This is a genomic window from Dyella sp. 05T440 (assembly GCF_056395965.1).
Genome location: NZ_JBFTKN010000009.1, coordinates 1 through 115343 on the forward strand (window position 1 = coordinate 1; position 115343 = coordinate 115343).

At 64.7% G+C, this 115343-nt stretch carries 95 protein-coding genes (1 of these 95 running past the window's edge); 54 read left to right on the forward strand and 41 right to left on the reverse strand.

Going from position 1 to position 115343, the window contains the following annotated elements; all coding sequences use genetic code 11:
• Positions 1–605: 605 nt before the first annotated feature.
• The gene (locus AC1DE1_RS12815) at positions 606–1727 is read right to left on the reverse strand and encodes an inorganic phosphate transporter (RefSeq protein WP_477176199.1); all 1122 of its coding nucleotides are present in this window, start codon (positions 1725–1727) and stop codon (positions 606–608) included.
• Positions 1728–1806: 79 nt separating this feature from the next.
• Positions 1807–2436 carry a pit accessory protein gene (locus AC1DE1_RS12820; RefSeq protein ID WP_121882340.1) on the reverse strand — a complete coding sequence of 210 codons (630 nt, stop codon included), beginning with the start codon at positions 2434–2436 and terminating at the stop codon, positions 1807–1809.
• Positions 2437–2594: 158 nt separating this feature from the next.
• Here AC1DE1_RS12820 and AC1DE1_RS12825 point away from each other — a divergent pair, with 158 nt between their 5' ends.
• Positions 2595–3917: a hemolysin family protein gene (locus tag AC1DE1_RS12825; RefSeq protein WP_441603027.1), complete on the forward strand. Its 1323-nt coding sequence runs from the start codon at positions 2595–2597 to the stop codon at positions 3915–3917.
• 122 nt (positions 3918–4039) lie between these two features.
• Here AC1DE1_RS12825 and AC1DE1_RS12830 read toward each other — a convergent pair whose 3' ends face one another.
• Positions 4040–4813: an RNA methyltransferase gene (locus AC1DE1_RS12830; RefSeq protein WP_477179106.1), complete on the reverse strand. Its 774-nt coding sequence runs from the start codon at positions 4811–4813 to the stop codon at positions 4040–4042.
• A gap of 156 nt (positions 4814–4969) precedes the next feature.
• Here AC1DE1_RS12830 and AC1DE1_RS12835 point away from each other — a divergent pair, with 156 nt between their 5' ends.
• Entirely contained in the window at positions 4970–5773 is an 804-nt protein-coding gene (locus tag AC1DE1_RS12835; RefSeq protein WP_477176201.1) for an inositol monophosphatase family protein, read from the forward strand.
• Between the two features lie 156 nt (positions 5774–5929).
• On the opposite strand, the gene hda is transcribed toward AC1DE1_RS12835, so the two are convergent.
• From hda to AC1DE1_RS12850, 3 genes are all read right to left on the reverse strand, one after another.
• Entirely contained in the window at positions 5930–6634 is a 705-nt protein-coding gene (hda, locus tag AC1DE1_RS12840; RefSeq protein ID WP_477179107.1) for a DnaA regulatory inactivator Hda, read from the reverse strand.
• The gene (locus AC1DE1_RS12845; RefSeq protein ID WP_477176203.1) at positions 6631–7818 is read right to left on the reverse strand and encodes an AI-2E family transporter; all 1188 of its coding nucleotides are present in this window, start codon (positions 7816–7818) and stop codon (positions 6631–6633) included. The genes hda and AC1DE1_RS12845 overlap by 4 nt, the downstream gene beginning before the upstream one ends.
• A gap of 84 nt (positions 7819–7902) precedes the next feature.
• Entirely contained in the window at positions 7903–8883 is a 981-nt protein-coding gene (locus AC1DE1_RS12850; protein WP_477176204.1) for a DUF2066 domain-containing protein, read from the reverse strand.
• Between the two features lie 148 nt (positions 8884–9031).
• Here AC1DE1_RS12850 and purM point away from each other — a divergent pair, with 148 nt between their 5' ends.
• Genes purM through AC1DE1_RS12865 form a run of 3 tightly spaced genes read left to right on the forward strand, consistent with a single transcriptional unit; the run spans position 9032 to position 11505 of the window.
• A complete protein-coding gene (gene purM, locus AC1DE1_RS12855) occupies positions 9032–10060 on the forward strand; it encodes a phosphoribosylformylglycinamidine cyclo-ligase (protein WP_477176205.1) in 1029 nt (342 codons plus the stop codon).
• Positions 10061–10064: 4 nt separating this feature from the next.
• Entirely contained in the window at positions 10065–10733 is a 669-nt protein-coding gene (purN, locus tag AC1DE1_RS12860; RefSeq protein WP_477176206.1) for a phosphoribosylglycinamide formyltransferase, read from the forward strand.
• A gap of 55 nt (positions 10734–10788) precedes the next feature.
• On the forward strand, positions 10789–11505 hold the full coding sequence (locus AC1DE1_RS12865; protein ID WP_477176207.1) for a DUF3108 domain-containing protein: 717 nt from the start codon (positions 10789–10791) through the stop codon (positions 11503–11505).
• 70 nt (positions 11506–11575) lie between these two features.
• Here the strand turns inward: AC1DE1_RS12865 and murA are convergent, their stop codons facing one another.
• Together murA and AC1DE1_RS12875 are read right to left on the reverse strand one after the other, a co-directional pair.
• Positions 11576–12835, reverse strand: a complete 1260-nt coding sequence (murA, locus tag AC1DE1_RS12870; RefSeq protein ID WP_121882351.1) for a UDP-N-acetylglucosamine 1-carboxyvinyltransferase — start codon at positions 12833–12835, stop codon at positions 11576–11578.
• A gap of 43 nt (positions 12836–12878) precedes the next feature.
• Positions 12879–13118, reverse strand: a complete 240-nt coding sequence (locus AC1DE1_RS12875) for a BolA family protein (RefSeq protein WP_441603036.1) — start codon at positions 13116–13118, stop codon at positions 12879–12881.
• A 253-nt stretch (positions 13119–13371) separates the two neighbouring features.
• Between AC1DE1_RS12875 and AC1DE1_RS12880 the strand changes: the two genes are divergently transcribed.
• The 12 genes from AC1DE1_RS12880 to ptsP all read left to right on the forward strand — a co-directional run bounded on the left by AC1DE1_RS12880 (position 13372) and on the right by ptsP (position 23678).
• Positions 13372–14382 carry a KpsF/GutQ family sugar-phosphate isomerase gene (locus AC1DE1_RS12880; RefSeq protein ID WP_441603037.1) on the forward strand — a complete coding sequence of 337 codons (1011 nt, stop codon included), beginning with the start codon at positions 13372–13374 and terminating at the stop codon, positions 14380–14382.
• A 92-nt stretch (positions 14383–14474) separates the two neighbouring features.
• Entirely contained in the window at positions 14475–15014 is a 540-nt protein-coding gene (locus AC1DE1_RS12885) for a KdsC family phosphatase (protein ID WP_477176208.1), read from the forward strand.
• A complete protein-coding gene (lptC, locus tag AC1DE1_RS12890; RefSeq protein ID WP_441603039.1) occupies positions 15011–15679 on the forward strand; it encodes an LPS export ABC transporter periplasmic protein LptC in 669 nt (222 codons plus the stop codon). Before AC1DE1_RS12885 ends, lptC begins: the two co-directional genes overlap by 4 nt.
• On the forward strand, positions 15570–16193 hold the full coding sequence (gene lptA, locus AC1DE1_RS12895; protein ID WP_477176209.1) for a lipopolysaccharide transport periplasmic protein LptA: 624 nt from the start codon (positions 15570–15572) through the stop codon (positions 16191–16193). The genes lptC and lptA overlap by 110 nt, the downstream gene beginning before the upstream one ends.
• Positions 16193–16912 (forward strand): LPS export ABC transporter ATP-binding protein, encoded by a 720-nt coding sequence (lptB, locus tag AC1DE1_RS12900; protein ID WP_046973274.1) that lies wholly within the window; start codon positions 16193–16195, stop codon positions 16910–16912. Before lptA ends, lptB begins: the two co-directional genes overlap by 1 nt.
• A 123-nt stretch (positions 16913–17035) precedes the next feature.
• Complete coding sequence (locus tag AC1DE1_RS12905) at positions 17036–18514, forward strand: RNA polymerase factor sigma-54 (RefSeq protein ID WP_477176210.1); 1479 nt, start codon at positions 17036–17038, stop codon at positions 18512–18514.
• A 290-nt stretch (positions 18515–18804) separates the two neighbouring features.
• On the forward strand, positions 18805–19128 hold the full coding sequence (hpf, locus tag AC1DE1_RS12910) for a ribosome hibernation-promoting factor, HPF/YfiA family (RefSeq protein ID WP_046973272.1): 324 nt from the start codon (positions 18805–18807) through the stop codon (positions 19126–19128).
• Between the two features lie 118 nt (positions 19129–19246).
• Entirely contained in the window at positions 19247–20197 is a 951-nt protein-coding gene (gene hprK, locus AC1DE1_RS12915; protein ID WP_477165428.1) for an HPr(Ser) kinase/phosphatase, read from the forward strand.
• Between the two features lie 3 nt (positions 20198–20200).
• Positions 20201–21094 carry an RNase adapter RapZ gene (rapZ, locus tag AC1DE1_RS12920; protein ID WP_441603042.1) on the forward strand — a complete coding sequence of 298 codons (894 nt, stop codon included), beginning with the start codon at positions 20201–20203 and terminating at the stop codon, positions 21092–21094.
• A gap of 43 nt (positions 21095–21137) precedes the next feature.
• Complete coding sequence (locus tag AC1DE1_RS12925) at positions 21138–21530, forward strand: PTS sugar transporter subunit IIA (protein ID WP_441603043.1); 393 nt, start codon at positions 21138–21140, stop codon at positions 21528–21530.
• Positions 21523–21792 (forward strand): HPr family phosphocarrier protein, encoded by a 270-nt coding sequence (locus tag AC1DE1_RS12930; protein ID WP_441603044.1) that lies wholly within the window; start codon positions 21523–21525, stop codon positions 21790–21792. Before AC1DE1_RS12925 ends, AC1DE1_RS12930 begins: the two co-directional genes overlap by 8 nt.
• A gap of 155 nt (positions 21793–21947) precedes the next feature.
• A complete protein-coding gene (gene ptsP / locus AC1DE1_RS12935; RefSeq protein WP_477176211.1) occupies positions 21948–23678 on the forward strand; it encodes a phosphoenolpyruvate--protein phosphotransferase in 1731 nt (576 codons plus the stop codon).
• 106 nt (positions 23679–23784) lie between these two features.
• Here ptsP and AC1DE1_RS12940 read toward each other — a convergent pair whose 3' ends face one another.
• Entirely contained in the window at positions 23785–24663 is an 879-nt protein-coding gene (locus AC1DE1_RS12940) for a LysR family transcriptional regulator (RefSeq protein ID WP_441603046.1), read from the reverse strand.
• A gap of 86 nt (positions 24664–24749) precedes the next feature.
• Here AC1DE1_RS12940 and AC1DE1_RS12945 point away from each other — a divergent pair, with 86 nt between their 5' ends.
• A complete protein-coding gene (locus AC1DE1_RS12945; RefSeq protein ID WP_477178741.1) occupies positions 24750–25769 on the forward strand; it encodes a YeiH family protein in 1020 nt (339 codons plus the stop codon).
• A 53-nt stretch (positions 25770–25822) separates the two neighbouring features.
• Entirely contained in the window at positions 25823–26254 is a 432-nt protein-coding gene (locus AC1DE1_RS12950) for a GFA family protein (protein ID WP_477176213.1), read from the forward strand.
• Here AC1DE1_RS12950 and AC1DE1_RS12955 read toward each other — a convergent pair whose 3' ends face one another.
• On the reverse strand, positions 26255–26662 hold the full coding sequence (locus AC1DE1_RS12955) for a DUF302 domain-containing protein (RefSeq protein WP_441611267.1): 408 nt from the start codon (positions 26660–26662) through the stop codon (positions 26255–26257).
• Between the two features lie 123 nt (positions 26663–26785).
• On the reverse strand, positions 26786–27532 hold the full coding sequence (locus AC1DE1_RS12960; RefSeq protein ID WP_441603050.1) for a glucose 1-dehydrogenase: 747 nt from the start codon (positions 27530–27532) through the stop codon (positions 26786–26788).
• Between the two features lie 112 nt (positions 27533–27644).
• On the opposite strand from AC1DE1_RS12960, the gene AC1DE1_RS12965 reads away from it, so the two are divergent.
• Positions 27645–28031: an ArsR/SmtB family transcription factor gene (locus AC1DE1_RS12965; protein ID WP_441603051.1), complete on the forward strand. Its 387-nt coding sequence runs from the start codon at positions 27645–27647 to the stop codon at positions 28029–28031.
• A 23-nt stretch (positions 28032–28054) separates the two neighbouring features.
• Here AC1DE1_RS12965 and tsaB read toward each other — a convergent pair whose 3' ends face one another.
• Positions 28055–28744 carry a tRNA (adenosine(37)-N6)-threonylcarbamoyltransferase complex dimerization subunit type 1 TsaB gene (tsaB, locus tag AC1DE1_RS12970; RefSeq protein WP_477176214.1) on the reverse strand — a complete coding sequence of 230 codons (690 nt, stop codon included), beginning with the start codon at positions 28742–28744 and terminating at the stop codon, positions 28055–28057.
• Complete coding sequence (gene creD / locus AC1DE1_RS12975) at positions 28741–30084, reverse strand: cell envelope integrity protein CreD (RefSeq protein WP_477176215.1); 1344 nt, start codon at positions 30082–30084, stop codon at positions 28741–28743. Before creD ends, tsaB begins: the two co-directional genes overlap by 4 nt.
• A 185-nt stretch (positions 30085–30269) precedes the next feature.
• On the opposite strand from creD, the gene AC1DE1_RS12980 reads away from it, so the two are divergent.
• Together AC1DE1_RS12980 and AC1DE1_RS12985 are read left to right on the forward strand one after the other, a co-directional pair.
• Entirely contained in the window at positions 30270–30641 is a 372-nt protein-coding gene (locus AC1DE1_RS12980) for a nuclear transport factor 2 family protein (RefSeq protein WP_441603054.1), read from the forward strand.
• 93 nt (positions 30642–30734) lie between these two features.
• Positions 30735–31538, forward strand: coding sequence for a helix-turn-helix domain-containing protein (locus AC1DE1_RS12985; protein WP_477179108.1), 804 nt, complete (start codon positions 30735–30737; stop codon positions 31536–31538).
• A 2-nt stretch (positions 31539–31540) separates the two neighbouring features.
• Here the strand turns inward: AC1DE1_RS12985 and AC1DE1_RS12990 are convergent, their stop codons facing one another.
• Positions 31541–31909, reverse strand: coding sequence for a VOC family protein (locus AC1DE1_RS12990; RefSeq protein WP_441603056.1), 369 nt, complete (start codon positions 31907–31909; stop codon positions 31541–31543).
• 164 nt (positions 31910–32073) lie between these two features.
• On the reverse strand, positions 32074–34002 hold the full coding sequence (locus tag AC1DE1_RS12995; protein WP_477176217.1) for an ATP-dependent DNA helicase: 1929 nt from the start codon (positions 34000–34002) through the stop codon (positions 32074–32076).
• A gap of 75 nt (positions 34003–34077) precedes the next feature.
• On the opposite strand from AC1DE1_RS12995, the gene AC1DE1_RS13000 reads away from it, so the two are divergent.
• Complete coding sequence (locus tag AC1DE1_RS13000) at positions 34078–34458, forward strand: VOC family protein (RefSeq protein WP_441603058.1); 381 nt, start codon at positions 34078–34080, stop codon at positions 34456–34458.
• A 201-nt stretch (positions 34459–34659) separates the two neighbouring features.
• Here AC1DE1_RS13000 and AC1DE1_RS13005 read toward each other — a convergent pair whose 3' ends face one another.
• Positions 34660–37683, reverse strand: a complete 3024-nt coding sequence (locus AC1DE1_RS13005) for a TonB-dependent receptor (RefSeq protein WP_477176218.1) — start codon at positions 37681–37683, stop codon at positions 34660–34662.
• 170 nt (positions 37684–37853) lie between these two features.
• Here AC1DE1_RS13005 and AC1DE1_RS13010 point away from each other — a divergent pair, with 170 nt between their 5' ends.
• The 3 genes from AC1DE1_RS13010 to AC1DE1_RS13020 all read left to right on the forward strand — a co-directional run bounded on the left by AC1DE1_RS13010 (position 37854) and on the right by AC1DE1_RS13020 (position 39179).
• On the forward strand, positions 37854–38270 hold the full coding sequence (locus tag AC1DE1_RS13010) for a helix-turn-helix domain-containing protein (RefSeq protein WP_477176219.1): 417 nt from the start codon (positions 37854–37856) through the stop codon (positions 38268–38270).
• 229 nt (positions 38271–38499) lie between these two features.
• Positions 38500–38754: a type II toxin-antitoxin system Phd/YefM family antitoxin gene (locus AC1DE1_RS13015; protein WP_477176220.1), complete on the forward strand. Its 255-nt coding sequence runs from the start codon at positions 38500–38502 to the stop codon at positions 38752–38754.
• On the forward strand, positions 38754–39179 hold the full coding sequence (locus AC1DE1_RS13020) for a PIN domain-containing protein (protein WP_477176221.1): 426 nt from the start codon (positions 38754–38756) through the stop codon (positions 39177–39179). The genes AC1DE1_RS13015 and AC1DE1_RS13020 overlap by 1 nt, the downstream gene beginning before the upstream one ends.
• A gap of 25 nt (positions 39180–39204) precedes the next feature.
• Here AC1DE1_RS13020 and AC1DE1_RS13025 read toward each other — a convergent pair whose 3' ends face one another.
• From AC1DE1_RS13025 to AC1DE1_RS13045, 5 genes are all read right to left on the reverse strand, one after another.
• On the reverse strand, positions 39205–39735 hold the full coding sequence (locus AC1DE1_RS13025; protein WP_477176222.1) for a tetratricopeptide repeat protein: 531 nt from the start codon (positions 39733–39735) through the stop codon (positions 39205–39207).
• Between the two features lie 2 nt (positions 39736–39737).
• Complete coding sequence (mrcB, locus tag AC1DE1_RS13030) at positions 39738–42065, reverse strand: penicillin-binding protein 1B (RefSeq protein ID WP_477176223.1); 2328 nt, start codon at positions 42063–42065, stop codon at positions 39738–39740.
• 192 nt (positions 42066–42257) lie between these two features.
• Positions 42258–43103, reverse strand: coding sequence for an SDR family oxidoreductase (locus AC1DE1_RS13035; RefSeq protein WP_477176224.1), 846 nt, complete (start codon positions 43101–43103; stop codon positions 42258–42260).
• Position 43104: 1 nt separating this feature from the next.
• On the reverse strand, positions 43105–44829 hold the full coding sequence (locus tag AC1DE1_RS13040; protein ID WP_441603069.1) for a tetratricopeptide repeat protein: 1725 nt from the start codon (positions 44827–44829) through the stop codon (positions 43105–43107).
• A gap of 75 nt (positions 44830–44904) precedes the next feature.
• Positions 44905–47040 (reverse strand): RelA/SpoT family protein, encoded by a 2136-nt coding sequence (locus AC1DE1_RS13045; RefSeq protein WP_477176225.1) that lies wholly within the window; start codon positions 47038–47040, stop codon positions 44905–44907.
• A gap of 383 nt (positions 47041–47423) precedes the next feature.
• On the opposite strand from AC1DE1_RS13045, the gene AC1DE1_RS13050 reads away from it, so the two are divergent.
• Positions 47424–47900, forward strand: a complete 477-nt coding sequence (locus AC1DE1_RS13050; protein ID WP_477176226.1) for a hypothetical protein — start codon at positions 47424–47426, stop codon at positions 47898–47900.
• Positions 47901–47987: 87 nt separating this feature from the next.
• Here the strand turns inward: AC1DE1_RS13050 and hrpA are convergent, their stop codons facing one another.
• Positions 47988–52070: an ATP-dependent RNA helicase HrpA gene (gene hrpA, locus AC1DE1_RS13055; RefSeq protein ID WP_477176227.1), complete on the reverse strand. Its 4083-nt coding sequence runs from the start codon at positions 52068–52070 to the stop codon at positions 47988–47990.
• 280 nt (positions 52071–52350) lie between these two features.
• Between hrpA and AC1DE1_RS13060 the strand changes: the two genes are divergently transcribed.
• Positions 52351–52818: a Dps family protein gene (locus AC1DE1_RS13060; protein ID WP_441603073.1), complete on the forward strand. Its 468-nt coding sequence runs from the start codon at positions 52351–52353 to the stop codon at positions 52816–52818.
• A gap of 59 nt (positions 52819–52877) precedes the next feature.
• On the opposite strand, the gene AC1DE1_RS13065 is transcribed toward AC1DE1_RS13060, so the two are convergent.
• Positions 52878–53930 (reverse strand): class I SAM-dependent methyltransferase, encoded by a 1053-nt coding sequence (locus AC1DE1_RS13065; RefSeq protein ID WP_441603074.1) that lies wholly within the window; start codon positions 53928–53930, stop codon positions 52878–52880.
• Between the two features lie 132 nt (positions 53931–54062).
• Here AC1DE1_RS13065 and AC1DE1_RS13070 point away from each other — a divergent pair, with 132 nt between their 5' ends.
• The 6 genes from AC1DE1_RS13070 (at position 54063) to AC1DE1_RS13095 (ending at position 66595) form a co-directional block, all read left to right on the forward strand.
• Complete coding sequence (locus tag AC1DE1_RS13070) at positions 54063–54719, forward strand: helix-turn-helix transcriptional regulator (RefSeq protein WP_477176228.1); 657 nt, start codon at positions 54063–54065, stop codon at positions 54717–54719.
• A 396-nt stretch (positions 54720–55115) separates the two neighbouring features.
• Positions 55116–57752, forward strand: a complete 2637-nt coding sequence (locus AC1DE1_RS13075; RefSeq protein WP_477176229.1) for a glycosyltransferase family 2 protein — start codon at positions 55116–55118, stop codon at positions 57750–57752.
• A 51-nt stretch (positions 57753–57803) separates the two neighbouring features.
• Positions 57804–58682 carry a methyltransferase domain-containing protein gene (locus AC1DE1_RS13080; RefSeq protein ID WP_477176230.1) on the forward strand — a complete coding sequence of 293 codons (879 nt, stop codon included), beginning with the start codon at positions 57804–57806 and terminating at the stop codon, positions 58680–58682.
• 98 nt (positions 58683–58780) lie between these two features.
• A complete protein-coding gene (locus AC1DE1_RS13085; protein WP_477176231.1) occupies positions 58781–60538 on the forward strand; it encodes an autotransporter assembly complex protein TamA in 1758 nt (585 codons plus the stop codon).
• A gap of 11 nt (positions 60539–60549) precedes the next feature.
• Positions 60550–64344, forward strand: a complete 3795-nt coding sequence (locus AC1DE1_RS13090) for a translocation/assembly module TamB domain-containing protein (protein ID WP_477179109.1) — start codon at positions 60550–60552, stop codon at positions 64342–64344.
• Positions 64345–64516: 172 nt separating this feature from the next.
• Positions 64517–66595, forward strand: a complete 2079-nt coding sequence (locus AC1DE1_RS13095; protein ID WP_477176233.1) for a M13 family metallopeptidase — start codon at positions 64517–64519, stop codon at positions 66593–66595.
• A gap of 57 nt (positions 66596–66652) precedes the next feature.
• On the opposite strand, the gene AC1DE1_RS13100 is transcribed toward AC1DE1_RS13095, so the two are convergent.
• The 7 genes from AC1DE1_RS13100 to AC1DE1_RS13130 all read right to left on the reverse strand — a co-directional run bounded on the left by AC1DE1_RS13100 (position 66653) and on the right by AC1DE1_RS13130 (position 75260).
• Positions 66653–67039 carry a DUF6632 domain-containing protein gene (locus AC1DE1_RS13100; RefSeq protein ID WP_477176234.1) on the reverse strand — a complete coding sequence of 129 codons (387 nt, stop codon included), beginning with the start codon at positions 67037–67039 and terminating at the stop codon, positions 66653–66655.
• A 128-nt stretch (positions 67040–67167) separates the two neighbouring features.
• Positions 67168–67680, reverse strand: coding sequence for a GNAT family N-acetyltransferase (locus tag AC1DE1_RS13105; protein ID WP_477176235.1), 513 nt, complete (start codon positions 67678–67680; stop codon positions 67168–67170).
• Entirely contained in the window at positions 67643–68995 is a 1353-nt protein-coding gene (gene murD, locus AC1DE1_RS13110; RefSeq protein ID WP_477176300.1) for a UDP-N-acetylmuramoyl-L-alanine--D-glutamate ligase, read from the reverse strand. Before murD ends, AC1DE1_RS13105 begins: the two co-directional genes overlap by 38 nt.
• A 14-nt stretch (positions 68996–69009) precedes the next feature.
• Positions 69010–70353, reverse strand: coding sequence for a UDP-N-acetyl-alpha-D-muramoyl-L-alanyl-L-glutamate epimerase (gene murL, locus AC1DE1_RS13115; protein WP_477176236.1), 1344 nt, complete (start codon positions 70351–70353; stop codon positions 69010–69012).
• A 3-nt stretch (positions 70354–70356) separates the two neighbouring features.
• On the reverse strand, positions 70357–70752 hold the full coding sequence (locus tag AC1DE1_RS13120) for an endonuclease domain-containing protein (RefSeq protein WP_477176237.1): 396 nt from the start codon (positions 70750–70752) through the stop codon (positions 70357–70359).
• Between the two features lie 95 nt (positions 70753–70847).
• Positions 70848–73466, reverse strand: a complete 2619-nt coding sequence (locus AC1DE1_RS13125; protein ID WP_477176238.1) for a bifunctional aspartate kinase/diaminopimelate decarboxylase — start codon at positions 73464–73466, stop codon at positions 70848–70850.
• 279 nt (positions 73467–73745) lie between these two features.
• Positions 73746–75260 (reverse strand): fumarate hydratase, encoded by a 1515-nt coding sequence (locus AC1DE1_RS13130; protein WP_477176239.1) that lies wholly within the window; start codon positions 75258–75260, stop codon positions 73746–73748.
• A 422-nt stretch (positions 75261–75682) separates the two neighbouring features.
• Here AC1DE1_RS13130 and AC1DE1_RS13135 point away from each other — a divergent pair, with 422 nt between their 5' ends.
• From AC1DE1_RS13135 to AC1DE1_RS13160, 6 genes are all read left to right on the forward strand, one after another.
• Positions 75683–77599, forward strand: coding sequence for a S53 family peptidase (locus AC1DE1_RS13135; RefSeq protein ID WP_441603087.1), 1917 nt, complete (start codon positions 75683–75685; stop codon positions 77597–77599).
• Positions 77600–77768: 169 nt separating this feature from the next.
• Complete coding sequence (locus AC1DE1_RS13140; RefSeq protein WP_477176240.1) at positions 77769–79094, forward strand: APC family permease; 1326 nt, start codon at positions 77769–77771, stop codon at positions 79092–79094.
• Between the two features lie 51 nt (positions 79095–79145).
• Positions 79146–79676 carry a (2Fe-2S)-binding protein gene (locus AC1DE1_RS13145; RefSeq protein ID WP_441611271.1) on the forward strand — a complete coding sequence of 177 codons (531 nt, stop codon included), beginning with the start codon at positions 79146–79148 and terminating at the stop codon, positions 79674–79676.
• The gene (locus AC1DE1_RS13150) at positions 79673–81937 is read left to right on the forward strand and encodes a xanthine dehydrogenase family protein molybdopterin-binding subunit (protein ID WP_477176241.1); all 2265 of its coding nucleotides are present in this window, start codon (positions 79673–79675) and stop codon (positions 81935–81937) included. Before AC1DE1_RS13145 ends, AC1DE1_RS13150 begins: the two co-directional genes overlap by 4 nt.
• Before the next feature lie 221 nt (positions 81938–82158).
• Positions 82159–84411 carry a patatin-like phospholipase family protein gene (locus AC1DE1_RS13155; RefSeq protein WP_441603091.1) on the forward strand — a complete coding sequence of 751 codons (2253 nt, stop codon included), beginning with the start codon at positions 82159–82161 and terminating at the stop codon, positions 84409–84411.
• A 94-nt stretch (positions 84412–84505) separates the two neighbouring features.
• Positions 84506–85087, forward strand: coding sequence for a DUF4136 domain-containing protein (locus AC1DE1_RS13160; RefSeq protein WP_477176242.1), 582 nt, complete (start codon positions 84506–84508; stop codon positions 85085–85087).
• 83 nt (positions 85088–85170) lie between these two features.
• On the opposite strand, the gene AC1DE1_RS13165 is transcribed toward AC1DE1_RS13160, so the two are convergent.
• Positions 85171–87060, reverse strand: coding sequence for a hypothetical protein (locus AC1DE1_RS13165; protein WP_477176243.1), 1890 nt, complete (start codon positions 87058–87060; stop codon positions 85171–85173).
• 76 nt (positions 87061–87136) lie between these two features.
• Complete coding sequence (locus AC1DE1_RS13170) at positions 87137–88051, reverse strand: hypothetical protein (RefSeq protein ID WP_477176244.1); 915 nt, start codon at positions 88049–88051, stop codon at positions 87137–87139.
• Between the two features lie 420 nt (positions 88052–88471).
• Here AC1DE1_RS13170 and fusA point away from each other — a divergent pair, with 420 nt between their 5' ends.
• Positions 88472–90511 carry an elongation factor G gene (gene fusA, locus AC1DE1_RS13175; protein ID WP_477176301.1) on the forward strand — a complete coding sequence of 680 codons (2040 nt, stop codon included), beginning with the start codon at positions 88472–88474 and terminating at the stop codon, positions 90509–90511.
• A 128-nt stretch (positions 90512–90639) separates the two neighbouring features.
• Entirely contained in the window at positions 90640–91143 is a 504-nt protein-coding gene (locus AC1DE1_RS13180; protein ID WP_477176245.1) for a GreA/GreB family elongation factor, read from the forward strand.
• Between the two features lie 204 nt (positions 91144–91347).
• Here the strand turns inward: AC1DE1_RS13180 and AC1DE1_RS13185 are convergent, their stop codons facing one another.
• Positions 91348–91815 carry an SET domain-containing protein gene (locus AC1DE1_RS13185; protein ID WP_477176246.1) on the reverse strand — a complete coding sequence of 156 codons (468 nt, stop codon included), beginning with the start codon at positions 91813–91815 and terminating at the stop codon, positions 91348–91350.
• A gap of 185 nt (positions 91816–92000) precedes the next feature.
• Between AC1DE1_RS13185 and AC1DE1_RS13190 the strand changes: the two genes are divergently transcribed.
• The 4 genes from AC1DE1_RS13190 (at position 92001) to AC1DE1_RS13205 (ending at position 95709) form a co-directional block, all read left to right on the forward strand.
• The gene (locus AC1DE1_RS13190; protein ID WP_477176247.1) at positions 92001–92483 is read left to right on the forward strand and encodes a hypothetical protein; all 483 of its coding nucleotides are present in this window, start codon (positions 92001–92003) and stop codon (positions 92481–92483) included.
• Positions 92484–92519: 36 nt separating this feature from the next.
• On the forward strand, positions 92520–94295 hold the full coding sequence (locus AC1DE1_RS13195) for an acyl-CoA dehydrogenase C-terminal domain-containing protein (protein WP_477176248.1): 1776 nt from the start codon (positions 92520–92522) through the stop codon (positions 94293–94295).
• 175 nt (positions 94296–94470) lie between these two features.
• Complete coding sequence (locus tag AC1DE1_RS13200) at positions 94471–94944, forward strand: GNAT family N-acetyltransferase (RefSeq protein ID WP_477176249.1); 474 nt, start codon at positions 94471–94473, stop codon at positions 94942–94944.
• 57 nt (positions 94945–95001) lie between these two features.
• Positions 95002–95709 (forward strand): DUF899 family protein, encoded by a 708-nt coding sequence (locus AC1DE1_RS13205; protein ID WP_441603100.1) that lies wholly within the window; start codon positions 95002–95004, stop codon positions 95707–95709.
• A 9-nt stretch (positions 95710–95718) separates the two neighbouring features.
• On the opposite strand, the gene AC1DE1_RS13210 is transcribed toward AC1DE1_RS13205, so the two are convergent.
• Together AC1DE1_RS13210 and AC1DE1_RS13215 are read right to left on the reverse strand one after the other, a co-directional pair.
• Positions 95719–96120: an ester cyclase gene (locus AC1DE1_RS13210; RefSeq protein WP_441603101.1), complete on the reverse strand. Its 402-nt coding sequence runs from the start codon at positions 96118–96120 to the stop codon at positions 95719–95721.
• A 188-nt stretch (positions 96121–96308) separates the two neighbouring features.
• Positions 96309–97076: a SapC family protein gene (locus AC1DE1_RS13215; protein WP_441603102.1), complete on the reverse strand. Its 768-nt coding sequence runs from the start codon at positions 97074–97076 to the stop codon at positions 96309–96311.
• A 252-nt stretch (positions 97077–97328) separates the two neighbouring features.
• On the opposite strand from AC1DE1_RS13215, the gene AC1DE1_RS13220 reads away from it, so the two are divergent.
• Positions 97329–97931, forward strand: coding sequence for an HNH endonuclease (locus AC1DE1_RS13220; protein WP_046971024.1), 603 nt, complete (start codon positions 97329–97331; stop codon positions 97929–97931).
• Here AC1DE1_RS13220 and AC1DE1_RS13225 read toward each other — a convergent pair.
• Positions 97928–98350 carry a low affinity iron permease family protein gene (locus AC1DE1_RS13225; RefSeq protein WP_441603103.1) on the reverse strand — a complete coding sequence of 141 codons (423 nt, stop codon included), beginning with the start codon at positions 98348–98350 and terminating at the stop codon, positions 97928–97930. The genes AC1DE1_RS13220 and AC1DE1_RS13225 overlap by 4 nt on opposite strands.
• A 130-nt stretch (positions 98351–98480) precedes the next feature.
• On the opposite strand from AC1DE1_RS13225, the gene dxs reads away from it, so the two are divergent.
• Positions 98481–100370 carry a 1-deoxy-D-xylulose-5-phosphate synthase gene (gene dxs, locus AC1DE1_RS13230; protein WP_441603104.1) on the forward strand — a complete coding sequence of 630 codons (1890 nt, stop codon included), beginning with the start codon at positions 98481–98483 and terminating at the stop codon, positions 100368–100370.
• Between the two features lie 66 nt (positions 100371–100436).
• On the opposite strand, the gene prmC is transcribed toward dxs, so the two are convergent.
• The 3 genes from prmC to AC1DE1_RS13245 all read right to left on the reverse strand — a co-directional run bounded on the left by prmC (position 100437) and on the right by AC1DE1_RS13245 (position 104097).
• Positions 100437–101261 (reverse strand): peptide chain release factor N(5)-glutamine methyltransferase, encoded by an 825-nt coding sequence (gene prmC / locus AC1DE1_RS13235; protein ID WP_477176250.1) that lies wholly within the window; start codon positions 101259–101261, stop codon positions 100437–100439.
• 106 nt (positions 101262–101367) lie between these two features.
• Positions 101368–103044, reverse strand: coding sequence for an FAD-dependent oxidoreductase (locus AC1DE1_RS13240; RefSeq protein WP_477176251.1), 1677 nt, complete (start codon positions 103042–103044; stop codon positions 101368–101370).
• A 135-nt stretch (positions 103045–103179) separates the two neighbouring features.
• A complete protein-coding gene (locus tag AC1DE1_RS13245) occupies positions 103180–104097 on the reverse strand; it encodes a LysR family transcriptional regulator (protein WP_477176252.1) in 918 nt (305 codons plus the stop codon).
• A 102-nt stretch (positions 104098–104199) separates the two neighbouring features.
• Here AC1DE1_RS13245 and AC1DE1_RS13250 point away from each other — a divergent pair, with 102 nt between their 5' ends.
• From AC1DE1_RS13250 to AC1DE1_RS13275, 6 genes are all read left to right on the forward strand, one after another.
• The gene (locus AC1DE1_RS13250) at positions 104200–105429 is read left to right on the forward strand and encodes an acyl-CoA dehydrogenase family protein (protein WP_477176253.1); all 1230 of its coding nucleotides are present in this window, start codon (positions 104200–104202) and stop codon (positions 105427–105429) included.
• Positions 105426–106493, forward strand: a complete 1068-nt coding sequence (locus tag AC1DE1_RS13255; protein WP_477176254.1) for a phosphotransferase family protein — start codon at positions 105426–105428, stop codon at positions 106491–106493. Before AC1DE1_RS13250 ends, AC1DE1_RS13255 begins: the two co-directional genes overlap by 4 nt.
• Positions 106494–106496: 3 nt before the next feature.
• Positions 106497–107186, forward strand: coding sequence for a histidine phosphatase family protein (locus AC1DE1_RS13260; protein WP_477176255.1), 690 nt, complete (start codon positions 106497–106499; stop codon positions 107184–107186).
• 73 nt (positions 107187–107259) lie between these two features.
• A complete protein-coding gene (locus AC1DE1_RS13265; protein ID WP_477176256.1) occupies positions 107260–108030 on the forward strand; it encodes an SDR family oxidoreductase in 771 nt (256 codons plus the stop codon).
• Positions 108031–108044: 14 nt separating this feature from the next.
• The gene (locus AC1DE1_RS13270) at positions 108045–108833 is read left to right on the forward strand and encodes an SDR family oxidoreductase (protein ID WP_477176257.1); all 789 of its coding nucleotides are present in this window, start codon (positions 108045–108047) and stop codon (positions 108831–108833) included.
• Positions 108834–108846: 13 nt separating this feature from the next.
• Entirely contained in the window at positions 108847–109863 is a 1017-nt protein-coding gene (locus AC1DE1_RS13275) for an NADP-dependent oxidoreductase (protein ID WP_477179110.1), read from the forward strand.
• A gap of 129 nt (positions 109864–109992) precedes the next feature.
• Here AC1DE1_RS13275 and AC1DE1_RS13280 read toward each other — a convergent pair whose 3' ends face one another.
• Positions 109993–114126, reverse strand: coding sequence for a hypothetical protein (locus AC1DE1_RS13280; RefSeq protein WP_477179111.1), 4134 nt, complete (start codon positions 114124–114126; stop codon positions 109993–109995).
• Positions 114127–114303: 177 nt separating this feature from the next.
• Positions 114304–115343 carry the final stretch of a M1 family metallopeptidase gene (locus tag AC1DE1_RS13285; protein ID WP_477179112.1) on the reverse strand. Its footprint extends 1645 nt past the window's final position, so only the last 1040 of its 2685 coding nucleotides appear in the window; the start codon falls outside the window, past its right edge — the gene reads right to left on this strand; it ends in the stop codon at positions 114304–114306.

Genomic DNA, 115343 nt, shown 5'->3' on the forward strand with positions numbered 1-115343 from the left:
CCCTGTGCGCGACAAACCTACGGAGCGGTACACCGCGGCGTGGCTGTCGCGCACAGGGTGCGCTCCCACAGACAAGCGCCAGGCGTGGCACCAGGTGCGCCATGTGTGACCCAAAGCCGATGCGCAGCGAGGCCCCGCTTTAAGTCCTCAGCGATTCGGGCGCGTTGCGCAGCGCTTGGAAGTATCCCCTGTGTACCCTCGGAGGTTGTCCCACAACAGCGCGCCTCGAGCGTTCGGGCTTATCCCAGCACGATGCTGCGGGCGTTATCAGGCCATTTCTTTGGGTTACTTTTCTTTGGGCCAGCAAAGAAAAGTGACTCGAGCGGCGGCAGCCGATCGAAACGCCCGCCGCGTAGGCGGCACGCTGGCCTCAAGACGACAATCAGAAGCCGAGGTTTTGGATGATCAGGCACGCGGCAGAAGAAGAGTAATCCCGGCCTGCGATGGGATGACGGCAAAGAAGAAACGTTCCCGCGAGCACCCGCCCCTCACCCCGGCCCTCTCCCCGGAGGGCAGAGGGAGAAGTGTGGCGCACCGCTTGATCACTTGCTCGCTTGCTCACTTGCACACTTGATCAATCAGCAAGCCACAACAACCAAACCCCATCAAAACGTCGCCGCCAACCTCACAAACCCATACGCCAACAACGCCGTAATCGGCAACGTAAGAATCCAAGCCCACACCATCCGCTCCACCACCGACCAACGGATCGCATTCCAACGCTTGGCCGCACCCACACCCATGATCGACGCCGACACGTTATGCGTGGTCGACACCGGAATGCCGAACGCAGACGCGGTGAGAATGACCGCCGCCGAACTGCCCTCGGCTGCAAAACCATTGATGGGATGCAGCTTCACCATCTTGTGACCCAGCGTCTTGATGATGCGCCAGCCGCCGCCTGCCGTACCGCCAGCCATGGTGAGTGCGCAAACCACGGCGACCCACGCGGGCACATTGAAGCCACCATCAGCCGAACCATGAATGCGCAGGAAGCTAAGCCACTCGGGCAGGCCGTCAAACTGACCGGCGGTGGTTGCGCCCGCCAGGGCGAGCGCAATGATGCCCATGCTCTTCTGCGCATCGTTCATGCCGTGCGCCAGACCCATCGCACTGGCCGAGACGATCTGCGCCTTGCCGAAAAACGCATTCACGAATGGCGTGCGACCAAATCGCCGCAGGAAGCCGGTGCGACTGGAGAACCAGCTGAGCAAGGCATACAACCCGCCCATCAACAGAAAGCCGATGACGAAACCCAGCAAGGGTGAAATCACCATCGGCAGGATGACCTTGGGCACCACGCCCTTGCCATCCCACCAGTGCGCGCCACCCTGCGACCAGATCACCGAAGCGAAGTTATTGCCGGACGCCGCGATCGCCGCGCCGACCAACGCGCCCACGAGCGCATGGCTGGAGCTGGACGGCAGGCCCCACCACCAGGTGATGAGGTTCCACACCGTGGCGGCCAGCAAGGCGCAGATCAGCAACTGCGGCCCCGCATCGATGACATGCGTATCGATCAGGCCCGACGCGATGGTCTTGGCCACCGCCGTGCCCCACAGTGCACCGATCAGGTTGGTGATCGCGGCCATCATCACGGCCTGGCCGGGCGTCAGCACCTTGGTCGCCACCACCGTGGCGATGGAATTGGCGGTGTCGTGGAAGCCGTTGATATAGGTAAAAGCCAGCGCGATCAGCACCACGGCAATAGCCAGACCGATGCTCATGCGCGCACCCCGCGCACAACGCCGTAAGCCCGGAACACAACCGGGCGGCTTACTTGAAAGGGATTCATCAGGTCGCGCCTCAGGAATTCTTCAGCACGATCGAGTACACGGTATTGCCCACGTCGCGGCACTTGTCGATGGCTTTTTCGAGCAGCTCGAACAAGTCCTTCGCCAGCATCGCGCGCATCGCATCGCCGCCTTCCACGTACAGCGTGCGGTACGGCGACAGCAACATGCGGTCGCCTTCGGACTCCAGCGTCTGCAGGCGATCTTGCAGTTTCTTTACCGGATCGATGCGCAGGCCGCGGCGCAGCTCGCCGATCATTTCCGACACCACGCCGGTGGCGCGTTCCAGGATCAGCGCGCGAGCGGCGAAATCCACGTCGGCCACGCGGCCGGCGACGATCTCATAGCGCTCGGCAAACTTCTCGATGGTCTTGGGAATCTTGTAGAGCGCCGAGTTGAGCGCCTCGATGTCCTCGCGATCCAGCGCGGTGACAAAGGTGTTCACCAGTTCCTCGCTGATCTGCCCCGCCAGCGCCTTCTCGCGCTGGCGCGCGGCGGCGAAGGCGGCCATCACCGGGGCGTGATCCCGGCGCGTGACCAGCTCGTGCAGGGCTTTGGCGCTTTCGCGAGCAGCCTCGGCGCTCTGTTCGAGCAGGCCATAGAACTTGTCGCCTTTGCCGAAAATCGTTTGCAATGAAAACATGCGGTTATTGCCTGGGTGCGAGGGGGGCGGAAAATGACGGATATGTTACAGGAGCCCCGAGCCGCACCGCATCAAACCCTGCCGGCCCCTCCGGGCCTCTTAGGACTTACACTGCGTCTCATGTCCAAACGCGACCTTCCCACCGGCCGGCGACCCGCATGCTGACCGAAATCGCCCTCGTCATCGTGCTTTCCCTGTTCAACGGCTTTTTCGCGTTGTCGGAAATGGCCCTGGTGGCCTCGCGCAAGAGCCGCCTCAAGCACATGGCCCGCGACAGCCGCCGTGCCCGCATGGCCCTGCGCAATGCCGAAGCGCCGGAGCGCTTCCTTTCCACCGTCCAGGTGGGCATGACCATGGTGATCCTGATTACCGGTGCCCTGGCCGGCGATGCGCTGGGCGACCACATTGCCAACGCCATCCATGGCGGACGCGCAGCCTGGATCGAGCCCTATGCCAGGATCATCGGTCTGGTGCTGGGCTTTGTGCTGATTTCCTTCATCAATATCGTGATCGGCGAGCTGGTGCCCAAACGCCTCGCGCTGTCCGCGCCCGAGCTGATCTCCGGCTATGTGTCGATGCCGATGATGGTGTTGTCGCGCATCACCGCGCCCTTCGTGTGGCTGCTCAATCTTTCCAGCAGCTTCCTGTTGCGCCTACTGCGCGTGAAGGGACGCGGCAGCGACGTGGCCACGGAAGAGGAAATCCGCCTGCTGGTGGCGGAAAGCGCCGAGCACGGCGTGCTTGATCGCGACGAACACAACATGGTCAACCGCGTGCTGCGCCTGGGCGATCGCACGGTGGACAGCGTGATGACGCCGCGCACGCGCATTGTGTGGCTGGATGCAGCGGCCAATTACCAGGAGAGCGCTGAGATCCTGCGCACCACGCCTTACTCGCGCTACCCGGTATACCGCGGCGATGAAAGCGACATTCTCGGCGTGGTCGAAGTAAAGCGCCTGCTGCGCAGCTACGCCGAAGGCAAGCCCGACATCTTCGGCCAGCTCTCCAAGCCGCTCTACGTGCCCGCTACCGCACGAGCGCTGGACTTGCTGGAAGAATTCCGCGATGCGGAAACCCAGCTCGCGTTGGTGGTGGACGAGTACGGCGACATCGAAGGACTGGTGACGCTCAATGACTTGCTGGCGGCCATTGTGGGCGCCACCCAGCTGGGCAGCAGCGACACCAAGGAAAGCCCGCTGATCACGCCGCGCGAGGATGGCAGCTGGCTGATCGACGGCTCGCTGTCCACCGACGACCTGCGTGAACTGCTGGGGGTCGACGCCCTGCCCGGCGAAGAAGAGCACGAATACCGCACAGCGGCAGGCATGGTGATGGCCGTGCTCGGCCATATCCCGCAGACCGGCGAAACCTTCGAGTGGCGCGGCTTCCGGGTGGAAGTCGTGGACCTGGACGGCGCGCGCATCGACAAGCTGCTGGTAGCGCGGTTGCCGAAGATTGATGTGGAAGAAGACGGGTTCTAAGGCCTGAGAGCGTTTCTGTGGGAGCGCACCCTGTGCGCGACGGCCTCGGTTTCGATCCATGCCTCGCCGTCGCGCACAGGGTGCGCTCCCACAATGGAACCAAGCGTCGCGCAGCGATCTACTCAGCCCTTCGACGCCTTGATCTTGTCGGTAGCAATCTGCGCCATCCGCTGCGCATCGGCAAAAATGCCATGCATTACGCGCAACTCGCGCTCATCAGGCTGCGCCCGCTGAAACAGCTTGCGCAGGCGCAACATGATGGTGGTCGGCGCGCGACCCTTGTGGAAATCGATATCGTCGAGCATCTGCGACAGGTGCTCGAAGAAACGCTCCATCTGCGCCGCATCGGCCGGTGGCTCGGCATCGGCGCGAACCGGCACGTTGACCTCGCCCAGCGATGCCACGCGCAACTCGTACGCCATCACCTGCACGGCCTGCGATAGGTTCAGGGAACTGAAATCGTCGACGCTGGGGATGCGCACCATCGCGTGGCAGCGCGCCAATTCTTCGTTCTCCAGGCCGGTACGCTCGTTGCCGAACACCAGCGCCACCTGCTCGCCGCGGGCGGCCGCGGCCAGCGCTCGGCTGGCGGCTTCGCGCGGGGTGAGTTCCTCCAGGTCCACGCCACGGCGGCGGGCCGACAGACCCAGGGCCAGGCTGGTGCCGGCCAGGGCATCGACCAGACCTTCGCTCACGGTGGCGTTTTCCAGCACCTCGTCGGCGCCGGCGGCCAGGGCCGAAGCCTCCCGGTCCGGGAAGCGGTGCGGGGCCACCAGGGCCATCCGGTCGAAGCCCATGGTGYGGATGGCGCGGGCTGCGCTGCCGATATTGCCGGGGTGCGAGGTGCGCACCAGCACGTAGCGGATGCGGGCGGCGAGGTCGGATTCAGCGCTCATCGGGGCAGGAAAACTCGGGTAAACGGGCGCAAAGCTTGGAAACCTCCGGGCTTCCTGTCAAACGCGACGCGCCCGGTCGGCCTCCCGGGACTGCCTCGCGGCCATGTCTCTGATAGACTTCGCGGCCAAAACCCCGTTCTTTTGAAAGCCGAAGCCATGCCAAGACCCGCCATTAATGTCGCGGTGCGCGCCGCGCGCGCCGCAGGAAACATCATCCTGCGCTATATGAACCGCATCGACGGACTCAATATCGTCGAGAAGCAGCGCATGGACTTCGCCTCGGAAGTCGATCGCCTGGCCGAAGCCGAGATCGTCAAGGAACTCAAGCGCGCCTATCCGACCCACGCCTTCCTCGCCGAGGAAAGCGGCGCGATCGGCAAGGGGCCGCTGGTATGGGTGATCGATCCGCTCGACGGCACGCACAACTACCTGCGCGGCATTCCGCACTTCTCCGTGTCCATCGCCCTGCTCGACAAGGGTGAGCCGGTGTATGCGGTGGTGTTCGATCCGCTGCGCGACGAACTGTTCACTGCCAGCAAGGGCGATGGCGCCTACGTCAACGACCGCCGCATGCGCGTGGCCAAGCGCGAGAATCTGGCCGGGGCGATGATCGGCACCGGCTTCCCCTACCGCCAGCGCTCGCACCTCGATGCCCAGCTCGACATGACCCGCGCCCTGCTCGGCCACGCCGAGGACATCCGTCGCTCCGGCTCCGCCGCGCTGGATCTGGCCTATGTGGCCGCCGGTCGTTTTGACGGTTTCTTCGAGATCGGCCTGAAGCCCTGGGACATGGCCGCCGGCGCCCTGCTGGTGCGCGAGGCCGGTGGTCGCTACTGCGATTTCGCCGGTCGCGACGGCATCCCGGAGAGCGGCAACATCATTGCCGGCAACCTCAATGTGGCGCAGGCGATGGTGGATGCGATCAGCGCGAATGCGACGCCGCGTTTGTTGATGGCGTGAGGATGGGTTATTGGTCATAAGAAAAAGGCGCCTTCGGGCGCCTTTTTTGTAGCCAGAGCCACCTAACCCCTGTGGGAGCGCACCCTGTGCGCGACCGTCCCGCTGCGTTCTACCTCAGTCGCGCACAGGGTGCGCTCCCACAAGGGACGGGAAACATCAGGCGCCCGGCTCGGACTCACGCAAAAACACCCGCAAAAACGGCACTGTGATGCGCCGCTTCGCCGCCAGCGAAGCACGGTCGATCTGATCCAGCAGATCAAACAACGCGCCCAGATCTCGGGCGTAGCGATTGAACAGCCAATCGAGCACCGTGTCGTCCAGCTCGATGCCGCGCGTGGCCGCCTGTTCACGCAGTACGTTGCGCCGCTCGGCATCGTCCAAGGGCTTGAGCAAAGCCTGTTGGCAGGCGCCCAGGCGCGAGCGCAGATCCGGCAGCACCAGGCCCAGTTGCACGGGCAACACCTCGGCCGCAAACAAGAAGGCGGCGCCTTCGGCCTTGGCCTGGTTATACAGGTCGAACAAGGCGTGCTCGGCCTCGCGATCGCCCGCGATGACGCCCAGGTCGTCCAGGGCGAGGAATTCGCTGCCAGCCACGCCGCGGATAGCCGCAGCCCGGTTGCCGATGCTGGCCAAGGGCAGGTATTGCACCGTACGACCACCCTGGATGGCAGCCTGGCAGGCGGCCATCAGCAGATGGCTCTTGCCGCTGCCAGTGGGCCCCGCCAGGTAGAGCCACGGCGTGTGCGCCGCATGGGCCAGCTGCTCAACGGCAGCGAGCGTCCCGGCGTTGCTGCCGGGATGGAAATGTTCGAAACGCTGGCGGCGAGGCCAGCGCAGGGCAAGCGGCAACTGCGGAATCATGGGGGTGGTACTGCGTCCTTCGGGTTGCCTCGGTCGTCGATCACGGTGCGGGTTTCCACTTCGCCCTGCGGCGTCTCGACGACTACATCCACTTCGGTGAGCACGGGATCGCCCGCGCCCTCCTCCGTGTATAGATCGCTTTGTCGGTAGCGCTCGGTCAGGTAGCGCAGCAGCACCAGGATCACCGACGCCGCCGGCAAGGCCAACAGCACGCCGAGGAAGCCGAACAGGTAACCGCCGGCCAGCACGGCAAAAATCACCGCCACCGGATGCAGGCCGATCTTGTCGCCCACCAGCTGGGGCACCAGCACATAGCCTTCCAGCAACTGGCCGACGGTGAAGATGCCTACCACGATCAGCACATGCGTCCAGTCGCCGTATTGCACCATCGCGGCGATCAGCGCGGAGCCAAAGCCCACGATGAAGCCAAGATAGGGCACGAAACTGAGCAAGCCGGCGATCATACCGATCAGCGGGCCCACCGACAGCCCCATCAGCGTGAGCGCCACGCCGTAGAAGATGCCCAGCGCGAGCATCACCAGCAGCTGGCCGCGCACGAAGGCGCCGAGCACGCTATCCGCTTCACGCGCGAGGTGGGCAACAGTCGGCTCGATCGAGCGCGGCAGGATGCGGTCGATCCACGCCACCATGCGGTCCCAGTCGCGCAGCAGGTAGAACGCCACCACCGGGATCAGCACCAGGTTGGTGAGCCACAAAATCACGCCCACGCTGGAGCGGGAAATCTTGCCCAGCACCACCGAAGCCGCATTGCCGATCGAGCCCAGGTGATCCTTGATCTGCTGGATCAGGCGATCGGTGTCGAACGCCCTGGGATCGAGGTGCAGCTTGGCCTGCACCCAGGGCAGCGCCGTATCGCGAGCCCACTCCACATAGCGGGGCATGTTGTCCACCAGATTGTCGATCTGGCGGGAAATCAGCGGGACCAGCAAGATCAGCGCGCCAACGGTGACCAGCAGCAGCACGATGAAGACGATGCTTACCGCCAGCGTGCGTCCCATGCCCAGCCGCTGCAGACGATCGGCCAGCGGATCTCCAAGGTAAGCCAGCATCGCCGCCACCACGAACGGCATCATCACCGGCGCCAGCAGCCAGAACAGGTAAAGGAAGACCGCGGTGATCGCGAGCATTTGCCAGCGGCGGGAGCTGTCAGGCGTCATCGACATGGCTCATCCCATGAGAAAGGCGGTAAGAAACGCGCGCCGGATCCAGGCTGGCGCACGCATGACGCGGCTTTCGCCGCGGCGCAATCAGTGGACCCAGCGCAGGCTGGCATCCGCATCGCCATGCGAATCGCCGCGCAGGACGCGGCCGCCGGCGGCGAGGCTATTGGTCAGGGCATCCATCGGCAGGCTGGATTTCACCAGGAACAACATGCCATCGCCCTGCGCTCTGAGCGTGGTCACCTGACGCACATTGGGATCGGCGCGCAGAACGGCCACGAGGTTGGCGTAATCCATGGCCGAATTGATCTGCGATACCCACAGCTTGCCGTCGACCGTCACCGAGCCGATCACATTGAGCTGCTTGCCGAGACGGTCGGCCAGCCCGTTGCCTGCATCGGTGAGTACGGCGGCGACGTTGGCGCCCTGCGTGCTCCACTTCTGCTGGGCACCGCCCGACAGCAGCACCCAGTCCGCGGCGTTGCCATGGACCTGGCCCAACAGCATCAGGCCGGTCTTGTACTGCCGCGCCATGGCAGCGACCTGGTCGGGCTCGGCACTGGTCAGATTCGGTGTGTCGCCGGTCTTGGCCGGATCGGCCAGCACGGTGCTATAGCCCTTGGCGGCAACGGTCTGGGTCAGCGTGGACAGCGCATCGCGGGTGAGCACGCTGCCGTCCTCATCACGTACCACCAGCAGCACCGGAGGACGGGAACCGCCGCCGGACACGCCCATCTGGGACACGGCGCGCTGCACGGCGGCCTGGTCAAAGGTGACCTGCAGGGCCATACCGGTGGTGGCCCGCTGGTACTGATACTGCTGGACGATGCCCGAGGCGCCCTTGAGCACATCGGCGTAGCCCGGCTTGGCGCTCAGGTCCTGGCCGCCGGAGGTGCGCGCCAGCACCTGGGCCAGGGCGTCGCCGAAGGCATTGTTGCGGGCAGCCTCGCTGGTATCGGCCACGGACACGGTCACGGTGTACGGCGACACTTGCCCCTGCGCATGCACGGACAGCAGCGGGGCGAGGCCCAGCATGAAACAGACGAGCAGCAGGCGGGACAGGCGCATGGGGACCGAAATCCGGTGGGGGACGCCGGAAGTCTGCCCAATCCGCCCCCTAGCGTCCATCGAAGATGTCCCGGTTCAGCGTCATCACTCAGGAAACGATCCCCCTACGCTGCTACAATTTGTCGTTTCTCCCCGCCGGGTTGCCCCCATGTCCGACGCACTCACCTACCGCGCCGCTGGCGTCGATATCGACGCAGGCAATGCCGTGGTCGAACGCATCAAGCCGCTGGTCAAGCGCACCTCCCGTCCCGAAGTGATGGGCGGCCTGGGCGGTTTCGGCGGCCTGTTCGACCTGTCGGGCAAGTACAAGGAGCCGGTGCTGGTCTCCGGTACCGACGGCGTGGGCACCAAGTTGAAGCTGGCCCAGCAGCTGGGCCGCCACGACACCATCGGCATCGACCTGGTCGGCATGTGCGTGAACGACGTGCTGGTGCAGGGCGCCGAGCCGCTGTTCTTCCTCGACTACTTCGCTACCGGCAAGCTGGACGTGGACACGACCGTGGCCGTGGTCGGCGGCATCGCCAAGGGCTGCGAGCTGGCCGGTTGCGCGCTGATCGGCGGCGAAACGGCGGAAATGCCCGATATGTACCCGCCGGGTGAATACGACCTGGGCGGTTTCACCGTCGGCGCCGTGGAAAAGTCGCAGCTGCTCAGCGGCAACGCCATCGTGGCCGGCGACGTGATCCTGGGCGTGGCCTCTTCCGGTCCGCATTCCAATGGCTATTCGCTGATCCGCAAGATCCTCGAGCGCGCCGGCAATCCGCTGGATCTGGATCTGGGCGGTGTCACCCTGGCCGACGCGCTGATGGCGCCGACCACCATCTATGTGAAGCCGATGCTGGATCTGCTGAAGAACCAGCCGGTGCATGGCATGGCCCACATCACCGGCGGTGGCCTGAAGGAAAACATCATCCGCGTGGTGCCTGACAACCTCGGCATCCACGTCGATGCGGCCGCCATCGTGCTGCCGCCGGTGTTCGAGTGGCTGATGCGCGAAGGCAACGTGGCGCGCGAGGAAATGTGGCGCACCTTCAACTGCGGCGTGGGCTTCACCGTCATTCTGCCGCGCGAGGCCGTCGACGCTGCGAGCGCCCTGCTGGCCAAGCATGGCCTGGCCAGCTCGGTGATCGGCGAGATCGTGCCCGCGCAGGGCGACGAGCGCGTGCACATCGGTTGAGTTCGTGACTGCTCCGCGTCTTCGCGTTGCCGTGCTCGCATCCGGGCGCGGCAGCAACCTGCAAGCCCTGATCGTCGCCCGCGATGCGGGCGTGCTGCCGGTCGACTTCGTGGTGGTCGGCAGCGACAAGCCCAACGCGGGCGCGCTGCAGCTGGCCAAGGATGCGTGCATCCCCACCTTCACGCTGAACCCGAAGGACTTCGCCAGCCGGCGGGATTTCGACTTCGAACTGTTTCGACGACTCGACGCCAGCGGCGCGCAGGTGCTGGTGCTCGCCGGCTTCATGCGCATCATCGACGGCGAGGCACTCGCGCCGTGGGTTGGTCGCATGATCAACGTCCACCCGTCGCTGCTGCCCAAGTATCGCGGCCTGCACACGCACCGCCGCGCGCTCGAAGCGGGCGACGCGGAGCACGGCGCCAGCGTGCACTACGTGACCGCCGAACTCGATGGCGGCCCGGTGATCGCGCAAGCGCGCATCCAGATCCAGCCCGGCGACGACGAAGGCCAGCTCGCCCATCGCCTGCTCACTTTCGAACACCAGCTGCTGCCAGCGGTGCTCAAACTGATGGCCGAACAACGCCTGGACCTGATCGCGCCCAACCGCGTGGCGCTGGACGGCAAGCTGCTGGATGCGCCGCTGCAACTGCGCCACGGCGCATTGGTTGACTGAGGGTTTTCCAGTCCTCTACAAGTCGTTCAGGAACGGCCCGTAGACTGAGGTCCCCATGACCTCATCCCATTCCCTCCGCACGTTCGCTGCCGGTCTCGCGCTGGCCCTCTCCACGACGGCCGCGTTTGCCGCGGCACCTGCCCCGACCCCGTTCACGGCGACCTATCAGGTATCGCAAGGTGGCCAGGTGATCGGCGAGGCCGTGGTCTCGCTCAAGCCCGCAGCCAATGGCCAGTGGGTGTACAGCAACCAGATCAAGGGAACCGGCGGCATCGCCGCGGCGCTGGGCGCCAACTCGAATGAAACCACCACGTTCCGCTGGAACAACGGTGCGCCGGAAACCGTCAGCTATGACTACAAGATGGACGCCGGCTTCAAGAACAAGCAGCGCCACACCGACGTGAACTGGACCAGCGGCCAGGTGACGGTAGACGACGGCAAGGGACCGATGACGTATCCGAGCGCACCGGGCATGGTGGATCGCAACACCACGTCGTACGCGATCGGCCTCGCCCTGCGTGGCGGCAAGCAGTCCGTGTCGCTGCCGGTTGCGGTGAAGCGCAATGTGGAAACGCAGGAATTCAAGGTCACCGGCAAGGAAGCGGTGAAGGTGCCTGCCGGCAGTTTCCAGGCCGAACGCGTGGTGCGCAGCAGCGACCAGAACAGCTTCAGCGCGTGGTACGCACCGCAGAAATATCCGGTGCCGGTGAAGCTCTCGCAGAGCGACGGTGGCAATCTGGAATTGCAGTTGGTCAGCTACAAGAGCAATTGATCGGTTATCGCCGCACTGAAAGAAAAAGGCCGCATCAGCGGCCTTTTTCATATCGCATGTCAAACCTGACTCAGGAAGGCAGTCGACGAATCTTCGCACCAAGCACGCCGAGCTTTTCCTCGATGTTCTCGTAGCCGCGATCGATGTGGTACACGCGATCCACCGTGGTGTCTCCTTCGGCCACCAGGCCGGCGAGCACCAGGCAAGCGGACGCACGCAGGTCGGTCGCCATGATGGGCGCACCGCTCATCTTTTCCACGCCCTTGATGATCGCCGTATTGCCTTCCAGGCGGATATCCGCGCCCAGGCGCTGCAGTTCCAGCGCGTGCATGAAGCGGTTTTCGAACACGGTCTCGGTGATCACGCCCACGCCTTCGGCCACGCAGTTGAGCGCGGTGAACTGCGCCTGCATGTCGGTGGGAAACGCCGGGTACGGCGCGGTGGTGATGTTCACCGCCTTGGGGCGACGGCCGCGCATGTCCAGCTCGATCCAGTCGGCGCCGGTGGAAATATGCGCGCCGGCTTCTTCCAGCTTGGACAACACGGCATCGAGCGTATCGGCACGGGCGTTGCGTGCGCGCACCTTGCCGCCGGTCATCGCGGCGCCGACCAGGAAGGTGCCGGTTTCGATGCGGTCGGGCAGCACTTCGTACTCGGCGCCGTGCAGGCGCTCCACGCCGTGGATGACCAGGGTGGAGGTGCCGGCGCCTTCGATCTGCGCGCCCATGGCGATCAGGCAATGCGCCAGGTCGACCACTTCCGGTTCCTGCGCGGCGTTCTCGATCACAGTGGTGCCCTGCGCGAGGGCGGCGGCCATCATGATGTTCTCGGTGCCGGTCACGGTGACCATGTCCATCGAGATGCGCGCGCCCTTCAGGCGCTTGGCCTTGGCCTTGATGTAGCCGTTCTCCACGACCACTTCGGCGCCCAGCGCCTGCAATCCGCGGATGTGCTGGTCCACCGGACGCGAGCCGATCGCGCAACCGCCGGGCAGCGACACTTCCGCCTCGCCGAAGCGAGCCACCAGCGGACCCAGCACCAGGATCGAGGCGCGCATGGTGCGCACCAGGTCATACGGGGCGAAGTGGCGGTCGGTGGTGCGCGGGTCGATATGCATCTTCATGCGGTCGTCCAGCACCAGCTGCGTGCCCATCTGGCCAAGCAGCTCGATGAAGGTCGTCACATCGTGCAGATGCGGCACGTTGCTGATCGCCACCGGCTCGTCGGCCAGCAGGCAGGAAGCGAGAATCGGGAGTACGGCGTTCTTGGCGCCCGAAATACCCACCTCACCGTGGAGCGGCTCGCCGCCACTGATCAGGATCTTGGCCATGGAAAGTCCTTGCGAATGAATGGCTCGGAAGTGCAGCGCCGCCTTAATGGCGCGCAGCGACTTCCGCGGGGGTCAGCGTCTTGAGGGCCAGCGCGTGGATCGCACCGCCCATGAGATCACCAAGCGTGGCGTAAACCAGGCGGTGCCGCGCCAGCGGGAGCTTGCCGGCGAACTGTTCCGCCACCACTTGGGCTTCAAAGTGCACGCCGTCGTCGCCACTGACGGAAGCCTGAGCACCGGGCAGGCCTTGTTCGATCATTGCCTGGATGGTGGCAGCGTCCATGGTTTTTCCACTTGCAGAGTTGGGGTCAGCGCCGCCGATCCGGTCAGGAACCGAACCCAATGGCAGCGACTATGACGTTAAAATGCGAATATGCCATGTTAATGGAAAACCTCTGTCGCAGAAACGACACGTGACGTCAGCGCCCTCTCAATTAGGCCGTTGATCACCCACAACCTATTGATACACCCGAGTTTCCCGTCTACAGACGCCCATTCAGGGTTATGACGGGAAACCGCAAGACTTTTGAGGACGCATGAACGCCTACGTCGCCCCAGCCAACCCGCTTGCGATCAACGCCGACGCCATCGTGCAGAGCGCGCGCACCGTGATCGCCACCGAGGCGGCGACCATCCGCGCCCTGGAGCCGCGCATCGGCCCCGAATTCGTGGAAGCCTGCCGCCTGATCATGAGCTGCGCCGGCCGCGTGGTTGTCACCGGCATGGGCAAGTCGGGCCACGTCGCCCGCAAGATCGCCGCCACGCTGGCGTCCACCGGCACGCCCGCTTTCTTCGTCCACCCGGGTGAAGCCAGCCATGGCGACCTGGGCATGATCCTGCCGCAGGACATCGTGCTGGCCCTGTCCAACTCGGGCGAAACCGACGAAGTGCTGTTCATCCTGCCGGTGATCAAGCGCCAGGGCATCCCCCTGATCGCGATCACGGGCAACGCTAATTCGTCGTTGGCGGACCAGGCCAATGTGCACCTGGACGCCAGCATCGCCGCCGAAGCCTGCCCGCTCGGGCTGGCGCCCACGGCCAGCACTACCGCTGCCCTGGTCATGGGCGATGCCCTGGCCATCGCGCTGCTCGAGGCCCGCGGCTTCACCTCCGAAGACTTCGCCCGCTCCCATCCTGCAGGCAGCCTGGGCCGTCGCCTGCTGCTGCACATCAGCGATGTGATGCACACCGGCGAAGGCATTCCGGCGGTGCCGCCGAACGCTTCGCTGACCCAGGCGCTGATGGAAATGACCCGCAAGCAGCTGGGCATGACCGCCGTGGTCGACGCCGATCACCACCTGCTCGGCGTGTTTACCGACGGCGACCTTCGCCGTGCGCTGGACGATGACGACCTGGACCTGCGCGGCGCCACCGTGGCCGAGCTGATGACCCGCGGCCCCAAGACCATCGGTGCGGACAAGCTGGCCATCGAGGCCGCCCAGCTGATGGAAAAGCACCAGATTCACGCGCTGCTGGTGGTCAACGACAAGCAGCAGGTGGTGGGAGCGCTTAACATTCACGATCTGCTCCGCGCCCGTGTGGTCTGATCGAAAGGCTCGGCTGCTATCTATTCCTGCGTGCACCGTCTGCGCTGACCGGCGTTTGACGGTATCGCCCTTTCCTCTTGCCGACGGCTCCCATGTATCTGGCTGACCTTCCCGCCGATGTTCTCGCCCGCGCCGCCAAGATCCGCCTCGTCGTGTTCGACGTGGACGGGACCCTGACGGATGGCCGCCTGTGGTACGCCGAAGATGGCCGCGAGACCAAGGTTTTCCACGTGCATGATGGCCTGGGCCTGAAACTGCTGATGGGCCAGGGTGTGCACGTGGCCATCATTTCCGCCCGCATCAGCCATCCGGTGGCGTTGCGCGCGGAGGAACTGGACATCGCCCACGTCTACCAGGGCCAGGGCGACAAGCGGGCCTGCCTGGAGCAGTTGCTGGAAGCGCTGAACCTGGCGCCGGAACAGGCCGCCTTCGTGGGCGACGACCTGCCCGACCTGCCCGCCATGCGCATCGCCGGCCTGGCTGTCGCGGTGGCGAACGCCCATCCCTGGGTGGCTGAGCAGTCGCACTGGCGCACCCGCCTGGGCGGTGGCCAGGGCGCGGCCCGCGAGGTCTGCGACCTGATCCTGCATGCCCAGAGCAAGACCGATGCCGAGCGGGAGCGCTGGCGGTGAGTTTGCGATCTTATCTGCGCGACCGGGGCCTCCCGGTGGCGATCGTGCTGATCGGCCTGGCGACCGGCGCGGCGCAGTTGCTGTACTGGGCGCTGGCGCCCGCGCCCAAGGTCAGCGACTTCGTGGGCCCGCCCCGTTCGGGCTATACGCTGACCAATTTTCAGCTGTGGTCGTACGACGTGGATGGCTTGCCGAGCTTCGAGATGGTCGCCCCGCACCTGGAGCGCCGCGAGAACGACGAGTCGCTGTACATCAACACGCCGGACTTCACGCTGCCCTCCAACGAGGCTGGCGTGCCGCCCTGGCTGGGCAAGTCGCTGTACGCCTGGGTCGACAAGAGCGGCACCCTGCTCAAGCTGCAGGGCCCGGTCTACATGCACCGGGCGGCCTTTGCCCAGACCGATGCGGCCGAGATGCACACCTCCGAGGTCACTGCCTGGCCAAAAGAAAACCGAATGGTGACGGATGCCCCAGCGCATATGAAGCAAGGCGCACGTACACTTAACGGGGTGGGCATGCGTGCCAACCTCAACACCAATCATCTGGAGCTGTTCGATGAAGTCACCGGCTCGTTTCCGCCGCGACCCAAGAAGTCTCAAGCTGCACCTCGCCCTGCTGGGCCTGGGACTGCTCATCCTGCAGCCGGCGCTGGCCAAGCAGGATGACCGCAATCAGCCGATGAACTTCTCGTCCAAGTCCATGGACGGGTTCAACGCGCCCAATACGGTCACCACGCTCACCGGCAATGTCGTGGCTACGCAGGGCACGATGAAGCTGACTGGCGCCCTGGCCAAGCTCTACCTCGATGCCGACACCCAGGTGGCGCGTGCGGTCGTGACGGGCAACCTGGCCCATATCGAGCAGCTCGACGACGCCGGCAACCTGATGCAGGGCGATGCCTTGCAGCTGGACTACGACAACATCAACGGCATTGCGGTGCTCACAGGTAACGCCGTGGTGCGCCAGCAGGGTCGCGGTGAGTTTCATGGCGACAAGCTGGTCTACAACACGCAGACCTCGCTGATCACCGGCGAAGCCGCCGGCGACGGCCTGGTGCACGGCGTGATCCTGCCCAAGCAGAAGCCCGCAGGGGCTCCGGCTCCTGCCGCCACGCCGCCGAAGCCGGGCACGCCGCCGGCGCCGCCGCAACCGGCCACGAAACCGGCCGAGGGCCACTGATGCTGTCTGCTGAAGGTCTGCAAAAAAGTTTCAAGGCGCGCCAGGTCGTGCGCGATTTTGCCTTCTCCATCCGCGAAGGCGAGGTGGTGGGTCTGCTCGGCCCCAACGGCGCCGGCAAAACGACGTGTTTCTACATGGTGGTCGGCCTGATCGAAGCCGACGCCGGCACCATCAAGCTGGACAAGCAGGACATCACCGGCCTGCCGATGCACCAGCGCGCCAAGCTCGGTATCGGTTATCTGCCGCAGGAAGCCTCGGTGTTCCGTCGCCTTACCGTGGCCGACAACATCATGGCGGTGCTGGAACTGCGTGAAGGCTGGGACGAGAAGCGTCGCACCAACGAGCTGGAAAGCCTGCTGGACGAGCTCAAGATCGCGCATATCGCCGACCAGAAGGGCATCAGCCTGTCCGGTGGCGAACGTCGCCGCGTCGAAATTGCACGCGCACTGGCCGCGCATCCGCGTTACATGCTGCTGGACGAACCATTCGCGGGCGTCGACCCCATTTCGGTGGGCGAAATCCAGCGCATCGTGCGCCATCTGAAGGAACGCGGCATCGGCGTGCTCATCACCGACCACAATGTGCGCGAGACGCTGGGCATCTGCGATCGCGCGTACATCCTCAACGACGGTGAAGTGCTTTCGCGCGGAACGCCAGCACATATCCTCGCCGACGAAAAGGTCCGCGAGGTGTACCTGGGTCGCGAATTCCGCCTGTAACGGCTGCGGAACAGCCGACCGTCAGGGCTAAATCTGAGGTAGTACGCGATTTCGCCTTCGACCTATGGCCGACCCAGGAGGCAAGAGTTAGGATGACCTTCACGTTCATCCTGACCGGCTGGCATGAAACCCGGACTGCAGTTTCGCCTCAATCAGCAGCTCACGCTGACACCACAGTTGCAACAGGCCATTCGCCTCCTGCAGCTGTCGCAGCTTGAGCTCGAGGCTGAGCTGCGTCAGATCGCCGAAAGCAATCCCCTGCTCGAGTTCGCCGACGACAACCCCGACAATCTCGAGGGTGACGAACGCGAGTCCGAGCCGCCGATGGATGCGATACCGGTCAGCTCGTCCAGCTCCAGTAGCAGCAGCGATACTGTCGACGACGCCGAAGCACCCGAATGGGGTGATGTGGAGCGCGACGGCGGCAGCGACGATCCGGTCGACTTCTCGCTCAGTGGCGCCTCCTCGCGCAACAACAACGCGGACGAAGACGGCTTCGAGCCGCAGAGCGCCGCCCAGGAAACGCTGCAGGAACATCTGCTGTGGCAGCTCAACCTCACGCATATGAGCGCGCGCGATCGCACCATCGCCACGGTGTTGATCGACGCACTCAATCCGGATGGCTATCTCACCGAAAGCATGGAGTCGCTGATCGCGGCCCTGCCCACCGACGTCAGGGCGACCGAAGCGGAAGTGGAGTACGTGCGGCACATGCTGCAGCGCTTCGATCCCACCGGCGTGGCAAGCATCGACTTGCGCGACTGCCTGCGCGTGCAGCTTGAGCAGTTTGATGCGGACACACCGCAGCGCGAACTTGCCTTGCGCATCGTCGACGCCGAACTGGAATTGCTCGCGCGCAACGACATCGCACGGCTTGCGCGCAAGCTGCGCGTGAGCGAAGACGATACCGCCGCTGCAGCCGTGTTGATCCGCAGCCTCGATCCACGGCCGGGCGCGGCGCTCGATATCACGCCGGTCGAATATGTCGCCCCCGATGTCTATGCACGCAAAGACGTGGGTCGCTGGCGGGTCAGTCTCAATCCCGATTGCCAGCCGCGACTCGGACTCAACCAGCACTATTGCGGCCTGATCGCCCAGGCCCGCGGCACCGACGCCAGCTGGATGCGCGGACAGCTGCAGGAGGCGCGCTGGCTCATCAAGAGCCTGGAATCGCGCGCTGAGACGCTGCTGAAGGTGGCCGAAGCCATCGTGCGCCGGCAGAGCGCCTTCCTCGATTACGGCCCCGAAGCAATGCACCCCCTGGTGCTGCGCGAAGTGGCCGAGGAAGTGGGCATGCACGAATCGACCATTTCACGTGTAACTACCCGCAAATACATCCATACGCCGCGGGGCACGTTCGAACTCAAGCATTTCTTCTCCAGCGGCGTGTCCACCGAAGACGGTGGCAGTGCGTCGGCCACCGCCATCCAGGCCATGCTGCGCAAGCTGGTCGATGCCGAGGACCCGCGCAAGCCGCTGTCCGACCAGGCCATCGCGGAGGAGTTGCATCGCAAGGGCATTCAGGTTGCCCGACGCACCGTCGCCAAATACCGCGAAGCCATGCGTATTCCCAGCTCCAGCGAGCGCCAGCGCGCTGGCTGAACGAGTTTGCCCCCGTCTGCGGCAAACCGCCCCGGGAACTTGGCGGCAAAAAAGGCGTCCCCATACTCATAGGTAAGTCGATACGACGGGAAATCTGTCATGTCTGAGGCGTGAAGGTCTTTCTAACGCACGGGCAACTTCAGAGGTGCATAGTGACTATCCCGACTTGGTGAGGAGGCCTGAGAAAACCTTCGCAATACCGGAGTTTTCAAAGGTGTGTCGGCCACGACATGGGCGTCCGGCGCATCGATTCCAGCCGCGTCTGCGGCAAGTACCAGAGGAGGCGCAACATGCAAGTTCAACTCAGCGGTCAGCAGATTGAAGTCACCCCGGCCCTTCGGGATCACGTGAACAACCGGCTTGACCGCCTCACCCGCCTCGATGAGCGCATTCTCAGCCTGAGCATCGTTCTCTCCGTGAACAAACTGCAGCAGCGCGCCGAGGGCACGCTCAATGTCACGGGCAGCACCCTGCACGCCGAAGCGCTTGAGAATGACATGTACGTCTCCATCGACGTGCTCTTCGACAAGCTGGTGACCCAGTTGCGCAAGCACCGCGAGAAGATCTGCGACAAACATCAGCGCGCCGCCCGCGAGGAGCGCCTGTACGGCTGATCTGTGCCAGGCCCGCCCGGCTCCGGGCGGGCCCTCTGCCTCATCCAAGGCGTCCGCCGGTGTGAACTGGCACAATGTCCATGTAGCTGCCCTGTTCCGGCGGCGCAAAGGACAAAGCTTGGACCGGCTCTCCGCCCGACAACTCTATGACAGCGTTCACGAGCGCATGGCCTTGCGCTGGGTGTCCGGCATGCGCGGCGAATCGCGCGCGCTCGAACAAGCCGCGACGACCACGCGCCGCCCCTCGCTGATCGGCTACCTCAACGTCATCTATCCGAACAAGATCCAGATCATCGGCACCGAGGAGCTGAACTACCTCGACAGCCTGGATTCGCGCCAGCGCTGGGAGGCGATCAACAAGATTGCCGCCTATCAGCCGGTGGCGATGATCGTGACCAAGGATCAGGCCATCCCCAGCGACCTGCGCGAAGTGGCGGAAGAAACCAATACGCCGCTGTGGATCAGCTCCAAGCGCGGCCACGAGCTGCTGACCTGGATGCAATACCACCTGGCGCGCATCCTGGCGCCCAAGGTCACGCTGCATGGCGTGTTCCTGGAAGTGTTTTCCATCGGCGTGCTGATTACCGGCGAATCGGGTTCGGGCAAAAGCGAGCTTGCGCTGGAACTGATCAGCCGCGGTCATCGACTGGTCGCCGACGACGCCACCGAATTCACCCTGATCGCGCCGGACGTAATCGACGGCACCTGCCCCGAGCTGCTGCAGGACCTGCTGGAAGTGCGCGGGCTGGGCGTGCTGAATGTGCGCGAGATGTTCGGTCACACCGCGGTCAAGCCATCCAAATACCTTCGCTTGGTCGTGCACCTGAAACCACTGCGCGAGGGGGAAGACACCGATGGACTCACGCGCCTTACCGGCGATATCGGCCACCGCGAAATCTTCGAGGTGCCGGTGCCGATGATCACCATCCCGGTGGCACCCGGTCGCAACCTTGCCGTGCTGGTCGAGGCCGCGGTGCGCAACCACGTGCTCAAGAGCAAGGGCATCGACCCGGCACAGACTTTCATCGACCGCCAGGCGCACCAGATGCGCCGGCTGCCTCCGTGGTGACCCATGAGCGACACGATATCCACTAGCAACCCAGCCGACGCGATCAACCTGATCGTGCTCACCGGCATGTCCGGCGGCGGCAAGACAGTGGCCCTGCGCGCGCTGGAAGACCTGGATTTCTACTGCGTCGACAACCTTCCCACCGCCCTGCTCCCACAGCTGGTGGCGGCGGTGAGCCGCAATGTGGAAGGCAAGCGTCGCCATGTCGCCGTCGGCGTGGACGTGCGCAATCCTGGCGAAGACCTCAAGCGCATGCCGGCCATCCTGTCGGAGCTGGCCGCTGCCGGCGTGAAGGCGCATCTGATCTTTCTTGACTGCCGCGACGACGTGCTGATCAAGCGCTATTCGGAAACGCGTCGCCGTCACCCGCTGTCGTGGCAAGGCCTGTCGCTGGCCGATGCGATCGCCGAAGAGCGTCGCGTGCTGCGCCCGCTCTCGGCCATTGCCGACAAGGTGATCGATTCGAGCGAACTGAACGTGCATCAGCTGCGCCGACTGTTCGCCGCCGGTTATGCGGAGGCCACCGAAGGCCTTACGCTGATGTTCCAGTCGTTCGCGTTCCGCCGCGGCCTGCCGCTGGACGCGGACTTCGTATTCGACGCGCGCTGCCTGCCGAACCCGCACTGGGATCCAACGCTGCGCCCGTTGTCGGGCAAGGATGCCGCCGTGAGCGCCTACCTCGATGCGCAGCCCTTGGTCGCCGAATACTTTGCCGATACGGCGCGCTGGCTCGACACCTGGCTGCCGCGCTTCGAAGCGGACGACCGCAGCTACGTCACCATCGCCATCGGCTGCACCGGCGGTCGACACCGCTCGGTGTATCTGGTGGAAAAGCTTGCCGCCCATTACCGCGCGCTACGCAATGGCGTGCTTACCTTCCATCGCGAACTCGAGTGATAGCCATGCTGAGCATCCTTGCACTACGGATCGGCACGCCGTCATGAGCGTCGGCGTGCTGTTGATGACGCACGAGGCGGTCGGCCAGGCGCTGATCTCCGCCGCCCACCACGTGCTGCCCAAATTGCCCCTGCGCGTGGAGGCAGCCGAAGTGCCACCGCACTCCGATCCGGATGTGATGCGCACGCTTACGGCGAAGCACGCACGCGAGCTGGACGAAGGCGACGGTGTGCTGGTGCTGGCCGACCTTTACGGCGCCACGCCCTGCAATATCGGCTTGTCGCTCAGTGCGCTGGGCGTGCGCTTGCGCTGCGTATCGGGACTGAACCTGCCGATGCTGCTGCGCGTACTCAATTACGCAGAAAAACCGTTGGACGAGCTGGCGGAAATCGCCGCCAGTGGTGGCCGCGGAGGAATCTTCATCGACCATGCTTGAGAAAGAGATCGTTGTTTCCAACAAACTGGGCCTGCATGCCCGCGCCTCGGCCAAGCTGGTGCAGCTGGTGCAAGGCTTCAAATCCACCGTGTGGCTGATCAGCAAGGGCCGCGAGGTGAATGCACAAAGCATCATGGGCGTGATGATGCTGGCCGCCGGCATCGGCACGCCGCTGGTGGTTCGCGCCGATGGCCCGGACGAAGCGTCCGCCATCGACGCCGTGGTGGCGCTGTTCGATCGCAAGTTCGACGAAGGAGCCTGAGTGCGCAAAAAGATCGCCCGCGACTGCCGAGCTGAGGCCGTATTCACGGCCCGGTGGGCTGCGTCGTGCGATCTTTCTCATCCAGCATTCGACACGTTGGCCGGATGCCGACGTCGCGCACGGCCGGACCGGCCGTTACACCATGGAAGGCATGCATGAGACAGGTACTGACAGGCACCACGGCAGCAAAAGGCATGGCTCTTGGCCGCGCCCGCCTGGTGCAGCCCAGTCGCTACCTGGTCGACACCCGTCCGCTCAATGAAGACGAAGTCGAAAGCGAACTTGCCCGGCTGCATCGCGCGCTCGATACCGCGCGGCAGGAACTGCGCGAGCTGCGCGGCAAGCTGCACGGCGCGCTCGCGCGCGAAGTGAACGAGTTCATCGATGCGCACAGCCTGCTGCTCGATGATCCCGAACTGCTGCGCGGCCTGGATGATCTCGTTCGAATCGGCCATTACCGTCCTGGCGCAGCGCTCAAGAAGCAGCGCGATCGCCTCGCGGCCGTGTTCGAGGCGATGGACGATCCCTACCTGCGCTCGCGCAAGGAAGACGTCGACCAGGTGATCGGGCGCGTGATCTCCGCCCTGCAGCGCCAGACCAGTCGCGAAGAACGCAAGTTGGCCGCGCGCGTGGGCGAGATCCTGATCGCCGACACCATCGCCCCGGCCGACATGGCGCACCTCGCCGGCGCCGGCCTGCTCGGCGTGGTCGCCAGTTCGGGCAGCCCGTATTCGCACAGCGCGATCCTTGCGCGCAGCCTCGATCTGCCCATGCTGGTGGGCGCGCGCGATGCATTGTCGACCATCCACGATGACGACCTGATCCTGCTCGACGCCGAACGCGGCGAGGCCGTGGTGCATCCCACCGCACAGGACCTGGCCCATTACCGCGCCTGGCAGCGCGAAGCCGCGGCTGAAGGTCGCCGCCTCGCCACGCTGGCGAACGCACCCACTCGCACCCGCGACGGCGTCGACATCCGCCTGTTCGCCAATGCGGAAATGCCCGCCGATATTGCGATGGCGCGCGCACGCGGCGCCGACGGCGTGGGCTTGTATCGCACCGAGTTCCTGTTCCTGCGCCAGAAGGGACTGCCCACCGAAGACGAACAGTTCATCGCCTATCGCGATCTCGTGCTCGGTATGGGCGGCTTGCCGGTCACCATCCGCACGCTCGACCTGGGTGCGGACAAGGCCGATGCCGCGGGACTCGTCTTGCGCGGCGAAGACAACCCGGCGCTGGGTGTGCGCGGCGTGCGCCTGTCGCTGCGTTATCCGGCCGTGTTCTCCACGCAGATTCGCGCCATCCTGCGCGCGGCCTGCTACGGACCAGTGCGTGTGCTGGTGCCGATGGTGACCCAGCCCGATGAGCTCATTGCGGTACGCACGCTGTTCAAGCTGGCGCGTCAGGAGCTCAAGCGCGAGAACGTCGACCTGCCGGAAAAACTGCAGCTTGGCGCGATGATCGAAGTGCCGGCGGCCGCCATCAATGTGCGCGCCCTGCTCGAACACGCCGACTTCCTGGCCATCGGCACCAACGATCTGGCGCAATACGTGCTCGCCGCCGATCGCGGCAACGATGCGCTGGAAAACATCTACAACCCGCTACAGCCCGCGCTGCTGCGCCTGCTCGCCTACGTGATCACCGAAGGCCGCCGCGCGAAGAAAGGCGTGAGCCTGTGCGGCGAAATCGGCGGCGATGCGAATTTCACCGGCCTGTTGCTGGCGCTGGGCCTGTGCGAATTCAGTATGCATCCCAGCCAGTTGCTGCATGTGCGCGATCGTCTGGCTTCGCTCGATCATGCCGTATTGCGGTCGCATGCGCCGCGCATTCTTCGTGCGCGCACGCATGAGGAGGCTGAGGCGTTGCTGGCCAGCATTATTGGCTAGCCCGACCGCCGAACTGTTTTTTTGTGGGATCGCACCCTGTGCGCGACTGGCCTGACGCGACAACCGGTCGCGCGCAGGGTGCGCTCATACAGTTTTTTTGAGGCCCTCAGGCTGCGCTGGCTAAAAACGCCTCGATCAACGCCCCGCGATAACGCTGCCGATGCAACAGCAACGACAGCTTGCGATGCAGATCGAGAAATGGCGTGCGCAGCACTTTCAGCCGCCCCGCGGCTACCGCGTCGATGATGGCCACCTCGGGGATACACGCGATGCCAAGGCCGGCGATCACGGCCTGCTTGATCGCTTCAGCCTGATCCAGCTCCAGCACGGTTTCGCCGGGCGGCAGGCTGGCAAGCGCACGCTCGCTCAAACTCCGTGTGGCTGAGCCCGGTTCGCGCAGTACCCAACGTGTTCCGGCGAAATCCTCCGGCTCCAGTCGCCGTTTGCGCGCCAGCGGATGATCGGGCGACGCGCAGACCACCAGCGCATCGTCGCGCCACGGGCGCACTTCCAGCGACGGGTGGGCGACCGGCCCTTCGACGCAGCCCAGCTCCAGTCCATGGTCGAGCATGGACGCCACGATTTCCGATGTATTGGATACGCGCAACCGGACCGAGACATGCGGATGCGCGCGCACGAACGCGCCGAGCAGTTCGCCCACGCGATAGTTGCCCACCGTATTGCTCGCGCCCACGCGCAGCTCGCCGCCCAACTCGTCGACGCCGCCGCTGCCAAGGCGTCCGAACTCTGCATAGCGCTCCAGCAGCTCCTGCGCCAGCGGCAGCAACTCCCGCCCACGCGTATTGAGGCGCAAGCGGCCGCGCTCGCGGGCGAACACGGCAGCGTCGAGCTGCCGCTCCATCTCCGCCAGCGCCATGCTCGCCGCCGGCTGGGTGAGATGAAGCATCTCGGCCGCCGCACGCACACTGCCGAGACGTGCGATCTGGACGAACACCTCCAGCTGGCGCGGGCTGATATTGATCATCAGGCTATCTTATAACAGCCATCAATAATTCAAAGTTTTTCTGATGGACGGCGAGGCGGAAAATGCTGCCATCGCAGGAGAACCGCATGAACGCCGCCGTCGCCATTCCCACCACCCCCACGCCTTCCCGCCTTCCCGGCTTATTGCTGTCGGTGGTGATCGCCCTGGTCGCGCTGGGGCTGGGCAAAGTCGCCCCGCTGATCGGCGGCCCGGTGTTTGGCATCGTGCTGGGCATCCTGGTGCGCAATACGGTGGCTCCGGGCGGCAGCTACACGCCCGGCATCCAGTTTGCCGGCAAGCAGGTGCTGCAGTGGTCGATCATTGCGCTGGGTTTCGGCCTGAGTCTGAACCAGGTGGCCAAGACGGGCCTGGAATCCCTCTCGGTCACGCTGGTGACCATGACCGTTGCCTTCCTCACCGCGTGGGGCTTGGGTCGACTGCTGAAGGTCCAGGACAAGCTGAAGATTCTGATCGGCGTGGGCACGGCGATCTGCGGCGGCTCGGCGATTGCCGCCGTCACGCCGATCATCAAGCCGGACGAACACGACACCGCGTTCGCCATCTCCACCATCTTCCTGTTCAACCTGGTCGCGGTGCTGCTGTTCCCGCTGCTGGGGCACCTGCTGCATCTTTCGGATCTGGGCTTCGGCCTGTGGGCGGGCACCGCCATCAATGACACCTCCTCGGTGGTCGCGGCGGGTTACAGTTTCAGCAAGGAGGCTGGCGATTACGCCACCATCGTCAAGCTCACCCGCGCCACGCTGATCATTCCGATCTGCCTGATCCTCGCCTTCGCCACCGCGTGGAAGCAGAAGAAGCAAGGCGCCACGGATTTCAGCCTCGCGCGCATCTTTCCCTGGTTCATTCTGTGGTTCCTGGTGGCCTCCGCCGTTCGTACGGCAGGCCTGGTGCCGGTGGCGATCCAGCCGGCGCTGCATCTGGCGGCCGAGTTCCTGATCATCGTGGCACTGACGGCGATTGGCCTGTCTGCGAATTTGCGCAAGATGGCGTCCACCGGTGCGCGGCCGATCCTGCTGGGACTGGGCGTCTGGGCGGCGGTGGCGGTGAGCAGTCTGGTCGTGCAGTTGGTGATTGGACAGCTCTAAACGCGGCGATCGTTTACGCTTGGCGCTCAACGTCATGTCGATGGGACGCCACCATGCTGCTCCAGGGCCAGTGTCACTGCGGAAATATTGCCTACACGCTCAGCTGGGAACCTGATCCCGTCGAGATCCCCGCGCGCGCCTGCGACTGCACCTTCTGCACCAAGCATGGTGCCGTCTGGACGTCCAAACCCGATGGCGAGCTGCGCGTCACCATCGGCGATCAGGAACTGGTGAATCGTTACTCATTTGGCACCGGCACAGCAGCGTTCCACATCTGCCGCCAATGTGGTGCGGTACCGCTGGTGACCTGCACGGTGGATGGTCAGGTCTACGCCGTGGTCAACGTCAACACGATCGACAATCTCGACACCGGCTTGCTGCAGCATCGGGCGGCGAGTTTCAGCGAAGAAGACCTGGGCACCAAGCTTGCGCGGCGGCAGTCGAACTGGATCGCCAACGTCAGCTTTATCGAACGCAGCGCCTGATCACGCAGAAGGCTTCAGCGCCAGTGATTTGAGGATGGCCAGCGGCCCCGCCAGATTTCCGGCAAGCGCTTCCGGTAAGCGATAGCGCCCGAGAATGTACTCCGGCGTGTTGCAAGCAATCCAGGTGGCGCCGTGGCCGTCATCCCACACCAGCGCCTTCAGCGGCAGATCCAGTCCCACCACGGGTTCCAGCTGCATCAAAGGCGTGCCGCCCTTGGGATTGCCGAAGATCAGCATTTGCTCCGCACGCATGGTGAGGCCGGCCCGCGCCGCGTCGCCACTGAAGTCGATCAACGCGAATACTGTTGCGCCGTGCGACTCCACCGCCTCGCGAAGCTTGGCGATGGTGGTGGGCACATCGAACGCTGACTGGAATTGAAGGATCCCGTTGTTGCTCTGGCTGGACATCCGGTTGCCTCGTTACGGGTGAAATAACGAGGCATTTTCAGCCCATGCGCGTTAATCCGACGCATGCAAAAAAAACGCACCCCGGCCCACACCGGGGTGCGTCATACAGCTAAGCGCGATGGATCAGCGCATGCCGCCGCCGGCGTAGAGCTGTTCGCCGGTGAGCCAGTAGGAGTCGTTGGAGGCCAGGAAGGTCACGATGGAGGCGATGTCGTCCGGCTGGCCGATGCGGCCCAGCGGGGTCTGCGCAATGGCGCCCTGATGGAAGTCCGAACCGATGAAGCCGGCGGTGTGAGTGCCTTCGGTTTCCACCATGCCCGGATTCACCGCGTTGACGCGGATCTTGCGCGGGCCAAGCTCACGCGACAGCACGCCGGTGATCGCGTCCACGGCGCCCTTGGTGCCCGTATACACCGCGCTTTCGGCCGGCACGATGCGCGAGACCAGCGAGCCGATGTTGATGATGCTGCCGCCGTCCTTCATGTGACGAGCCGCGGCCTGCGTGGTCAGCAACAGGCCAAGCACGTTTACGTTGAACTGCTTGTGGAAGTGCTCCTCGGTGATGGCGTCCAACGCGCCAAATTCATAGACGCCCGAGTTGTTCACCAGGATGTCCAGACGGCCGAAGTTCGACACGGCTGCATCCGCCAGGCCCTTCGCATCAGCTGCCTTGGAAACGTCGCCACCCACGGCCACGGCCTTGCCGCCAGCCTTGGTGATTTCGGCGACCACGGCATCCGCGCCGGCCTTGCTGGAGGCGTAATTCACGACCACCGAAGCGCCTTCGGCGGCCAGCGCCTTGGCGATGGCGGCACCAATACCCTTGGATGCGCCGGTAACAACAGCCACTTTACCTTTGAGCTTGCTCATGACGGATACCTGTTCAGGTTTGTGTGTAGAAGGGCTTGGGACAAGTTGTTGTCCCATAGTTCGTAACATACGAACTTAAGAACTAGATTTCAAGTGCTGCTAAAATGAGCACATGAGGCCCCTGACCCACCCATCCATTGACGATGTCACCGTCGAAGGCATCCTGCATGCCCTCTCCGATCCGGTGCGCGCCACCATATATTGGCAACTGTCCTGTGCGGACAGCGCGAACAGCTGCTCCGTATTTCTCAAGCTGGAAAACCGCTGCATTCCAAAGTCCACGCTGTCACAGCATTTTCGTGCGCTGCGCGAAGCCGGCCTGATACGCAGCGAACGCCGCGGCGTGGAAATGCTCAACACCACGCGTTGCGCGGAAATCGAAGAACGTTTTCCGGGATTGCTGCCCGCAATCAAACACGCCCAGAGCATCCAGTGCGCTGCACGCAAGCAAGATGCTGCGCCCAAGCTCGTCGTTGGCGAAGGCGTGCACGGCGGCTGAGTCAGCCGCCGCAAGGAGCAAGCTCAGGCCTTGCCCTGCTCTACCAGCGTCAGCGCGACTTTGTCGCGCAGATACACCGGCAAGGCGTGTTCCGGCGCGCCGGCGCGACCCGCCAGGAATTCGCGTGCAGCGAGCTCGGCTACATGGCGCGCCTGCGGATAGCGCGCGCCTTGCGCGGAGCGCAGTTCGCCGGTGAGATGCGGACGCAGCACGTCCGCATAGGTGCTCCAACCGGTGCCGACCACGTGCCATGCCGGCGATACCGACAAGCTCAGCGCGGCGGGCATGCAGACGCGTTCTTCATCGAGCTCGATGAGCCCGCCGTTGTCGTCGCGTCGGTAGCTTGCGGCGTAGATCTCGCCCATGCGGGCATCGATCACGGCCAGGATGGCCGCATCGTCTTCAGGAGCTTCCAGCGCCAGCGCGGCCAGCGATGACACCGTCACCACCGGCACGTCCAGCGCCAGCGCCATGCCTTGGGCGAGCGAAATGCCCAGGCGCACGCCGGTGAAGGCGCCCGGGCCGCGGCCCACGGCGATCACATCGAGTGCGTGCCGACCCAGACCGGCCTCGGCCAGCAGGGCATCGGCCATGGGTAGCACCAGTTCGGCGTGACGGCGTGGCGCGATTTCGCTGCGGGCGACTACTTCGTCGCCATGGATCAGGGCGACGGAGCAGGCTTCGGTGGAGGTTTCGATGGCGAGCAGATTCATGGCTGCTCCATGATAGCCGGGCCGGCCGCCGCAGGCATGCTGGCGTACCAGTCGATGCGGCGGGTCAGGTACATCAGCAGGGCCACGGTGACCACCAGGACGATCGCGCCAATCAGCAAGGCGTATTCCTCGGCCGCCAGCACCACGTAGAGCATGGCGTAAACCAGGGCGAGCGAGCCGCCCAGCAACAGCCCTGCACGGCGCGCGCCGAGCACCGCCATGGCGTAGCCGCCCACGATCGCCACCACCGCGCCCGCCGCCGCCGCATAGGCCAGTCCAAAGCCGATCTGCTCGGACAAGGCAAGAAGCAATACATAGAACGTCGTCAGTGCCGCGCCCACCAGCAGGTATTGCACCGGATGCACGCGCAAACGCTTGAGCACTTCGAACAGGAAGAACGCCACGAAGGTCATCGTGATGAACAGCAGCCCGTACTTCCCCGCGCGCACATTGCGCTGATAGACACCCACCGGCTGGAACAGCGCCACGCCGAAGGCCGCGTCATGCACGGCGCTGTCGATACGCGCATCGCTCGCATGCCACGACTGGCCGAACTTGCGATTGAGATCCAGCATATGCCAGCGCGCCGAAAAGCCCTGCGCATTCACCGTGCGCTCCAGCGGCAAAGCCGCGCCGATGAAACTCGGGTCGGGCCATGGCGCATGCATCGTCACCTCGGTGGTGCGCGCCAGCGGCAATAGCTGCAACGATTGCGTGCCCGCCAACTTCAGCTTCACGGAAAACTCGATCGGCTGGCCGTTCAGCGCCTCGAGATCGAGTGGCACAACAACTGTGGAGGACGCACCGGCAATCGTCGCCGCCGATGATGCGAAGCGTTGCGGTTTGCCGTTGACCAGCAACTCGGTGACTTCCTGCAAGCCACGCAGATCGCCGACTGCGAGCCTCAATTCGGCCTTGCCATCCTGCCAGACGGCGCTATCCATCTGGCGCTGCTGCGCGATATCTTCCGCAGTGAATTTGCCGTGCAGCTCGACCGTGGAAGCAAACACGGGCGCTTCATAGATGCCGTAGCTGCGCTTGTCCACCGACATTCCAATGCTCATGTCGGCGGTGTCGGGAAGCACCAGGGTGGTATCGGCCACATCGCGCAGTTCGCCGCCGGTCATCGCGATCTTTTCGTGCGATGGCACGGCAAGCACCAGACCACCGAGTACCTGTTCGCCGCCCCAGCCCTGGGCAATCTGATCGATCGCCGCCCGTCGCATGCCTTGTCGCTCGTCCACCAGCGACTGCACTTTCCATAACGGCAGCAACATCAGCAGCGCCAGCAGGCCCACGCCCAGCACCTTGGCGGTCCAGCTCTTCATCCAGTGTCCCATGGCCCCATCCTTAGCATCGGAGACTGCAGGAAAACATGCCTCCGGGCCATCGGGCGGGCGATTGGCTGTCGACTCGCGCGCAACTTGTGGCAGAACCGGGGCGCAACTCATTACCCCTGAGGTAATCGCAACCATGCGGCGCCGGTCGCAAGCTGTTCCCACACCAACCCACGGAGGAACATGCCATGACCAACCACGCCCACACGCTTGCCGAACGCTATATCGCCAGCTGGAACGAAACCGACGCACTGCGCCGCCGCAGCCTGATCGAAGACGTCTACGCAGAACATGCGCGCTACACCGATCCGATGGTGGACGCGAAGGGCTGGCAGGCGATCGACGCCACCGTCGCTGCCGTACAGGAGATGTTTCCGGGTCACCGCTTCGCGCTGGCGGGCGTGGTCGATGCGCATCACGACACCTTGCGCTTCCACTGGCATCTTGCCTCGCCGGGCGCGGACGAACCGCTGGTGATCGGCTTCGATGTTGCAGCGATGGAAGACGGACGCATTCGCCAGGTGTTCGGCTTTCTCGACAAGGTACCGCAGCTGGTCTAAGTCTCATCGCCGGACGGCAACCCCGCCGTCCGGCATGGCCGGCGATGCGTCCTCGTGGGAACATTGCTGCAACGAGGCACGACGGAGTAATGCATGAGCGCCACGGTTTCCACGCTTGCCCGTCCAGTGGGCGACCTGCTGCGAGAGTGGCGACGCCATCGCCGACTCAGCCAGCTCGACCTGGCCAGCGGCGCGGAGATTTCCACGCGCCATTTGAGCTTCATGGAATCGGGCCGCACGCAACCGAGCCGCGACATGATCCTGCGGCTGGCGGAATATCTGGAGATCCCCTTGCGCGAACGCAATCAACTGCTGGTGGCAGCGGGATTCGCACCCGTCTATCGCGAACGCACGTTTGACGATCCAGCGTTTACCGCGGTGCGCGGCTCGATTCGCTTGTTGTTGAAAGGCCTGGAGCCCTATCCCGCGCTCGCCATCGACCGCCACTGGAATCTGATCGAAAGCAACCAGGCCACGCAGCGCATGCTGGCGGGACTGGTACCGCAATGGCTCAAGCCGCCGATCAATGTGTTGCGCCTCAGCCTGCATCCCGATGGGCTGGCACCGCATATCCGCAATCTGCCGGTGTGGCGGGCGCACCTGCTCGATCGCTTGCGTCGCCAGATCGATGCCACGCACGACCCGGCGCTGGTCGCCTTACTTCAGGAATTGCGCAGCTATCCCGGCGACGATGCCGACGAACTCCACGTACTCAGCGGCGACATCGCAGTGCCCATGGAACTGGCACTGGGCGATGTCACGCTGTCGATGCTGAGCACCACCACGGTATTCGGCACGCCGATGGATATCACGCTGGCCGAACTCGCCCTGGAGGCTTTTGTTCCCGCGGACGAAGCGACCGCGCACCATCTGCGCGAGATAGCCGCCCGCACTTAAGCTCAGGCCGGCGGCTGCCACAGTTCGATGCGCGTGCCTTCCGGATCCATGATCCAGCCGAAGCGGCCGAATTCGCTCTCTTCCACCTTGTCCTCGACGGTCACGCCGTCGGCGCGCAGCTGGGCGAGCAGTGCGTCAAGATCATCCACGCGGAAATTGATCATGTACGGCAGCGTGCTGGGCGCGAAATGGGTGGTGTCGGCCGCAAACGGTGACCAGAGTGTGTAGCCCGGGCGCGCCGAGTCTTCATTGAAGCGGGCTCCGCCCCATTTCTGCACGGGCAGTCCCAGGTGCTTGGCGTACCACTCGTTCAACGCCTTGGCGTCGCGCGACTTGAAGAAGATGCCGCCGAGTCCGATGACCTTTGCCATGTTGGTGCCCTCTGCGCTGGGGGTAAGACGCCTATCATCTTTCGGGGAAAGGCTGGAGGCTAGTGCCTTTCCACGGCGAGACCTCATGGGCGCGGTCATGCCGGATACCGGGGCAAATCGATGGGCCGCGGTCGCGCACAGGGTGCGCTCCTACAAGGTTCTCGTTAACCGGGGGAGGTGTCGTCGAAGAAGGCGGCCACCTGGACCAGCTCCTTGGTGCGCGGCATGGGCGGCAGGCTGTTGAGAAACAGACGTCCATAGCCCTTGCTGGTCAGTCGCGGATCGCACAGCACCAGCACGCCGCGATCATGCACGTCGCGAATCAGGCGCCCTGCGCCCTGCTTGAGCGCAATGACCGCGCTGGGCACCTGCCATCCCATGAAGGGGTTGATGCCTGCCTGCTCAAGTGCTTCGAGTCGCGCCTGCAAGACCGGATCATCGGGCGATGCGAACGGCAGCTTGTCGATCACCACCACGCTGAGCGCTTCTCCGGCGACGTCCACGCCTTCCCAGAAACTGGCCGCACCCAACAGGACGCCGTGGCCGCTTTGGCGAAATTCTTCCAGCAAGCGATGCCGCGGCGCGGTGCCCTGCACGAACAGCGGCCACGGCACGCGCTCTTGCAATAGCTCCGCGGCACGACGCAACGCTCGATGCGAGGTAAACAACAGAAACGCGCGCCCATGCGATGCATGCAATACCGGCAGCACGGCCTCGATCACACGATCGGTGTAGTCGCGCGCGGAGGGATCGGGCAATCCGGGAGGCAGGTAGCAAAGCGCTTGCTTGGCGTAGTCGAACGGACTTTCCACCTGCAATGTCTGAGGATCTTCCAGACCGAGTTGCCGTGCAAAGTGGTCGAAACTGGACGACACGGACAGCGTAGCCGAGGTGTAGATCCAGGCAGCCTGGGTCTGCTCGCGCATCGTCCGCAAGGGCGCGGCCAGATCCAGCGGCGTTGCGTGCAAGGCGAGGCCTCGTGGAAACAACTCGTACCAGCGCACGTCCCGTTCGCTTTCGCGCTCGGCGATGCGATCGAGCCGTTCGCTCATCAAGGCAGCGCGTTCGTGCGCGTTGGCGAAACCGCGCGAACGTTCCGCCTGCGAGGCCAGCACGTCGGTCAGTGCCGCCAGCACGTCGCGCAGCTCGTGCAGTTTGTCGCTGATCTCGCGATGGCTTTCCAGCTGATGGAACGGCCCGCGCTCCGCCAGGCCATCCATGCTCAGCCGCAGCTTGCGCACGGCGTCCTGCATGGCCTCGACCGGCTCAAGCACCAAGCCGATGGCGCCGGTGACGCCATTGCATTCGCTCAGGCTGTCCTGTGCCAGATCGGTGAGCTGACGTGCGCTGAGGCTCTGCGAAAAGAACTGGCCCGCCAGCTCGGGGATTTGATGCGCCTCGTCCAGGATGAACGCGCTGGCACCGGGAAGAATCTCGCCGAACCCTTCCTGCTTGAGCGCCAGGTCGGCGAACAGCAGGTGATGATTGACCACCACCAGCTCGGCTTCCTGCGCCTCGCGTCGCGCCTTGATCACGTGGCAATCGTCGTAGAACGGACACTCCACGCCCAGGCAGTTTTCCGGGGTGGAGGTGACGCGCGGCCACATCGGCGATTCTTCCGGCACTTCGGCCAGCTCCATGCGATCGCCGCGCCGCGTGCGCGCCGACCAGGCGCGGATCGCCGCCAGCTGGGAAGCCTGGGCGCGATCAAAAGTCGCGCCTTCGCGCACGGTCTGATCCAGCCGGTAGAGACACAGGTAGTTGGAGCGCCCCTTGAGCAAGGCTGTTTTCAGGCGCACATCCAGCACCGAACGCATGCGCGGCAGGTCGCGGAAATACAGCTGGTCCTGCAGCGCCTTGGTGCCGGTCGACACAATGACGCGCTCGCCGGACAGCAGTGCGGGCACAAGATAAGCGAAGGTCTTGCCCGTGCCCGTGCCCGCCTCGGCAATTAGCGTCTCGCGCTCGGCGATGGCGTGCTGCACCGCGCGCGCCATCGCCTGTTGGGCGGCGCGCGGGGCGAAATTGGGCAGCTCGCGGGCGAAGGGGCCTTCCGTGCCCAGCAGCGCCGCAACATCCTCGTGATCGATCATCCGCCCAGTATCGCCGACCTCGGTCGCATCCGCGAATACTCTAGACTGTGCCCTTCCCACCCGTGGAGCCTCGCCATGTCCTCACGGATCACCGGCATCGGCCAGATCGCTGTCACCGTCAGCGACGTCGATGCAGCGCTGTCGTTCTATCGCGACATCCTCGAGCTGCCCTTCCTGTTCCGCCCCGCCACCAACCTGGCGTTTCTCGATGCGGGCGGCATACGGTTGATGCTGTCGACACCCCAGGGCCACGGCAACGTTGGCAGCAATTCCATCCTCTACTTCAAGGTCCCGGACATCGAGCACAGTTTTCGCGCCCTGCTCGATCACGGCGCGGTGGGCGAACGCGAGCCGCAGGCGACCGCGGAGCTATCCGACCACACGCTATGGCTGGCCTTTCTGCGCGATCCCGACGGGAATCTGGTGGGCCTGATGGAAGAGCGCGCCAGGGCCTAGCTGCCCTCGCAAGATCGACCCGGCAAGCTCACGCCCGGATGCACGCCAAATGGTCCTGGCGTGCACCGCCCTTGCGGATCCGGCTTGCTTCCTTGACGACGCGCGATCGGGGTGACGCTTCATCAAGGGTGCCCCCAGGACTGGAGGTCACTCCATTCGCCGAGGCCCGACACCACGGGCCGGTCATCGGCGACTTAGGACTTACAGCGTGAAGTCGTACTGCAACTGCAGTCGCGCATAACGCGGCGTGTTGAAGTACTTGGGCAGCTTGTAGTGTGTGTACTGCGTTTTGCGCCCGCTGTTGGAAATGGTTTCGTACTGTTCGTAGACAAAGGTCGGTGAGTCGTTGTCGAACAGGTTGATCACCGAGAGCTGCATGCTCAGGCCTTTTGCCCACGAGGGCTGATAGATCACGTTCGGGCTGACCGTCCACAGCCACGGCGTGCGTCCCGAGGTTCCCTCCGCGCTGACTTCGCCGTTGCAGACATGGAACTGCGCGCCATAGCCGAAGCGGGTACCCAGCGTACCGCCGCCACCGCCATAGCAGCTGATCGGCGCACCCGATTGCGCCAGCAAATTGAGGCCTGCCGACCACTCGGGCGTGAACTTGTAAGCGCCGTAGAGCTTGATGGCGTGCCGGCGATCGTTGGGCAGGTAGCCATTGGCGCCGACCATGATTTCCGGGAAATCGAAATCCGACGTGGTGCCGGTATCGTCCTGGCCGTTGCTGGATTTCACCAGGCCCTCGGTGTTGCCGTAGCTCTTGGACCAAGTGTAGGAGGCGTTGACGTAGTACTTCTCGGATTGCTTCTCGGCGCTGAACACCACGCCTTGATAAGAACGCTTGGCGCGCGGCCCCAAGGTGCTGCCGGGGATCGTCACGTTGAACGTGCGAGGCGAGCCGTCCAGTGTGGTCGTCAACGTAAGCGCACTTCCCGGATTGTAGATCCAGCAGCCGCCCATGCCGGTTGGAACGGACCACTGGTCGTCCCAAGCATCGCCCACGCCCTGCTTCACTGCCTCCGCGTAGAACGGACGCGAATCGCAGGTGTCGTCGATCGTCGTGCGCAAGTTTCGATAAGTGGCCTTGACGCCGACGGTCCAGTTGTCGAGAAAACTATTTTCGCTGCGCAGGCTCTTCTGGAAACCCAGGATGTACTCATCCTGCACATACGGCTTCAAATCCTTGGAGGCCACCGCCCGTGGATTGGGCGTACTGCCATCCTCACCGTTGAGGATGTAATGGCCCTGGCTGCCGGACTTGCCCACCAACACCGGTGAGCCGTCGGGATTGATGGCCGTGTAGAGGCTGTCGTCTTCGGTATAGAGCGAGGCCGTCGCCGCGCGCAAGGCGACGTTGGCCGCGATCGGCAAGGAGTAACGACCTGCACTGCCTGCGACCTTGAACGAGGCATCACCCATCACGTCCCAGGAAAAGCCCAGACGCGGCTGCCAGATATTTTCCTGTTTGACGAAGCTTTCTCCGGCACCGTTCCTGTTGTTGAAGCTGTCGTTGCGCAGGCCGCCATACAGCAGCAGCTTGTCGGTCGCCTGCCAATGGTCTTCCACGTACCAGGCCTTCTGGTCGACGTCGATACGACCTCCCGTACGGAAGTTGTACGTCATCACCAGACCCGGCGCTTTCGCCGTGGGCTTGGAGTAGTAGGAATGATAAGCGCCGCCCGAGTAGGAGCTGCCCGCAGCCGAGGACCAGGTTTCGTCGGAATAGCCGGCGCCGAGATCGTGATCGCCGAGCTTCCAGTCCAGATCTATGCGCCACGCCTTGCGCTGATCCTTCCCTCCGTAGAGATCGACGGAACTCGCAAGGGAACAGGTTGCTGGCCCCCATGGCGTTCCGTTGTACGCGGTATACGCGCAGCCGGAGGCCGGTGCATTGATATCGCCGTTGTAGCGGGTCGTGATGCCGGTCGGGCTGACCGTATAGGTGGAATTGGCGCTGTCCATCTTGCCCCACTGAGCAGTCAGCGTCAGATCGTCGGTGAGGTAGCCGGTGTACTTGACGATTTGCGTCAGGCCACCGAACTTGCTGTGAAGATCGCCCTTGTAGGTTGTCTTGGATGGCACGCCGTCGACATAGGGGGCGTTGTAGTAGCTGTAGGTATTGCTGTCCGTATTGTTGAAACCGGTGTATTCGACGTGGTTGGCATCGTTGATATTCCAATCGAGCTTCACTACCCAGTACGGGCTCTTGGTGGTGAGGTCGTTTGCGGTAGACGTCGAGTTGGCATTGCTCAGGCTTGTGGTGGAAGAAGCGCTATAGGTGGTGCTGCTCGACCTGGTGAACTCGCCCAATGCAAAGAGGAATAGCTGATCCTTGATCAGCGGGCCACCCAACCATGCGTCGTATGTGTTGCTGCTACTGCTGTTTTTATCGTAGTCGCGGAAGGTCGTGCCGTTATCACGCTTGACGTTGGGTGCATTCTCTCGCGCCCAGTTCGGAGCAGTGGTCCAACTCACACCGCCCTTCCACTCGTTCGTGCCACGCTTGATATTGACCGAGGTCACGCCACCGGTAGACAGCCCGTACTGCGCCCCGTAGCCGCCGGTTTGCACATCCAGCTGTTCGATGGCCTGAAACGGCACTTTGCCGAACGACAAATTGTTATAGAGATTGGTGACATTGAATCCATTGACGAAATAGCTGTTCTCGGCGACCGACGAGCCGCCGAAGGACGGCAGGTTGCCGAATACGCCATTTCCCTTGGTCACGCCCGGAGCGAGCGTCGCCACGCTGACGATGTCGCGCGGCACCGGCAGCGCGTTGAGCTGCGAGGCCGAGAAGGTGGTACGCGTTTCCGACGAGCTGACGTCGATGGACGGGATCGCATGCGCATTGACCGTCACGGTGCTCAGGCGGGTCGCCTGGGCAGCGTCGGTGCCGAGATCGAGTTGCGTGGTCTGGCCGGCCAACACGGTCACCTGACTGGTGTTCTGCCGATGGCCGTCGCGCAACAGCTGTACTTCATATCGGCCGCTGGGCAACGACGACACGCGAAACTTTCCGTCGGCGGCCAACTCAACCGAGCGGGAAAAACCCGAATCCAGACCCTTGATGATCACGACTTCGCCGCTGGTGTAAGTCGCAGTGCCTGAGATGTCGCCCGCCGTACTCTGCGCCAGCACACTGGCACTTCCCAGGCTCAGGGCGATGGCCAGCACCAGCAGGCGTAAATCGAACGAAGGCGATCCGCTACGAGAAATCATTTCGAGTTGCTCCCCAGTGAAAGGCGATAGCGGTCCGTGTCGGTGTCGTCGACACCAACGCAAGCGCGCTCCGGATGCAGCGCCCTCCGCGCTGCGGGAAGCAGACAATCAAAACGTGCTTAACAAGTCAAACGTGGTCTTCTTCTTACAAAAATCACAAGAATGGCTTGGTGATTGGACTCACCAAAGCCAGGTTTAACTTGCCTACAAGAAAATCAATCGATACCTACTCAGGCTTCGCAGATCGACTGAAAGAAGCCTGCGATTTGGCTGACATCCCTGGTGGCCGTGCGCGCAACAAGGCGCTGTCGTTGCGCTTTGACGTGTCCAAAGAAGCCGTGCGCCAGTGGTTCAAGGGACAGGCTTTTCCCGAAACGGCCCGGCTGGCCAAGGTGGCGGAGGAGTTCGAGTGCAGCCTGGATTGGCTGATCCTGGGCCGCCTGCCATCTTCCGGGCAGGTACGCGAACCGGGAGGCGCCTATAAGGTCTTGACCGAGCAGGAGCGCACCGTCATTACCGCCATGCGCAAGTTGAATGCCCGTCGCCGCAACGCCCTGGTGCAACTGCTGGCCGATAGCGAGGGCTAGCTCCGTTCCTCGTTCGCAACCCGCCGGAAGGCACGGCTAAGGGCGGGCCGAAATCAAGGTTCAGCCAGAGCCTGCAGTGCATCGAGGCGGAAGTCCCATTCCTCCGCGGGCCGGCAAGAGGCTAGCCTCTGCGGTTCTTGGCGGTGTGTAACACATTGATTTGGCGATCTGAGCGATGACTCGGGTTATTGTAGTAACGTAACTACAAATAACCTGCAGGAGCGCCATCATGGCGATCACGACCCTATCGAGCCGGGAGCTCAATCAGGACGTCACGAAGGCCAAGAAGGCCACCAAGGGGGGCCCAGTGTTCATCACGGATCGAGGCAAGCCGGCGCATGTGCTGTTGAGCATCGAGGAATACCAGCGCCTTACAGGGGGGCGTCAGAAGATTGCCGATCTGTTGGCCATGCCCGGCGTCGAGGACATCGAGCTGGACATCCCGCGGCCGGGCGACATCGCTCGACCAGCAGACTTGTCCTGATGCTTGTTCTCGACACCAACGTCGTTTCTGAACTACGCAAGGTGCGTAGTGGCAAGGCCGATTCGTGTGTAGCGCAGTGGGCCGATAGCGTGGATGTTGCCGACCTGTTCGTTTCCGCGATCACGATCCAGGAACTGGAATTTGGCGCTTTGCTGGCCGAGCGCAGAGACCCCTCACAGGGTGCAGTGCTTCGCGCATGGCTGAATAGTCACGTGTTGCCGGCATTCGCTGGCCGCGTCCTGCCCGTCGACACCGCCGTTGCGCAGCGAAGCGCGAAGCTGCACATCCCCCATCCGCAATCGCTGCGGGACAGTTTCATTGCCGCTACGGCGCTTGTGCACGGAATGACGGTGGTGACGCGAAACGTGACCGACTTTGTCGCGTCCCGCGTCAACATCATCAATCCATGGACATGGGAGTCTTAGCCATGCATGAGGGCTGTCGCCTCGCTCAGTACCGCTGCATCCCTTCCACATGGCACTGCCCCACGCTCTTGCTCGCAGCGGCGGCGCCGGCATCGTCGCCGGCGTGTTGGCGCAGCTCGGCAATGGTCTGCCAGTTGCGTGCACACAACGGGCCCAGCTTCGGACCCAGATCCCATGAGCGGTGGGCCAGCTGCTCGGCGTTGGCGTAATCCTTCAGGCGGATGGCCAGCTCGGCGCGGTCCTGCAGCAGGTCCGGCGAGCTGGGGCTGATCTTCAGCGCCTGGTCGAGTTTGGTGGCGGCTTCATTGTATTTGCCGACGCGCAGGTCGCCTTCGGCGGCGTCCTGCAGCGAGGCCACGCCCGGATCGCGCAGCGGGTTCACGTCGATGGCCGATTTCTCTTTGTCGCCGGCCGCGTGGATGGCCGCCAGCATCTGATCGTCGGACACGGTCGGACGCGTGGCCTGCGAAGGCGCCGTGGGCTGGCTGCATGCCGCGAGCAAGAGGACGGCCAACGAGGCGGGCGCGGCGGAAAGACGAAGGGCACGAGCAAACATGATCAATCCCGGATAGGAGCGGAGGATGCCGGCGCAGGGGATCCGTCGCCGCCGCTGAAGAAATTGCCGACGTGCTGCCAGAAGCAGCCTTCGGCGTCCTGTGACAGTGTACCGGCGACCACCGGCACCTGCCGCGCTCCTTCGCAACCCTCTTCCGAACGCTTGCCGTTGGCGGGGTTGATCCACGCCATTTCCAGGCCCTGGCCCGGCGCCGCCGGCAGTGGGCGCGTGGGCAATTTCTTGAACAGCTCCTGCCACGCGCGCAGGCTGCCGGTGGCACCGTACATGCCGCTGGGCTTGTTGTCGTCGCGGCCCATCCAGAACACCGCCAGGTGATCACCGGTGAAACCGGCGAACCAGCTGTCCCGCATGTCGTTGCTGGTACCGGTCTTGCCCGCCGCATTGAGATAGGCCAGGCCCGAACTGCCGATGGACGCGGCCGTGCCCGAGCGCGTGACCTGCTGCATGGCCCAGGTCACCAGCCGCACCGCCGGCTGGTATTCGCCGGCACCGGTCTTCACTTCGTAGCGCTTGATGGTCTGGCCGCGCGCATCCACCACGCCGCGCACCGCCAGCGGCGGCAGCGCATGGCCATCGGCGGCGATGTACTGATAGAGCTGGGTGGCCTGCAGCGGCGACATGTCGACGGCGCCGATCAACAACGAGGGACTCGGGTTGACGTTGGTGAGACCAAACGATTCGAGAAACGCCTTGATGCGCGACACGCCGATGTTCATGCCCAGATTGATCGTGGCGAGATTCCACGAATGCACCAGCGCGTCGACCATCGGCACCGCGCCGTGCACATCGCCTTCGTCGTTCTTGGGCGTCCAGAAACTGCCGTCGGGCTGGCGCATGCTGATGGGCGAATCCTCGACGGGACTGGCGAGGTTCCATCGTTCCGGATTGGTCAGCGCCACCAGATAGACCAGCGGCTTCACCAGCGAACCGATCTGGCGTTTTGCATCGAGCGCGCGATTGAAGCCCTGATCACCCGGCACCTTGCTGCCGACAATGGCGAGTACCGCGCCGGTCTGTGCTTCGGTCACCACCGCTGCAGCCTGCGCCGCCTCGCCACGCTTGCCCAGTCCGCCCAAGGTGGTGGTGATCGCCTGTTCGGCGTACACCTGTGCTGCCGGGTCGAGCGTGGTGAAGATGCTCAGGTTGCCGTTGGACAGCGTCTCGTCGTCGAAGTCCGCGGTGGTTTGCAGACGCACCAGGTCCATGAAGGCCGGGAATCGATTGTGCGGCAGCTGTCCGTTGCTGACGATGCCCAGCGGCGCCGCCTTGTAACCGTTGGCTTGCTCGGCCGTGATCAAGCCGGTTTCGGTGAACTGGTCGATCACAAGATTGCGGCGCGACAACGCGCGATCCGGATAGCGGCGCGGATCGTAGTAGCTCGGCCCCTTCACCATGCCGATCAGCAGCGCCATTTCCTGTGGCTTGAGATCTTCCATGCGCCGGCCGAAGTAGAACTCCGACGCCGCGGCAAAACCGTGCACGGCCTGGCCGCCCTGCTGGCCGAGGAATACCTCGTTGACGTAGGCCTCGAGGATGCGGCTCTTGTCGTAATGCGCTTCGATGAGGATGGACATCAGCGCTTCGTTCAATTTGCGCGAAACATGCTGCTCGCGATCAAGGAACAGGTTGCGCACGAGCTGCTGCGTCAGCGTCGAACCGCCCTGCACCGTGTGGCCGGCGCGCAGGTTGGCGAACGTCGCGCGCAGGATGGCGGTGAGATCGATGCCGAAGTGATGCTTGAAGTCGCGGTCTTCCACTGCCTGCAGGCCGCCCAGCAAAAGCGGGGGCACGTCGCTGAGGCGCACGATGCGGCGCTCTTCCTGCTGCGAGCCGTACACCGTGGCAATGCGCGCGGGATCGAGATGGGTCATCTCGATGGATTTGCCGTTGGCCAGATCCTTGACGCTGGCCACCTGCCCCTTGCCCAGCGCGACGCGGATGCGCTTGGGTACTTCGCCGCCGTCCGGGCCGGCATAGCCGCGCGAAGCGATGGTGTAGCTGCTGCCCTCCTTCATCCAGGTCCCGGCCACGTCGGCGTGGCCGTCGTTGCTATAGCCGGCGAAGGTCAGTTCGAGTTCGAGCGTCCCCGGCGTCATCGGCGTACCTGCCGACAACGGCAGCGGCCTGGCGTAGATGCGCGTGGGCACGGCGAACACCAGATCGTTGAAGCGATCCTGCACGCGCTTGTTGAGCACCATCGTGTACGGCAGCACGAAGCCGAACAGCAGTCCCATGCAGACCCAGAACGGAATGCGGATCCAGGGCCAGACGGCACTGAAGATCGAGCGGAGACGGGTCATGAAGTCCAAGTAGGGGCAATCCTGAACAGGGAGGCTCCGGGATCATAGGGCCTGCTTCCCGGCGGGCATCTGAACGCGGGCGGGGATTTCTGGCGAGTAGCGGGCACCGGTGAGGCGTCGCCAGGGTTGTAGGAGCGCACTTGTGCGCGACCGGTCCGCCTCGGAGCCGCCTACCGGCGGCGGTCGCGCACAAGTGCGCTCCTACAAAGGGGGCTGCGGTTCCCAGCAGGTTGCGTCGGGCCGGAACGGACGGGGCGAGACGCCCAGCAGCCGTTGCAAATCGCTGTTGTCGGCGATCAGGTCGGCTTCCAACCGTGTCAACGGGCCGCGCAGACGCGGCACGGCGTAGCGTCCCAGGCGCAGCAGCGTGGCCGGAATCGGCACCGGCACGGTGGACGTGGTCAGGCTGCGGCGCACGCGCGCGAACATCTCACCCGCGGTGAGCCGTTCGCCGCCACCCAGCGGCACGATCAAGCCAGCCGCTTCGGGATGATCGAGGGCAGCCACCACGGCGGCGGCAATATCGTCCGCATGCACCGGCTGGCGCAGGCCGCTGCCGGCCGGCAGCGGAAAGATGTGCAGCCGACTGGCGCGACGCGCGATCGGCGTCAGGCTCTTGTCGATGCCGGCGCCATAGATGAGCGTCGGCCGGAAAATAGTCCAAGGCATGCCTTGGCGGTCGCATGCGGCGGCGACGGCAAGTTCGCCATCGCGCAGCGACTGCGAGAGCTCGCGCTCGGCGGGCACATCCGAGGCCTGCTTGGACTCGGCGCTCATCGAACTGGTGGCGATGACGCGCGTGGCCGCCGGCAGCCCGGCCGACGCCAGCCATTGGGCAAACAGATTCAGCGGGCCGAAGTTGATCACGGCCGTGGGGCGGCCCACGTCGAAGAGCGGGCCGGGCAGCGCACCTTGCAGCCAATGGACGCCGGCTTGCGCCGGCCGCGACTGGCGACTCAGGGCGAGCACCGATTCGCCACGCGCACGCAGCCGCGGCAGCAGGAAATGGCCAATCTGACTGCTGGCCCCGAACACAAGCACCGTCATATCAGCCGCCCGATTGCAGGCGCGCCGTCAACGTCGCCAGGCGCGGATTGCCGGGTGCAAGCTTGCGTGCGCTATCGAGCGCCTGCGCCGCGCTGGCGCGATCGCCGTTCTGCAATTCCCGTTCGGCCTGGTCCATCCATGCACCGGCGAGACGGTTACGCAGCTCGCCCTGGCTGGCGCTGCCCGGCGAGAGATCGGCCAGGTCGGCGAGTCGATTGCCTGCGGCTGGAAGATTGCCGCTGGCCAGCGCCTGGTTGAACTGCTGGACGGCCACGCCGGACAGCGACTCCAGCCCGTGACGCGCCGCTTCATTGTTGCCGTCCATGGCCAGGGCCTGGCGGTAGAGGTCATAGGCGCTCTCGCCCGGGGGCAGCATAAGGTTGCCCTGCCGCGCGGCCGCATCGGCGCGCTGGATGGTGCGGGCCAGTTCAGCGCTTTGCTGCGGCGTGAGCGGCGGATGCTGCAGGTTGTCGTTGCTGTCGGCTGCGACATCGCTGGCGATGTCGTTGGCGACCTGCGCTGAGTTTGCTTTGCGCCCTTCGCCACCGATGCGGGCACGCGCCGCCGCCAGGTCGGCCGAATGCGGCGCGATGGCTGCTGCCTGATCCAGCAACTGGCGCGCATGCGCAGGGTCGGCGTTTTCGGCGGCGGCATTGGCCTGCACGATCAGCGCCTGCGCGACCTGGCCCATGCCGGCCTTGGCATCGGCGTTGTCCGGATCGATCGCCAGCGCCGCCTTGAAGTGCGCCAGCGCGGTGTCCTCGCCGGGACCCACGATGCGGCCATCGCGCAACGCGTCCTGGCCTTGCTTGATGGCATCGCTGAGGGCGCCGTTGTTCTGCTGGTTCTCTTGCACCAGCGCCGCACGCAGCGCGGGCAGTTCCGCGTAATTGGGCAGCAGCACGGCGAGACGATCGACCAGGGTCGCCGCCTGCGCGCGATCGCCTGCATCGAGCGCCTTGTGTACCTGGCCGGCGATCGCGTCGCCGACCTGTTCCAGGCCATGCTTGGCCACGGCGTTGTTGGGATCGGCCGCCAGCACGCGGCGATACAGCTCGCCTGCGCCATCGTCTCCTTCGAGCTTGCCCGCGGCGAACGCCTGCTGGGCCTGATCCACCAGGCGATCAGTAGGCACCGCACCGTTGCGCGCCGCCGCCAAGGCCTGGGTCAGCCGATCGACATCGCTGCCGCCACCGAGCAGTTCGCGCGCCGCGGTGAGCGCCTGATCCGCTTCGTCCAGCTTGTGGGCCTGCAGTGCGGCATCCGCTCGCGCGATCTCGGCCTGCCCCACATTGCGCAGCCCGTCGCGGGCGCGGTCGTTGTCCGGCTGGAGGGCACGCGCCGCTTCGAACAACTCACGCGCGCTGCTGCCGTCGTTGCCATCCAGATGGCCTTCCTGCAGCGCCGTTTCCGCGCGCCCCAGGATGCCGTCCAGTTCGGTGTTCGGCACCAAGCCGCGCAGCCTGTCCTGGCCGATCCACAGCGAGGTACCGATGCCGATGGCAATCAGCACTACCACCGGCACCAGCCAGCCCCGGCGCTTGGGACGATGCACCGGCGGGCGCGACGACCCGCCGCGACGCAGGTCGGGATCCAGCGTGAACTTGGGCAGCCCGTCGTCCTCCCGGGACTGGGGCGCCGGCCCGTCCAGGCTGTCGAGGTTGCCAAGGGTGGGCTCGGTGCGGCCCGACACCCCGTGGTCGTGCTGGTCTTTGCGTCCGTTCATGGGTTCACGAAGGTGGGTTAACGTGGGCAGCTTAACATTGCGCCGCTACCGCTCCCGGTTGAGAACGCGCAGTGTTCAGGCTCCGCTGACGCGGCGTGCGTCGACCACGTTGGGCAGCGCCACCAGCCGGCTCAGCAGGCCCGACAGCTGTTCGAAGTCGCGTACACGCAGGGTGAAGCGCATCTCCACTTCGCCGGTGTGGCCCAGCAGCCGGCTGGACGAGGCGATGATGTGCGTGCCCATGTTGCTGATCAGGCTGGTGACGTCCTTCTGCAAGCCTTTGCGGTCATAGCCGCTCAACTCGATGTCCACTTCATAGGCCCGGGCGGCAGCCTTGCCCCACTCCACCTCGATCACCCGATCCGGATCGCGCCGCGCCAGCCGTGCCAGGCTGGCGCAATCGGCACGATGCACGGACACGCCGCGGCCGCGCGTCACAAAGCCGCGCACCGGATCACCGGGCAATGGCTGGCAGCAGCGTGCAAGCGTGGTGAGCAGGTTGCCGACACCCTCGATGCTCAGCGCGCTGTGATCGCGCAGCGCCTGCCTTGCCTGCGCGGCAGCCGAGGGCGGCGGCGCGGCAGGCGGTGGCGCTGCCGCTTCTTGCAACACGCGTGCGATCTGGCCAGGCGCCACGTCGCCGAGCGCCAGCGCCACCAGTAATTCGTCGTGCGTCTTCAGATGGAAATGCGCGGGCAACTTGCCCAGGTCCGCTGCGGGCAGCGCAAGCCGCTTGATCTCCTTTTCGAAGATCGCACGCCCGGCGGCGAGATTGGCATCGTGCGCAATGCGACGGAACCACGTGCGCACTTTTTCCTTGGCGCGCGAGGTATGCAGATAACCGTGATGCGAGGACAGCCAGTCACGACTGGGCTCGGCCACTTTCGCCGTCAGCACCTCGATGCGATCGCCACTGGAAGGCTGGAACGTCAGCGGCACGATCCGTCCGTTGACCTTGGCCCCGCGGCAGCGATGACCCACCTCGGTGTGCACGTGATAAGCGAAATCCAGCACCGTGGCGCCGTGAGGCAGGTCTACCACTTCGCCCTTGGGCGTGAGCACGTAGACGCGATCTTCCAGCAACTCGGTATGCAGTTCGGCGGCCAGATCGCCTTCGCTGTCCGGACGCGGTTCCAGCAGGCGGCGCATCCAGGCGATCTTCGCCTCGAACTCGCTGTCGCCGGCGCCGCCTTCCTTGTAGCGCCAGTGCGCGGCCACGCCAAGCTCGTTGATGCGGTGCATCTCGTGCGTGCGGATCTGCACTTCCAGCGTCTTGCCGCGCGGCCCGATCACCGCCGTATGCAGCGAGCGATAGTCGTTGCCCTTGGGGCGCGCGATGTAATCGTCGAACTCACCCGGCAGATGCGGCCACAGCGTATGCACCACGCCGAGCGCGCCGTAGCAATCGCCAACCGAATCCACCAGCACGCGAATGGCGCGGATGTCGTAGAGATCGGAGAACTCCAGCGCCTTACGCTGCATCTTCTTCCAGATCGAATAGATGTGTTTCGGCCGGCCGGCGAGTTCGGCGCGGATGCCGGCCGCCGCCAGCGAGCCCTGCAATGCATCCAGCGATTCTCGGATGAAGTCTTCGCGATCGACGCGACGTTCGTCCAATAGCCGCGCAATGCGCTTGTAGGTTTCCGGTTGCAGGTAGCGGAAGCCCAGATCCTCCAGCTCCCACTTCAACTGCCAGATACCGAGGCGATTGGCCAGCGGTGCGTGGATGTCCTGCGTGAGGCGCGCCAGCTCCTGGCGCTCGTTGTCCGGCAGGCTGCTCGCCGCGCGCATGTGCGCCAGCTGGCGTGCCAGCAGGATGAACACCACGCGCAAGTCACGGATGATCGCCAGCAACAGGCGGCGCAGCCCTTCGGCGCCACGGTCGGTGCCGTGCTGGGCATGCAGCGCCCATACTTTTTCCGCGGCGAGCTGGCCGCTGACCAGCCGTTGCAGCTCGGGCGGCAGCCCGGCCTCGCGCAAGGCCCACAGGGCCGGATCGATCCGCGACACCTCGAACCAGAGGGCGGCGGCCTGGGTCTGGGCATCGCAGCCCAGCATGGCCAGCAGCTCCAGCACGTCGACGCATTCGGCCTGGTTCATGGGCAGCACCGCGCACGTGTCCAGCGCCTCGCCCAGCACGGGCGGCACGCTGCCGGCGCGTTCGCGCCACTCGGCGAGACCCGAGCTTGCATGGAGGACGGCTTGAACCATGCGGCTATTCTAGGGACGCTCTGGTCTATTGCACATGGGCGGCATGACTCCAGAGCGTGCGCAGGGCGCGAGGTGTGTCGCGGCCCAGGCTGGTTGCCTGGGCAAGACGCGCATCGCGCCCTGCGCACGCTCTGGAGATCACCCGGAGGGCCGTCTCTGTCTGCCCGCAGCTGTGCGTCGCGCCGACTCGACAGGCCACCAGCCTGCCTTCGTCGTCGCAACACCCATCTGCGGGCAGACAGAGACGGTGACGCCCATGTGCAATAGGCCAGAGCGTCCCTAGTGCAGTCACCCTGGTTTCCCGGCGCCTGCATGAACCGGCGATTCATGCCGTGTATGCTGCGCCAGCAACGCTTCACCCCTTGCCCCTAGAGGACTACCCCATGCGTCTGGCCCGTTCGCTGCTGTTGCTGATGAGTGTCGCTCTCGCCGTTCCCTCCGTCGCTTTCGCTGCCGACCAGTACGTACCGCTGCAGCAGCGCATGTCGCCGGAGGAATTCAAGGCGGCGGGCCTGGACAAACTGTCGCCGGATGAACTGAGCAACCTCGACAACTGGCTGAGCGGACACGGCAAGGTCGTGACCAAGGTGGTCGACCAGAGCGGCAAGCCGGTGTTCTATCCCACCACCGAAAAAGCCGGCCCGGTGCAGGCGCATGTGCAGGGTTCGTTCACGGGCTTTACCGGCCATACCCAGGTCACCCTCGACAACAACCAGGTGTGGCAGCAGAGCGACAGCACCCGCGTGTCCTGCATGTCCAGCGAGAATCCGAAGATCGCCATCCGCCGCTCGCTGATGGGCAACTGGATGGCGGCGGTGGACGGTTGCAATGACACTGCGCCGATGAGTCGCGTGAAGTAAATCTCGCCTGTAGGAGCGCACCCTGTGCGCGATTGGCGTGGCGATGTTCACGCGTCGCGCACAGGGTGCGCTCCCACAAATGATGACTCAGGCGAGGTTTTCCAGCGCGCGCATCAGGCGCTTGGCCGAGACCGGCTCGGCCGTCTTCAACTCCTGCGCGAACAGCGACACGCGCCACTCTTCGATCAGCCAGCGCAGTTCATCCAGCGCTTCGGTACCGGCGGCGCGATGCTTGAGGTAATCGCGCCAGAACGGCAGCACCTGCAGCAGTCGTTGCTGATCCTTGGCCGGATCCTGGCGCAGGCGCTCGGCACGCAAACGCATAGCCTTGAGATAGCGCGGATAGTGCGCCAGCCGTGATGTCGGTAGATCACGCAGGAAGCCGGGCGTGAGCAGCGCATCAAGCTGTTCGCGCAGATCGTCATAGCTGGCCCGCGCAAAACCCATCAGCGGTGGTTGCAGCCAGGGTTTCAGATCAGCCTGCGCCTCGATGATGGGCTCGGCCAACTTCAATCGCTCGACGGCTGCGCCAAACAGTTCGCGGGCTGCCTGCGTGTGCAACGCCTCGAACGCCCCGGCAGTGCGCACATTGAGCTGGTAGCGTGACAGCAGGTCCTGCAAGCCGCCTTCGACCAGATCCTCGCGCAGGCCGTCCACGCCGCCGATTGGCGCGTATTTCAATGCGAGCGGATTGCCGACCGGCAGGCGACGACGCGCCTGTTTCATGTCGGTGGCCAAGGCGTTGCGCAACAGGCGAATCACGCCTTGCACGTGCGCTTCGCGTGCCTCGTCGCTGCGCTCGAACACGCGCAGCGCCACCGCGTCGCCCAGGTCGACCAGCGCCGGGAATGCGAGCAGGCCACCGGTCGAGCGCACCTGCTGTGGAATTTCTTCGAAGTCCCAGCTGGCGATGTCTTCACGGGTGAGCTCGATATCGGTCTTGCGCGAAAACGCCTCGCGCGCCTGGCCTTCCCATTGCGCGCGGATGGCGGCGAGGTCGCGCCCGGTCGCCAGCGTCTTGCCGTTTTCGTCGTGCAGGCGATAGCGCATGCGGAAGTGCGCAGGCAGCATCACCTGATCGAATTCGGGCGCCGATATATCGACGCCGGTGGCGCGCTTGAGGAACACAGCAAGCGCCTTGGTCAGCGACTCGTCGCGCGGCGCTTCGGCTTCGACGAAGGCGCGTGCGAAATCCGGTGCCGGCACGAAGTTTCGTCGCAAGGCTTTGGGCAGTCCTCGTATCAGCTCGGCGATTTTTTCAGCGAGCAGACCCGGTACCAGCCATTCGCAGCGCGCGGCGGGCAAAGCGTTCAACATGGCCAGCGGCAGATGCAGGGTGACGCCATCTGCATCGTCGCCCGGGACGAATCGGTATTCGAGACGGTACTTCTGTGGCGGCACATCCAACGACGCAGGGAATGCCTTGGGATCAAGGCCCGCACCACCGCTCATCACATCATCAAGCGACCAGCGCAGTGCAGCCTGTTCAGCCGGACGCGCCTTGCGATACCACGCATCCAATGCCCGACTGTCGGCGATGTCCTGCGGCAGCTTGCCCTCGAAGAAGCTGACCAGCTCGTCTTCATGGCGCAGCAAGCCTTCGCGGCGTTGCTTGGCCTCGATGCCGCGCGCATCTTCCAACACCCGCTGGTTGGCGCGGATGAAGTCAGCGCGCGCGTCGATATCGCAACGGGCCAGGGCTTCGCGCAGGAAGATCTGGTGCGCGAGCGCGGGATCCTGTTTCTGGAAGGTGACCGGCCGACGCTCGACCAGGGTGAGCCCAAACAAACTCACCTGCTCGTACGCGACCACGTGGCCGCGCTTGCGCGACCAGTGCGCGTCACGGCAGGACGCGCGCAAGAGATGCGCGGCCTGCTGTTCGATCCATAGCGGCTCGACGCGTGCGCACATCATGCCCCACACGCGACCGCCGACATCGAGGATTTGTCCCGCGAAGATCCAGTTGGGCGGCACTTTCGAGAGTGACGAACCAGGGAACACCTGGAAGCGGCGTTCGCGCGTGCTGCGATAGACGCCCTTCTCGTCCTTGTGGCCCACCTGGGTGGGCAGGCCGGCGAGCAGGCTGCGATGGATGGCTTCGTACTGCTTCGCGGCCTCGTCGTCGCCCTTGCTCCCTCTCCCCTCCGGGGAGAGGGTTGGGGTGAGTGGCGGGTGCTCGCCCGACCCTTTCCTGTCACTTTTCTTTTCTACGGCAACAGCCGTCGCCTTTGTCGCGCCCCGCAAGGTTGGCCCCTCACCCCGGCCCTCTCCCCGGCGGGGAGAGGGAGAAGTGATGGCTTCTCGCGACGTCACTGCATCCAGCTTCCACCCCAGCTCCTGCACCACCAGCAACAACTGCCGGTGCAGCTCGCGCCATTCGCGCATGCGCATGAAGCTGAGGAAGTGCCGCGTACACCAGTCGCGCAGTTTGGACTGCGTGAGGTCTTCGTGCGCCTTGCCGTAGTCGCGCCACAGATTGAGCACACCAACGAAATCGGATTTCGGATCCGAAAATGCCGCATGCGCCGCATCGGCCTGCTGGCGCGCATCCGCCGGCCGCTCTCGGGGATCCTGGATGCTGAGGAAGGACACGATGGCGAGCACTTCGCGCAGGCTGTGCAGCTGCTGCGCCTCCACCAGCATGCGCGCCAGCTGCACGTCGATCGGCAGCTTGGCGACCGTGCGGCCGGTGGGCGTCAATCGCCGTGCATCGTCGATGGCGGAAATTTCCGCCAGGCGCCGATAGCCGTCCGCCACTACGCGCGGATCGGGCGCTTCGAGGAACGGAAAGTCCTCCACTTCGCCCAACTGCAGCGCCAGCATGCGCAGGATGACGTTGGCCAGCGAGGAGCGCAGCAATTCGGGATCGGTGTAGGCGGCGCGGCTCTCGAAATCGGCCTCGTCGTACAACCGGTAGCAAGTGCCTGGACCCACGCGACCGCAACGACCTTTACGCTGGTCGGCGGCGGCCCGCGAAATCGGCTCCACGTGCAGGCGCTCGAGCTGGCTGCGCTGACTGTAACGCTTGACGCGCGCCTGGCCCGTGTCGATCACATAGCGAATGCGGGGTACGGTGAGCGATGTTTCGGCGACGTTGGTGGCCAGCACCACGCGGCGCTTGATGCCCGGCTTGAAGACGCGATCCTGATCGCCCGCCGACAGACGCGCGTACAGCGGCATCACTTCGGTCTCGCGGTACTGGCGTCGCGAGAGCAGCAAATGCGCGTCGCGGATTTCGCGCTCGCCGGGCAGGAAGATCAACACATCGCCGCGCGGGTCGTCATGGGTGATCTCATCGAGCACGGCGGCCACATGGTCGGCGCCACCCTGCTGCAGATCGCCCGCCCGCTGGCCACGCCGTGCGGCCACCTCGTCGACGGAGCGCCAGCGCACTTCCACCGGATAGGCGCGCCCTTCCACCGACACGATGGGCGCGCCGCTGAAGTGTTCCGCGAAACGTTCGGTATCGATGGTGGCCGAGGTGACGATGATCTTCAGCGACGGACGCTTCACCGCCAGTCGCTTCAGATATCCCAGCAGGAAATCGATGTTGAGGCTGCGTTCGTGTGCCTCGTCGATGATGATGGTGTCGTACGCGCTCAGCCACGGGTCGCCCTGCGTTTCCGCAAGCAGGATGCCGTCGGTCATGAACTTGACCAAGGTGCGATCGGACACCTGGTCGTTGAAGCGCACCTGGAAACCGACCTGCTCGCCCAGCGGGGTCGCCAGCTCTTCGGCCACGCGGCGAGCCACCGAACGCGCAGCCAGCCGGCGCGGCTGGGTACAGCCGATCATGCCCGCTTCGCCACGTCCCGCCGCCAGGCAGAGCTTGGGCAATTGGGTGGTCTTGCCCGAACCCGTTTCGCCGGCGATCACCACCACTTGATGCTTGCGGATCAGCTCGACGATTTCCTCGGCGCGCGCAGTGATCGGCAGCGATTCATCCAGCCGGATCGCCGGCTTGGCATCCGCACGCGCCTTGCGGCGGGCAACGGAAGCGTCGATATCGCGGGTAAGCGCAGCCAGCTTTTTCTCGTCGAACCGGCGCGACAGCTCGCGCCACCGGCTTAGCAGGCGGCCTTGGTCGCGGGTCGATACGTCGTCGAGCGTCTGGCGCAACGGACGCAGTCGCGCGTCGGTGGAGGCGGCGTTGGATGCGGTCGGGGTCATCGGACCGCAGATGATAGCCGCAGAGGGGCTAGTGCGGGACCGCTCAAAAGAACACAGCCGTCCTGCCGGTAACGGCTCGCAGAGGGCGACGGACTGCGGCAGCTTGCCGCGCAAACCTCGATATGCGCCGGCGGCGACGCCAACTCCTTGCAGTAAGCCGTTCAAACAGGGTGATAGGTCAGACCTATCGCCAGCATCAGAAGGATTCATTTCCCCAACAGGTACCGGCTCACTAACCTGAGTCCAGCTTCCCTCCCATCACCCTCTCAAGGAGCACGACATGGCCATTTCCATCGGTATCGCCAAGAAGGACCGGGAACAGATTGGTGAGCAGCTGTCCAAGCTGCTGGCCGATACGTATTCGCTGTATCTGAAGACGCACAGCTTCCACTGGAACATCACCGGTCCGCAGTTCAACAGCCTGCACACCATGTTCGAGACGCAGTACAACGAACTTTGGCTGGCCGCCGACGAAGTGGCCGAGCGCATCCGCACGCTGGATGTATTCGCGCCGGGCTCCTATAGCCAGTTCGGCAAGCTCACCTCGATCAAGGAAGAAGCCGGCGTGCCGGACTGGAAGGAGATGGTGAGCCAGCTGGTTGATGGCCACGAGATCGCCGCCCACACCGCACGGCAAGTGATCAAGGTGGCCGATGGCGCAGGCGATGAAGGCACGGCCGATATCGTCACCGGTCGCCTGAAGGAACATGAGAAAACCGCCTGGATGCTGCGCTCGCTGCTGAAGTAAGCCGCCTCGACACCCTCGCTTTCAAAGCGAGGGTGTGTCGCGTCCCGCAGGCATCACGCTCAGGGCCGCGCCTCCAGCACGATGTTGAACGGCGTCTCCGCAGCGCGCCGGAAGCGCTGGAAGCCGCCGCCGTCCACCACCACTTCGCGCAATTTCGCTTCACCCGCCTGGGCGCCCAGGGCGGGACCATGCCGCGCCAGCGACACGGGCACGCAGATCTGCGCCGATGCGCCGAAATAGACACGCCCCACTGGGTTGAGGTTGTCCTGCACGTGGTTGCCCGCGAACGGCTCGACGATCATGCAGTTGCCATCGGCCTTGAGCGCATCGCGCGCGTGCTTGGCGACACCTACCGGGTCGCCCATGTCGTGCAGGCAGTCGAAGAAGGCGATCAGGTCGAAATCCTTGCCTTTGTAGCCGGTGGCGTCGGCCACTTCGAATGAGGCGTTGACCACTCCCGCTTCGGCGGCACGTTCACGCGCTACGTCGATGGATGGTGCGTGATAGTCATAGCCCACGAACTGCGAGGTGGGAAAGGACTTGGCCATCAGGATGGTGCTTGCCCCATGTCCACAACCGACATCGGCGGCGCGTCCGCCCTTGCGCAATTTGTCCACCACGCCATCGAGTGCCGGCAGCCAGGCGCCGATCAGGTTGGCGTTGTAGCCGGCCCGGAAAAAGCGCTCGGTGCCATGGAACAGGCAGGGATGATGCTCGCCCCACTCCATGCCCTCACCATTGCGGAAGTGTTCCAGGGTGCGGCTCTTGGCATGGAACAGCGCCTCCACGATGGAATAAGCGCCTGGCACATCCACCGGACCGTGCGGGTCGGCCAGGCACAAGGCCTGCTCCTCGTTCAAGCCGTAGCGGCCGGAGGCTTCGTCGAATTCCACATAGCCGCCCGCGGCCTGGTTGCCCAGCCACTCGCGCACGTAGCGCTCGTAAGTGCCGGTGCGCTCGGCCAGCTCGGTCGGGGTCAGGCGTTCTTTCGCCAGCGCCTTGTAGAAGCCCAGCTCGTCGCCGATCTGGATCAGCGTGGCACTGATGGCGGCCCCCAGATCGCCAACGGCTCGTCCCAGGAAAGCGTGAAGTCTTTGTTCATCGATCGCCATGACAGTGCTCCGCGACACCGCCCTTGAGGGCAGTGGAGTAGGATGGAACTTCCTGGATACGCTGGCCGTGGCGAATGCGCCTGTCCCATACCGGACAGCGCGAAAGGACTAGGCCGGTGGCAGGAGCACGACATGCCACGCCCGTTGGGACACCTATCCGCAGGGGAATCGCAGGCGCCGTTGGCACCTGGCGCGGGTGTGCGCGTAGCCCTGTTGCAGCAGTTGCTCGACCAGCTGCTGATCGGCGTGATCCTGGTGGACGCGCAGGCCCAGCCCTCCTTTCTCAACCACCAGGCCCACGACCTGCTGGCGCGACGTGACGGCCTGCTGGTGGGCCCTGCCGGCCTGAAGGCGGCCAGCGCGGCGGACACGCGGCGGCTGCGGCACGCCATCGCCCTGACCGCCGCATCCGTGCGCAGCGACGGGCGTCCGACCCGGCCCCATTACCTGGCTCTGCGGCGCCGCTCCCGTCGTGCCGCGCCCTGGCTGCTGCGTTTGTCGCCCCTGCCGGGCCCGCCGCCGGAAGTGGTGGTGCTCGTCACAACCCCTGAACATCTACGGCCGTTGCCGCCAGAAGCGCTGGCGGTGGCGTTCGGCCTGACCCCGCGTGAGGCGGCCCTGGCCGGCATGCTGGCCGATGGTCACGAGCTGCGCGACTGCGCCCGCCTGTTGGCCATGGCCGAGGGCACGGCGCGCAACCACCTCAAGCATGTCTTTGAAAAAACCGTCCAGCACAGCCAGGCCACTCTGGTCGCAGCACTGTGCCGGATGGCTGTTCCCTGCCGGTGAGCGCAGCCCGGCCCAACAGCGGCCTGAGCTTACGCTGACCATCCCGGCCCATTTCGATTGAGACAAAAGCCCCGCATGGTTAAGCTTCCAATGCTTTTCGGCCTCGTGTGAGGCAGCCACGGGGATCGTTTTGAGCGCCAGTACGAGTCTGTTTTCATATTCCAAGTACCTCGCGTTGCGCTCGAGCGGCCGCCAGGCGGCAGTGCGTGGCGCAGCGCCTGCCTGGCTGGCAGGTCAAGCCGCGCGCTGCCGCCTGGCGGCCGCTCGAGCGCAACCCTTCGGGCCGGGTCTGTTTGCCCCCAGGGCCGCGTCATCACTCAGTCGTGTATCGACATACACTCCTTCGTTCTTCCTCGCCCTGCGGGCAAACAGCTCCCGGCGCGAGGCACTTGGAATATGAAAACAGACTCGACCAACCACGACAGCAAGCACCCCCTGCTCGCAGCCATATTGCTTGCCCTGATCGTGGCGGCCATGAACATCGGCCTCTGGTGGTGGAGCAACCTGCCGCACGGCCCGGAAAACTGGAATGGCCCGATCGGTGGCTTTGCCCTGTCCGCTTTCCAGCGCTACCAGAATCCGCTGAAGAACGATTTCCCGTCGGACGAGGAGATCGACAGCGACCTGAAGCTGCTCAAGCGCTACACATCGCGCATCCGCACGTATTCGACGCTGCAGAATCCACAGGTCTATCGCCTGGCGGAGAAGGACGGCCTGCAGGTCATGGCCGGCGCGTGGATCGACCGGCGCCTGGACAACAACGAAAACGAAGTCGAGACGCTGATCGCGCAGGCGCGTCGCTATCCCAACTCGATCAACCGCGTGGTCGTGGGCAACGAGGTGTTGTTCCGCAACGATATTCCGCCGGAACAGCTGATGGCGTATGCCGACCGCGTGCGCGCGGCGATCCATCAGCCGGTGACCATCGCCGAGCCATGGCACATCTGGGCCAAGTATCCGGAGCTGGCTGAACACGTCGACTTCATTACCGTGCATCTGTTCCCGTACTGGAACGGCATTGCAGCGGTCAACAGCTCAAGTAACAGCAAGGATCCGCTGGATCGCTTTCCCGCGGTTCAAGACGCGCTCGGCAGCTATGAAGCGCTCAAGAAGATGTTCCCGAACAAGCCGATCGTGATCGGCGAAATCGGCTGGCCGTCCAATGGCGACCGCTACAAGTACGCTGACCCGTCGGTGTCCAACGAAGCAATCTTCCTGCGCACCTGGTTCAACGAAGCGAAGAAACGCAACATCGACTACTACGTGATGGAAGCGTTCGACCAGCCGTGGAAGGAAGCGCTGTCGGGCCGCACCGAAGCGTACTGGGGCATGTTCAACGCCGACCGCCAGCCCAAGTTCCCGTTCACCGGCCCGGTGACCGAGGACACCGCGTGGCCATGGAAGGCGCTCGGCGCCAGCCTGCTCGCGCTGATTCCGATGATCTGGTTCGCCAGTCGCTACAGCCGCTTCAAGCTCACCGGCCGGTTCTTCTTCTGCGCGCTGATCCAGCTGGCCTGCGGCCTGGTCACCTGGTCGGCCACGCTGCCGTTCAATTTCTATCTGAGCTGGATCGACTGGACCATGCTGGTGCTGTTGTTCCCGGCCCAGATCGCGATCCTCGCCATCCTGCTGATCAACGGCTTTGAGTTCACCGAAGTGCTGTGGCGCCGCGGCTGGGTGCGTCATGCGGGATTGCTGCCGCCCGATCCGGTGGAGAAGCAGCCGTTCGTGTCGATCCACCTGGCCTGCTACAACGAGCCGCCGGAAATGGTGTTCGTCACGCTCGATTCGCTGGCCGAGCTCAAATACGAGAACTACGAAGTCCTGGTGATCGACAACAACACCAAGGACCCGGCGATCTGGAAGCCGGTGCAGGAATACTGCGAAAAGCTCGGCAGCAAGTTCCGCTTCTTCCATCTGGAACCGTGGCCGGGCTTCAAGGCCGGCGCGCTGAATTTCGGCCTGAAGGAAACCGATCCTCGTGCAGACGTGGTGGCAGTGATCGATGCCGACTACGTGGTGCGCGAAGACTGGCTCTCCTCGCTCACCGGTTACTTCCACGATCCCAAGGTGGCCGTGGTGCAGTGCCCGCAGGCGCATCGCGACTATGAGCACAACCGCTTCCGCCGCATGACCGCGTGGGAATACGACGGCTTCTTCCGCATCGGCATGCACCATCGCAACGAGCGCAACGCCATCATCCAGCACGGCACCATGACCATGGTGCGCCGCTCGGCGCTGGAAGGCACCGGCGGCTGGTCCGAATGGACCATCTGCGAAGACGCGGAGCTTGGCTTGCGCCTGATGCATGCCGGCTACGAGCTGGTCTACGTCGACGAACTGATGGGCAAGGGCCTCACCCCGGCGGACTTCAAGGCGTACAAGAGCCAGCGTTACCGCTGGGCTTTCGGCGCCATGCAGATCCTCAAGGGCCGCTGGAACTGGATGACCCAGAAGGGTCCGCTCAGCGCGGGCCAGCGCTTCCACTTCCTGACCGGCTGGTTCAGCTGGTTTGCCGATGCGCTGCACCTGATCTTCACCATGATGGCGATCTTCTGGACCGCGGGCATGGTGGCCTTCCCCACCATCTTCAACTTGCCGATGCAGTTGTTCCTGATCCCGGTGATCGGCTTCTTCTTTGCCAAGGCGATCTTCGGCATCGTGCTGTACCGCGTGCGCGTACCCTGCAGCTGGTACGACACCTTGATGGCGTCGCTGGCCAGCATGAGCCTGTCGCACGCGATCGCGCGCGGCATCCTGCATGGCCTGACGCGGGAGAAGACCTCGTTCGTGGTGACGGCCAAGAGCCGCCGCCTGGGCGGCAGCAATTTCGCCGCGTTTGCGCCGGTGCGCGAGGAATTCCTCATGGCCATCGCGCTGGTCGGCTGTATCGTCGGCATGGGCATGCGCTTTGGCACGCACTACGTCGAAGGCACGTTGTGGATGTTCATCCTCGCGGCACAGGCGATTCCGTACGTATCGGCGGTGATTGGCGCGTGGATTGCGCACAAGGCGGGCGACAAGGCGGGTTGATCTACCCGACTGTCGCCCGGTGCGCAGCTGGCTCACGAATGGAATGCGGGTATGTCGACGATACGTTGGTTCGAAACGCAAACGGCATGGATTGACGCGGCTCAACGCGCGCAGGCCGATATCGCGCGTGAAGTCGGGCTGCTGGGCGAACAGCGTTCGTATCCGGGTTATTGCATCGCCTGCGACGGCCAGACCACCTTCCGTCTCGACGCTGCGCGTGCAACCCATCCCAACCTGCGGGAAAACCTGTGCTGCGTCCGCTGCCGCCTGAATACCCGGCAGCGCCTGATGCTTGCGGCCATGCTCGCCGACGGCGGCAAGCAAGGCCATGCCGGCGCCCAGGGTGCGTTGCTCGAGAAGACCACGCGACTGTATGCGCAGTCCCACGCGCGCATGCCTTGGCTGCGTGGATCGGAGTTTCTCGGCGAAGATCGCCAATCAGGCCGTCACTACTGGTGGTCCACTCGCTGGTGGCGATGGCGCTATACACGGCACGAATCGATCACCTCGCTTTCCTATGGGGACGCTACGCTGGACTTCCTGGCGCATAGCGATGTGCTGGAGCATGTCTACGACACCGCGGCGGCGCTGCGCGAGTCGGCTCGCGTGCTGAAGCCCGGCGGCGTCATGCTGTTCACGGTTCCGTTTTTCATCGGCAACGCCCGGTCGATACTCCGCGGTCGCCCGAATGCATCCGGTGACATCGAGCACCTGCAGCCGCCGGAGTACCATGGCGACGGACTCAACCGCGGTGGCATCTACACTTTCCACAACTTCGGGTGGGACATCCTCGATCAGATTCGCGACGCCGGCTTCAGCCGTGCGGAAGCTGGGTTCTGTTACGCCCCGCGCGAAGGATTCCATGTCGATGATGCGAGTTCGGCCGAATCGTGGAGGATGCTGCCGAATATTCTCAAAGCTACTCGATAGCAAGGTTCTTGATTCATCGCAGACATTCCAGCTGCTAGATAATCACGGCAAGTCTGCCCTCCAATAACGGATGGGGTGGCGAGGACGGATCCGGAAGCATGCATATAGTCCAACGCCTTGCCGCGCTACTTCTATGCATACCGATGCTGGCGCACGCAGGTGTCCAGCTGGTGGTGGATGGCGTGGACGATCCGTTGAAGCTGGCGGTGAGTTCGGGCGTCGATCTTTCGCAGTACGCCAATCGCGACGTGACCGAGGCGCAGGTGCGCCGCCTGTACGAACAGTCGCTGGACCAGGCCAAGACGGCCTTGGAGCCGTATGGCTACTACGAGGCCAAGGTGCAGGGGCAACTCGATCCGGTGGGCACCGACTGGCGCGTGACGCTGCATGTCACCCCCGGATCGCCCGTCACCGTCACCGAGGTGGATCTCAAACTCGACGCCACGGCATCGAAAATCCCGGCGATTCGACGGGCGCAACGCGCCATCGAAAACCTCAAGGGCCAGACGCTGAACCATGGCGAGTATGACTCCGCTCGCGATGCGCTGAGCGGCGCGCTCACCGCCAACGGCTTCCTCGATGCGCGCCTGACCACGCATCGGGTGGACGTCAATCGCGCTGAGCGCAGCGCCGTCGTCCATCTCGCCTGGGAGGCGGGCCAGCGCTACAAGTTTGGCGACGTCCATTTCGAAGGCTCGCAGTTCAAGGAGGGCTTCCTGCAGCGCTACGTGCCCTTCAAGTCAGGCGAATATTTTGCGCAGGACAAGCTGTTGCAGCTGCAGCAGGCGCTCAACGGCGCGGATTATTTCTCGGTCGTGAACGTGCTGCCCGACGTGGACGACAAGAAAAACGGCGTGGTCGATGTGAAGGTGGAACTCTCGCCGGCCAAGCGCACGGTCTACACCGGCGGTCCCTTCATCGGCACGGATACGGGCTTTGGCGTGCGCGCAGGCATGGAGCGGCGCTGGGTGAACGCCAGCGGCCACAAGTGGAAGAACGAGCTGATCCTCGCGCAGAAACTCAAGACGCTGTCGACGTTGTACACGGTGCCCCTGCCCGGCCCCAACCAGCGCAGCTTCAACTACGGCGCCACCTACCGCGACTCCAATACCGACACGTCCAAATCCAAGACGCTGGAACTGGTGGCCAACGAGACGCGCGAGTGGCATGGATGGGTGCGCACCATCGGCATTCATGCGCTGGATGGCACCTTCACCGTGGGCCAGAAACCCGGCGAAGCGGACAACGTGGAGGGGCTGGAACACGGCCAGAGCAACCTGTTTTATCCGGAGGTGTCGCTGTCGCGCAAATCGGGCGACAACCCGATCTTTGTGCGCAATGGCTGGTCGCTGGTGTTGACGGCACGCTCCACGGTGGGTTCGCTGCTCTCCGACGCGAGCTTCAGCCAGGTCACGGCCGACGGCAAATGGATTACCTCGTTCTGGGGCAACAACCGCTTCATCGTGCGCGGTTCGGCCGGCGCCACCTGGACCAATAATTTCGACGACTTGCCGCCGCAGCTGCGTTTCTTCGCGGGCGGCGACCGTTCGGTGCGCGGCTACAGCTATCAGAGCATCGGCCCCAAGAATTCGTTTGGCCGCGTGATCGGTGGCGAGAACCTGCTGGTCGGCAGCACCGAGGTGGAGCACTACTTCACGCGCCAATGGGGCATGGCTGCGTTCGTCGATGCGGGCAACGCATTCACCGGCACGGATTATCGCCCCAAGATCGGCGCAGGCCTGGGCGTACGCTGGCTCTCCCCGGTGGGTATGATCCGGGTGGACCTGGGTACACCGGTGCACAACCCGGATGAGCACGGCGTGGAGCTGCACGTCGTGATCGGCCCGGATCTGTGAGCAGCGATGTGATGACTGAGACGACAGCCTCCGCTCCCGCGCCTCGCCCACGCCGCCACTGGCTGCGCTGGACGCTGCTGTCCGTGCTCGCGTTGGTGCTGGTGCTGCTTGCATTCATCGCATGGGTAATCGGTACGGCGCCGGGCCTGCGTTTTGCCTTGGCGCGTGCGGAAGGCTTCACGGATGGCCAGCTCACTGTGCAATCGGCACAGGGCCGTCTCGTCGGGCCGCTTGATCTGGTGGGCTTGCGTTATGCCGATGGCAAAGGGCTCGACGTCAAGGTCGCCAAGGCGCACCTGGATCTGCGCGTGCCTGCTCTCTCCCGCAAACGGCTGCATGTGCTCGATCTCGACGCCGACGGTGTCGAGGTGGCGCTGCCTCCCAGTGAACCCCAATCGCCCGAGAGCCAGAGCAGCTCATGGTGGAAGCCGCCATTCGATATGCTGCTCGATCGTGCGCACGTCGGCTCAGTGAAGATCACGCAGGCGGGACAACCGTTGTTCGCCTCTGATTCGCTCGACGTCGCGGGCAGCTGGACCGGCAGTCGCGGCATCGAACTTCGCCAGCTCATGCTGCGCGCGCCCGAAGGCCATGCGGATCTCACCGGCCGCCTGGTGGTGGGCAGCAAATACCAGGGCGACAGCAAGGCGAGCTTTGCCTGGACCGTGAGCGGCACCGAATATGCCGGTGAACTGATCGCAAGCGGCGACGGCAAGCAGGCGCACGCCGATCTGCAACTCACGCAGCCCACGGCTGTGCGATTTCAATTGGCGCTGGCGCAAGGCGGCGACTATGCATGGACGGCGACGCTAGATGCGCCGCGCTTCGATCCCAAGCCTTTGCTCGGCGAGAGCTCGCTCACCGGCTTCGCCGTAGCGCTCACCGGCAAGGGCGACCGCCGCAGCGGCACGCTCACCGGCCAACTGGGCCTCAACGACTACCAGCTGCACTTGCAGCCGCTGACCGCGCGCTTCAGCGACGATTTCAACACCTTGACGATTGAACAGCTGGGCATCACCTCGCCGCAGTTCAAGGGTGGCGTCGGTGTGCATGGCGTCGCGCAGCTGGCGGCCAAACCACTGGCAGCCGACCTCACCGTCGAGTGGAAGGACGTGGTGCTGCCCGAGCAGATGGCCGGCCAGACACTGCTGAGCCATGGCAGCCTCACGGCCAAGGGCACTACCGAACAATTCCACGCGGAAAGCACCCTGGCCATCGGCCCGGCAGGCAAGCTGGCCGATGTCACACTCGTGCTCGACGGCACGCCGCAACTCATCAACCTGCATGCGCTCACGGTCAAACAGCCGCAAGGCGATCTGCAGGCCAAGGGGACGCTGAATCTGCAACCGACGTTCGGCTGGCAGATGGAAGCGATCGCCCACCGTTTCGACCCGGGTCATGTGCTGGCGAAATGGAACGGCTCGCTGGATTTCGACATCGCCTCGCAAGGCACGCTGCCGCAGGACCATCCCGACGTCACACTCGAGATCAAGAAATTCGATGGTCGCCTGCGCGATCGCACCGTGCACGGCGACGGCAAGCTGCACCTGCCGCCCGAAGGCGTGATCGACGGCCAGCTGCATCTGATCTCCGGCGGCAGCGATGCGCGGATCGACGCGAAGCCGGGCAACACCAACGACATCACGATCAAGCTGGCGGTCGCCTCGCTGGGCGATTGGCTGCCCGAGTCTGCCGGACGTCTCCAGGGCACCATCCAAGTGCGCGGCAAGCATCCCAGGCTCGCGGTCGAAGCCAATCTGCAAGGCAGCGCACTCAGTTATGCGGGCCAGCAGGTCAACGCGTTGCGGCTGGTCGCCAACGTGCCCGACATCAGTCATCCCGGCGGCAAGCTCGATCTGCAGACCAGTGGCGTGAACGCCGGCGGCCTCGCCTTCACCCAAGTCAACGTGCGCGGCGATGGCACGGCCGAACGCCACAGCCTCACGCTCACCGCGCATGGCTCGCCGCTGTCGACGGATCTGGCGCTAAGTGGCAGCCTCAGGGGCTCGGCATGGAATGGCACGCTTTCCACGCTCAATGTGGATTTTGCCGGCCTGCCGCCGTGGCGACTGCAGCAGTCGACGCAGCTCTCCTATAACGATGGTGCGCTCAATCTTTCCGAGCTTTGCCTCACCGCAGGCGAACCTCTGCTGTGTGCCGCCGCCAAACAGGACAAGGCCGGCAATCTCGATGCGAGCTATCGACTGCACGGTCTGCCCATCGCGCTGATCATGAGCGCGGTGAGCACCAGCAAGCAGCCCATGCGCGTGGAAGGCACACTCGAGGGCAGCGGCAGTCTGCGCCGCAATACAGCGGGCGCCCTGACGGGCAACGCGTCGATTACTTCGCCGCGCGGCTCCGTGGCCTATGCCGATCGCGCCGACCAGCCGCTGGTGACCTACGACAACCTCGCGCTTAACGCGCAGCTCAGCCCCTCGAGCCAACAGCTGGTGTTGCATGCGGGCCTGACCAACAACGGACGCATCGACGGCCAGGTGAATATCACGGGTGCGCAGCAATCGCTCGGTGGCCATGTCGGCATCCATGTGAGCAATCTCAAGCTGCTGGAAATCTTCACCACCGAGGTCGTCAATCCCAAGGGCGCGATGAATGGCGACTTCAATCTCGCAGGCACGCTGGCGCAGTCGGCCATCAGCGGACAGGCCAACCTCACCGACTTCTCCGCGGAAATTCCCGGCATGGGCCTCAAGCTCAACCAGGGACGCATCGCCATCGGCACGACGGATGCGCGACATTTCCGCATCGACGGCACGCTGCATTCGGGCGACGGCAGCGTCGTGCTCGCAGGCACGGCGGCACTGGGCGCCGATGCGCAGAGCGTGCTGTCGGTAAAGGGCAGCAACTTCAAGGCAGTCGACCTCCCCGCCGCCAAGGTGGCGATATCACCCGATCTGGCCGTGCGCCACGACGACAAAGGTCTGGACATCACCGGCAGCGTGACGCTGGACAGCGCCGACGTGAATCTCGACAAATTACCCGGCGCGGGAGCCACCAAAGCGTCGCCCGACGTGGTCGTGGTGGACGAGAAGCAGCAGGAGCAAACGGCAAGCCAGATGCCGATATCCGCCACCGTCACCGTGAACCTGGGCAAAAAGGCCCACCTCGTCGGCATGGGCCTCGATGGCACTTTGCGCGGCCAGCTCGTGGTCAGCGAACGACCCGGCCGCGCCACCACCGGCCAGGGTCAGATCGACGTGGCAGGCACCTATAAGGCCTACGGCCAGAACCTGCAGATCGCCCGCGGTCAGCTGCTGTTTGCGAGCACGCCCATCGATAACCCGGGCCTCAATATCCGCGCCGTCCGCAAGCTCAATCCCAACGCCACCATCGACGACGGCCAGCAGGTGGGCCTCAACATCGCGGGCACTGCGCAACGACCCGTGCTCACGGTGTTCTCGCAGCCGCCGATGGAACAGTCCGACGCCCTCTCCTACCTGATCACCGGCAAGCCGCTGTCCCAGGTGAAGGGTGGTGAAGGCAATATGGTGGGGGCGGCGGCGCAAGCGCTGGGCTCGGCCACGGGCAACCTGCTGGCCAAGAGCATCGGCTCGCGCCTGGGCGTGGACGACATCGGCGTCAGCAGCAATGACGCACTCAACGGCGGGTCTGCATTTACCGTGGGCAAGTACCTCTCGCCGCGCCTCTACATCAGTTATGGCGTGGGCTTGTTCGACCCCGGCCAGGTCATCACGTTGCGCTACCACTTCAACAGCCGCTGGAATTTCGAAGCGCAAACCGCGACTGACTTCAATCGCGCCTCCCTGAACTACCGCATCGAGCGCTGACACCCACTTGCAGGAGCACACCCCTGCGCGACCGCGGCGTAGTGATGTGCATGGTCGCGCACGCGTGCGCTCCTGCAAGGAGGCGACGCGCCCTGCCCCTAGCCCAAAAGTCATGCCCCCAACAGGGAGATGACGGACTATCGTTACCGTTTTCCCGCTCAGGAGACCGCTCATGCGCCAGCTTCGTTGGATTTTCACGGCCGCAGCGATGGCCACCACCTGCGCCATGGCGGCCACCGCCACCCCGCCGGCGCCGGCTCATGCCGCCGCTCGCAGCGCCAGCGGCATCGACCTGGCCGGCATCGACCACGGCGTGCAGCCGGGCAACGATTTCGATAACTACGCCAATGGCAACTGGAAGAAGACCGCTGAGATTCCGGCGGATCGCTCCAGCACCGGCAACTTCCCGGAAGTGTTCCAGAAGACCGAGAAGCGCAATGCCGAGCTGATCCAGGCGGCAGGCAAGGGCAATCCGGCTGCGGGCAGCAACACGCGCAAGATCGCCGATTACTACGCTGCGTTCATGGACGAGGCCGGCATCGAGAAGCGCGGTCTCCAACCGCTGCAGCCCGAGCTGCATCAGATCGACGCGATCCAAAGCAAGGCCGATCTCGCCCGCGTGCTGGGCGATGGCCTGCGCGCCGACGTGGATCCGGTGAACGCCACCAATTTCCAGACGGAGCACTTGTTCGGTCTGTTCGTATCGCACGGCCTGCAGGACGCCACGCGCAATATCCCGTATCTGCTGCAAGGCGGCCTTGGCATGCCTACGCGCGACTACTACCTGTCCGACGACAAGGCGATGGTGGAAACGCGCGGCAAATATCAGGCGTATATCGCTGCGCTGCTGAAGCAGGCAAACATCGCCGATGCCGACGCAAAGGCCAAGGCCATCCTCGAGCTGGAAACCAAGATCGCCAAGGCGCAGGTCGACATGGTCGACAGCCAGGACATCCACAAGGCCAATAACCCGTGGGCGATGGACGCGTTCGCCAGGAACGCGCCGGGCCTGGATTGGAATGCTTATTTCAAGGCTGCGGGCCTGGATCAGCAGAAGACCGTCGACGTGTGGCAGGTGCCGGCCATCAAGGCGCTTTCCGCGCTGACGGCCAGCGAGCCGTTGCAGACCTGGAAGGACTACCTGACCTTCCACGCGCTCAACCAAAGCGCCTCGTTGCTGCCCAAGGCGTATGCCGACCTCAGCTTCGGCTTCTACGGCCAGACCCTGTCCGGCACGCCCCAGCAACGCGATCGCTGGAAGCGCGGCGTGGCCAGCACCAATGTCGCGCTCGGCGATGCGGTCGGCCAGATTTACGTGAAGGAGTATTTCCCGGCCTCGTCCAAGCAGCAGGTCGAGCAGATGGTGAAGAACATCCTCGCCGCGTTCAACGAGCGCGTGGATCATCTGGACTGGATGACGCCGGCGACGCGCGAGAAAGCCAAAGCCAAGATCGCCAGCATCCGCGTGAGCGTGGGCTATCCGGAACATTGGCGTGACTACAGCAAGCTCGATATTCGTGCCGACGACGCGCTGGGCAACAAGCAGCGCGCCGAGAAATACGAGTACGAACATCAAGTCGCCAAGCTGGGCCAGCCGGTGGATCGCGGCGAGTGGTGGATGACCCCGCAGATGGTCAACGCGGTCAACCTGCCGCTGCAGAATGCATTGAATTTCCCGGCCGCGATACTCGAAGCGCCGTTCTTCGATCCGAAGGTCGACGCCGCCGCCAACTATGGCTCCATCGGCGCCGTGATCGGTCACGAGATCAGCCACAGCTTCGACAACCTTGGCGCCGAGTTCGATGCGCAGGGCAACCTCGCCAACTGGTGGACGCCGGAAGATCAGGCGCACTTCAAGGCTGCAGGCCAGAAACTTGTCGAGCAGTACAACGCGTATGAAGCGCTGCCGGGCCTGCACATCAATGGCCAGCAAACGTTGGGCGAAAACATCGCGGACGTGTCCGGACTTACGATTGCCTACGTGGCGTATCACAAGTCGCTCGGCGGCAAGCCCGCGCCCGTGGTTGACGGCCTTACCGGTGACCAGCGCTTCTTCCTGGCCTTTGCCCAGACCTGGCGCGAGAAGATCCGCGATGCCGCGATGCGCCAGCGAGTGATCGGCAACGAACATGCGCCGGGCCGCTTCCGTGCGCAGGTCGTGCGCAATCTGGACGGCTGGTACGACGCGTTCCAGCCCAAGCCGGGCGAAACGCTGTACCTGGCGCCGGCCGATCGGGTGAAGATCTGGTAACGCGCCTGCTGGGATAAAAACCTGGGCCACGTCTTGCGAAAGACGTGGCCTTTTCGTTCAAGCCACCCGCGCAGCCGCGCTGCGTGGGGTAAGCAAACCCAGCACGATGGCTACGATAAACAGCGCCGGCACGTCACCCAGCAGATGCCCCATATGCATGGGATGCATGAACGACTGCGCCGCCATGATCGCGCCGTGCACGACGCTGGACCACACGGCGAACCAGATCAGGCTGAGATTGGCCAAGGGATCTCGGGCCGCGCGTATCAGGAACACACCGAGCGTCGCGTAGACGCCCACGATCATCAGCGGGTAGTCGGAATAACCCTCGTGCCACACCCAGCCCGAAGGCCACAGTTGCATCAGCGGATAGATGAGCAGGAAGACGACGCCCAGCAAGACCAGGACGATGCGAAGAAGCTTGAGACGTTGCAAGTCGCTCACGGCTCACCTCAGCTGCTTTTGGCGAGGGAGGCAGTCTATGCCCGGGCGCCGGCTGGTGATGTCGGACGAACGGTCTAGATCTTCGCGTAGGGTCGGTGCGCGGGATGCTTCGGCAAGGCTAGTCGCGGTCAGAGCGTTCGCGTCATGAACACGCTGAAGGAATCGTCCACGTAATCACCGAACGGGCCACAGAGCGTGAAGCCAAAACGCGCATACAACTGTCGTGCCGGCTCGAACGCGGCGGGCGAACCCGTTTCCAGGCTCAAGCGGCGATAGCCACGGCGCGAGGCCTCCTCGAGGATGTGCCTGAGCACACATGCCGCCACGCCCTTGCGACGATGGCGCCTGGACGTGCGCATGGATTTGATTTCGGCATGCTCGTCGTCAAGCCTGCGGATGGCACCGCAACCTACCAGCTCAGCTCCTTCCCACACGGTCCAGAAGGTGATCTGTGGCGCGCGCAGCCTGTCCAGGTCGAGCGCATGGATGCTTTCGGGTGGCGACCACTTCGCCATGTCGTCGAGGTGTTCCTGCAGCAATGCGCCGATCTCCGGGCCACGCAGGTCATCGATGCGGATATCGAACGTCATCGCCAGGGCTTCCTCAGTGAATACCCAGACCTTCGATGCCGATGATGTCATGGGCAACGAAACCGGCCATCTCGGCAAAGTGTCGACCTCGGTCGGCGTAATCGTGGAACTGGTCGAAGCTGGGTGCGCCAGGAGAAAGCAGGATGGTACCGCCGTCAGGCGTCACTGCCCGGGCGCGCTGGACCGCGTCTGGCAGACCTGGCGCTTCTTCCACGGCGATACCTGCTTCACGCAACGCCTGCGCAATACGCGGGCCGTTGGCGCCCTGGGCGACAATGGCGTGCGGTGCACGCGTTCTCGCAGCGACGACAAAATCACTCCAGTCCAGGCCACGATCATGGCCACCCACGATGACCGTCACGGCGCGGCCTTCCAGACTGCTCAACGCCGCGAGCGTGGCCTGGGGCGTGGTGCTGATGGAATCGTTGACCCACTGGAAACCGTCGTGCTCACCCAGCGGTTGCAAGCGATGTGGCAAGGGCCTGAACGTTGCGAGTGAGGGCGCGGCCTTGAGTGCATCAAAACCCATGAGCTCCAGCGCAGCGAGCGCGGCGCAGGCGTTGAGCGCATTGTGTTCGCCGGGTGCGCGCAGGTTGGCGATCTCAAACACCGGTTCGGCACCGTGGCGAATGAAGCCACCGGCGACATGCCACCCTTGCGCGTCGCCAAACACGATGCGGTGCGGATGTTGCGCCGTGCGCTCCAACAGCGATGGCTGCGTGGCGTTGACCAGCAGCTGTTTCGACACGCCGGCAAGCTTGAGCTTGTCTTCGATGTAGCGCTCGCGTGAGCCATGCCAGTCGAGGTGTTCCTCGTAAAGGCTGGTGATGACGCCGAGCTCGACCGGCCCTGCTTCCCCGGTCTGAAAACTGGAAAGCTCGATGGCCCAGAGCTCGGCTGACTCATCGAGCAGTTCGAGCAACGGCATGCCGATGTTGCCGGCCAGTGCCGTGCGCACGCCAAGACTGCGGGCAAGATGCGCGAGCAAAGCGGTGGTGGTGCTTTTGCCCTTGGTGCCGGTGACGGCAACAACGCGTGCCGTGGGCATTTCGGCAAACCACAGGGCCGTACCCGACGTCACGCGGATGCCCGCCTCACGGGCGGCCAGCAGCGCCGGCTTGTAGGCCGAAATGCCCGGCGACTTCACCACCACGTCGAACCTGGCGAGCGCCGTGGCATCCGGTTCCTGCCCGTGCACCGTGAGCGTGGCATCGAACGCCTTGGCCGCGGTGATTTCCGCATCGCTGCAGAACAGCGTGAGCGCAAGCTCGGGCAAACGCGCACGAATGGCTGCGATGGCCGCCTTGCCCTCCCGTCCGAAGCCCCAGATCGCCACTCGCTTGCTGGCAAGATCGGCGATGCGCAGCGGCGGCAAGGTGGTCACGCGAAGAACGCCAACGCCGGCAGGAGACGCTGGGGAATGCGCTGTTCGCCGGACGGCTGCAGCCAGGGTTCCAGCGCCAGTTCGCTCACGTCGAGCTGCGGCAGGATTTCGCGGATGAAACGTGCGACCAGGGCGTCTTCCTGCCATTCCGAACGCTGGCTCAACGCCAGCATCGCTGCGCGTGCTTCCGCACCCTCGCCCACGCACTCGAACGGCTTGTGGTCCTGGTATTCCAGCAGCGCATCGAAACCCGGCGCGAGGTTTTCATCGTCCAGCAGATTGCGCCCGAAGATGGACAGCAGACGCGGCTTGGGCAGGAACGGCGCCAGCGCCAGGAACACGAAGTGGCACTTCGGACACTGACCGCACCAGCGATCCGCCGGTTTGGGGCCGAGGATCTTGAAGTTGCGGTTGCAGCTGGAAAACACGTCGAAATAGGGCGTGAGCTTGGCGAACGCGCGCGTCACCGCCAGCTCGGAATACGGCCGCAGCAGCGAGCAATAGTCGAGATCGGCCGCCACGTGCTGGTGCAGCCAGTCGCCGAGCAACTGCTCGAACGCATAGCCCTTGCTCCACTGGTGATTCACCTGCTGGCCGTCGTACTCCAGCGTGGCAGCCGAGGCGGAGCGCTCATTGGCAAACGCGATGCTGTCGAAGCCATAGAGGATGGCCGCCACGGCGAGGATCGCGGAGTTCACCGCCGTCACCGGGATATGGCCGTTCCACGCACCCAGGCGATTGAGTTCGAACAGGCCCGGCGCGAGTTCGCGCTGGATGTTGAGCATGGGCAGGCCGGTGCGTTCGGCGCACGCGGCGATCAAGGGCGAATTGCCGACCCATACGGCCGTGGCGTCACCACCGATGGATTTGATCGCTTCCACGGCAACAAGTGAGTCTTTGCCGCCGCCTATCGGCACCAGGGTGCGATGCGGCAGGCCCAGCGCCTTGGCTTCCGGCTGCTTCGCGCCGCCGCGGGGGAAGTTGATGCGACCACGCAGGTCCAACCCATTGCGATAGGCAAACTCGGCCAGTCCATGCAGATAAAGCGCGTCGAGCAGGTCCGCCGTGCTGTCGTCCAGCGGGCCACCCGCGACCTCGATGCGCGGCGGCACGCCAGCCTTGTAGTAGCTGACGCCCGCGATGAGATGCAGCATCTTCAGCGCCTGCCCGAAGGCGGCCTGATGGTTCGCGGGAATGGCTGGCGCATTCGGGAAGCGCACGCGCTCGACCAGTTCGTCGCCGTGATCGAACGCATACACCAGCTCGGCTACGCCGTCGGCATAGCTGCAGCGCACGTAGCGGAATATCTGGGTCAGGCGAGGATTGATGTTGGTGGTCACGCCTCAGTCTCCATTGCATGCTCCCTCGCCCCTCCGGGGAGAGGGTTGGGGTGAGGGGCCGGGGCTGGCCAAAGCCTCGAGAATGACCTCAAGCACGCTTTCAGTGTTCGTCAGTACTTCATTGTTCCAGAAACGCAGCACGCGGTAGCCCTCTTCCCCAAGCTTTCGTGTTCGCGCTTCGTCATAAATCAGCTGATCGCCATGTTGGCCGCCGTCGAGCTCCACGATCAGGCCCGCATCCGGACAGACAAAATCAACGACGTATAGCCCGATCTCGTTCTGGTGGCGGAATTTCCAGCCTTGCAGGCGGCGATTTCGCAGGTGATACCAGAGCAACTGCTCGGCGTCTGTCTGACCGACGCGCAGGCTGCGTGCTCTATCTACGTTTAAACGCTTCATCCGTGAGCGTCCGTGATTGGAAAGTTACCGCGAGCACCCGCCCCTCACCCCAGCCCTCTCCCCGGAGGGGAGAGGGCGAAGTGTGGGACCGAGGGTTACTCGAGGATGATCTCCTCCGCCTCATCCCGCAGGTTATACGGCGAGGACATCACCTTGCCGTACGCACCCGCCTGCGCCACCAGCACCACGTCGCCTTCCTGCGGCTCGGGCAGGCGGCGGTCGGTGCCGAGTACGTCGCCGCTCTCGCAGATCGGGCCGACCACCTGGAACAAGGCCGTGGCCGGCTCGTCCAGCCGCGTGAGGTTGACGATCTCGTGCCAGGCCTCGTACAGCGCCGGACGGATCAGGCTGTTCATGCCGGTATCGACACCGAGATAACGGATCTGGCCATGGCCCTTGCCCTTGGTCTGGGTGACCTTGGTGATCAGCACGCCCGCGTCGGCCACGAGGTAGCGACCCGGCTCCATCCACAGTTTGTAATGTGGATAAGCGGCCTTTACGTCGCGCAGCACCTTGTCGAGCGCGGCGATATCCAAGCGCGCCTCTCCCGGATGGGACGGCACGCCAAGGCCGCCGCCGATATCCAGGAAGGTGACGCTGCCGATGCGCTCGGCCAGGCTCGCCAGCTGGCCGTACACCTCGCCCCAATGGCCATCGTCGAGGATGCCCGAGCCCAGATGCGCATGCAGGCCGCGCACGATGGCACCATGCGTATCGGCAAGACGAAGGAACGCATCGAGCTGCTCCACCGGCAAACCGAACTTGCTGCCACTGCCGCCCGTGCGCACTTTCTCGTGATGACCCAGGCCGCGGCCCAGATCAAGACGCAGCACCACTTCGCGACCGCGGAAAAGCTCGCCCCAGTTTTCCAGCTGATAGAGCGAGTCCAGCGACAGCGTGGCGCGCGTGGTGAGCGCCCACTCGTAGTCTTCGCGCGGCGCGAAGTTGGGCGTGAACAGCAGCGGCGCCGTTTCCGGCACCACCGCCATCACCGCCTTCAATTCGCCCGGTGACACGCATTCGAAGCCGAAACCCTCTTCGCCAAGCGCCTTCAGAATGGTCGGATGCGTATTGGCTTTGACCGCGTAATGCAGGCGATCCACCGCACCCAGCGTCTTCAGCTCGCGCGCCTGCTGGCGCACCGTCGGCAAGTGGTAGACGTAGCGCGGCGTCGCGCCCGCACCGATCTTGAGCAGCTCAGCGCGACGCTCCTCGCGCCACCACGAAGCCGCCGGCGGCAACACGTCGCCCGTGCCATACAACGCCTGCCAGCTCGGGCCGAACAAGGCACTGTCGTCGGTACGCAAGGCGCCCGCGGTGATCAGCAGTTCGTGCAGATGCGGCAGCAATTCGTCGACGACGTTTTCATCCACCACAAAGGTGAGATTCAAGTTGTTGGACGACTGCGAAATCATATGCACGCGCAGCTGACCAAACTCCGCCAGCACGCTGGACAGCGTATGCAGCATCGAACGCATGCCGCGACCCACCAGGGTAATCGCCGCGCACGGCGCAATCACCTTCACACGGCAGACCTTGGCCAGGTCGCTGGCTAGGGCGGCGAGCGCATCGGAATCGAGCAGATTTTCCGTAGGGTCCAGCGACACGGTGACGTTGGTCTCGGCCGAGCCAATCATGTCCACCGACAGACCGTGCTGCTTGAACTGCGCGAACACGTCGGCAAGAAAGCCGACCTGCTGCCACATGCCGACCGACTCCATCGACACCAGGGTGATGCCTTTGCGTGCGCTGATAGCCTTGACGCTGGGTGCATGCTCGCGCACCTCGGGGCCGATCAAGGTGCCTTCCAGTTCCGGGCGATTGGTGTCCTTGATCAGCAAAGGCACGCGCGGCTCGCGCAACGGCGACAGGCAGCGCGGATGCAGCACCTTGGCGCCGGTGGAAGCGATTTCCTGGGCTTCTTCGTAATCCAGGCGCTGCAACAGGCGCGCGCTGGGAACCTGGCGCGGATTGGCGGTGAACATGCCGGCCACGTCGGTCCAGATTTCCACCCGCTGCGCTTTCAGCAGCGCGCCAAAGTACGACGCCGAGGTATCGGAACCACCGCGACCAAGCAGCACCGTGCGGCCCTGCGCCTCGCGCGCGATGAAACCTTGCGTGATGAACACCTCGCCCAGCTCGGCCAGACGCGCATTGAGCGCCGGATCGGGACGCGTTTCCACCATCGCCGAGAGCAGTTTGGTGCGCTCGTTCTGGTTGGGCAGCGCAATGGCGGCAAGGCAATCGCGCGCGTCGACCCATTGCGTGTCCAGACCGCTATGGCTGAGAAACGCCGAGCCCAGCGCGCTGGACATCAGCTCGCCATGCGCCTGCACGCGTGCCGACCAGGCCAGCTCGCCCAGCAGCGACGGGCCGTCTTCGGCCAGCTGCGCCAGTTCGGCGAGTCGGGCGCCGAGGGTGTCCGGAACCGCCAGCTGCATGTGATCGAGCAGGTCGTAGTGACGCTGTGCGATCGCCTTGGCAGCCTCGATGCGTTTGCCCTTGTCTTCCTGTGCGCACAGTTGTTTGAGTGCGTCGGTGATGCCGGAGAGTGCCGAAACGACAACCAGCACACGTGCGCCTTCGGCGCGACGGCTGGCTACCAGCTCCAGAATATTCTGCCAGCGCGGCAGGGTGGCGACACTGGTGCCGCCAAACTTCATCACGATCCAGGGAGCGTCGTTGGTGAGCGACGCGGGGCTTTGCGGGTTCACGGTTACCTTCGGTGGTGGTGGGGAAGACAATCTGGTGAGTGTTGCGCCGCAGCAGGAGGAATGCAACCTCAGAGCGGCGTAGCCATTTGGATGGCTAAATGTCGGAGGGTGTGACGTGACGGGCGCTCACTCCCTCTCCCCTCCGGGGAGAGGGTTGGGGTGAGGGGCCAATCTAGCCTCAGTTTCTAACGAAACGAAAGCTCGCCTTAGATATGTTCGGGCAAGCACCCGCCCCTCATCCCGGCCTTCTCCCCGACGGGGAGAAGGAGAAGTGTGGTGTTACGCAACGACCACGGGAATCTTGCCAATCCGCTCCTGCCATTCCTTCGGGCCCGTCTGATGCACGGACGTACCAGCGGAATCCACGGCCACGGTCACCGGCATGTCCTCAACGGTGAACTCGTAGATCGCTTCCATACCCAGGTCAGCGAAGCCGACCACGCGCGATGCCTTGATCGCCTTGGACACCAGATAAGCGGCGCCGCCCACGGCCATCAAATACACCGACTGGTGCTGCTTGATCGCCTCGATCGCAGCCGGGCCACGCTCGGCCTTGCCGACCATGCCCAAGAGTCCGGTCTGGGCCAGCACCTGCTCAGTGAACTTGTCCATGCGCGTGGCGGTGGTCGGGCCGGCCGGGCCCACCACTTCGTCGCGCACCGGATCGACCGGGCCCACGTAGTAAATGAATCGATTCTTGAAATCGACCGGCAGCGGCTCGCCCTTGTTGAGCATGTCGACCATGCGCTTGTGCGCGGCGTCGCGGCCGGTCAGCAGCTTGCCGTTGAGCAGCAGCACTTCGCCCGGCTTCCAGCTGGCAACTTCTTCGCGGGTGACCGTATCCAGATTCACGCGGCGACCCTTGCTGGAGTCGTAGGTGAGCTTGGGCCAGTCTTCCAGCGACGGCGGATCGAGCGCGACCGGGCCCGAGCCATCCAGGGTGAAATGCGCATGGCGCGTGGCGGCGCAGTTGGGGATCAACGCCACCGGCAGGTTTGCCGCGTGGGTCGGGTAATCCTTGATCTTGATATCGAGCACGGTGGTCAGACCACCCAGGCCCTGCGCACCGATGCCCAGCGCATTGACCTTCTCGTACAGCTCCACGCGCAGTTCCTCGATGCGGTTCTGCGGGCCGCGCGCGATCAGCTCCTGGATGTCGATGTGTTCCATCAACGATTCCTTCGCCAGCAACATCGCCTTCTCGGCGGTGCCGCCGATGCCGATGCCCAGCATGCCCGGCGGGCACCAGCCGGCGCCCATGGTCGGCACGGTCTTGAGCACCCAGTCCACGATGGAATCGGAGGGATTGAGCATGGCGAACTTGGACTTGGCCTCGGAACCGCCGCCCTTGGCCGCCACGATCACCTCGACGGTGTCGCCCGGCACGATGGAGACGTTGATCACCGCCGGCGTGTTGTCCTTGGTGTTGCTGCGCTTGCCGGCCGGATCGGCCAGCACGCTGGCGCGCAGCTTGTTGTCCGGATCGTTATAGGCGCGGCGCACGCCCTCGTTCACCATGTCGTCAAGCGACATCGTGGCGTCCCAGCGCACATTCATGCCCACTTTCAGAAACACCGTGACGATGCCGGTGTCCTGGCACAGCGGGCGATGGCCTTCGGCGGCCATGCGCGAGTTGATCAGGATCTGCGCCATCGCGTCTTTGGCGGCCGGCGACTCTTCGCGCTCATAGGCAGCGGCGAGGTTCTTGATGTAGTCGACGGGGTGGTAGTAGCTGATGTACTGCAGGGCGTCGGCGACGGACTGGATCAAATCGTCTTGCTTGATGGTGGTCATGGCGGCTGCTTCGACTCCGGGGGATCAGGGCGCCGAAAACAGGGATGTCCGCGACGCACAACCCTTCTATTGTGCCGCAAATGGCTCCTGGGCTTGAAAAATACCCGCAAGCCGTTCTTTTTCCGGTCAAATGCTCGGCCAAAGGGCCAGCCGACTAGGCCATAGGTTGTAGGCGCAATAACTTGCGGTCGCAAATCAAGCAACTGCCTCGTTGTCGAAATTTATTACGCACCGGCGTTCACTTCCAGGATGCCCTGGTCAGCGCTAGCTTCGCCGCACCAGCGCGAGTGTCACTCCAGGGGGCGGGCTGGGATTTTGGGGAAAGCGATTACGTCCGTTTTACGGCCTCGCTGAAGGGCGCGGCGGCGCGCAGGGGCGTCGTCGATGCGCAGCGTCGGCTGTATCTACCCTGGAGAAACAACATGCTCTCGACGTTGCATCGCAAGTCGCTCGCGGTCTCTCTCGGCCTTCTGCTCTTCGGTGGCGCTACTTCGGTAGCGATGGCTGCCGGCAGTTCGTCACCGGCCGATCTCGGCCCAAGCAACACCAGCCAGAAAGTGAACGTTACGCTCGTACTGGGCCTTCGAAACCAGGCGGCGCTGGAGAGTCTGGTTTACAGCACGGTGACCCAGGGTAACCCCTCGTACCACCGCTTCCTCACCACCGATCAGTTTGCCGACCGCTTCGGCGCCTCGGCCAGCGACATCGCCAAGGTGCAGGCGTTCGTCAAGCAGCAGGGGCTCACGCAAGTGGAACTGCTGCCCAATCATCTCGCCATCAAGGTGAGCGGCACGGTCGGCCAATTCAATAAAGCCTTCCAGACGTCCATCCACGATTACCAGAGCGCGGATGGCACGACCTTCCATCGGCCGAGCAATCAACCCACCCTGCCCTCGTCGCTATCGGGCACGCTGATTGTTGCATCGGGCCTGAGCACCGAGGCACGTTATCGCTCGCATCGCGTATCGGCCTTCGAGCCCGTCGCGCCCGCTTCGGCATCGACGATGAGCCCGGCGGCCAGAACCGCTGCGGCGGCGCCTGCTGCGCCGCCCTGCACCGGCAATCCCACCGCCACCTGCACGCCCGGTGAGTTCACCGTGGGCGATGTAGCCAATCGCTACAACATCAATCCGCTCTACAAGGCGGGCGTTAACGGCAAGGGCTCGACCATCGGCATCGCCACGCTGGCGGATTTCCTGCCGGCCGACGCCTATAGCTACTGGAGCGCCATCGGCTTGTCGGTCAAGCCCAACCGCATCACCCAGGTGCATGTGGACGGCGGCGGACCGCTGAGCGGCCCGGCCGGTTCCGGCGAAACGTCGCTTGACGTAGAGCAATCCGGCGGCCTCGCACCGTGGGCAGACATCATCGTCTATGACGCGCCCAATACCGACGCCGGTTTCTTCGACGTGTTCAATCAGGCGGTGTCCGACAACAAGGTCGACAGTCTGTCGGTAAGCTGGGGTTCGCCGGAAATCCTCTATTTCCCGCAGACCGAAGGCGGCGTGGATTTCACTGATGAGCTGCGCGCCTTCCATCAGGTGTTTCTGGAAGCCGCGGTGCAAGGCATCTCGATGTTCGCCACCTCGGGCGACTCCGGCGCCTATGACACCGTACGCGGCTTTGGCGGATCGCTGACCGATCCGGTACCGCCGCCGCTGACGGCGGACGCCCCGGGATCCGATCCGTTCATCACCACCGCGGGCGGCACCACGGTGCCCTTCAGTTACAGCTTCCGCGGCGGTCCGGTCGAATCGATCACCAAGGAAGGTGTCTGGGGCTGGGACTACATCCAGACCTATTTCAAGAAGAACCTGGGCCTCAACGTTGCCGTGTTCTCGGTGGGCGGTGGTGGCGGCGTGAGCGTGTTCTGGCCGGTGCCGCTGTACCAGGCGTTCACGCCCGGGATCAAGAAGAGCGAGAAAAACCAGCGCTGGCTGTTCCCTGAGTTCGGCATCGATTACACGCTGCCGGCCAACTACAAGGGCCGCAATGAGCCGGACATCTCGCTCAACGCCGACCCGGAAACCGGCTACAGCCTGGTCTCCTCGCTGGATGGCCCGGGCCTGCTCACCGGCTCAGGCGGCACCAGCTTCGTCGCACCGCAGCTCAACGGCATCAGCGCGCTGCTCAAGCAGGCCACGCGCGGTCGCCAGGGCTTGTGGAACCCGCAGATTTATCCGCTGCAGAACATCTTCGGCTACGGCGCTTTCTCGCCGTTCAACGACATCAAGTCCGGAGACAACTGGTTCTACAAGGGCGTGGGCGGGTATGAACCCGGTGCCGGCATCGGCACGCTCAACGTGACCAACCTGGCGCTGTTCATGACGGTGTTCTAAGCACCAGCGCCTGATCGTCGACGAAGGGCCGGCCTGTGCCGGCCCTTCTCTTTACTGCCCAGCCGGCCTGTGCCGGCCCTACTCTTTTGCCGGCCCGACGGACGTCGAGGGCTTGCCGATACCGGCCCCAGTTGCGATGCTCGCTGCACTTTCCCGCAGCGAAGCCTTCATGACCGACACCTCGACGTCCGGCGGTTACGTCCGCCGCCTCCGACCGTGGGACGCGGCCATGATCGTGGTCGGCGGCATCATCGGCGGCGGTATCTTCCTCAATCCGTACGTCGTGGCGATGCGCACATCGTCCGGTCTGTCGCTGCTGCTGATGTGGATCGGCGCCGGCCTGCTGACCCTGATCGGCGCACTCTGCTATGCGGAACTCGGAGCGCGTCGTCCTCATGCGGGCGGCAGCTACGTGTACCTGCGCGAAGCGTTTGGCCCGCTGGCCGGTTTCCTGTTCGGCTGGAGCATGTTGCTGGTGATCTATTCCGGATCGACCGCGGCAGTGGCCACCATCTTTGCCAGCTACGCGGCCTCCCTTTTCGGCCTGCCCGGCAGCGCCGCGACCCCTCTGGCCATTGGGGCGCTGGTGTTTGTGGCGCTGATCAACCTGTTCGGCCTGCGCCTGGGTGCCCAGGTGCAGAACCTGTTCACCTTGCTCAAGCTGCTGGCCGTGGCGGTGCTGGTGGTTTGCGGCCTGTTCCTGGCCGGCGTGAGCGGCCACGGCATGCTTGCCACCGATCCGCAAACCGCCGACGTCGGTTTCATGGGCGCCGCGCTGCCGGTGCTGTTTGCCTATTCGGGTTTCACCTATCTCAACAATCTTGCGGGCGAGGTCAGCGAGCCGCAACGCACCCTGCCCCGCGCCCTGTTCATCGGCATGCTGCTGGTGATCGCGGCTTATGCCCTGGTCAACCTCGCCTATCTCGCGGTGCTCGGCCACGCCGGCCTCGCTGCCAGCCGCGCGCCCGCGGCCGATGTGATGCAGCGGGTCTTTGGCACGGCAGGGGCAAAACTGATCGCGGTGGGCGTGGCGATTTCCGCGCTGGGCTTCTGCAATATCACCCTGGTGGCGGGCGCCCGCGTGCTGCAGGTGATGGGCGAAGACGGCCTGTTCTTCCGCAGCGTGGCCCGGCTGCATCCCAAGCACCGCACGCCCAATGTCGCGCTGTTGCTGCTCTCGGGTTGGGCCATCGTGCTGGTGTGGTCCGGCAGTTACGGCCAACTGCTCGATTACGCGACCTTTGGCGACTGGCTCGCCTGCGCCTTTGGCGTCGGCACCTTGTTCTGGTATCGCCGCCGGGAAGGCGATCAAGCCAGCTTCCGCGTACCCGGTTACCCGCTGCTCCCGCTGATCTTCATCGCCACCATCGGCCTGGTGATGGTGCAAAGCCTGCGCAGCAGCCCCCTGAACACGGGCATCGGCCTGCTGATCATGGCCGCCGGCGTCCCGGTCTACCTGGTCTGGCGACGCCTGTTCAGCCGGGTTACCTCCTAAGCATCGCGCTCCGATGCCACAATAAGTAGATATCCAAGGAGTTCTGTACCGATGGCGCAGTCGCAAGACCAGTTACCGACACCCGGAACAAGCAACACCATCGTGGCCGAGAAGGTGCGCGAGGGAGTCGATCTGGAGATCAATGGCAGGAGCTATCGCCACACCGGTGACGATCAGATGCCCCTGCTGTGGTATCTGCGCGACGTGCTGCGCCTTACCGGCACCAAGTACAGCGGCGAGCACGGCGAAGGCGGCTACGACCTGGTGCTGGTCGACGGCAAGCTCGCCTCGGCCACCACCCTGCCCGTGGCCAAACTGGCCGGCAAGGCCGTGACCACCGTCGAGGGCCTGGCCGCGGCCGACGGCAAACTTCATCCGCTGCAGCAGGCCTTCGTCGACGAAGACGCCATTGGCTGTGGCTATTGCACCCCGGGTTGGCTGATGGCTTCGATCGATTTGCTGACGCGCCATCCGCAACCGAGCGACAACGACATCGACCAGTTGCCCAATCTTTGCCGCTGCGGCTGCCAGACCCGCGTGCGCCTCGCCATCAAGCGCGTCGCCAAGGGAGCGCACGCATGAGCCGCGCGAACGACCACACGCCGCAGCTCTCGCGTCGACGTTTCCTGCAGGTGCTGGCCGGTAGCGCCGGCGCCTTGATCATCGGCATTCCGTTCGCGGACGCCGCCGACGCGCCTGTCCCTGCCGCCATGCTGGGCGACACGCTGTATGGCCTGGGCGCCTATGTGCGCATCGATGCGGACGGCAACATCGTGATCGGCGTGCGCGATCCGGACACCGGCACCGGCACGTCCACCTCGCTGGCGCGCATCATCGCTGACGAACTCGATGCCGACTGGACGCGCGTGAGCGTGGTCTCGCTCGGCCTCGGCGTGGAAGACGACAACGGCCAGCCGCGCTGGATCTACGGACACCAGACCAGCGGGCTGGGCGATTCCATTCCCGCTGCGTGGGCCGATCTTCGTGGCGCCGGCGCGCTCGCGCGCTGGCTGCTGCTGCAGGCCGCGGCGCGACGCCTTGGCGTTCCCGCCGACCGCCTGCGCTGCGAAGAGGGCAGCGTCATCGCACCCGATGGTCGTCGCTTCGGCTACGGCTCGCTCGCGGATGCCGCTGCCAAGATCGCGCCGCCCGCCACGCCGGTGCCGCCGAAGTCGCCCGAGCATTACAGCCTGATCGGCCAACCGGCCGGCGACATCGATGCGCGAGCTATCGTCACCGGCCAGGCGCCGTATGCGCTGGATACCTATCTGGCTGAAGCGCTGATCGCCGTGCTGACGCACTGCCCCTGGCCTGACGGCAGCGTGGAGAGCCTCGACACGACCGACACCATGGCGGTGAAGGGTGTCGTCAAGGTCGTGCAGATCAAACCGGAGGCGGGCATTCCGCTTGGCCAGACGGTGCGTTCACCCGCCGTGGCCGTACTCGCTGAAAACACCTGGGCCGCCCTGCAGGGTCGAGCGAAACTCAAGTTGCAGTGGAAGGCCGGCGCACAAAGCGAAAGCAGCGCCTGGTTCGAACAGCAGGCCAGCGACGTTCTCAATGACAAGAACGCCCAGCCGGCCGCACGCGTGCGCAACGACGGCGACGTCGACGCCGTCGCCAAGAAGGCCGCCCGCCGAGTGGAAGCGACCTACGTGCAACCGTGGCTGGCGCACGCCACGCCGGAACCGATGAATTGCGTGGCCCGCATCGACAAGGACGGCGCCGTGCTGGTGGTGCCGACGCAGGCGCCGCAGAAAGCTTGGAAAGTCGTGCAGCGACTCACTGGCCTCGCCCCTGCGCAGATCGAAATCCGTGTACCGCGCGTGGGCGGCAGCTACGGCCGTCGCCTCGATCACGATTACGTCGCCGAAGCCGTGATGCTCGCCAAGGCAGTCGAGAAGCCGGTCAAGCTGATGTGGACGCGCGACGAAGACCTTACGCAGGATTTCTATCGCTCGGCCACCGTGCACAAGTTCAGCGCCACGCTGGACGGCAAGCGCCAGGTCACCAGCTGGAACCAGCGCATGGCTAGCGCCTCGGCGCTGGCGCAGCGCGGCGTGGCCGACAACCGCCTGTGGACGTCCGAGCTGGATGCCCATCAGTTGCCGGCGGGCCTGGTGACCAACTTGCGCAGTGACTGGTATTCGCTGCCGTCGGCGATGTTGCGCGGCCCTTCGCGCGGCATGCCGAACGTCAACAATGCATTCGCCGTCGAGAGCTTCGTCGACGAGATCGCGCAATCGCTCAAGGAAGATCCGCTGGTCACGCGCCTGCGCCTGATCGGCGAGCCGCGCGTCATCCCGCTCGGCGACAACCGCACGCTGGACACCTCCCGCCTGATCAATGTGCTCAAGCTGGTGGCCGACCGCATCGAGTGGAAGAACTGGCTGCGCACCGTCAATGGCCTGGGCATCGCCTGTTGGCACGTGGACGGTGCCTATGTGGCGCACGCGATCGAGACGTCCCTCCAAGGCAATAAGCTCAACATCGAACGCGTGGTCTGCGCGGTCGACGTGGGAAGAGTGATCAACCCCACCGGACTGGAAGGCCAGGTCGCAGGCGCCACGCTCGATGCGCTGTCCACCGCGTTGAATCTGTCGATCAGCTACAAGGACAGTCAGGTCCAGCAGCGCAGCTGGAAGGACTACCCGCTGGCGAACATGGCCCAGTTGCCGGACACCACCGAGGTAATCATCGTGCCGGGCGATCGCGATCCCACCGGTGCGAGCTTCCTGGGCATGCCCACGGCAGCGCCTGCCTTGGCCAATGCAGTGTTCCGCGTGAGCGCCGTGCGCGTGCGTCGCTTGCCGCTGCTGAAAGAAATGCTGCGCATGCTGTAACGGTCAGGGAGCCGCCCGGCTCCCGCGTCCTGACGAGTAGCCTCACGCGAGAGCGCAGGCTACCGGGCACGGAAAGCTTTGTGACGAAACCGTGCACGAAAACCCGCAAGATGACAGGCGCATTTGAGTAATTTCACGGACGCGCGCCGCGAAATTCTGCCCTAGGATGCCTTCACTCGGCGCTACTCAAAGTAACGCCGTTTGCGTGCCTGGGGGTAAGAATGCGTCGACGCGTTGGCTTGTTCCTCTTGCTCTGCCTGTGTGCCGTGCTGCCCGTCTGGGCGCAATCCGCACCGCCTCCTGCGTCGGGCCGATGCATCGGCTTGGTGCTTGGCGGTGGCGGCGCGCGCGGCGCGGCGCACATCGGCGTGCTTGAAGTACTCGAGCGCGAGCACATCCCGGTCTGCCGCATTTCCGGCACCAGCATGGGCTCCATCGTGGGAGGCATGTACGCGGCCGGTTATTCGCCGCAGGAAATGCACGAGATCATCACCTCGCTCGACTGGGACGACCTGTTTTCAGACAACCCCGCGCGCGGCGAACTGCCGATGCGCCGCAAGGATGCCGATTACCGCTATCTGCTCAATTTCGAAGTGGGCTACAAGAACGGCCACATCATCACGCCGGCCGGCGTGGTGCAGGGCCAGAAGCTGTTGCTGTTGCTGCGCCGCCTGCTGATTTCCACCTGGAACGTGCACGACTTCGATCAATTGCCCATACCGTTCCGCGCGATCGCCACCGACATCGTGGCAGGCAAGGCAGTGGTGTTCGGTTCGGGCGATCTGGCACTGTCGATTCGCTCCAGCATGTCCGTGCCCGGCGCCTTCGCGCCCACCAATGTCGATGATCTGCTGCTGGTCGATGGCGGCCTGATGGACAATGTGCCGATCGATGTTGCGCGCAGCATGGGCGCCACGCAATTGATCGTGGTGAACGTCGGTTCGCCGCTGGCCAAGCGCGAGCAACTGAGCAATCCGCTGGCCGTGCTCAACCAGATGGTGAGCGCGTTGATGGAAGACAAAACCCGGCAGCAGCTCGCCACATTGGGCAGCAACGACATCCTGATCACACCGGCGCTCGGCGACATGAGCGCCGCGGAATTCAATCGCGGCACCCAGGCCATCGCCATTGGTCGCGCCGCCGCCGAAGCGGCGCTGCCTCGGCTGAAGGCGCTGTCCGTGGGTCCGGAGGAATGGGCGAGCTACACCGCACAACACCGGCAACGAGAGTTCGACCCTGGACTGGTCGCCTTCCTCAAGGTGGACGCCGCGCACACGGACACGGCTCAGTATGTCGACGAGCGCCTCAGCAAGGACGTCGGCAAGCCGTTCGATCCGAACAAGCTGGAAGAACAAATTGGCAGCATCTACGGCCGCGGCAACTACCAGCAGATCGACTACCGCCTGCAGCAGCAGGGCAATGATCGCGGGCTGTTGATCATTCCACGCGACAAGCCCTGGGGTCCGCTGTACGGCAAGCTCGGTTTCGAGTTGAACGATGATTTTGCCGGTCGCAGCGAGTACCTGATTTCCGCGGAAATCACCGCGACCAACCTCAATCGCCTCGGTGCCGAATGGCGCAGCACCCTGTGGGCCGGGCGCATCGGCGGTGTGGCCACCGAGTTCTATCAACCGTTCGGCCAAGGCGCATCGACCTATGTGATGCCTTATGGCCTGCTGCGCAACGAAGACTTCCCGGTCTTCACCTCCGATGGCGACAGGCAGCTGGCGGAATACCGGATCAAGCGCAGCTATCTGGGCTTCGAAACAGGATGGTCGCCGTTCTCCTATTGGCGCGTGCTGGCCGCCTATACGCGTGGACGCGACAAAGGCGATTTGCGCATTGGCGACCCCGGGGATTTTTTCAACGCGCAGCAGGACTATAGCCAGGCCAAGGTGGGGTTGGATTGGGACAGCCTGGACAACGCTCAATTTCCGTCCAAGGGTGCGCATATCAACTTGTCCTATGACATGTACCGGCCGTGGCTGGGCGGCAATCAGACCGGCGACGTGGCGCAATTGAACGCGGACTGGGTACCCGATTTCGGACTGGCGCAGTCCCGCTATCACCTGCTGCTGGGTCTGCGCGCCACCAGTGCCCTCTCGCATGACGCGCAGATGGACCGGTTCTTCGAGGCGCAGCAGTTTCTGGGCGGCTTCCTGAATCTTTCCGGCTTCGCGGAGCGCTCGCTGCATGGCGACCAGGCCGTGCTCGGTCGCGCCGTGGTGTACCGGCGCACCGGCCAGATGGACGCGCTCTTTTCGACGCCGATCTATATCGGCGCAAGCCTGGAAGCGGGCAATGCCTGGCAGAGCCGCAGCCAGGTCGACCTGGGTTCGCTGATCTACGCGGGCAGCATGTTCCTGGGCGTACAAACGCCCCTGGGGCCATTGTTCCTCGGCTATGGCTACGCCCAGGGCGGCCACAATTCGGTCTATCTCACTTTCGGTTCGCTGCTGCGACCCTCGCCATGAGAGTGGGCGTCAATTATCGCGAAGTCTCCACGAACCCCACCGCACAATCGCTTTGCCACCCGCCCGTTGGACGGGCCTTCCAGGAGCCATCGCCATGAAAGCGTTGCGTCTGCTCGTGATCGTCGCCGGCCTTGTGCTGAGCGCGTGTTCGAACGTCAGCATCACCAACCAGTGGCGCGATCCGTCGTGGCCGGGACCGCCTGCAACCAACGTGGTGGTCGTGGGCATCTCGCGCAGCGACACCATGCGCCACGTCTTTGAGGACACCTTCTCGCAACAGCTGCAGGCCGCAGGCATCCAGGCCGCCCCCAGCTATACGCAGATTCCCGCTGGCACTACCGGCGCGATCGGGCTGCGCGACCTGGTCAAGTCCAGCGGCGCGCAGGCCGTGCTGGTGACGCGCGTGCAACGCGTGGAGCAAAGGGTCAGCGTCACGCCGAGCGGCCCGATGTATGGCGGCTTCTATGGCTGGTACGGCGGCGCGTGGGCATCGACCCCCGACGTGCAGCAATACGACGTGGTGACGCTGGAAACGAGCGTATGGGATCCGCGTTCGGAAAAATTGATCTGGACGGTGACCACGCAAGGCATCGGTATCAACGATATTCCCAAGGCGACCACACAGCTTGCGCAAGCGCTGATTCCCAAGCTGAAAACCGACGGCATCCTGCGCTAAACGCGCGATGCATGGGTGGGTGACGGCACTGCGCCGGACCCCACCACGCCAAGCGGGCGCCGCCGATGTGACGGCCGCAGCGATCAGTGGAACTGGTCGCTCGCGGGTACCCACGTCGTGCTGCTGCGCGCTGGACCTGCCGGCAGCGTCACTTCAGTCGGGCAGCCTGGCGGCATGGGGCCACCGGCCACGCGCGCCGCGGCGCATTGGGCGCTGTTGTCGAGCTTCACGGTCGCCATTGTTGGCGCGGCGGCGCCCGGTGCAGGCGGAACCAGCGGATGGGTCGGCGCCAACTTCATCTTGTCGTAGACCACGTCGTCCACCGGCTTTGGCGGCGGATTGCCGTCGCCGCAACCAAACAGCGCCATCGGGAACAGCGGCATCACCACGCATTCCACGCGCACGCCGCGCGGCAGGTTGAAGGTGTGGCGCATGGTGGTTTTCTCGACCGCGCGGCGCAGTGCCGTGTCGATCGAGCTTTCCCCTTCGGGCGTCCAATCCTTTTCGAACCGCGTGGGCGTATAGCCGATGCTAGGCGTGCCGTGCGACATGATCTCGGTATTGCCGTGCGGCTTGAGCTGGACATAGGTGCCCACGGCGCCTTCCTGCTCGCCCTGCCCTTTGCCGCCCTGACCGTTGCTGGTTCCGTTGCCCTTGCCGGGCGGCAAGCCGAGATTGAGCCCCTTGCCACCGGCGACGTTGGGCGACTGGTCGACGCCATTGGCCTGGCCTGGCGTACCCGTGCGGCTGCCCTGCGGCGTCGCGTTGGGCGCACTGCTCTGGCCGCTTTCGCTGGACGATCGGCTCGACTCGTTGCTGGCGGTGTTGGACTGCGCGCTGGATGCGCTTTGCGTCGATGCGTTGGCTGCCGACGACGGCGCGGCATTCTGCGTGGGGGCTGCCTCCGCTGGAGTCTCCGATAGCTGCGGTCGCTCGATCGACGGCTGGTTGTCCAGCGCGATGGCCTTGGGTGCCGCGACGTCCAGGTGCGGCGCCTGCGGATGTTCCAGCGACGGCTGCGGATTAGGTGGCAACGGCACGGCTTCCAGCTGCGGCTCTTCCGCCACGCGGATCGCCGGCGATTCGATCGTCGGCTGTTCGCGCGGCACGACCGGCGCCACCGGGCTCGGCTGCGGCTGCAGGTTCACGGTAGGCGCCGCCTGCGCCGGCAGCGGCACAGCCTGCAACTCCGGTTCGGGCGGCGAAGCGGGGGCTTCGGGTCGGGGCACGGCCGCAATGCTCGGCGGCGTGGTGACCGGCACCGCTTTTTCCAGCGCGACGGTCGGTGGGGTGACCACCGGCGCCGATTGCGGCGGCACCTCAGGTAGCGCGAGCGAGGCCGGCGGTTGCACCGGCTGGTTGCCTTCCGCCTGCGGTTTGCGAATGGGCTCGGGCTGGAATTTCGGCGGCACCGGCTTCTCCACGGCCGGCGTTTCCAACGCGACCTGCGGCGGCTCCGGCGCCGTGGGCACCGGTTGCAGCTGTTCGGCAGGCGCCGGCTTGGGCAACGTCACCGGCGGCAGTGGCGCAGCGGTGATTTCCGGCTTGGGCGCGGTGGCCTTGGGCACATCGGTGACCACCGGCGTCTGCATGGCCGGCACCGGTACGGGCGAAAGATCGTTATTGGTGCGCGTGGACGAGCTGCTGCGGCGCGCCGTGCGCGGCGCATTGCTCGCGTTGCCCCGATGCACCGGACCCACCTGCTTGGGCGGCGTGCCGCGCACCGGCGGCGGCGGTGGCGGTTCTTCCTTGGCTTTCTCGATCAGGCGCACCACCAGAGGCGGCGTTTCGTCGTTGAGTTCATCCAGCTCGTAGGCAGGCCCCAGGATGATGCCGACCAGAAAAGCGAGATGGACGAACAGCGCGCCGACGAAGGCGATGATGCGCAACCAGCGGTCGCGCGGACGTTCCGCGCGGCGCCGACGATAGACGCCCGCGCTCTCCGCCGCCGACTTGGGCGATGGAAGCGTCACTGTCAGCCGGCCCGCGGATTCCCTGTCCATGGGCGAAGTGTAATGGGCAGTGGCGAGGTTCTGAGTAGTCCCTCGATCAACCGCCGTCCTGCGTCGGTGGATGCGACGCCCGTTCCTGCATCTCGGCGTCGACCGAGCGCGTCGGCGTGTCGACCGGACAGCCCTGCGGCAGCGGTTTCTCCGCGCGATAGATGGCGATGCATTCGGCCACGCTGATGGTCTTGGGCGGCGGCGAACCGGGCGCCAGCTGGTTGGCCGGCGCCATGTTCATGCGCATGTCGCCGTCATTGGATGGCGGAGGCGGCGGCGGGTCGCCACCGCAGCCGCCACCCAAGGCCAGCAGCGAAACGGAGCAATGGATGCGCACGCCAGGTGCGATGTGGAAGGTGTGCGAGACGGTGCTCTTGTCCACGCCTTTTTTGAGCGCGTCATCGACCGAGCTGCCACCGCCCTTCTGCCAGTCCTTCTCGAAGCGGGTGGCCTTGTACGGCACGGTGGTCGTGTGCTGCATGATCTTCGCATCGCCCTGCGGCATCTGGCGCACATAATCGCCCTCGGGCGCGGGAGCGGCTGTGCTCGCCGTGGCAGGCAGCGCGGCCTGACCGGCAAGATCCGGCTGCGGCGAGGGCGGGCTGGAACTGGCAGGCGCCGACGGCTCGGGCGGCAGACTTACTGTCATGGCGTTCTTCGCCGGCGGCTCGTGCACCACCGGCTTGTTGACCGGACGTGGTGGTGGCGCCGGCTCCGGCGGCGGTGGCGGTGCCAGCTCGGGTGCGGCGACTGGTCCCGGCGGCGTGGTCGCGCGAGGTATCAACCGCACCAGCAGCGCACCCGTGCGCTCCTGCTGGGCCCGCGCGGCCGCCTTGCCCACTTGCATCTCGTGCCAGGTCAGCCAGCCAAACAGCACGTGCAGCACCAGCACGATGCCCAGCGCCAGCCAGCGACGCCCGCGGTTGGGCGGAGGCTTTCGCCAGCGCAGCTGATGCAGCATCGCGCGCGTGGGTCCGTCGAGAGGCGCCAGCCCACGCGTTGGCGGGCCCGGGGGCGTCCAGCGATGGTGTTCGACCTGCTCGGTGTGCTCGATGGGGAATCTCTTCTGGACTGCGGGGGCTGCCGGCCGGTCATCCGGGTCGGCCTTGCGGGGATGGGGACTTCTGCTGACCCGCGCAAGCGCCGAGGGTTCCCCGTTGACGCCGTTTGGCGGGTTCATCGCACTGCAACTTGACCCGGACGGCCATTGGCGAAAATCTACACAAACGGCCAACCCGGCCGTACCCGCCATGACCGCCCCCGCGTCCTGCACGCCTGGACGACCATGACGGCCCGCCATCGTCAGCCGCTCGCGCGGCTTCGTGCGGCGCCGCAGGTCACGTCGGCACGAACCCGCGCCCAGCCATGGGAGGGTCGCATCGTGTCGTACAACACGGAAAACATCCGCAACATCGCGCTTGCCGGACATGCCGGCGCCGGCAAGACCACGCTGTTCGAAGCCCTGCTGCACGCCGGCGGCGTGATCCAGAACCAAGGGTCGGTAGAGCGCGGCACGACCCAGTCCGATACGGACGAACAGGAAAAAGCGCGCGGGCATTCGATCGATACCGCCATTGCCAGCATCCCGTTCGGACAGAGCCATATCAACCTGATCGACACGGCGGGCTACGCCGATTTTCGCGGGCCTACGCTGTCGGCATTCGCCGCGGTGGAAACCGTGGCCATCGTGGTCAATGCCTCCAACGGCATCGAATACGGCACGCGCCGCATCATGGAGCGCGCGGGCGAACGCAAACTGGCGCGCGTGCTGGTGATCAACAAGATCGATTGCGACGTGGCCAAGCTCGCGCCACTGGTGGATGCGCTGCGCGAGGAGTTTGGCACGCAATGCCTGCCCGTGAATCTTCCGGCCGAAGGCGGCACGAAGGTGCTCGACTGCTTTTTCCACAGTGATGGCGCCACCGACTTCTCGTCGCTGGCCGAAGCGCACCAGCGCATTCTCGACCAGGTGGTGGAAGTCAACGAAACCGTGATGGGCCATTATCTCGATGCGGGTGAAGGCGACCTCACGCCGCAGGAATTGCACGACGCGTTCGAGCAATGCTTGCGCGAAGGGCATCTGGTACCGATCTGCTTCGTCAGCACGCGTACCGGCGCCGGCCTCAAGGAATTCCTGGAACTGGCCGAACGCCTGCTGCCCAATCCGGCCGAAGGCAATCCGCCGCCGTTCCTCAATAGCGACGACGAAACGATCAGCGTGAACGCCGATCCCAAGGCGCACGTGATCGCCGACGTCTTCAAGATCGTCAACGATCCGTTTGTGGGCAAGCTTGGCGTGTTCCGCGTCTGGCAAGGCACGGTCAAGCGCGACACGCAGCTGTTCATCGACGACAGCAAGAAACCCTTCAAGGTGGGACACCTGTTCCGCTTGCGCGGCAAGTCGCACGAGGAGATCGAACAGGCGATACCCGGCGACATCGTGGCCGTGGCGAAAATCGAGGAAATCCATTTCGACGCCGTGCTGCACGATTCGCACGACGAAGACCGCATCCATCTCGCGCCAATGCGTTTTCCGCAGCCCATGTTCGGCCTGGCGCTCGAACCCAAACACAAGGGACAGGAACAGAAACTCTCCCAGGCCATCAGCCGCCTCGCCGAAGAAGATCCGTGCTTCCGCGTGGAGCATCACAAGGAACTCAACGAGACGGTGGTGCGCGGACTCTCCGACCTGCATCTGAAGGTCATGCTGGAGCGCATGAAGGAGCGTTACAGCGTCGAAGTGACCACGCATCCGCCGCGCATCGCCTACCGCGAAACCATTGCCGGGCGTGCGGAAGGCCATCATCGGCACAAGAAGCAAACCGGTGGCGCCGGCCAGTTCGGCGAGGTGTTTCTGCGCGTCGAACCGCTCGATCGCGGTGCCGGTTTCGAGTTCGTCGATGCGATCAAAGGCGGCGTGATTCCGGGGCAGTTTCTCCCCGCCATCGAGAAAGGCGTGCGCCAGGCGCTGGAAACCGGCGCCATCGCGGGCTATCCGATCCAGGACGTGCGCGTCACCGTCTACGACGGCAAATACCACGCGGTGGACTCCAAGGAAGTGGCCTTCATCAGCGCCGGCAAAAAGGCATTTCTCGATGCGATCGGCAAGGCCCGGCCCATCGTGCTCGAACCCATCGTGGACGTGGAAGTGGCCATTCCGGAAGCCAACGTGGGCGACGTCACTGGCGGACTCGCCGGCAAGCGCGCGCGCATCATGGGCACCGATTCCTTGCGCGGCGGCGAGCTGGTGATCAAGGCGCAGGCGCCTCTGGCCGAACTCACCGACTACCCCACCGAGCTGAAGGCGATGACGGGTGGCCGCGGCCGCTACAGCCTGGATCTCAGTCACTACGAACCGGTGCCGCCGCCGGTACAGAAACAGCTGGCCGAGGCGTGGAAGCCGCACGTGGACGACGACTGACCCCGTAGCAAGGCCTGAACGGGCGCGACCGGCGTCGCGCTCGTGCGCCTCCCCAGCTTGAGGCGCCGCAAATACGCCGCAAGTGTTTAATGGAGACGCGCCGAAATGGACGGCGCTGGAGGCATGCGATGAGCCGCTCCTTCGTGAAGGATGCGGACGAGTCCGTCGGCGAACGGCTGCCGGATATCCCGCTGAGCGAACACCCCAATGTTGTGACGAAGCGTGGACTGGCGCTGCTGCGTGCACGGCTGGTCGCCATGCGCGAACGGCGCGACGCGCTGCGCGCCGCCGCCGACACCCTGCCGCAGCAGCGCGAGCTGGCCGAGGTGGAGCGCGAACTGCGCTGGCTCAATACGCGGGTCGGCAGCGCGATCGAAATCGACCTGGCGCAACAGCCACGCGACCGCGTGGCGTTCGGCGCGCTGGTGACAGTGGACAGCGACGAGGGCGAAGTGCGCTGCCGCATCGTCGGCGAAGACGAGGCCGACGTGGAACACGGCCTGGTGAGTCACGTCTCGCCGCTGGCCAAGGCCTTGCTGGGCGCCCGCGTGGGTGATGAGGTGACGTGGCAGCGGCCGGCGGGGGACTTGGTGATCGAGGTGATCCGGATCGAGTATCCCATCGACGCATGATGGCCTTGCGCGTCCATCCTCAATGCTGGAACGCACCCTGCTCATCTGTGGGAGCGCACCCTGTGCGCGACAGGCGTCCGAGGGCACGGGTCGACCCGATTTCGCCGAATCGCTCCGCTAAAAACCACTCCGGAGGTACACCGAAACGCTGCGGTCGCGCACAGGGTGCGCTCCCACAGGGTTATCGCGAACGCAAACTCAAACTCAGCGCTTGGCCTTCAACAACGTGCCGCTGCACTTGGGCGAGCCGCACAGGCACTGCCACAGCTTCTTCAGGCGCGCGGTATGGGGCACGTCCAGGGTGATGCCGTAGTCGTAGGTGAGTTCTTCGCCGGGCTTGATGTTGCGGATCGCCTCGATCAGCACGCGATCTTTGCGAGCGTCGCCGTTCGCGCTTTCCTCGATCACGGCCTGGCAATTGGGATTGCAGCTGTGGTTGATCCAGCGTGCCGTGTTGCCCTTGCGATTGGCATCGATCAGCCATTCGTCGTTGAGCGTGAAGAGGAACGTGTGCCCGGTTTCGCCGCCATCGCCGTAGAGCCCATCGGCCTCGGCATGGCTCATCAGCGTGCCCTTGTACTCGACGACTTCCTCGCCCTTCTTGATCGGAGCGACGGCGAACACGCCATTGCCATGGATGGGGGAGCGGCGGGCAACGATACGTCGGGTCATGGGCAGGAGGCAGTGGGGGATGAGCCGGAGATGATGCCTGCTGCGTTGCGCAATGGGAACCTCTGGCGCGTTGGTCACGACGACGTAATCGCATTCGCGCTGAGATGAATCCCGGACAGCGGAACCCCGTGGACAGACCACGAGGTCCTCCTGCTAAGATTCAAACAATCGTTTGAGGTGCATCCATGAAACGACTGCTCGGTTGGGTAGTGCTGCTCGTGTTGGTGGCTGGTCTGGTGGCCTGTGGGCCGCCCAAGAAGAGCGTGTTTCCGCCGACGGTGAGCATCCAGGAGATGCGCACCCAGCCCAACGGCGAATGGCGCGTAACGCTGCGCATCCAGAACAACAGCTACGGTTCGATGGATTTCACCTCGCTCGATGGCCAGCTGCAGGTGGCCGAACTGGTGCCCGTCCGCCTGCATACGGCGTTCGACCTGGACATTCCCCCCTTCGCCGCCGACGTCACCCAGATCAACCTGCTGCCTACGCCGGAGATGACCGCCGCGCTCAAGGCCGCTGCCGTCAAAGGCAGTGCGGGCAGCGTGCCCTACAACGTGACCGGCACGGCGAACGCCAAGCCCGAGCAGGAAAAAGCCGCTCGCGATTTCAGTTTCCACGGCAATGACTGGCTGTCGCCGGTGCCGGGAATCCCCAACACCTGGCGCTGATGTCGGCGCCTGCATGACCCACGAAGGAACTCTGCCATGACGATCTACAAGGCCCCTCTCGACGACCAGCGCTACACCCTCTTTGACGTGCTCGGCGCCGAAGCCGTGCTCACCAAGCTGGAGGGCGGCGAGGGTCACACGCGCGATCTGCTGGACGCCGTGCTGGAGGAAGCCGGTCGCCTGAGCGAAGCGGTGCTGGCGCCGTACAACGCCAGCGGCGATGAGGAAGGCTGCCACTTCGACAAGGCCACCCACACCGTGACCACGCCGAAGGGTTTCAAGGAAGCCTTCAAGGCGTTTGCCGAAGGCGGCTGGACCGGCCTGATCCAGGCCGAACGCTTCGGCGGCCAGGGCCTGCCCAATGTGATGGGCACCGCCACCAGCGAGATCTTCCAGGGCGGCAACCTGGCGTGGAGCCTGTACCCGCTGCTGTCCGAAGGCGCCTGCCATGCGATGGAAATGCACGGCACCCAGGATCAGCAGGACACCTACCTCAAGCCGATCGTCGAAGGCCGCTGGACCGGCACCATGTGCCTGACCGAGCCCCAGGCCGGCTCGGATCTTGGCCTGCTCAAGACCCGCGCCGAACCCGGCGACAACGGCAGCTACAAGATCACCGGCACCAAGATCTTCATCAGCGCCGGCGAGCATGACCTGGCGCAGAACATCGTCCATCTCGTGCTGGCCCGCCTGCCCGATGCACCGGCCGGCAGCCGCGGCATTTCGATGTTCATCGTGCCCAAGTTCAAGGTGAATGCCGATGGCTCGCTGGGCGAGCGCAACACGGTCGCGGCCGGCGCGATCGAGCACAAGATGGGCCTGCGCGGTTCGGCGACCTGCGTGATGAATTTCGACGCCGCCGAAGGTTTCCTGATCGGCGCGCCGCACAAGGGCCTGGCCGCCATGTTCACCATGATGAATGCCGCACGCCTGGGCGTCGGCGTGCAGGGTTTGGCGCTGTCCGAGCGCGCGCTGCAGAACAGCACCAACTACGCGCGCGAGCGCCTGCAGGGCCGCGCCCTGTCCGGCCCGAAGTTCCCGGACAAGCCGGCCGACAATCTGATGGTGCAGCCGGACGTGCGCCGCATGCTGCTCACCCAGCGCTCCCTGGTGGAAGCCTCGCGCGCCCTGCTGCTGTACACCTCGCTGCAGACCGACGTGGAAGCCCGCGGCGCCGACGAGGCCACGCGCAAGCAGGCCAGCGACCTGGTCGCCTTCCTGATCCCGATCGCCAAGGGCGTGGTCACCGAGCTCGCGCAGGAGTGCACCAAGGAAGCGCTGCAGGTGTACGGCGGACATGGCTACATCGCCGAGAACGGCGTGGAGCAGTTCGTGCGTGATGCCCGCATCATCACCTTGTACGAAGGCACCACCGGCATCCAGGCCGCCGACCTGCTGGGCCGAAAGATCCTCCAGCTGCAGGGCACCGGCTTCAAGCTGTTCCTGCAGGAGATCCTGGCGTTCTGCCAGCAGCACGCACAGGATGCTTCGCTCGCCGGGCTGATCGGCCCGCTCGCCAAGCACGCCAAGGAATGGGCCGACCTCACCCTGGCCCTCGCCCAGCGCGTGCAGGCCAACCCGGAAGAGCTGGGCGCCTCGGCGATGGATTACCTGTATTACTCCGGCTACATCACGCTGGCCTATATGTCGGCACGCGGCGCCGCCGCGCTGGCCAACAGCAGCCAGCAGGAAGCGTTCAAGCAGGCCAAGCGTGACAACGCGACCTTCTACTTCGCCCGCATCCTGCCGCGCAGCCTGACCCACAAGGCCGCCATCGAGGCCGGCGTGGACACCATCCCCGCCATCGCCTGATGTGATGCACCCGAGGCCCCTCCATCACGGAGGGGCCTTTTTCTTTGTGTGGGAGCGCACCCTGTGCGCGACAGGCGGCGAACCACACGAGTGCCTCTTCACATTTTCAGGACTACCGTCTAGACGTCCGTAGGTGTAGAAAACGCTCTACTTTCGCGAATCCGGTTGTTCCCGCATGAGCGACACCAGCTATCTGATCCGTCTGGCCGAAGACGACGACGACTTTATCCTTGGCCTGGTGCCCCGTTTCGTGGACTTCAGCCTGCCGCCGTGGCGGCGACGGCACGAGTGCATCGAAGGCATCCGCAAAGACCTCAGCCGTCATCTGGATGAGCAGCCGGCCAACAGCTTTTTGTTTGTGGCCGAAGACAGCGACGGCGTGGCGGTCGGCTTCATCCACCTGCAGAAAACGCAGGACTACTTCACCGGCCGCAGCAACTGCCACATCTCGGATATTGCCGTGGCCGCGCAGCACGAAGGCCGCGGGGTGGGACGCGCACTGCTCGATCACGCCGAAAACTGGGCTCGCGAACATCGCTGCCAGCTAGTGACGCTGGCAGTGTTCCCCGGCAATGAACGCGCGCGCGCCGTCTACGAAAACGCAGGCTACGCCGCCGACCTGCTGCGCCTGGCCAAGCCCGTGCGTTGAGCGATGGTCGGCGCCCAGGGCGCCATGCCGGCAGTCACCGCACGACGGGAGACAGTCATGACCGACACACTGCACACCGTTCGATTCCCTGGCGAAAGCCCTGCCTATCGGGTCGCCCGCGATCGCCTGCTGAGGGCGGAAATGGAGCTGAGGCGGCAGACCGAAGCAACCGCCGCGCTGCGCCGTGCACTGCCGCTGGGCGGCACGGTTCCGGTGGACTATGCCTTCGACGACGAAGGCGACACGCCGATCGATACCGATATCGAACGCCAGACGCGCCTGTCCGATCTGTTTGCCGATGGCAAGGACACGCTGGCGATCTACAGCTTCATGTTCGGGCCGGCGATGTCGGCGCCTTGTCCCTCGTGCTCGTCGATACTCGATGCGCTCGACGGCGAGATGCCGCATCTTCGGCAGCGCGTGAATGTGGCAGTGGTAGCGAAGTCGCCGATCCAGCGCATCCGCCATTTCGCGCGCGATCGCGGCTGGCGCCATCTGCATCTGCTGTCCTCCGCGCACAACACGTACAGCGCCGACTACCACGGCGAAAGCGCCGATGGCAGGCAGATGCCCGCGCTCAATATTTTTCTCAGGCGCGATGGCCAGGTGCATCACACCTGGTGCAGCGAGTTGATGTTCGTGACGCCAGAGCCGGGGCAGGATCCGCGTCACGTCGATGCGATCTGGCCGCTGTGGAACCTGCTCGACTGCCTGCCCGAAGGACGCGGCGCCGACTGGCGGCCCAGCCTTACCTATGGCGTCTGAAGGCGATACTCACGGCGGAGGCAAGCTCATCTGCGCGAACATCGACGCCGTGTCACGCACGCCCCACCGACGCTCGATGTGGCCTTCCTTCACCACGAACCATTCCATCGCCAGCACTTCGTAATCCTTGCCGGTGACCGGGCCACCGCGGAACGATTGCACCGAACGACCGCGCTCGGTGTAGCGCACCACCACGGTGTCGCCTTCGGCCACCACCGCATCCACTTCGAGGCTCATCTGGAAGCAGCGCATCAGTTGCTCCCACACCGGGCGCGCCATCTCCAGGCCTCCCCAGCCCAGCGCGCCATGGATCAAGGCATCGGGCGCGAACAACGCGCACACGCCATCGAGGTCGCCGCGGTTGAACGCGTCGACGTACGACATCACCACGCGCTTGTTCTGCTCGGACATGCCCGCCCCGTTCTGGGGATCGCGTCGGCGGCGCCACGCAGCCCCGTTCGGCCCAAGCATATCGCCCGGCCCTGCTTGAATGGCGTGAGGATGCCGGACCTTGCCGGGATAAAGCACAGTTCAGCCGCAACGCCTTGCACGCCGCGGACAAGGTCGCGGCGCCCGCAGGCGCCGCGACGCGAGTTGCATCAGTTCTTCAGCGCAGAGGAAGCAGCCAGTTCGGCCTGCTCGCGCTCGCTGAGGCGCTGGGACACGCGGTCGATATTGCCCAGCGACACCAGGTGCGCATAGATCCAACCGAACACGCCTTCACGCAGGAACTCGAGCGCGGTCTGCTCGTCGAGCTGGCGCAGCTTCTCTTCATTGACCACGAACAAGCCGTTGAGGTTGATGGACTTGCCATCCTTCTCCAGACGGATGTTGCGCGGCTCGAGCAGCTTGTGCTTGCGCAGCTGCTCCATGAACCACTGCGTGCGCGACACGTGCTGCTGGAACTCGCCGAGGAAACGCACGGCGTTGTTCAGCACTTCGCTCTCGCTGCCGTCGTCCTTGAACAGGACTTCGCCCTCGGTGGTGTTGAAGCCTTCGTAGGCTTCGTCGAGGAACACGGTGAAGTCGTCGCCTTCGGCGCCCACCGGCTTTTCGGCCAGCACGAACGGATAGCGGCGGATGAAGGCCGGGATATAGGTGTTGGGCACCCAGTGACCCTGTTCGTTGATGAACAGGTTCTCGTTCTCGCGCAGGCCCAGCAGGGCCATCGGGCCGGCGTCTTCGACGGTCACGCCGCCAAACAGGATCGGCAGGTCGCGCGCGGCTGCGGGAAATTCCACGCCGGTCAGCGGCACCGAGTGCACGGAGCCCGCGAACTTGAGGTTGGGGATCGGCTTGATGCGCAGATCCTTGTGTTCAGTGCGGTTGAGCGGAACAGGACGCTCGTAGAAAAGAACTTCAGCCACGTTAATACCTCTCCCCAGCCGTGCCGGGGTCGCCACCCAGGCTCCCCCTCCCAAACCCGGCCTCGGGTCTACAAATGAACGGACACTATATCAGCGCTTCCGCCGACACGAGAACACCCGTCGGGCATGCCTTCCCCTGCCCTGACAACCATTTGCGTGTGTTCTGTCATGGATTTGGTCTATCCTCGGCCACATACGAGCATCTTTGCGGCACCCGAACGTTCATTCCCCTGGGTTGAAGGACGGTTTTGCATGCTGATGGAAGTACCTGGCCGCGTTGTCGATCTTCATTCGACCCGCGTGCTGTCGTTGGACGCCGCCGGCAGAATTCTCGACTGGATCAGCTGGCAGGAGGCCGTTTGCCTCTATGTTCGCGACGCCGTGGCCTGGACGCTGGGCGACCCCTGCCTGACGGTGCATGGCGGCCATAACCGCCTCAGCGGGCTGCAGAGCACGCTGTCCTTGCATCCCATCATTGCCAGTACCGGTCACTGCCGCGACCACGCCATCGATCCCTCGCCGGCGCTCACCAATACCGCGCTGTTCGCCCGCGACCGCTATCTGTGCATGTATTGCGGCCAGCGCTACAGCCGCGGCGAACTGACCCGCGATCATGTGCTGCCGATTTCCAAGCAAGGCAAGGACAGCTGGGAAAACGTGGTCAGCGCCTGCCTTGCGTGCAACCTGCGCAAGAGCAACCGCACGCCGCAGCAGGCCAACATGCCGCTGCTGGCGGTGCCCTACCGCCCGAGCTGGGTGGAGCATCTGATTCTGTCCAACCGCAACATCCTGGCCGACCAGATGGAATTCCTGGTCAACCATCTGCCGCGCGATCGTCGCGAGCACATGGTTTAAGGCGTTTCGCTTTCGGCTTCGAACGGGTCGTCCTCGTCCTCGATGCGCTGCAGCTCATTGCGCGCCAGCTCGGCCAGCCGGCAGTAGCTGCGCCGGATGCGGTCGAGGGTTTGCTCGTCGAGCTCTTCCAGGTTGAGCAAGGCGTTGTGCGCCTGTGAGCTGCGGATCAGTTCGTCCAGCTTGATCTGCACGGCGGTCGAATCGCGGTTTTGGGTGTTCTGGATCAGGAACACCATCAGAAAAGTCACGATGGTGGTGCCGGTATTGATGACCAGTTGCCAGGTGTCGCCGAAGCCGAACATCGGCCCGGTGACGGCCCAGGCCACCACCACCAGCACCGCCAGGACAAAGGTGACCGGGCGACCGGAATAATGGGCGACGGATCCGGCGAACCGCTGGAAAGCCTTGCGTGTGCTCATGGGAGGACCCTGGCTGAATGACTGCGCCGGAGCCTCGCCCCTGCCGTGTCAGCGCCGTGTGGAGGCGCAGCCCGCAAGAATTCACCCGGCTGCCCTTGCCCCGCCTCCCCGCTGGGCCAACAATACGCCAATGAACGACCTGTCCCGCTACCCCCATCTGGCGCCCATCGAGACGCCGGCCGACCTGCGCAAAGTGTCCGACGACGAGCTGCCTCTCGTCGCCGACGAGCTGCGCCAATACCTGATTGAAGCCGTGGCGAGCTCTGGCGGCCATTTCGGCGCTGGCCTGGGCGTGGTGGAACTGACCGTCGCGCTGCACCACGTGTTCGACACGCCGAACGATCGCCTGGTGTGGGACGTCGGCCACCAGTGCTATCCGCACAAGATTCTCACCGGTCGTCGCGACCGCATCACCACGATCAAGAAGAAGGACGGCCTCGCTCCGTTCCCGCGTCGCGAGGAAAGCGAGTACGACACCTTCGGCGTCGGCCACTCGTCCACTTCCATCTCGGCAGCGCTGGGCATGGCCATCGCCGCGCAGCGCAAGGGTGATCAGCGCAAGGTCGTCGCCGTGATCGGCGATGGCGCGATGACCGCCGGCATGGCCTTCGAAGCGCTTAACCACGGCGGTGACGTGGAGCCGAACATGCTGGTCGTGTTCAACGACAACGGCATGTCGATCAGCGAGAACGTCGGTGCGCTGACCAAGATGGCTGCGCGCGCCATGAGCAGTCGCCGCTTGAATGCGCTGCGCGAGCGGGCCAAGCGCGCGATTCCGAAGCAGTCGTTCTTTGGCCGCTTCTTCAAGCGCTGGGAAGAGCACGCCAAGGGCATGTTCGTGCCCAGCACGCTGTTCGAGGAACTGGGCTTCCACTACACCGGCCCGATCGATGGCCACAACATCCCGCAGCTGCTTACTGCGCTGCGCACGGTGAAGAACCTGCCCGGCCCGCAGCTGCTGCACGTGATCACCACCAAGGGCAAGGGCTACGCGCCGGCGGAACAGGCGCAGATCGAATACCACGCCGTGGGTCCGTTCGATCCGCAGGCGGGACTGGTCAAGAAAGCCGGCCCGTCCAAGCCCTCTTACACCGACATTTTCAGCGACTGGCTGTGCGACATGGCCGCCGCCGACGAGCGCCTGCTGGGCATCACGCCCGCCATGCGCGAAGGCTCGGGCCTGGTGCGTTTTTCCAGGGAATACCCGCAGCGCTACTTCGACGTGGCGATTGCCGAGCAGCACGCGGTGACGCTGGCCGCCGGCATGGCTTGCGAAGGCGCCAAGCCGGTGGTGGCGATCTACTCCACCTTCCTGCAGCGTGCGTTCGACCAGGCCATCCACGACGTGTCGATCCAGAACCTCGACGTGACCTACGCGATCGATCGCGCCGGTGTGGTCGGCCCCGATGGCGCCACGCACTCGGGCAGCTTCGATCTGTCGTTCCTGCGTTGCCTGCCGAATATGGTGGTGATGGCGCCGGCGGACGAAAACGAATGCCGCATGATGCTCACCACGGGCTTCCAGTATCACGGCCCGGCCGCGATCCGTTACCCGCGTGGCACGGGGCCGGGTGTGCCGCTGCAGCAGGAGCTGGAAACGCTGCCGATCGGCAAGGCGGAACTGCGTCGTCGCGGCCATGGGCTGGCACTGCTCAGCTTCGGCGCGATGCTGGCGCCGGCGGCGGAGATTGCCGCCGAAATGGACGCCACTCTGGTGAACATGCGCTTCGTCAAACCGCTGGACGAGGCGATGATCCTGGAACTGGCGCGCACCCACGATGCGTTCGTGACGCTGGAAGACAACGCGATTGCCGGCGGTGCGGGCAGCGGCGTGGCCGAGTGCCTGGCCGCGCATGGCATCGTCAAGCCGATCCTGCACCTGGGCCTGCCGGACGCCTACCTGGAACACGGCAGCCGCGAAGAAGTGCTGACCATGGCTGGCCTCGACCTGCCGAGCATCCGCCGTGCGATCCGCGCCCGCTTTCCGCAGGTGGGCTCGCGCAGCCAGGTCACGGCCTGATCGGTTCGATCACCAAAGTTCGATGAAAACGCCGCGCACTGCGCGGCGTTTTCATTTGGACGTCCATCAGGCTCCGGGCCAGATCCCGCCGCTGACGCGATCGCGCTGTTCCAGATCCTGCTCGGTGAATACATCGCGGTAGCCCGCGGCGGACAACACCTCGCGCACCGCCGGCCCCTGGTTCCAGCCGTGTTCCATCAACAGCGCACCGCCGGGCTCGAGATGGTCGCGCGACTGCGCCACGATCTGGCGAATGTCGTCGAGGCCATCGGCCCCGGCAGCCAGCGCCGACGACGGTTCGAAACGCAGATCGCCTTGCGCGAGATGTGGATCGCTCGCTTCGATGTACGGCGGATTGGAGACGATCAGTTCGAAGCGCTGGTCCGCCAGCGCCGCCAGCCAGTTGCCGTGTGCAAAACGAACGTTCTCAATGCCGTGCTTGGTGGCGTTGCGCGCTGCCACGGCGAGCGCGTCGGCACTTGCATCTGTCGCCACCACGGAGGCTGTCGGGCACTCACGCGCGATGGCCAGGGCAATCGCACCGCTGCCGGTGCCCAGATCCGCCACGCGCGCGGCGGCGGTCATGCGCGCGAGCGCCAGCTCCACCAGCAACTCCGTTTCCGGCCGCGGAATCAGCGTGGCCGGCGTGACTTCCAGGTTCAAGGTCCAGAATCCACGATGACCCGTGATATAGGCCACTGGTTCGCCATCGCGGCGACGCTGCACCAGCGTGTCGAACGCCTTGATTTGGGCCTCGTCGAGCTCGTCGTCGGCATGCGCGATCAGCCAGCTGCGAGGCTTGCCGAGCACGTGCAGCAGCAACAACTCGGCTTCCAGTCGCTCGCCGAGCACATCGGCGGCATCGGCGACGATCGCGCGCACGTCAGCCACGGTGACTGCTCCGGTCGCATGCAGGGAAATGACTAACGAGCGACCAGGCCGACATGACTGCTTCCGACAAGGAGGAAGCCACAGTGTAGAGCCAATCCGCGCTGCGTCAGACCGCGCTGGGCGAAAGGTAGCGATGCACCGCCTGGATCACCACCGAGCCTTCGCCCACGCCAGAGGCCACCCGCTTCACCGACCCCGAGCGCACGTCGCCTACGGCGAAGATGCCGGCCTTGGTCGTCGCGTACGGCGACTCAAGGATGTGGCCCTGGTCGCAACGACCCGTAAGCACGAAGCCCTTGCTGTCGAGCGCCAGGCAATCCTTGAGCCAGTCGGTGTTGGGCTCGGCGCCGATCATCACAAACACATTGCTGCAAGGGCGCGTCGTGGACTCGCCCGTCTCGCGCTGCTGCCAGGTCACGCGATGGAGACGACCCTCCCCTTCGAGCCCGACGATCTCGCAATGCGTATGCAGGGTGATCGACGCAGACTGCAGGATGCGCTGCACCAGATAGTCGGACATGGTGGCGGCCAGGCCCGACGAGCGCACCAGCACGTGCACGTGCGAGGCGATGCGCGAGAGGAATACCGCGGCCTGTCCGGCGGAATTACCGCCACCGACGACGATGACCTCCTCGTTCTTGCACAGCTGCCCTTCCATCGCGGTGCAGGCGTAATGGATGCCTGCACCCTCGAAATGCTCATAGCCCGGCACATCGAGTTTGCGATAGCGCGCGCCGGTGGCCACGATCACCGCGCGTGCCTGCACGCTCTGGCCGTCATCGAGCAACAGGCGATACGGATGCACCGAACAATCGATGCCTGCGGCCTGCCGCGAGATCGCCAGGCGGGCGCCGAACTTCTGCGCCTGCGCCTGCGCACGACCGGCCAACGCCTGTCCCGAAATGCCGGTGGGAAAGCCCAGGTAGTTCTCGATCTTTGACGAGGTACCGGCCTGGCCGCCCGGTGCCACCCCTTCCACCACGATGGTGGAAAGACCTTCCGACGCGGCGTACACGGCGGCAGCCAAACCAGCGGGGCCCGCGCCGGCCACAGCGACGTCGTAGACGAAATCGGGATCGATGGTCTCGGTAAGGCCAAGTTCGTCGGCCAGCTCGGCGGTGGTCGGGTTCTGCAGGAAGCAACGCTCCGGGCAGATCACTACCGGCAGCTGGTCGAGCGTGAGCTGGAAGCACTCGATAAAACCGCCCGCGTCGGGGTCGGTCTCCGAATCGATCAGGCGATGCGGATAGCCGTTGCGCACCAGGAAGCGTTCGAGCCGCAAGGTATCGGCGCTATGCCCCGGCCCCACCAGGATCACGCCGCCGAAACCGGCCCGGATCAGGCCTACGCGCCGCAAAATGAAGGCACGCATGATGATCTCGCTGATGTCCGCTTCGGCGGCCACCATGCGACGGAAATCGTCCGCGTGAACGCGCAGCACGCGGCTGTCCATCGCCACGCGGGCCGATGCAACCACGGCGCGGCGGTTGAACATGTTCATTTCGCCGCTGAACTGGCGCGCCGCATACATGGTGAATACGCTGGACTGACCGTGCTGATCCACATCGAGGATCTCGACCAGGCCATCGAGCACGAGGAAGAAATCCACGCCGCGCTCACCGCGCTGGAACAGCATGGTGCCGGCGGCTACGTTTTCCTCGCGACCATAGGCTGCGATGCGCCGGACCATGGATGGATCCAGCCGCGGAAACATCTGCTCCTTGCGGTTCATCGGATCGGTCGGGTCGTAAACGACCTCGGGTGCTGGCGACTGCTCGGACATGCAAGACACCTCGTCGTGGGGGCGGCCCGGCAGCCAGCTGCCAGGCTCGTCCTTGGGTTATTTCAGCGCGTATGGCGGGGACCGCGCGGCGCTGCTACCTGCATCCTGCGCCGCAACCAAGTCGCTCGCAAGTCATTACGGCGACGCCTGCATGGCGGCCGTGATCGACTTGACGAGGCGTTCACGAAACCACCGATGCGCCTGGTCGCTGTCCTTGGAATCGTGCCAGTAGGCGAGGATCGGGATGGCCTTGATGCGCACCGGCAGCGGTTGCATGGCGATGGGCAGGAGCACGGCGAGGTGATCGGCGTACGCCTTGGGCACGGTCAGCAACAGGTCGCTGGCCGCCGTGATCTGGCATGCCGAAAAGTAGTGCTGCGCCACCATGCGCACTTCACGGAACATCCCGTTCTGGCCCAGCAAGGTATCCAGCGCACTTGCCTCGCCCAGCGGAGAGACGGTGACATGCTGCGCGGCGAGATAGTCCGCGCGGCGCAGCGAGCGCGACAACGGATGATCGCGACGCATCACCACCACGAGCGTCTCATCGAGCAGGCGTCGGTGGGAAATATGCTCGCCAGCGCGCAAGGGGCGATCCACCGCCAGATCCAGTGCGCCGGTGCTCAGTTCGCGCTCCACCTCATCGGCGGCCACGCGCCGGCTCACCACGCGCACACCGGGTGCCTCCCGGCCGATGCTGTCCATCAGTCTCGGCAAGGCAATCGATTCGAGGATGTCGCGAAAGCCGATCACGAACTCCATCTGCAATCGCGCTGGGTCGAAACTGGGCTGTGCGTGGGCGCTGGCCATCAGGCCTTTGAGATGGCCCCGCACGGCCGGCATCATCGCGCGCACCTTGTCGGTGGGCAGCAGGCGATTGCCCTGCCGTACGAATAGCGGGTCACCCAGTTGATCGCGCAGACGACGCAGGGCGTGGGTCACCGCCGGCTGGGTCAGGTGCAGCACGCGCGCTGCGGCGCTCACGCCGCCTTGCGTGTAGATCGCGTCAAGCACGCGGAACAGATTGAGGTCGATACGGCTGTCACGATCCATGCTCTGGCCCATTCTTATGGCTAATGTCTACCCATAAAGTATATTCATTTCAATTATTGGCCGCCCAAGGCGTACGCTCCCTGAGAGTTGAGGAGCACAGCCATGGATTTCGCCCCCGCCGAACGCACCCGCGAACTCACCGAACGCCTGCAAGGCTTCATGCGCGATGAGGTGCTTCCCGCTGAGCCCGTCTATATGGCGCAACTCACCGGCAGCGCCGACTATCGTCAGTGGCGCCAGCCCCCGGTGATGGAACAGCTCAAGTCGCGCGCGCGCGCCGCCGGCCTGTGGAACCTGTTTCTGCCCGACCTGGAAGACGGCCCCGGCCTGAGCAATCTGGACTACGCGCCGCTCGCCGAAATCATGGGCCACTCGTTCATCGCGCCCGAGGTGTTCAACTGCAACGCGCCCGACAGCGGCAATATGGAAGTGCTGCACCGCTACGCGTCTGCCTCGCAGCGCGAACAATGGCTGGCACCGTTGCTGCGCGGCGAGATCCGCTCCGGCTTTGCGATGACCGAACCCGATGTGGCTTCGTCCGATGCCACCAATATGCGCGCCACCGCCACCCTCGAAGGCGATGAAATCGTCTTGAACGGCCGCAAGTGGTGGACCACCGGCCTCGGCCATCCGCATTGCCGCTTCGTGATCTTCATGGGCCTGAGCGATGCGCAGGCCGAGCCGCATCGTCGCCACAGCATGGTGATCTGCCCGCTGGATGCGCCGGGTGTGCACATCGAACGCATGTTGCCGGTCTTCCACGACTACCACGAGCCCAGCGGCCACGGCGAACTGCACTTCGCCCATGTGCGACTGCCGCTGAGCAACGTGATACTCGGGCCCGGTCGAGGCTTCGAAATCGCACAGGGGCGCCTGGGGCCCGGTCGCGTGCATCACTGCATGCGTGCGCTCGGCGCCGCAGAGCGCGCGCTATCGCTGCTATGCCAACGCGCGCAATCGCGTGTGGCCTTCGGGCAGCCGCTGATCAAGCTTGGCGGCAATGCGGATATCGTGGCCAACCTGCGCATGGCCATTGAACAGGCGCGACTGCTCACGCTGAAGACCGCATGGATTCTGGACACGCAAGGCAGCAAGGCGGCGCTAAGCCTGATCTCGCAGATCAAGGTGGTGGTGCCGGCGGTGGCCCAACAGGCGGCTGATGCCGCCATCCAGATCCACGGTGGCGCCGGCCTTACCGACGATTTCCCGCTCGCCCAGCTCTACGCCTATGCACGCGTGCTGCGACTTGCGGACGGTCCGGATGAAGTGCATCGCGCCGTGGTCGCCAAGATCGAAGCCAAGGCCCAACTCGCTGCAGGAAACCTCGCATGACCGCCACTCCGGATCAGGCGCGCACCGTGCGCGAGGAAGACGCCTTCGATATCGCCCGCGTCGATGCGTTTCTCAAGCAACAGATCGATGGCCTGGTTGGCAGCCCCAGCGTCAGGCAATTTCCGGGTGGCGCCTCCAATCTCACTTATCTGCTGAGCTACCCCGATCGCGAACTCGTGCTGCGCCGTCCGCCGCGCGGCGCCAAGGCAAAATCCGCGCACGACATGCTACGCGAGGCGCGCGTGATGGGCGCGCTGAAAGCCAGCTATCCCTATGTGCCGGCCATCCTCGCGCGTTGCGACGACGACAGCGTGATCGGCCAGGATTTCTACGTGATGGAGCGGCTGAGCGGAACGATACTTCGCCGCGACCTGCCCGCCGAACTCGGACTCGATCGCGACGGCGTGCGTGCGCTGTGCCTGGGCTTCATCGATCGCCTGATCGAACTGCATCAGGTGGATGCCACCCAACCCGGCCTCAAGGAGCTCGGCAAGGGCGAGGGCTATATTGCACGCCAGCTTGCTGGTTGGAGCGAACGCTGGCGCCAGGCGGCCACTGAAGGCTCCGATCCTTGCGAGGACGTCATCGCCTGGCTCGATGCCCAACAACCCGCGCATGACAACGCAAGCTGCGTGGTCCACAACGATTTCCGCTTCGACAACGTGGTGCTCGCCAGCGACAACCCGCTAGCCATCATCGGCGTGCTGGATTGGGAACTGGCCACCATCGGCGATCCGTTGATGGACCTGGGCAGCTCGCTCGCCTATTGGGTACAGGCCGACGACGACGCGGTGTTTCAATCGTTCCGCCGCCAGCCCACCCACGAAGCCGGCATGCTCACGCGCCGCGAAGTGGTCGCCTACTACGGCGAACGCACGGGCATGGATGTGTCGGACTGGCGCTTCTACGAGGTTTTCGGCCTGTTCCGGCTGATGGTCATCATCCAGCAGATCTACCGGCGCTATGCGCTGGGGCAGACCACCAACCCGCAGTTCGCCGGCTTTGGCGACGCGGCGCGCTATATGGGCATGCGCTGCCGCCGCATCATGGCGGCGAAGGGCTGACGCATGCGCGAGCTGCTGTTGATCCGGCACGGACAGGCAAGCTTTCATGCCGAGGACTACGACCAGTTGTCACCGCTGGGCGAACGCCAGTCGGTGCTGCTGGGCGAATGGATGGCCGAATGTGGCGCGATGCCGGATCGGGTGGCGATGGGGCCGCGTGCGCGTCATCGCGACACCGCGCTGCCTTGCCTGCGCGCCGCCGGTGTCAGCACGCCTCCGATTACCCTGCCCGGCCTCGACGAAGTCGATCACCTGGAATTGCTGGCGCGTCTTCGACCCGAGCTGGCCGGCGCCGGTGCCCTGCGCGCGGCGATGAAGCAGCAAGCCGATCCCTATCGCGCCTTTCAACAATTGTTCGTCGAAGCGCTCCGGCGCTGGACCAGCGGTGAGCACGATGCCGACTACAGTCGCAGCTGGCAGGACTTTCGGCGCGACGTGCTGGACGCGCTTGAGCAGCTTACCCAGTCGCCCGCCGAAACGATCTGGGCCTTCACCTCAGGTGGCCCCATCGCCGTGATCGCGGGCGCCCTGCTGCAGGCACCGGAAGCCAAGACCTTCGATCTCAGCTGGTCGCTCGTGAACACCGGGGTGACGCGCCTTCGACTAGGCTCCCGCAGCGCTCAGCTGGCGACGTACAACACATGGCCGCACCTGGAGCGCACGCGTGACGCATCGCTGGTGACCCTGCGATGAAACGACCGCCTCCACGCGCCCATAAGGCACATCGCACGACTCGGACTGGACCTCTCTCAGGAACCCTCACTCCATGACCACATCCAACACCTTCGACCTCGGCGGCAAGATCGCCATCGTCACCGGCGCCAGCCGCGGCATCGGCGCCGAGATCGCCAAGTTGCTCGCCGCCCATGGCGCGCACGTCATCGTCTCCAGCCGAAAACAGGCCGACTGCCAGAGCGTGGTGGACGAGATCGTGGGCCTGGGCGGCAAGGCCGAAGCCGTGGCCTGCCATATCGGCGAGATGGAACAGATCGAGGCGCTCTATGCGCACGTCGAGAAGACGCATGGTCGACTACATATCCTGGTCAACAACGCGGCGACGAATCCGTACTTCGGCCACATCATCGATACCGATCCCTCGGTGTTTCAGAAAACCGTCGATGTGAATATCCGTGGCTATTTCTACATGTCTACGCACGGTGCGCGCCTGATGGCGAAGAACGGCGGCGGTTCCATCATCAACGTGGCCTCGGTGAACGGCGTGGTGCCGGGCTTCCAGCAGGGCATCTACTCGATCACCAAGGCCGCGGTGATTTCCATGACCAAGGCCTTCGCCGTGGAATGCGCGGAGCAAGGCGTACGTTGCAATGCTTTGCTGCCTGGCCTGACCGATACCAAGTTCGCGTCGGTGCTGGTCAATACACCCGCCATCCTCAAGCAGGCACTCGCCCACGTGCCGATGCGCCGCGTGGCGCAGCCGTCGGAAATGGCTGGGGCCGTGCTGTATCTCGCGTCCGATGCCGCGTCCTATACGACGGGCAGCGTGCTCAATGTCGATGGCGGCTATCTCTGCGTCTGACCCAAGGAACCTTCATGAGCCAGCTACAGAATCAACGCGTCGCGGGCAAGCGCGCCTTTGTAACCGGTGCGGCCGGCGGCCTTGGTACCGCGATCTCACACATGCTGGCGCGGCATGGCGCCAAGGTCTTCGTCACCGACGTGAACGCCGCTGCCGCTGCGGCGCTCGCCGATGACATCAATCGCGACGCAGGCGCCACGGTTGCCTGGTCCAGTGCGCACGATGTCAGCGACGAAGCCGCGTGGAAGGACACGCTTGCGCAAGCTGCACAAGCCATGGGCGGCGTGTCGGTGCTGGTCAACAACGCCGGCATCGGTTCACTGGGCGGCGTGGAGAACATCGAGCTGAAGGAATGGCGCCGCGTGATGGGCATCAACCTGGAAGGCGTGATGCTCGGCTGCAAGCACGCAATGCCGTATCTGCGCGACGCGCAGCCAGGCTCGATCATCAATATCTCATCGCTGGCCGCGTTCAAGACCGATCCGAGCTTTACCGCATACAACACCTCCAAGGCCGCGGTGGCTGCACTGAGCAAATCCGTTGCGGTCGATTGCGCGCATCAGAAGATCGATGTGCGCTGCAATTCCATCCATCCCGCCTTCATCCGCACCGGCATCGTCGCGCCGATCTTCGCCAGCATGGGCGAGGCAGATGCCACCCGCCGGCTGTCGCGCGTCAACCCGATGAATCGCCTGGGCGAGCCCGATGACGTCGCCTATGCGGTGCTTTATCTAGCCTCGGACGAAAGCCGCTTTGTCACCGCCGCCGAACTGATGGTCGATGGCGGCGCCCGCGCCGTCTGACCAGGAGACCACCATGAGCTTCAAGAATCGCCAGCTGCTGTTAAAGACCCGTCCCGAAGGCCTGGTCAGTCTCGATCATTTCGACCTGCACGAAACCACCACCGCCGAACTGACGGATGGCCAGGCCCTGGTGAAGGTGTTGTATCTGTCCATGGATCCCACCAACCGCGTGTGGATGAGCGACGTCCCGCAGTACATGCCGCCGGTCGCTATTGGCGAGGTGATGCGCGGCCTGGGTATCGGCCGTGTGGTGGCATCGAAATCCGCGAACTATGCGGTGGGCGATCTGGTGCAAGGCCTGGTGGGTTGGCAGGACTATGCCCTGCTCGATGAAAACAAGATGGGCTACTGGGTGAAGTTGCCACCCAAGCCGCCGGTGGCACTGCCCACCTTGCTCGGCGCCTGCGGCTTCAGCGGCATCACCGCCTATTACGGCCTGGACGAAATCGCGCCCGTGCAAGCCGGTGAAACGCTGGTGGTGTCCGCCGCTGCGGGTTCGGTGGGTTCCATCGCCGGACAGATCGGCAAACTGCGCGGCGCGCGCGTGGTCGGCATCGCCGGTGGCGCGGAGAAATGCCGCCACCTGGTGGACGACCTCGGCTTCGATGCTGCGGTCGACTACAAAGCCGATGACTTCAAACAGAAGCTCGCGGCCGCCACCCCGGATGGCGTGCACGTCGATTTCGAAAACGTCGGTGGACCGGTGATGCGCGCCGTGTTGTCGCGCATGGTCAACGGCGGGCGCGTGGCGCTGTGCGGACTGATCGCCAACTATGCAGGCGGTGGACGCGGGCAAGACGATTACAGCGTGATCATCGTCAAGCGTCTAACCGTGCGCGGCTTCCTGGCGTTCGATTACAAGGATCAGGCGCGCGCGGTGCGGGATCTGGTGGGCTGGGTGGTCAGCGGCAAGATCAAGGCCGGCGAAACCGTGGCGGATGGGTTGGAGAACGCGCCCATGGTGCTCAATCGGCTGTTCGACGGAAGCCATACCGGCAAATTGGTCTTGAAGGTGAGTGACGACAACTGAGGTTGCGTGGGTCGCGCACTGGGTGCGCTCCTACAATGTCGCGAGGCACCCCTGTGGGAAGGCACCCTGTGCCCGACAGCCACCTGCACGAAAACGAAGCGCCCCGGCTTGCACCGGGGCGCTTCTTCATTACGAGGTTGCTTCCGGCACCGGCGGCGGCTCTGCCACCTTAGGTTTGCGCGCCCGCCAGTACCCGCCCTTGCTCCACGCCTCAAACCCCCAGCGCAACCAGCCGATCAAGGCATTGGCCAACCACAGCGCCCACAACAGCATGGCGATCTTGTAGACCCACAGCGACACACTCAGCACCCCGCCCTGCGGCAACACGCTGTCGGTCTGATCGGCAAACCAGTTGAGCTGCCACGCGGTGGATTCGTTGCCACTCACATGCATGTCGGGCAGACCGAGCAGACCCTTGGGCACAGCCGAGATCAGCACGACGATGGCCACCAGCGTGACGATACTCAGCGCGATCTGCGCGAGGTTGAAGCTTGCACGATAGCGCTCCGGCAGGACGTGACGCGCGCGCAGCCCCAACAGGATCAACCACACGACCACCACGGCGTACGCACCCCACGCGAATGCGGAAAAGCCCAGGCCCAAGAGCAGCCACTGATGAAAACGCAGCGGCGTGGGCGTGTAGCGGGCCAGCAGCCATGCGGCCATCAGCAGCACGATGAGCTGCGACCAGTACAGCACGGCCGGACCCATGCGCGGCCCCCAGGTCCACAGCACCCAGCGGCTTTCGGGGAGCGTGTGACGCAACTGGATATTCGCAGCCGGTGCATTCAGTTCGAAGAGCGGCGTGCGCGTACCAAACGCCACACCTTGCGGCTCACGCAGGCGCAACGTGTAGACATGCGTGCCCGGCAGCAGCGGCAGGCTGAGCTTGTCGTCGCGTATCGCCAGACTCAAAGCGATGGCATCACGCCTGGCCTCCAGCAGTTCGGCACCCTTCGGCAAGCCGATGGCGTGCTCGCCGCCGCGCGTGCTGCGCGCCGTGAGCGTGAGCAGGGTTTCCGTGCTGCGCTCGCCTGCGCGGCTTTCCACGTCCACCCGGTCGAAGGCCAGGCTGTCACCGGCGATGGCCTTGGGTTGCGTCACCGTGACATGCAGGCTCTCGCCCGGCAGCGGCTGGAAGCGCAGGCCCTGATCGTCCTGGCTGGACGGTACGCCCTTCGCGTCCAGATGCCACATGGGCGAGGACTGCAATACCCAAGTCTCCGCGCGTTCGCCCAGTCCGGGTGCCGTCAAGGAGAGCACGTCGGCGCGATCCAGACGGCTCGTCCAGCTCTTGCTGTTTTCGCTGGCATTGAAGGTGACGCCAATGCGGCCATCGTGCACACGGGCGTCGTCACCCAGGGGATGCTCGCCGGGCAGCAGCGGCAGGTCCAGACTGAAACCGCCTTCGTTGGGGGCGATGCGTTGCACCGTGTTGCGCACCGTCCACTCGCTGCCCAGCACCAGCGTGCGCGTGAGCCGGACATACGGCGGGAATGCCTGCGTCATGGCAGTGGGTGTGCTGCCGTCTTCCATGACGCGCACTCGATTGAACGTGAGGCTATCGCCGAGCAGGCGACCATCGGCCACACCATCGGGTTTCCAGCCATTGCCGTTGAACACGATGTGCTGCGGGCGCAGCGGGAAATGCAGCGTTGCGACGTCGGCCGATGATGCGCTGTACCGCAGCGATACGTGATGCACGCCACGCTCCAGCCTGACCAGCACGCCATCGTCGTCGCGCGTCAACGCAGCGTCCCGGTTATCGACCGCCACGGTCTGCAACATCAATACAGGACCGCCCAAAGGCAACGGCACGGCAACGTCGGTACCGGCGTGCATTTCCATATCGACGATCAGCTGATCGCCATTCGCCAGGAACGTGGCCTGCGCCACAGCCGCGCAATCAGGCGCGCACTTGGGTGCCTCGGTGAGACGGTTGCGCAACTGCACAAGCATGCCGTCGTTCGGCGTGGCCTGCGCATGGGCGCCGTGCGGCACCAAGGCGAGCACCAGCAACGCCGTCGCGCTACCGCGTATGCGCACACCGCGCCACTGTCCCTGCAGCGTTGGCCACAGGCGCGAGGCCAGTCTGGCCAGCAGCATGAGCAGCAAGGCCAGCATCGCCACGCGCAACAGGCGAACCAGCCATGCGGGTGCAATGACCAGATGCGTGGTTTGATCGACCGTGACCGGACCTGACCAGGCGAGGCGATAGTCGTTGCCGACATCCCAATCGGGCGTGCCGCGACCGGCCTGGATGATGCTGCGGGCGTCCGACTCCTGCCCGACATTGATCAGCGAGCCGGTGACGGTGACCGACTCCAGTGAGCGCTGAGGCTTTACCTTCTGCAGGATCATTGGCGGCGGCTGACCGCCAACGATGCCCGCGGACGGCGCGATCATCGCAGGCGCGGCTTCTTCGGACGCCGGTGCATCCGCTGGCGGTGGCGGTGGCGGTGGCGGTGGAGGCGCGGGCTGAGCGATGTAGCCCGCCTGTTCCACCATGTCGACCCGTGCCTGGAGCCTACGACTCACTTCCGACTGGACGCCGCTTTGAATACGCCCTTCTTCCAGCTGCGGATGCAGCGCGTATTCCATTTGCGCGGCCGCGAATGGCAGCGTCCACAGCACAGCGATCACCAACAGCGCCATCGCGCCGACGCGTGACGCCCACCTCAACCTGCCTTCGGGTAACGCACGCACCAGCAGCGCCAGTGCAAATGCCAGTGCCAGCGTCCAGCGGGGCGCGCCGGCCTCGTGTTGTGCGAGCGCGAGAAAACCCAGCGCAACGAGCGCCCACGGCCAGCCCAGCAAGCGTCCGGCGAGCAGCGCAATCAGCGCCACCACGAACAGGTCGAGCAGACTCCATTGCGCCACCCAGGAGTCGGGCGAATGATCGGCGCCCGACGCACCGATCAGGCGATAACCATAAGGGAGGTGCAAGGTGGTCTCGATGTTCTCCAACGGCAGCAACCAACCGCCTGCTGGCGCGCTACCACGTTCGGGCAGTCGCAGCCCTGCCGTTAGGTTGAGCCGCGCGTCGCGCAGTTCGACACCGCTGCGACCGTTGCCGCCGTCGGTCACCAGCAGCGGACGCTCCGGCTGCGATGCGTTTTGCAATTGCCACGGCGCAGCGACATCCAGTCGCTGACTGCGGCGCAATGAGCCAGTCAGACGATCGGCGGCAGTAAAACCCTTGCCATCGAAGTCAAGCCACAACTGGCGATGCAGCGTGATCTGATCGCCCTCCCCGCCCTCACCACCGCGCATGCCTTGTTCGATGCTGAGGCCGTGGTTCGCATCGAGGGCGAATGCCGGCAGATCCACCCACAGGTCCGGCACATCGGCCTGGCCAGCGTCGGTAGGCTGTCCTTCGACGCGTGTGGTGCGAAACGAGAGGTGGTCTTCGTAACTCCAGATTTCCTGGGCGGGCCAAGGGGCGCCAGGCAGGTTCAGACTGATCTGTTTTGGGACTTCGGTACTGCGCGCGCCCAAGGTGATTGCCCACTGGCCAGGACGCAGCTGCACGCGAAGGCGTCCGTCACTTTCCAGTCGTGCCGGCAAGCCGCCTTCGATAAACGTGGCGACAAACCCTTTGGGCAAGACCGGCCCGAGCAGTTGTTCGCGCGAACTGCCGGTGACGTTGAGTTGCAGCTCGGTCTGCAGATCGGCCGGCATGCCATCTTGCAGTCGCCGGAACACGCGCATGGACAAGGCATCTGCCACGCGTTGGGCCTCAGCGGCCTCGCCCAGCGTCAACTGCGCGCCGTTGCGTTCGACACGCGTCACGGGAGTGCCGTCCAGTGTCAGCGTGACGAGACCGATGGAAACAGGCACCTCCAGGCGCGCTGGTCGGTTTTCCCAGGGCAGCGTGCCGTGTAGCGCGTAGTCGCCCGGCTCGAGCAGCAAGGCCGGCTTTTCGTCGTGGTCCAGCACGACCATCGGCTTGCCGTTGACACCCACCTGCTGTGGCCAGTTGCGCTCGTCACCGGGCAGCGCCACCCAACTGCGCCCATCCACATGGACGTCCAGACTGAAGCGGGCTCCAGCCTTGCCGGCGTCAAGGGTAAGCCGCCCGGGCCACGCACACTGTCGGTCTGCCGTGGTACCGCTTGCAGTGCTCAGCACCGGGCACGCATGCTCCGGCACTTCATGCAACACCCAATCCTGCCAATCCTTCAACGGTGGTGGTACGTCCTGCGCCATGGCTGGCGCGATCAACAACACAAGCGGGCACAGCCATTCCCACGGACGACGCATGTCTCTCTCCCTGACTACCCGGGTGGGCCGGCTCAGTGTAGGTGCCGGCAGAAGGTGGCGGAAAGCACCCTCGCCAGGTCTAACGGGCCAGTCGGGGAAAAGGGTTCGAGGCCGCGCACAAAAAAACCGGGCGGCTTGCGGCCGCCCGATTGGGTAACACTCGCTTGCCCCTGAAGCTCAGCGCAGGATCGCGGCGGCGTCCTGCTTGCGCACCAGCGCGTTGCACAGCAAGGTGGATTCGCTGGCCTGGGCCAGGCCGCGATCGGCGCCGCTCACGTCCTTCGCGCGATCCTTGAAGAACGCCTGCAAGCGATCGGCTTCGTCCTGCGAGCAACCGCCGCCACCGACGAGATCAGGCAGGCGACCGCCCGAGAAGCTGCCGGTGCGGTCGACGATCTTGTCGTAGTTGGTGGTGGTCCACTGCCACGACGCATCGCGTTCGGTGCGGGTGTCGCGGCTGCCGTGCAGCAGCATCGACATCTCGCCGACCTTTACCTTCTTGTCGAGGGCGAAGTTGCGCACCTGCATGGTCAGTGCCGGATCGTTTGCTTCAGACAGACCATCAAGCATGGCGTTGCGCAGGGCCGGATCGCTGGTCTGCGGTACTTCGGCGATCAGTGCATCGACGGCAGGCTTGCCGCGTTCCTGCACGGCGACGCCGAGTGACGTGCCCAGCAGATCCGCGTCGGCCGCCGCAAGGTCCAGGCGTCCATCGGCCTTGCGCTTGAGCGCCGCATCACCCTGCTTGAGCAGTTCGGCGCGCACTTCCGGCAGCTTCACCGTCAGTGCAAGTTCGTCGGCGAGCGTGCTGCGCAGCAGCGAGTCGCTATCGGCTTCGTTGGCCTTGCGCTGGTAGCCCAGCTGCTGCATGCGCGGCAGATAGGCGGCCTTGGCCCAGGCGGCGAGCTTGGCGCGCTCGGCATCGGTCTGCGCCAGGTTGCGATAGATCCAGTTGAAGGTGGTCAGCGGTGCGGTGGCCACTTCGCGGGTCTTGGACGAAGTCAAGGGCTTGAGCGCGGCGAGCACGTCGCCCGCATCGATGTCACCGTGCTTGAAGGTGGCGTAGACGGCATCGGCATAGGCGAGCTGCTCGGCGTCGTCGAGCTTGCCGATCTGCTTGCCCAGATTGCCGAGGTCGCCCTTGGTCATCGCGAAACGGTAGTAGCCGCTGCCGTTGGCATTGGGCAGCACCCACGTACCCTTGCTGGCGCCCTCGA

Excerpts from the sequence above, each read along its gene's own strand:
- AC1DE1_RS13005 (WP_477176218.1), bottom strand. The coding sequence starts at position 37,683 with ATGATTTCTCGTAGCGGATCGCCTTCGTTCGATTTACGCCTGCTGGTG.
- AC1DE1_RS12875 (WP_441603036.1), bottom strand. The coding sequence starts at position 13,118 with ATGGACGCTGCCACCATCCAGGCAATGATCGAACAAGGCCTGCCCGGT.
- AC1DE1_RS13065 (WP_441603074.1), bottom strand. The coding sequence starts at position 53,930 with ATGGCGATCGATGAACAAAGACTTCACGCTTTCCTGGGACGAGCCGTT.
- AC1DE1_RS12990 (WP_441603056.1), bottom strand. The coding sequence starts at position 31,909 with ATGGCAAAGGTCATCGGACTCGGCGGCATCTTCTTCAAGTCGCGCGAC.
- AC1DE1_RS13150 (WP_477176241.1), top strand. The coding sequence starts at position 79,673 with ATGAGCCGCGCGAACGACCACACGCCGCAGCTCTCGCGTCGACGTTTC.
- AC1DE1_RS13225 (WP_441603103.1), bottom strand. The coding sequence starts at position 98,350 with ATGAGCACACGCAAGGCTTTCCAGCGGTTCGCCGGATCCGTCGCCCAT.
- lptB (WP_046973274.1), top strand. The coding sequence starts at position 16,193 with ATGCTGTCTGCTGAAGGTCTGCAAAAAAGTTTCAAGGCGCGCCAGGTC.
- AC1DE1_RS12835 (WP_477176201.1), top strand. The coding sequence starts at position 4,970 with ATGCCAAGACCCGCCATTAATGTCGCGGTGCGCGCCGCGCGCGCCGCA.
- AC1DE1_RS12945 (WP_477178741.1), top strand. The coding sequence starts at position 24,750 with ATGAACGCCGCCGTCGCCATTCCCACCACCCCCACGCCTTCCCGCCTT.
- AC1DE1_RS13205 (WP_441603100.1), top strand. The coding sequence starts at position 95,002 with ATGACCGACACACTGCACACCGTTCGATTCCCTGGCGAAAGCCCTGCC.
- rapZ (WP_441603042.1), top strand. The coding sequence starts at position 20,201 with ATGAGCGACACGATATCCACTAGCAACCCAGCCGACGCGATCAACCTG.
- AC1DE1_RS13255 (WP_477176254.1), top strand. The coding sequence starts at position 105,426 with ATGACCGCCACTCCGGATCAGGCGCGCACCGTGCGCGAGGAAGACGCC.
- AC1DE1_RS12825 (WP_441603027.1), top strand. The coding sequence starts at position 2,595 with ATGCTGACCGAAATCGCCCTCGTCATCGTGCTTTCCCTGTTCAACGGC.
- AC1DE1_RS13145 (WP_441611271.1), top strand. The coding sequence starts at position 79,146 with ATGGCGCAGTCGCAAGACCAGTTACCGACACCCGGAACAAGCAACACC.
- AC1DE1_RS13000 (WP_441603058.1), top strand. The coding sequence starts at position 34,078 with ATGTCCTCACGGATCACCGGCATCGGCCAGATCGCTGTCACCGTCAGC.
- AC1DE1_RS12995 (WP_477176217.1), bottom strand. The coding sequence starts at position 34,002 with ATGATCGATCACGAGGATGTTGCGGCGCTGCTGGGCACGGAAGGCCCC.
- AC1DE1_RS13170 (WP_477176244.1), bottom strand. The coding sequence starts at position 88,051 with ATGCTGCATCAGCTGCGCTGGCGAAAGCCTCCGCCCAACCGCGGGCGT.
- AC1DE1_RS13050 (WP_477176226.1), top strand. The coding sequence starts at position 47,424 with ATGCGTCTGGCCCGTTCGCTGCTGTTGCTGATGAGTGTCGCTCTCGCC.
- AC1DE1_RS13265 (WP_477176256.1), top strand. The coding sequence starts at position 107,260 with ATGACCACATCCAACACCTTCGACCTCGGCGGCAAGATCGCCATCGTC.
- hrpA (WP_477176227.1), bottom strand. The coding sequence starts at position 52,070 with ATGACCCCGACCGCATCCAACGCCGCCTCCACCGACGCGCGACTGCGT.
- AC1DE1_RS12880 (WP_441603037.1), top strand. The coding sequence starts at position 13,372 with ATGAACGCCTACGTCGCCCCAGCCAACCCGCTTGCGATCAACGCCGAC.
- murA (WP_121882351.1), bottom strand. The coding sequence starts at position 12,835 with ATGGCCAAGATCCTGATCAGTGGCGGCGAGCCGCTCCACGGTGAGGTG.
- AC1DE1_RS12820 (WP_121882340.1), bottom strand. The coding sequence starts at position 2,436 with ATGTTTTCATTGCAAACGATTTTCGGCAAAGGCGACAAGTTCTATGGC.
- AC1DE1_RS13095 (WP_477176233.1), top strand. The coding sequence starts at position 64,517 with ATGCGCCAGCTTCGTTGGATTTTCACGGCCGCAGCGATGGCCACCACC.
- AC1DE1_RS13185 (WP_477176246.1), bottom strand. The coding sequence starts at position 91,815 with ATGACCCGACGTATCGTTGCCCGCCGCTCCCCCATCCATGGCAATGGC.
- AC1DE1_RS13190 (WP_477176247.1), top strand. The coding sequence starts at position 92,001 with ATGAAACGACTGCTCGGTTGGGTAGTGCTGCTCGTGTTGGTGGCTGGT.
- AC1DE1_RS13260 (WP_477176255.1), top strand. The coding sequence starts at position 106,497 with ATGCGCGAGCTGCTGTTGATCCGGCACGGACAGGCAAGCTTTCATGCC.
- AC1DE1_RS12985 (WP_477179108.1), top strand. The coding sequence starts at position 30,735 with ATGAGCGCCACGGTTTCCACGCTTGCCCGTCCAGTGGGCGACCTGCTG.
- AC1DE1_RS13250 (WP_477176253.1), top strand. The coding sequence starts at position 104,200 with ATGGATTTCGCCCCCGCCGAACGCACCCGCGAACTCACCGAACGCCTG.
- AC1DE1_RS12925 (WP_441603043.1), top strand. The coding sequence starts at position 21,138 with ATGAGCGTCGGCGTGCTGTTGATGACGCACGAGGCGGTCGGCCAGGCG.
- AC1DE1_RS12885 (WP_477176208.1), top strand. The coding sequence starts at position 14,475 with ATGTATCTGGCTGACCTTCCCGCCGATGTTCTCGCCCGCGCCGCCAAG.
- AC1DE1_RS13075 (WP_477176229.1), top strand. The coding sequence starts at position 55,116 with ATGAAAACAGACTCGACCAACCACGACAGCAAGCACCCCCTGCTCGCA.
- dxs (WP_441603104.1), top strand. The coding sequence starts at position 98,481 with ATGAACGACCTGTCCCGCTACCCCCATCTGGCGCCCATCGAGACGCCG.
- AC1DE1_RS13085 (WP_477176231.1), top strand. The coding sequence starts at position 58,781 with ATGCATATAGTCCAACGCCTTGCCGCGCTACTTCTATGCATACCGATG.
- AC1DE1_RS13220 (WP_046971024.1), top strand. The coding sequence starts at position 97,329 with ATGCTGATGGAAGTACCTGGCCGCGTTGTCGATCTTCATTCGACCCGC.
- AC1DE1_RS12950 (WP_477176213.1), top strand. The coding sequence starts at position 25,823 with ATGCTGCTCCAGGGCCAGTGTCACTGCGGAAATATTGCCTACACGCTC.
- AC1DE1_RS13210 (WP_441603101.1), bottom strand. The coding sequence starts at position 96,120 with ATGTCCGAGCAGAACAAGCGCGTGGTGATGTCGTACGTCGACGCGTTC.
- AC1DE1_RS13080 (WP_477176230.1), top strand. The coding sequence starts at position 57,804 with ATGTCGACGATACGTTGGTTCGAAACGCAAACGGCATGGATTGACGCG.
- AC1DE1_RS13245 (WP_477176252.1), bottom strand. The coding sequence starts at position 104,097 with ATGGATCGTGACAGCCGTATCGACCTCAATCTGTTCCGCGTGCTTGAC.
- AC1DE1_RS13020 (WP_477176221.1), top strand. The coding sequence starts at position 38,754 with ATGCTTGTTCTCGACACCAACGTCGTTTCTGAACTACGCAAGGTGCGT.
- AC1DE1_RS13060 (WP_441603073.1), top strand. The coding sequence starts at position 52,351 with ATGGCCATTTCCATCGGTATCGCCAAGAAGGACCGGGAACAGATTGGT.
- AC1DE1_RS13140 (WP_477176240.1), top strand. The coding sequence starts at position 77,769 with ATGACCGACACCTCGACGTCCGGCGGTTACGTCCGCCGCCTCCGACCG.
- purM (WP_477176205.1), top strand. The coding sequence starts at position 9,032 with ATGTCCGACGCACTCACCTACCGCGCCGCTGGCGTCGATATCGACGCA.
- AC1DE1_RS13035 (WP_477176224.1), bottom strand. The coding sequence starts at position 43,103 with ATGACGGTGCTTGTGTTCGGGGCCAGCAGTCAGATTGGCCATTTCCTG.
- AC1DE1_RS13015 (WP_477176220.1), top strand. The coding sequence starts at position 38,500 with ATGGCGATCACGACCCTATCGAGCCGGGAGCTCAATCAGGACGTCACG.
- AC1DE1_RS12980 (WP_441603054.1), top strand. The coding sequence starts at position 30,270 with ATGACCAACCACGCCCACACGCTTGCCGAACGCTATATCGCCAGCTGG.
- AC1DE1_RS13200 (WP_477176249.1), top strand. The coding sequence starts at position 94,471 with ATGAGCGACACCAGCTATCTGATCCGTCTGGCCGAAGACGACGACGAC.
- AC1DE1_RS13275 (WP_477179110.1), top strand. The coding sequence starts at position 108,847 with ATGAGCTTCAAGAATCGCCAGCTGCTGTTAAAGACCCGTCCCGAAGGC.
- AC1DE1_RS12930 (WP_441603044.1), top strand. The coding sequence starts at position 21,523 with ATGCTTGAGAAAGAGATCGTTGTTTCCAACAAACTGGGCCTGCATGCC.
- creD (WP_477176215.1), bottom strand. The coding sequence starts at position 30,084 with ATGGGACACTGGATGAAGAGCTGGACCGCCAAGGTGCTGGGCGTGGGC.
- AC1DE1_RS13155 (WP_441603091.1), top strand. The coding sequence starts at position 82,159 with ATGCGTCGACGCGTTGGCTTGTTCCTCTTGCTCTGCCTGTGTGCCGTG.
- AC1DE1_RS13045 (WP_477176225.1), bottom strand. The coding sequence starts at position 47,040 with ATGGTTCAAGCCGTCCTCCATGCAAGCTCGGGTCTCGCCGAGTGGCGC.
- AC1DE1_RS13180 (WP_477176245.1), top strand. The coding sequence starts at position 90,640 with ATGAGCCGCTCCTTCGTGAAGGATGCGGACGAGTCCGTCGGCGAACGG.
- AC1DE1_RS13025 (WP_477176222.1), bottom strand. The coding sequence starts at position 39,735 with ATGTTTGCTCGTGCCCTTCGTCTTTCCGCCGCGCCCGCCTCGTTGGCC.
- hpf (WP_046973272.1), top strand. The coding sequence starts at position 18,805 with ATGCAAGTTCAACTCAGCGGTCAGCAGATTGAAGTCACCCCGGCCCTT.
- AC1DE1_RS12845 (WP_477176203.1), bottom strand. The coding sequence starts at position 7,818 with ATGTCGATGACGCCTGACAGCTCCCGCCGCTGGCAAATGCTCGCGATC.
- AC1DE1_RS12865 (WP_477176207.1), top strand. The coding sequence starts at position 10,789 with ATGACCTCATCCCATTCCCTCCGCACGTTCGCTGCCGGTCTCGCGCTG.
- AC1DE1_RS12960 (WP_441603050.1), bottom strand. The coding sequence starts at position 27,532 with ATGAGCAAGCTCAAAGGTAAAGTGGCTGTTGTTACCGGCGCATCCAAG.
- AC1DE1_RS13280 (WP_477179111.1), bottom strand. The coding sequence starts at position 114,126 with ATGCGTCGTCCGTGGGAATGGCTGTGCCCGCTTGTGTTGTTGATCGCG.
- AC1DE1_RS13240 (WP_477176251.1), bottom strand. The coding sequence starts at position 103,044 with ATGTCCGAGCAGTCGCCAGCACCCGAGGTCGTTTACGACCCGACCGAT.
- AC1DE1_RS13040 (WP_441603069.1), bottom strand. The coding sequence starts at position 44,829 with ATGAACGGACGCAAAGACCAGCACGACCACGGGGTGTCGGGCCGCACC.
- AC1DE1_RS12905 (WP_477176210.1), top strand. The coding sequence starts at position 17,036 with ATGAAACCCGGACTGCAGTTTCGCCTCAATCAGCAGCTCACGCTGACA.
- AC1DE1_RS13070 (WP_477176228.1), top strand. The coding sequence starts at position 54,063 with ATGCCACGCCCGTTGGGACACCTATCCGCAGGGGAATCGCAGGCGCCG.
- AC1DE1_RS13120 (WP_477176237.1), bottom strand. The coding sequence starts at position 70,752 with ATGAAGCGTTTAAACGTAGATAGAGCACGCAGCCTGCGCGTCGGTCAG.
- tsaB (WP_477176214.1), bottom strand. The coding sequence starts at position 28,744 with ATGAATCTGCTCGCCATCGAAACCTCCACCGAAGCCTGCTCCGTCGCC.
- AC1DE1_RS13130 (WP_477176239.1), bottom strand. The coding sequence starts at position 75,260 with ATGACCACCATCAAGCAAGACGATTTGATCCAGTCCGTCGCCGACGCC.
- AC1DE1_RS13105 (WP_477176235.1), bottom strand. The coding sequence starts at position 67,680 with ATGACATCATCGGCATCGAAGGTCTGGGTATTCACTGAGGAAGCCCTG.
- AC1DE1_RS13195 (WP_477176248.1), top strand. The coding sequence starts at position 92,520 with ATGACGATCTACAAGGCCCCTCTCGACGACCAGCGCTACACCCTCTTT.
- AC1DE1_RS12815 (WP_477176199.1), bottom strand. The coding sequence starts at position 1,727 with ATGAGCATCGGTCTGGCTATTGCCGTGGTGCTGATCGCGCTGGCTTTT.
- AC1DE1_RS13270 (WP_477176257.1), top strand. The coding sequence starts at position 108,045 with ATGAGCCAGCTACAGAATCAACGCGTCGCGGGCAAGCGCGCCTTTGTA.
- ptsP (WP_477176211.1), top strand. The coding sequence starts at position 21,948 with ATGAGACAGGTACTGACAGGCACCACGGCAGCAAAAGGCATGGCTCTT.
- hda (WP_477179107.1), bottom strand. The coding sequence starts at position 6,634 with ATGATTCCGCAGTTGCCGCTTGCCCTGCGCTGGCCTCGCCGCCAGCGT.
- AC1DE1_RS13135 (WP_441603087.1), top strand. The coding sequence starts at position 75,683 with ATGCTCTCGACGTTGCATCGCAAGTCGCTCGCGGTCTCTCTCGGCCTT.
- lptA (WP_477176209.1), top strand. The coding sequence starts at position 15,570 with ATGAAGTCACCGGCTCGTTTCCGCCGCGACCCAAGAAGTCTCAAGCTG.
- AC1DE1_RS12965 (WP_441603051.1), top strand. The coding sequence starts at position 27,645 with ATGAGGCCCCTGACCCACCCATCCATTGACGATGTCACCGTCGAAGGC.
- AC1DE1_RS13090 (WP_477179109.1), top strand. The coding sequence starts at position 60,550 with ATGACTGAGACGACAGCCTCCGCTCCCGCGCCTCGCCCACGCCGCCAC.
- AC1DE1_RS12850 (WP_477176204.1), bottom strand. The coding sequence starts at position 8,883 with ATGCGCCTGTCCCGCCTGCTGCTCGTCTGTTTCATGCTGGGCCTCGCC.
- AC1DE1_RS13160 (WP_477176242.1), top strand. The coding sequence starts at position 84,506 with ATGAAAGCGTTGCGTCTGCTCGTGATCGTCGCCGGCCTTGTGCTGAGC.
- AC1DE1_RS12955 (WP_441611267.1), bottom strand. The coding sequence starts at position 26,662 with ATGTCCAGCCAGAGCAACAACGGGATCCTTCAATTCCAGTCAGCGTTC.
- AC1DE1_RS12940 (WP_441603046.1), bottom strand. The coding sequence starts at position 24,663 with ATGATCAATATCAGCCCGCGCCAGCTGGAGGTGTTCGTCCAGATCGCA.